Genomic DNA, 112,238 nt, shown 5'->3' with positions numbered 1-112,238 from the left:
ATCCATGGCGTACCAGCTCATTTGCGCCATCGCAGGTGGCACCACACCAATCATTGGCACCATGCTAGCCAACCAGTTCTCGGGGCAGTGGCTTCCGCTGGCGTTGTTCTTCAGCGCGCTTTCAGCGCTATCGCTAATCGGCGTTATGGGTGTGCACCGGCTGCGTACCGAAAATCAAGGTGTTGCCGTGGCTACTCGATGATGCCAGCCACTCTGGCTACATGATTCAAAACTGAACGTGTAGCCGAACCAATCGACTCTGTCTTTGAGCTGCTGATAGCGCGTAAGCGTGTGGCAAACCCACCTTGCACCTCACGCATATCTATCAAGAGTGGCTAATCCGTTCTCCGACCACGTTGAGAAACTGATCTAGACCCCAGGGTTTGGAGATGAACACTGCGGCAGGTGGCAACAAGTCTTGAGTCCTGCTCGTATAACCGCTGGTCACCACGATCGGTAGCTCAGGCCATGTATTAAATGCTTTCCACGCCAGATCCCACCCATCAATGGGCCCTGGTGTTTGGACGTCGGTGATCAATAAGCTCCAAGCCTGGTTGGCCAGTATTTCGGCTGCGCCCTGAGCTGAGTCCACCGCCGTTACGTTCGCACCGATTTCATCGAGGGCGAAAATCATCAATTCTCTAAGGATGGGCTCATCTTCAACCAGCAGCACGCGTATCTCAGGCATTTTCGTCACCCCATCGCAGAACATCTGTTTTCGGTTGATCTCCCAGTGTTACTGCAGTTGGTCGCAGATGACAGGCGGCTGAAGATGTACAGAAAAATCATCCATTCGACGAAGCTGTACAATATTTGGACAACCCGCCCTTCGGGGCTTGCGACGAATAGAGATGCTTTGAGGCGTTGATTCTGTGATCCGCGCTCAGGAATTGGTTTCTTGATCCTCTGTATGCAATTGAGCGACAGCCGCCGCTGCTTCCTCCTCACTGGCGTAGTAGCTGGCAGAGCCGTCGAAGCTGATAACCTGCCAGACATGGTCGGCACCGTTCATGTCCACGTCATTAGGACATTCAGAAGCGTCCAATTTTTTCAGCGTGACTGCCACGGGGTTGCTCCTCATCCTCGAATGAACGTGTGACCTTGAATTGAGCCGATACGCTCCGCGTTTTCAGCGACCCTTGATTTAGGCTCTACCATCGCGAATTTTACCGTCCATTACCCCAAGGCAATCCGGCCATCCTGAACTGAAAGGGGATGGAGTGCTCTAGGCCCATCCCCGCCATCCAGGGAGGGGCCTAGCTATCCAAAGTCGCGCGCACCCTTTTGCCAAGCTCCCTCACACTGAATGGCTTTGGCAAGAAATGCACCCCGTGATCCAACACACCGTTGTGCACGATGGCATTGCGGGTGTACCCGGTGGTGTAAAGCACCTTCAGGGTGGGGTACAGCTTGTAGGCTGTATCCGAGAGTACCCTTCCAGTCATGCCCGGCATCATGACGTCGGTGAACAGCAGGCTGATGTCAGGGTTCGCCGCCAATACTTTCAGGGCTACCTCGCCATTTTCAGCTTCCAAGACGGTGTAACCGAAAGTGCTCAGGGCCTCCATAGACAACTGCCTGACCGAAGAGTCATCTTCAACCACCAGAATCGTCTCATTTGGCAGTGCCAGTAATTCTTCCGGTTGCGCAGGAACCGTTCCTGTTTCAGGCAGATCGTCAGTTTCCCCAAAGTAACGAGGCAAGTAGATCTTGACGGTAGTGCCTGCTCCCATCTCTGAGTACACATTGATGTGGCCGCCCGATTGCTTCACGAATCCGTAGACCTGGGAAAGTCCGAGGCCGGTGCCTTTTCCTACGTCCTTGGTCGTAAAATAAGGATTGAATATCTTGTCGATGAACTCCGGCGCGATCCCACTGCCTGTATCGGTCACCGCCAGCAGCACGTGCTGGCCGGGCTTAACGTCGTGAGCTTCTGCGTACTGCTCGTCCAGATAGGTATTGGCAGTCTCGATGGTCAGGTGTCCGCCCTCATTCATCGCGTCTCGGGCGTTGACTGCCAGATTCAGAATGATGTTCTCCACTTGGGATGGATCAGCGTGAGTGAACCACAAGCCGGCGTATTGGACGTTCTCGAACTGCACCCGATCACCCAGTGTACGGGACAGCATGTCGGCCAGACCTGCAGTGAGCTTGTTCAAATTGATGGGCTGGGGCGAGAGTGGCAGTTGGCGAGAGAACGCCAGCAGTCGGTGAGTCAATGCAGCTGCGCGGTGTGCGCCATCCAGTGCTATCTCGCAGTAACGCTCGATTTGGCTGGGTGTCTGTGCTTTACGCAGTTTGAGCAAGTCCAATGAGGCAATTACCAGCGTCAGCATGTTATTGAAGTCGTGGGCGATACCCCCCGTCAGTTGGCCGACTGCTTCCATCTTCTGCAATTGCTGCACCTGGCCTTCTGCCGCTTTGCGACCAACTACTTGCTGTCGCAGCTCTTCCGTAGATGCGGCCATCTCATCAGCATGATGGGCGCTAGCCTGCTCAAGGCCTCTGTTGGTTTCCTGCTGGTTCTCGAACTCAACCTGAAAGGCATCAATGTCCGTACAGGTGCCAAACCATCTCAAAAGCGTGCCAGACTCATCATGGATGGGTAGCGCGCGGCACAGGAACCATCGGTAAGTACCTTCGCGATCTTTCATCGCAAAGGTTTCTTCGAAGGGCTTTTTCTGGATAAGCGCCTGCTCAAGCCGACTTCGTACATCCTCACGCTGATCCTCACGAATCATCTGCATCCAGCCACGCTGGCCTAGCGCTTGCGCTGATAGGCCCACAAGAACCTGCCAGCGTGAGTTGAACCACAGCTCATCACCTGTGGGAGAGGCAGTCCACACCAACTGAGGAATGGCATCGGCGAGTTGCGCAAAGCTTTTTTCAGCTGCCGAAAGGGCGGTCTGGTGGCGGTTTTCGAGTTCAACCCGGTAGGTCAAATCTCTCACCACTTTCATCACGCCCACAAACTGCCCGTTTTCCAATATGGGCATCATCAGGCCATTGGCAAAAAACTTGCTGCCGTCCTGTTTTAGATGCCACCGGTCGTCAGCCGCCCGGCCTCGATTGAGGGCGAGCCCGATCTCTTTTTCTACGACCGCGTTGTCTCGGTCTTCGTCGGTGAAGATCATCTGGAGCGGCTGACCCAGAGCCTGCTCGCGTGACCACCCCAAAATCTGCACCGCCCCCTCATTCCATTCCGTGATCCGACCTGTCAAATCGGCGGCTATGATGGCGTAGTCCACTGCGCTATCGAGAATCAGTCGGTGATAATCCTGCGTCTTGCCCAGTTCAGCCTTGAGGCTGGTAACCTCGGCTTGGAGTGCACGTATCTGGTCGACATCTGAAGAGTGAGGCAAGAAGGTGTCCTGGGGCTGGATCAGCCCTGTTGACTTAGGTGTGGGAACATGGCGATTTCCCAAGGCGATGTACTCTATCTCACATCTTGGCATGACGCTGAGCATTGCAATAGCTCAGCTTCGACCAAGCTGTGCAGACACCGGCCCCATTCGTGGAGGGATCAGAGCGTCTCCATCCGTCGGGAACGGCAACTCACAAATTGGGCTTTGATAAGCTCGTACAGTGTTCGGTTACCCTGGTGTATGGAGAAATGTGGTTTCAGAAGCCGTTAGGCTCAGGCATTGCCGCGCTGGGGGCGTTGAGTAGCCTTCGCAATCTTCGTAAACAATATGCCCCAATTGGTGAAAACGACTTGTTCCCAGTCGGTCTCAATGTCGATTCGTCAACGCTGACGTTGTTTGTGCCGCCCGGTAACAACGATTTTGCTATCCGGTGCGGGGCAACTCAGTGTGGGGAGCCAGTATTCGACGCTCAACCGCTGATCAAGTTTGGGGTGGAGGCGCACCCTGACGGCCCTCCTTACGTGTACGACCCGTCCGCGCGAGATATCCCATGACTCAATGGGCGAGCTAGCCCTCGGTTTGCGGGGATACGAGTCGGTCTACCATTTGTGTGAGGGTCCACATCGACCACGGCTTGGGCAGAAACTCAATCCAATCGTCCAGTTCGCGATTCGCACCGATGAAACCGGAGGTGATGATCACCGGTAGCCCGGGAATACGTTGCCGAAGGAGCCGGGCAAGATCGATACCGTCAAGCTGGCCGGGTACGGTCAAGTCAGTCAAAACCAATGAAATGCAGGTTGATGGGCGCAACGCGTAGATGAGCGCATCGTCAGCGGTGGAAAACTCTGCGGTTTCATAGCCCAGAGTTGCGACTGCCTCCACCATCAAGCTTCTCAGTAATTCGTCGTCCTCGACCACCATCACTATGCCAGGTAGCGAACTGCCGTATTGCATGCTCATGCTTTGATCTCGATGCCTGTTGCAGCCGCGTCGGTGCTCAGCATACAGGACATGCTCTGAGCGACCGAATCTGGTTTAACCCTTACACCTCTGCCATCCCTATCCCACCTGACAACTAGAATGACGTAGTTGCCTCATGCACACTTCCAGGAGTGAGGTAACAGCTGGTTGATCTCACTTGCCCTTTGGGTCGGCAACCGAATCAGCACATCCTTGAGATACGCATACGGATCGTGCCCGTTCATGCGCGCAGACTGGATCAGGCTCATGATTGCCGCCGCCCGTTTACCGCTGCGCAGCGAGCCTGCGAAGAGCCAGTTAGACCTACCGAGCGCCCACGGCCTGATCTGGTTCTCCACGGCGTTGTTGTCGATGGGCACGGCACCATCATCCAGGTAGCGCGTCAGCGCTACCCAGCGTTTCAATTTGTAATCTAGTGCCTTTGCCGTGGCCGATCCTTCGGGCACTAGCGCGCGCTGAGCCAGCATCCACTCGTGCAACTTTTCTGCAATGGGCACCGCCATTTCCTGACGTAATCGCCAGCGATCTTCATCGCTCATGTCCTTGGCCTGCCTTTCGACTTCGTACAAGCAGCCGATGGAGTGCAGCGCTTGCTCTGCCAACTGGCTTTTGTTCGCCACATGCAGGTCGAAGAACTTGCGCCGGGCATGGGCCATGCAGCCGATTTCGGTGATGCCCTGCTCGAAGCCAGCTTTGTAGCCTGCGAAGTCATCGCACACCAGCTTGCCGTCCCAGGTACCCAGGAAGTTGCGCGCATGTTCGCCTGCACGGCTGGGGCTGAAGTCGTAGACCACCGCTTTCAGTGCCGAGAACGGTGTCGTGCAGTAGGCCCAGACATACGCTCGGTGCGTTTTCTTTTCGCCCGGGGCCAGCATCTGCACCGGTGTTTCATCGGCATGGACGACTTGCTGGGCCAGTACGGCTTCGCGCAGTGCATCTACCAGCGGTTGCAGTTGTACGCCGGTTTGGCCGACCCATTGAGCCAGCGTCGAGCGCGGGATCGCCAGGCCGGCGCGGCCGAAGATTTTTTCCTGCCGGTACAACGGAAGGTGGTCGGCGAACTTGGCCACCATCACGTGAGCCAACAAGCCGGCGGTGGGGATGCCCTTGTCGATCACCTGTAGCGGTACCGGTGCCTGGATCAGTGTTTCGCACTGACGGCAGGCCCACTTGCCACGTACATGCTGCTCAACCGTGAACACGCCGGGCGTGTAATCCAGCTTCTCGCTGACGTCTTCGCCGATGCGTTGAAGTTGGCAGCCACAGGAGCACTCGGTGTTATCAGGCTCGTGATGAATGACGGTACGAGGAAACTGCGGTGGCAACGCTGCACGCTTGGGTTGTTAGCGTGGCTCGTCCGGTGCCGGAGCGGGGCGAAGCGCTTTCAACTCCGCGTCGATGGCTTCGAGGTCAGTGTTGAGTAAGTCATCCAGCAAGCTGCCTTGCGCCGGACTGATCTGCTCACTGCGCTTGGCAAACTTGTGGCGTTTGAGAATGGCGATCTCGTGAGAGAGCTGCTCGATGATCGTCTCGTCACGATGGATCTTGCGGCCCATGGTGTCGACCTTCGACAGCAACTGCGCAGCGAGTGCGCGCAGTTGATCAGGGATCATTTGGTCGAGATTGGGCGTGGAAGTCATGCCGTGGATTTTACCAAAGCAACCCACTCGACACAGTTAAAAGACCCCGTTCAGAGCAACGTAATTACGCCGTTAGTACCCACCCGTTGCCAAGGCAGACCAAGCACCAGCGCTTGAAGTTGTTCGGCGTCGAGTTCAACCTCGTGGCCTCGATGCGTGCCAGGCCAATGGAATTTGCCCTAGTTCAGGCGGCGCGCGGCCAGCCAGATACCCACGCCGTCGTGCACGAGTACTTTCATCCGATTAGCGCGGCGGTTGGCGAACAGATAAGCGCAGTGCGGCTTCGCCGCACCGAACACGGCGATCACACGGACAAGGGCAGTTTCGGTACCGGCGCGCATGTCCATAGGCTCGGTGGCGAGCCAGATGGCGTCGATGCGAATCATTGGGAGAGGCTACGGATAAAGCGGGCGCAGCCGTCCGGGTCGGAGATCGGCCAGTTCACAGTGACTGTTTGCTGCCCTGAGGAAATATCGATGCGGGCTACATCCTGCCGAGCAGGCGTCGCCGCAGCGTTCTCAAGCTTCAACGGTACAAATGCAGGCAAGGCAGAAGCCTGCCGGTCACGATAGATAGGTATCCACTTGCGAACCAGATTAGCGTTGATGCCGTGCCGCAGCGCCACGCTGGCAATGGATACATCGTGGCTCAGGCATTCCTGGACAACTTGGGCCTTGAAGGGTTTGGGATAAGAGGTGCGCTGGCGCATGGTGTTCCTTGAATTAAGGACGATGGTGTCCACGTATTTTTAGGTGGACACCATCGCCCTTAATCTGGGGATTCTGAAGGTGTGTTCGCCATCCGCTTACGATAGCGCTGAGGTGCTATCGGTTCTTTCAACCCTGTCTTCAACGCAATCACCCTCTGCAAGGAGGGTGGGCGTAGCCGTGTCCCAAAAATGAGGTTTCCAATGAATAATCTGCTTCGCTCGCTGATTCCTGGCGCCCTGGTATTGCCCCTTAGTTGTGTCGCCTACGCTGATTTTTTGGCAGACAGCAAGGCGAACCTCAAGCTTCGCAACTTCTACTTCAGCAATGACTACCGTGACCGTCCAGGCCCTGCCGGACAAAGTCGAATCGAGGAATGGGCCCAGGGCGCAGTGCTGGATTTCCAATCGGGTTTCACAGAGGGCCCGCTAGGCGTTGGCGTTGATGCTATGGCTCTCCTTGGGGTAACGCTGGACAGTGGTGATGGCCGGCATCGGGGTAGCAGCATGATCCCAAACAAAGGTGATGGTGCTGCCGATCAGTGGGGGCGATTAGGCGTTACTCCAAAACTTCGCTGGTCGAAGACCGAGCTGCGTTACGGCACGCTGCTGCCAAACCTACCTGTGATTACCTACAACGACAGCCGTACTCTGCCGCAGACGTTCGAAGGGGCTCTGCTGACGTCCCACGAGCTTGAGAAACTGACCTTCACAGCAGGCCGCATCACGAAGGCAACAGGACGAGGGTCGACGGATCGCACCGGCCTAGCTGTCTCAGGTGGTACTCGTCAAAGTGATGCGATGGTATTGGCTGGTGTGGATTATCAAATTGGGGAGAAAGGTCTGGCCCAGTATTATTTTGCCAACCTAGAAGATTATTACGATCAGCATTTCCTTGGTCTTCAAAATACTTGGCAGCTTGCCCCTGGCCAGAGCCTGAAGGCTGATCTCCGCTACTTCCGCACCACTGCTGATGGTGCCAATAAAAGCGCAGAAGGGCGCGTGTCGGGCTACCGCGTAGGTGGATTCACTGAAAGTGCTGACGGCAAGATCGACAACCACCTCTGGACGGCGGCCCTGACTTATCAGGTGGGTGGGAATGCGGTGATGATGGGTTATCAGCAAGTTTCCAATGGCAGCAATTTTGTGCAACAGAGCCAGGGAACGTTGCCAGATAAGGGCGCGGGTGCCTCATCGCTATACATCTACATCGACCGCATGATGGCTGCTTTCAACCGGGCAGGCGAAAGGTCTGTGTTTGGTCAGTACAGCTACGACTTTGCCGCGATGGGTGTGCCGGGCTTGAAGGCATTCGTCATGTACGTAAAAGGTGAAGGAATCAACACCGCAACAGGCCCAGAGCTCAGCGAGTGGGAGCGCGACATGGGCATCGATTATGTGGTGCAAAGTGGCACTTTCAAAGGTCTTGGTTTCGGTTGGCGACACGGCTTGATGCATTCGGATATCGACCCGAATCAGGTGCAGAATCGTGTCTTCCTGAACTACACGCTGGCACTCTTTTAGATGAGAAGGCCCCCTTCGCGGAAGGGGGCCCTTGAGTCAGTTCACTGCCCGATAGGCTGATGGATCGACATCAGCTTTCTTAGAGCGGTATGAGAAGAACAGGAAGATGAACCACAGGGGCATCACGTACAGCGCCATACGTGTGTCGGGCTGAAGAGAAAGCACCCACACCCCGAACAGTAGGAAGCTCAGGCATGCAGCAACTGTAGCCCGACCGCCAGGCATCTTGAAGATGCTCGCCTCGTGAAGCTCTGGTGCCTTTTTTAGGTAAGCCAGATAGCCGAGCAGGATCATCATCCAAATGTACAGATTCAGAATCGCTGAGACGGTGGAAATCAGCGTGAACAGCTCCATGACGTTCGGGAACATCACCAGCAGGCACAATCCGCAGAACATCGCTATCCCTGTAAAAGCCACCCCCATCACCGGAACGCCAGCACGCGACAGCTTGGCGAAAAATGCTGGAGCCGAGCGGCGCAGCGCCAGGCCGAAAAGCATCCTGCAGCTCGCATATACGCCGCTATTGGCCGAAGAGGCCGCAGAGGTGAGAACGACAAAGTTGATGATCCCCGCAGCAGCTGGGAAACCAGCAAACAAAAAGAGCTCTACGAAGGGGCTGCGGTCTGCCGGCACATGGCTCCAGGACGTCACACTGATGATGCAGGCTAGGGACAGCACGTAGAAGATCAGGATTCGGAACGGGATCGTGTTGATCGCCTTGGGGAGATTGCGTTCCGGATTTTTGGCTTCGGCAGCGGTGGTGCCGATCAGCTCTGTGCCTGCGAAGGAGAAGATGGCGATCTGGAAGCCGGCGAAGAAACCGCTGATTCCGTGAGGCAGCATCGAGCCTTTCTCGAACAGGTTGTTCAGGGATGCTGTGACACCCTCAGGGGACTGGTAGGACATTCCTATCAAGATAAATGCGGTCATGATCATCGCCACGATGGCCACGATTTTGATGATCGCAAACCAGAACTCAACCTCACCAAAAAGCTTAACCGCTAGCATATTGAGGATCAGCAGCAGCCCCATGGTTACGCTTGCCGTTGCCCAGGTCGGGACATCCGGAAACCAGAACTGGAAGAAACCCGCGACCACAATGACATCAGCAATCACTGCGACGCTCCAGCTCAGCCAGTATGACCAGCTCAACATAAACCCTGCACGGGGGCCCAAGTAGTGGGCAACAACGTCTGCAAATGACCTGAATCTGAGGTCACTCAACAACAGTTCGCCCATAGCGCGCATGATGAAAAAAAGGAAGAAGCCTACAATAATGTACACGAGGATAATAGATGTTCCGGACAGAGCGATTACCTTACCGGAACCCATGAATAATCCTGTTCCGATGGCGCCTCCGATGGAGATAAACTGAATATGTCGGTTGGTGAGCGCTCGCTTCAGGTGAGGGTCGGTATGAGTGGTGTCATTCTGAGTAATTGGATGTGGTTCCATGCTCAGCCTCTTTCTTGTCGAAAAGTTTTGTTGGGCAGGCTCAATTGCCGCTTCGCGGGAGCATCGCGGTCGCTGATTCTTTGGTTTTTATCTTGCAGCGATGTAATGCTCGCTCAAGTGAGCTGGAAATACTTTGCTAACTTAGGGCAGGCCATGAGCATTTGAGCAAATGTTTTCTGGTGTTTGTGTGTAATCAGGAATTATTTTGCGCGAAAGTATGACAGCTTTGGCGCGCTTGCGTCTGATCAACCGGATCCTAGAGGTGGTTTTGCTTGACGAATTATTTTTTGCGCAATAAGGTCGTCAGGTGAAAAATTACTGCGGTGTGGGCTTCAGAAATGAGTAGGATCACCCTCGATAACGTTGATCGTTCAATGCTTCGCCTGCTGCAAGCCGATGGGACAATGTCCAGCATCGCTGTTGGCGAAAAGCTATCGCTTAGTACAACGCCTACCTGGAGGCGAAGAAAGCGACTGGAAGATGAGAGGGTAATAACGGGGTATGAGGCGACTATCAGTCGAAGGGCGATTGGGCTGAATTTAACGGCGTTTGTTCAGATCAGCTTTAACATGCACACGGATAAAGCTGCTGATGATTTCGAAGAGGTAATGCGAGATAACCCCTACGTATTGTCGTGTCATAAAGTAACTGGTGATGCTGATTATATTTTGCAGATTGTAGCTGCGGATCTGGATGCATACGGTGAGTTCGTTGAAAAGGTTCTCCGAACACAGCCTGGAATATCATCTATCCATTCCAGCTTGGCGTTGAGAGAAATCAAAGACACTCACCGTTTGCCTATCCCTGATCAGTAGGTGCTTTCGTCACCTGCGCCTACTAGGATGTAAGTTATTCGTTGCGTTGGATGCGATTGAGATTGGCGTTATCCACTTCCAACAGGCCCAGCACCTGGTTGTGATCCAGAGTCGTGCAGAACTCACCGTTCATGCTGGTTATGGAGAGACTATGAATGGTCTCAGGGTCATGGTCGACTCCGTCGATACCAATTTGGTTGGTAGTGGCGCAGCCGTCGTGCATCAGGTAAGTATCATAGCCCATATTACCGGCCATGCGAACGGTTGTTTCAACGCAGTAGTTGGTGAAGAAACCAGTGATGACCAACCGAGTAATACCACGACGGCGCAACTCTAGCTCCAGTGTAGTACCGATGAAGGAGCTGTTCACGTCCTTCCAGATGATCAGCTCGCCAGGATTTGGGAGCAATTCATCCATGAATGCGCCACCTGGCTGACTGATCTTCAGTGGCGATACTTTCTGGCGAGAGTCATGTTGGGTATAGATAACAGTCAGGCCCGCTCGACGCCATTCTGCCAACACAGCGGCCATATTTGGTTCGGCGTCTGGGTTGTTGCGACGGCCTGTTGGCCCGCCCCAATGGCTCAAGTCATTTACGCCCTTTTGTACATCAATGAGCAGGTAAGCGGTTTCTTTGCCAAACTTTTTAATCATAACGGTATAAGCCCTGAAGAGTTTTTATTTAAGCCAGCGCCCGATTAATCTCGATGCTGGAGTATGTTGCTTCGAGAAAAATATATGATGAATGAAGTGTTGGTGCTTTGCTTAATTCAAATGACTATCAGGATTTTTTAGAAAGTTTTTTCTATTGAGTGGTGTGGGCTAGAAATTTTTTGCACTCCCATGTTAGGCCGGCTAGTCTTGGTAGCTGGGTAGGCAGTCGCAGGCGCCTGAACGGGATGCACAATCATGTAATCGTCTCCACGCAGCTCCATAGCTATGCGAGTCAGACCGGGTGCCTCGTTCGTCAACGTAACGCTGAGCACCCGGCTGGTTAGATCGACACGGTGCAAACCCCGCGATGGGCGCCCGAATCAATCTCGCTTGCTCAGCGTGCGATGTAGCCGCCATCAATAGGCAAAGCGACTCCAACGATGAAGGTTGAGGCAGTGCTACAAAGCCAGAGCACAGCATCAGCGATTTCTTTAGCTGTGCCCAGACGTCGGATAGGTACATCCTTCATCATGTCGTTCATTATTTCCGTTTCACCCTTGAGCATATCAGTGACCATCGGTGTCTCGATGATTCCTGGGCATATTGCGTTGATGCGAATGCCTTGGGCAGCATATTCAAGTGCCGCGCTCTTGGTCATGCCCAATAGGCCATGCTTGGCGGCATGATAAGCAGCTCGGCCTGGTACTCCGACCAGGCCGCCAAGTGAGGAGTTGTTGACGATAGCTCCGGAGCCCTGCTTTCGCATCTCAGCTAGCTGGTACTTCATGCAAAGCCATACACCACGAAGGTTGATGGCGTTTATTCGGTCGAATACCTCACTTGTGACATCGGCAGTTTCGACGGCGGGACTTTGGATGCCTGCGTTGTTGAATGCCATGTCTAATCTTCCAAAGGATGCGACGGTTTTCTCAACCATCGATTTGACATATGCCTCGTCCGATATATCACCAGGCGCACCAATCACTCGGTAACCGGCATCCGTCAATTGCTGAATCACTGATTCGAGGGCAATGTCATTAATATCAGCCAGAGCAGCCGAAGCTCTTGCTTCGTCAAAAGCACGAGCTGTTGCCAGCCCCATGCCTGATGCAGCTCCTGTGGCAAGGGCTACCTGCCCGGAGAACTCAGTGGTATAGTGATTCCGATGTGGGTCGGTTCTATCAATGACTCTACCGGGTGGCTTACCTGTGGATAATATCCATTGCACCGCTGAATATTATTAGTAGTGGCAATCGCGTTACGGTTTTTCCCAGAAAAAATTAGTCACTTCTTGACCGCAGCCCATGAATAGATTTTGTTCAGTTTTTTTAAACTATGATATTTCAGAAAATATGCATTGATGTTTCCTGGTCGGGAAGGCTTGATATGCTTGGTACGCCGGCCCCCTTGTTTAACAATAATTTTGAGGATAATTGTCTCGTGCACAAGCTATCGAAAATACTGGCCTTGACATCGATTTTTATCTCCGCTACATCTGGAGGCGTTCAGGCTGAAGGTGTTACAAAGCCAAGCGCGCCTGCGTTTGTTGTGCACAAGCTATCAGATTATCTTTATGCCATTGGTGAACCCAACTATTACCAAAAAAATTATTCATATTTATTAGTGGGGGATAAGCAGGCCCTGATGTTTGATGCGGGTGCCAATCAGCAAGAAAATATCACGGAAGTGGCAAAGCGAATCACTAACAAGCCTCTTGCGGTGTTGCCTTCTCATTTGCATTTTGATCACCTTGGCGGGCTTCATAACTTTCAGATTATTTACCTAGTAGATACTCCATTTACCCGAAAATTCAAGCAGCGGGATGGCCTGTATCACGTCCCAGAGCCAGTTTATCTGGGTAACATTGATCATATGACGGTTCCCCCGTTTAAAGTGTCTCGCCTGATTAAGCCAAATGAAAACATAGATCTTGGGGGGCTTAAAGTCCGTTTGATAAGCGTTCCTGGCCATACGCAAGATGAGGTGGCGCTTTTCGACGAAGCTCACAATGTTCTCCTGTCGGGTGACCACCTTTATCCTTCTTGGCTTTTGGCTGGAAATGTGAAGGACTATGTTTCGTCGCTTAACGCTACTCTTGAGATCATCAACCCGAAAACCGCAATCTATGGTGCGCATGCTGATGAAAATCCAACAAAAGTTCCAGCGATGACCTACGAGTCTGTAGTTGCGATACGGAATAAAATGATTGAAATACAGGCGGGCAGCAGTAAAAGTCAGGACTTCAGTGATCCAGAGTTGATTAAAAGCTCAAAGGTATACAAAGTAGAGGATAACATCAGTATTTTGACTGATATTCAGTTCTCTGACGGTCGTGGATACGGCTACTAAACCGATTTATCCACAATCTTCAGCAAGCTCTCGATGAACGCTCTGATCTCCGGGCGTTCTCGCATGTTCTCAGTGCAGACAATGTAATAGTTCAATGTAGCTGGTACTGAGTTGGGTAGAGGACAGACCAACTTCCCTTCTCTAAGGTCGCGAGCGGATATTACCTCGTCGCTGAGCGCGACACCGAAACCATCACGGGCTGCCTGTAGAACCAGTCCGAAATCTTCGAAGTGAACGTCTTCGAAACAAGTCCTGTTAAGGCCTGCTTCAGCCAGCCACCTCTTCCATAGGCTCCCATCGTCCTCATGGAGTAAACGGTGTTTGGCTAGGTCTTCCGCACTATGTATAGCGAGTGGCCCTTCAAGGAACGAAGGGCTGCATACGGGTATAATGTCAATCCCATGTAGAAGTCGCCACCAATAACCAGGCCAAGGTGGTGCTCCGTAAACCACTGCCATGTCCGCACGTTTCCAATCTACCTGCGCCATTTTGGGCGCCGTTACCACAGTGACTTTCACCGAGTCGGATTCGGCCATGAACCGTAACAATGGCGATACTAACCACTCGGTGCCTTCGAATGGGGGAGTGGACAAGGTAATCTCAATGACCTCTCGGTGGGCGTGAGTACCACGAAGTTCGCCTACCGCTTCCGCAATCTCGTTCATCGCTTTGGCCACCCTTTCTTGTAGCCGACGACCACTAGGTGTGAGAACAAGTTGTCGACCATGCTTTGAGAACAGCTCGACGTCCAAAGTGGCCTGCAAGGCTTTGAGCTGCTGGCTAACAGCACCAGTCGTGACATGCAGTTCGACTGCCGCGCTCGACAGGCTACCTAGACGTGCAACGCTTTCAAATACCTTGAAGGCGTGTAAAGGGGGGAGGGCCATCTCATCTCCTGAATAATGGCAGAGAATGAAGCAATCTCTCTTCGTGGTCACTGCCTGAAGCGGATGGATGTAGCCTACCCGTTTTTTGCCTGCCTGGGGCATCTCAAAGTATCAGCATCCAGTGTGCGCAATATGGCAACTATTCTGGGCTGGCTTGCAAGTATACCGGTTCACTCACATCCTCGCACAGGAATGGCGCGTCGGGGTTAACGGCCTCAGCGTTCATCTCTCGCAAATGACCGTGCCCAGATCGCGAGTCGGAACGCCTCTATTGAGCCGTGTTTTCTCTTGATTGTCGTAGATGTCGAGACCCTCAGAGACGGTTCGAGCATATTAAAGAATACCTGACCGAAATGACTCCGTGCGAGATGGTACAGCCGGAAAAAGAACGAATCTTGGTTGCATTTTTCGCCTCCCAAGCAGTAACTCCAGTATCAGCTTGATGGAGGCTTTTCCTCAAGATGGCTGATGCCTCCCTGAAGCCGCTCCTGTAAGTGACTTGGTATCGTAACGGTGAATATGGTTGGGTTACGTGCTTCGTGGCGCTCGGCTGCAATTGACGATGCCATCAACATTCATGCGCGCAATTCGAGAAAGAATACGGAAAATACTCAAACGAGGTCATTCAACTCACCAGCAATTAGTACCACATGCTCGCGATGCTTCTCGGAAAAACGCATAACCAATTGTTGCTCAGAATAAGGGCGGTCAGCGCTAGCTGACCGCTACTGGTGTCAAAGACCGAGCTGTTGATGGATGCTACTGCTGAACCGCGCCATGACTGCAGCTGCGATCCACGCCGCTGCGTAAAAAACGGAGATAATCGCTAATGCGTTCAAACCAGCGCGTAAATCCGTGTTTAATCTTACGAGTATGGCAACCAATACAGGGCTCAGGAATTGGCCAAAGTAGAGCAAGCTGGTAAAACAGCCCATCCCTTTTGCGCGTGTTTGATCGGTGAGGGAAGCCATGACCGGCGCCATTGCATTTGGCGGGAAGATACCGCACGCCACCCCATGGAGCGTGACGGCAACCAGCATTGCCTGATAGCTGTCAGCTCGACACATCAACCAGATCGCGCCACTGAACAGGATGAACGTCACCCCGTGAGTGACGGCGACACCCAGATGGCGGAGCATGTAGGGCCATATCAACGAACCGGCCAGGCTGATGAAAAGACTCCAGGCTGATAAGGCGGCGAAGTCTAGTGTTGAATGAATGCCCAGGCTCATGAGTAGAAAGGGTGACTGGATAGGAACTACGAAAGCAAGGATCATGCCGAAGAAAATCGCAGAGTATCCACTGAGAAGCGGCTTCCACTTGAGGGCGTGCTGCACCTGGCTGCTCGGATGCTTCCCGGTATAAGGGCGTTCTGGCTCGAATAGAAAGCGCTTCATCAGTGGAATGAGCAGGATCGGCACAAGGTATAGCAAAAAGGGGTTCCGCCACTCGTCTTCACCGACCCATCCACCGAGAAGGTAAAGTGCTGTTCCGATCAACCCGATGGTGATGACCTGAAGATTAATCACGCCCAGGCGCTGTGAGCCTTGCCAGTACTCTCCAATCAACGTCATGACACAAGTCATGACAACCGCTTCGGCAACGCCGAATAAAACACGAGTGGCGACCAACCAGGGCAGATGCTGGATGAGGGTCGGTGCTGCGCCTAAGAAGGCATAAAAAAATGTAGCCAGAACCAGCAATCGCTTTCGACCGACCACATCTGCCAGCATCCCGGCCAAGGGGGAGAACACACTTATCGCCAGCGCAGGGCCGGTGATGGCAAGTTGAACCAGCAATGCAGCACCTTCATTGCCCGAAAAATGCGCAATAATTTGAGGAATGACGGGCGCTACCATGACTGAACCCATGATCGTCATACTGCCAGATAGAAGGAGGACCGTTTTGGTAGCAATCGTGGGCGAGTGTCGACTTCCAATAGAACTTAGATGCATCTGTTTCATGTGTGTTTGCTCCTGACGCAGGCTACTTGCCAAAAAGCTCAATATTTGAATGCTGCATACAGTTCAAAGGAGTCGAAGTCATCATTGCCCAATGCCTGCTTCGCTGCAGCCTTTGGGGTGGCGAAGTTATAAGCAGCCACCACAAACCAATGAGCGTCCGGTGTCCACTGCAAGTAGACAGTGGATTCGTCAGCAAAAAGTTTGTCAGAAACAGGAATACCTTGATAGTTCTTCTTGTCCAAGCTGAACTGATGATGAAGCGCACCCACGGTGAAGGCCTGCGACAGAGCAGTTTTAAGCTGAACGGAGTGAACGTTTTCGTTGCTGTTGAACAAGACATAGTTGCCAACTACGTCACCAATCAGCCAGGTTCCCCAATCGGTGTAGCCTTTGCTCAAGGCATCCCAGCCAGAGAGCTTGGTGTCAGAGGGGTCACCATCACCGGAAAAGCTTGCATAGCGGTAAGAAAGCGTAGTCGGATAAGCCAATGAAGAGAATTCATATGCGGCGCCGGCGTACCAAGCCTTCGTATCATAGTCGTATGCCCCATTTGTGCCTTTCTGGACAGAAGCCTCGGCATTGAAGGTCAGGGCCTCGGCGCCTGGAAGGTGAGCATTCAGTGCGCGAACGTTATATACCTTCATGCCGTCGCGAGGCTGAACTCGGTCGAGCCTGGAGTCCAGAGAGTCTACCTTGAACGCCATGGCTCCGAGCTGGGCGTAATCGCCCCACTGATAGTCGACGTTGACCCCATTGAAGCGAACATCACCGTTGTACGGTTTTGCGCGCAGCGAGAAACCCTGTGCCGTCAAGCCAGAGCCTTGCCATTGCACGACCAGTCCATCGCGGAAGGTACTGCGGGGAGCCGCCCAGTAACCACCTTCGCCGAATGAGTCCACATTCCCGTCTGCAAGTATGAAGCCGTTACCGACCACAAAGCTCTGGCTGCCTCCAGTCACCTTCCAGGCCCCCGTTTGAAAGCCTAGGTAGGCCTGCTCCACCGATGCACGTCCATCACCACTACGTGTGTATCCGCCAGGGTCCGAGCCGCCTTGAGTGGTATTGGCAACCACCGACAGCCCGCCTAGCCACGTCCAGTCTTCGCTGTACTTGTAGCTAAAATTGATGCCCGGCTGCAGGGCGTACTCTTGCCAACTGTTGGTCTCGTTGTCGATCTTGCCGCTTCGCAAATCGAGCCGGCCCAGGCCGAAGTTGGCGTTATGGGAGTGGATCCACGCTGCTGATCCGCTGAGCGTGGTTTCAACCTGTAATGCCCCCTCTTGGATCAACGGGGCGGCTGCGAGGCTGCTGGACAGAAACACGGGGATGGCGCCCAGGAGCAGGCGAGGAGTCGACGTGTAAACAGAAATCATATGTGGCACCAATGCTGATTTTAGAATTGTTGGGCAGCTTGGAATGGCCTGTGCGTGCCAGGCTGGTGAAGCGCGCGCAGGCCTTCTTGATGTTGTGAGCCTGTCTGGATGTCGTGAAGACGGGTAAATATTTATTGACACATTTGTTAGTGTCAATAAAAATCTTTACCGACTATAAGCAACCGCGGACACGCTGGAGCTACTGTGATGCAGAATGCAAAGGATGTGATTCCAGCCTCACCTGGGGCTGTACGTGGGGCGGTTGCGCAGTCGCGTTTGCCTTCCTGCACGCGAGCCGAATCATGCACGCCACTACGAAAGGCGCTAAGATCCTCGGTCCACAAACAGCAGAGGGCTGGAGCGGTGTCGGGATTGCGGGAGTATCAAAAGGAGCAGCGGCGGGCTGCGATCACCCAGGCGGCGATGGCATTGTTCACGTCGCAGGGTTATCAGCAGACTACGATCGAGCAGATCGCCAGGACGGCCTGTGTGTCTGCACCTACCGTGTTCAATTACTTTGGCACCAAGCAAGAAATCATCCTTGAAGCGCTCAAGTCAGCTGATCAACATGCTTTGTCCAGCGTCAAAAGAACGATCGCGCAGATGACCGATCCAGTGGAAATTCTTTGCGCCGTCGAGAAAATCATCACCGAATTTGTCATGGGAGCGTTGCCGGCGCCGCTCTGGGCCGAATTGCTGCCGTTGATCATCACAGGCAGCGGGGAGGGCTTGCCGAATGCCTATAAAGTGCTTAATGACGCATTGGTCAAAGAGCTTTGGCAAGTCTTCGATCAATTGCGGGCATCGGGCCTGATGCGGCATGACGCAGACGTCGAGATGGCAGTGTCGTTGATCAATGACTATTCGCACCTGTTGTTGCTCCGCCTGTGCCAGACTGAAGAACCCGACTGGCAAGGTCATTCGCAAATGATCCGGCGCTTGATGTCAATGATTTTCAACGGTCTTAAACAGACGTAATTTTTTGCCCTTAACTTATAGTCACTATAAAATTATAGTTGGCATATAAATCCTGCAAATAATAATTCAGGAGGCGGGGATGTCCGATCAACAGCTTGCACTGCTTTCAGCCGATCAGCAGTTGCGAGCCTTCCGCAGCGGTGATCTATCACCGACGGAAGTGCTTGCGGCCCAGGTGCGCGTAATCGAGCATCATGAGCCCGAGATTAACGCGCTGTGCGAGCAGCGCATCGATGCCGCTTTTGCCCAGGCTCGAGAATCTGAGCGACGCTATCGGCTGGGAGAAGGCATCCGGCGACTTGAAGGCATCACCGTTGCGCTAAAGAACGAGCACTACTTACTTGGTAGTTCAACCGATTTAGGTTCCAGCTTGTTGAGCGGCGCGGTGGATCAGTACCCTTCACCCGTCACTCAGCGGATCCTTGACGCTGGCGGCATCATTCACGCGCGCACCAACGTGCCTGAGTTTTGCATCGTGGCATTCACACGCTCGGCCCTGTACGGCATCACACACAATCCCTGGAACAGGCAGTTCACCTGCGGTGGCTCATCCGGTGGCAGCGCAGCAGCGGTCGCGGCGGGATTCAGTACGCTCGCTTCGGGCTCCGACGGGGCGGGATCGATCAGGATGCCCGCGGCCTATTGCGGCATCGTAGGACTCAAACCGAGTTACGCCCGAGTACCCGGAACAGAGCCAAAACTGGCATTGCTTTCCAATGTGCACAATGGTCCGCTTGCTCGAAGCGTGCGCGACTGCGCCCATCTATACAACGCGCTGTGCGGTTCCCACCCGCTGGACCCCGCCGCGATACCGACCTTGCCCATTCCCACCGAATACAATTCAATCGCCGGCCTGCGTATCGCGATTTCCCCCGATCTTGGCTATTTCGATGTCTGTAGCGAGACAGCCGCCACCGTCAGTCACGTTGCAGACCTGCTGCGTGCAAATGGCGCTCATGTTGACGAAGTTGCTTTGCCATGGCAGGTCGACGTCGCTTCAACCTGTCGAACACAACTGTGGTTTCTCCTCGGGCGGATGATTCGCCAGGCGGTCGGTGCGCGTGATGATCTGGTCAGTGATTACGTACGAGAAGCGATGAGTATTTCCGAGGCTATTACTGCCGACGAATATGTCAGCTCCTTTAATGATGTTGAACGGATGAGCAACAACTTCCTGACCGTCATGCAAAAGTACGACGTGATGATCTGTCCTACCTTAGCCCAAAACAAGACACCTGCAGCAGGGGCATCATCAGGAGTCGAGGACATCCTGCAAAACGCGATGACTTATCCGTTCAATGTACTTAGCCGCCATCCGGCACTCAGTGTTCCTGTGGGAATGGCTTCGCACGGAGTACCGATTGGCTTGCAAATCATTGGGCACACTTACGACGAGCAAACTGTGATGCGCGTCGGCGCCGCAGTCGAGGCATTGGTGGGCTGGCGTCAACGACAGCAACGCTGAGTGTGCTTCGAATATTAGCTCTAATGAGCTAGAGCATTTTAATAATCTACAACAAGAGCAAGTACAAATGACTACTGCTGAAACGGAACTGCAGGGCATCGCTCGTGCCTATGAACAGGCAAACGCAGCGAATGCAAGTGACATTTCTCAAAACCTCATGGCAGGATTTCCCGCGAGCGAGGCCTCTCGCGTCACCCAAGTTAACTGGATGTTTCCGCCGTTTAACAAATGGGGCTTTCGAAATGTGGCACGCCTGCGTCCTACCATTGATGTGCCGAGCAATACGCAGCCGCCATCGAAAATGGCTGAGCGTCCAGTCGGACTTGAACAACTCAAGTTTCTGAGCGTCTGCAATCAATCAATTAGCGTCGGCCAGCACTTACGTGCCAGTCACACTGATGGCCTAATTGTTCTACAAGGTGACGATATCTGTTTCGAGTACTATGCCAATGGGCAAGTGTCGACTGATCGTCATATCATGTTCTCGGTTACCAAGTCGCTGATCGGTTTTCTGGCGGAAGAGTTGATCAGCGAAGGCGTGCTAAACCCCCAGGAGTTGACCAGCGCTTACCTTCCTGAACTTGCGAACAGTGCTTTTGCTGATGCCAGTATCAGCCAGCTACTGGACATGGCAGTGGGGGTCAAATTCAGCGAAGTTTACGACGATCCAATGTCGGAGAGCTCGCAGTATGGCCGGGCGTGTGGCATTTACGCTCCCATCGAAGGTGCTATCAACCATCAATCCTTGTATCAATTCTTGCCAACCTTGGAAAAGGAACGCCTTCATGGCGGTTTTTTCCACTACGTTACGGCAACTACTGAAGTTTTGGCGTGGGTATTGGAAAGGGTATCCGGCGAGTCCTGCGCCACTCGCCTGGGGCGGATTTGGTCAGCGCTTGGTTGCGAGCGGGATGGCTACTTCATCGCCGACTCATGGGGACGCAACGTCGCCGGCGCGGGATTCAATGCCACACTGCGAGACATGGCGCGCTTCGGACGGCTGATTGCGTACGGCGGGGTTCACGCTGACCAACGGCTGATTTCTGCGGATACCATTCAGCGCATTGTCAAAGGTGCCGACCCTCAACTACTGGGTGCCAATCCGAATTTTGCTAAATGGACGCCTGGCGCGTCATATAAAAGCCAATGGTATGTGTTCAATGATCAAGCGATCATGGCCGGTGGTGTGCATGGTCAATACCTGTTCATTCATCCGCAAAGCCGAACGGTCATTGTCAAACAGTCTTCCTTGCCGGAAGCGGTGACCGACCTGGATCAGGACAGCGTCCGAATGATGCATGCCATCATTCAGCACTTGTCTCAATCAAAAAATGAGCCGAATACCTCGTTGAGCGTAGCCTGTGCCTGATTAGAACCTATGCACTCTGACGCCGCGACGGAGTCGCGGCCTCTGAGCAAGGCCTGAAAATAATAGCCCCAACGAATCTCATGCCGGCGGGATAGTTTCACTGCCCCTGACAATACAACAACCCTGGGAGCCTTGCGATTATGCGTGTCCATTCACTGCGCCTGCGTAGCGCCTTTATCTTCATCGCCGCCATTTCGATTCTTGCCATTGGCATACAGCCGATCTTCGTCGGCCTTGTCGCCGCCCAGCTCGAACTGACCCTTTCTCAGCAAAGTCTCATGATTTCAGCGGAAATGGGCGGGGCCATGGTGGGTACTTTGCTCTGTTTGCCAATGATCAACCGACTCGGGCTGCGCTCTATTGCATTAATTTTCTCCGTTGGCCTTTTGATCAGTAATAGCCTCATGGCGACAGCCCTCACCTTTGACGTCTCATTGCTACTCAGAGCCCTCTCTGGTCTGTGCTCCGGGGTTCTTTATTCATTGGCAGTGTTCAGTCTTGGTCGCTTGTATGGTCCGGACCGCTCATTTGGCATCCTGCTACTGTTTCAAACCGCAGTGTTTTCTCTCATGGCTGGTGCGCTTCCTGCGGTTTGGGAAAGCCAGGGGTATGTGCAGGCCGTCGGTATGCTCTGTGCCTGGTTCTTGCTCGTGGTCGTGGCCTGTTTGGCGGTGCCCAGGCGCCTCATTTCGAGCGAGCCTGAGCAGACGCTTGCCAGTGCGAGTGGCTCAAGCAGACTCGGTGTCATCGCGTTGATCGGCATGTTGCTCCTGCAGATCGCGATCTACAGCCTTTGGGGCTTCATTGAGGGCATTGGAGCGCAGGCGGGCATTTCGTCGGTCGATATCGGCCTAGCCATCAGTATCGGCTTGCTGGGTGGCCTGCCTGGTGCTGCTCTGCCAAGTGTATTTGGCGGGAGGGTGGGGAGGGCGCCCATGATCATCTTCGGCTCGGTCATCGTCTTGCTTGCATTCTCGCTGTTGGCGAGAGGTATCGACCAGCCTTGGCAACTGATGCTTGCAGTGTTTTTGATGAACTTCGGCTGGACTCTGGCGTTGGCTTACTACATGGCCAGCGTCGCAGTGAATGACCCTCAGAACAATCTGGGTAAGCTGGTCGGACTGGTACAAATTACCGCCGCTGCGGTGGCGCCCGCCATCCTGTCTGTTGCGATTGAAGGTAACGATCGTCAGGCGATTTTCACCCTATCGATAACGGCGATTTGCTTTAGCGTATTGGTCGGTTTGCTCATGTTGCTGGGCAGTCGAACGACAGTGAAGCCGGCAATCAAAATCTGATGCTGCCCCGGCCCTGACAGGCTAATGGCAGGGCCGACAACGCAACCCGGTGGAGGTAAGTCAGTGCTTAGATTGCTGCAAACTGAACAAGGGGTCCTTAAGTGGTCGATAGCCACCACCCTGGTGGTGGCCCTGTTCGGCATCATTTTTGGGCTTGTATCAGGTTCGTTTTCCATCGTGTTTGATGGCTTTTACTCACTAATTGATGCGGCAATGAGCGGGGTAGCGCTGGTAGTGACCACGCTGATACGGCGATACACGACGGACAGCACCACAAGCCGTCGGCTTGCCGAGCGTTTCAACATGGGATTCTGGCACCTTGAACCTATGGTGCTTGCCTTAAACGGAATTCTACTCTGCGGAGTCATCTTGTACGCCCTGGTGAGTGCAGTGATGACGGTGCTGGGTGGCGGGCAGTCCCTGGAGTTTGGCTATGCACTGGTTTATGCGCTGCTTGCTTCTGTGGTCTGTTTCTCGTCGGCATGGATCACATGCAAAGCGAATGCACCCCTGCGCTCTGATTTTTTGGCGTTGGATACCAAGGCATGGCTCATGTCAGGCAGCATATCGTCGGCGCTGCTCATCGCCTTCACCTTGGGTGCTGCTGTGGAGGGCACCAATTGGCAGTGGCTAGGTCCGTATATCGATCCGTTTGTGCTGGTGGTGATTTGCAGCTGCCTCTTACCTATGCCTTTCCTGACCGTGCGCAATGCCTACCTGGAGATCCTCATGGCGACACCGCCAACGCTAAGGGAGCATGTCGATGCGGTCGCCGGGCAAGTGGTGGCCGATCAGCAGTTTGTTGACTTTGCCGCCTATGTCGCCAAGGTGGGACGCGCGCAGCAGATCGAGCTGCACTTCATCGTGCCGCCTGAGTTACCTGCACGCACGTTGCAGTCCTGGGATGCATTACGGAATGACATCGCGGATGCGCTAGGTGAAGCAAGCCCCAATCGCTGGCTAACCATTAACTTCACCACCGATCGTGATTGGGCGCACTGATCCCGGGCGGACCTTTACCGAGGCTCTCTCAGGAAGGTATGAGAATGGCAGCAATCTGAGCGGTTCGCTTGGCATGGTCGGGATCCTTATCGTCCCCGAGTAACGACATGCTGATCTGGTACGCATACACCAACCTGGCGCGCGACATCGCCTCTTCAGGCGATGTTCCCGCCTGTAGCAAGAGGCTCTCGATGTAGGTCAAGCGATGGCTGTCGACCTCATTCATTGCTTGGCGGGCCTGCGCGTCGCGGCGCGCCCATGCGCGAATTGCCAGCTCAATGGCAGCGGCATCTTTGGCCCGTTGTCCACGGTGTGGAAGTTCCAGCAGCAATTGCAGTTGCTCTACGGGCTGGTGGTTAGCGGAACGTAAGTTTTTGATGACGTCTTCGGTCGCTTGTGCCCTCCAAGCATCCAAGATCCCGGACAGCAATTCGCCGCGGCTTTTGAAGTGATAATAGAAGCTGCCGCGCGTGATTTTCATTTCCTTAGCCAGTGTGTCGATACGCACCGCATCGATGCCGCCGCTGATCAATACCTTTTGTGCCGCTGCGATCCAGTCCTCGCGGGAAAGGTTGTTCCGTACTGACATGTATGTTGTGACCTTGTAGATAGGGTTGATTTCAGTGCAATAGGTGGGTTCAGGACATTCAGGATTTTAACTTGTTCTGAACGGCTCGCCTACTGCGGAGCCCAGGCTGCAAGGCGTTGGAGCCCAAAAACCCTTTGACCGAAGCTCCATGGGGCACTAGCATGCACATACACAACTGTATGTTGAAGGCGGAGAGCTTGATGACTGACCAATCCAAGACCTTGCTTGCAGCGGGGCACAGAACCAATTATCACGAAGCCGGCAAGGGGGCCCCCCTGTTCCTCCTGCATGGCTCAGGTCCTGGTGTATCCGGCTGGGCCAACTGGGCCAAAACCGTACCCGCGTTCTCCGATAGTTGGCGCGTGATTGTTCCTGATATCGCCGGGTTCGGTTTCACTGAGTTCAAGGAAGGGACCAAGTACGACATCAAGCTGTGGGTCAACCATCTAGTCGGCATCATGGACGCACTGGATATCCAGAAGGCTTCCTTCGTCGGCAATTCGTTCGGGGGTGCACTGGCAGTTGGCCTGGCGGTTTTCGCCCCGGACCGGGTTGACCGCCTAGTACTGCTGGGCACCCCTGCAGGGGAGTTCGAACAGACCGCAGGCCTGCGTGGTGCGTGGGAGTACGAGCCTTCGCCGGACAACATGCGCGCGCTGATGAAGCTGTTCCCCTACGATCAACAGCTCATTAGCGACGAGATGGTGCAGGCTCGCTATGAGGCCAGCGCCCGTCCCGGCGCGCAGGAGGCACTGCGCAAGCTCATACCGCAGCCTGCAACCGATGGACTGACCATCGTCAAAGGTTTCCCGGCGGCAGCGTTGGCCAAGATCACCGCCCCCACTTTGGTAGTGCACGGTCGTGAAGACCGTGTGGTACCGCCCCAGTGCGGTCTGCTGATTGCCAACAGCATTCCGGACGCCGATCTGCACCTGTTTGGTCGCTGCGGCCACTGGGTGCAGAGCGAGCAGCCTCGACGGTTCGTTGCGCTCGTGCGCAACTTCCTCAGCGAGTGACGTGCCATGAGCCGCAATCTAATGGAGCGGGTGCTTTGGCAACTGTGCGTCGAACGCGCTGCAAAAGACCGCTTTCGCCAGGACCCGGCGGGTTTCCTCGCGCGCTTCGCGCTTGAGGCAGACGAGGCAGCGATGATTCTCGAGTTCGACGTCGCAGGCCTGCAGACCGCCGGCGTCAGCCCGATGCTGACCATGGGCTACTGGCAGGAACTCTCACCACAACGTGACATGGCGACCTACAAGCGCCGGTTGGGGTGCACCGATGAACAAAGCGCGGGGTTCTCCGCCGCGCTGAAGGGGTGAGCAATGGGCAAGATCGTTGGCGGTTTCTGGATGCCGCATGACCCAGTAATGTTCGTGGCGCCGAATGCGCCGCCTGAACCACAGCGCGAAGCCGTGTGGGACGCCTACAACCAGTGCGCTGAACGCCTTGCGGCGTTGCAGCCAACCTCGGTGATCATTGTCGGCTGTGACCACTACATTCTGTTTGGAACCCACTGCCTGCCGCGCTATGTCATCGGTACTGGCGACGTAGACGGGCCGATTGATCGCTTGCCGGGTCTGGCTCGCGAGCAAGTGCCGAACCATCAGCGCCTGGCAGGCCATATCGTCGAACACGCACAGGCGCAAGGTATCGACTGGACCGTGGCTCGCAGCTTCACCGTGGACCATTCGTTCTCCATCCCTCACCAGTTGGTGGTCAAGCCTGCCCAGGCATTGCTGGGTCGTGAATTGCCAACCATCCCGGTGTACCTGGCCTGTGGCGTTGACCCTTACATTACATTGCCCCGTGCGGCGGACCTCGGGCGGCAAATTCGCGCTGCCGTCGAAAGTTTCGCTGAGCACGAGCGGGTAGTCATCATCGGCAGTGGCGGCATCAGTCACTGGGTCGGCACCGTTGAGATGGGGCTGGTAGCTGAAGACTTCGACCAGGAGATCTTGCGTCACGGGATCAATGGCGACCTGCAGGCGCTGTGCGCCTACTCGGATGCAGAAATTCTCCGCCGTGCCGGCAACGGGGCGATGGAAATCCGCAATTTCGTCTGCGCCATGGCGGCGCTGGATCGGCCACAGGGCGAAGTAATTGCCTACGAGGCCGTGCCTGCCTGGGTAGCCGGCCTGGGCTTCGTACAACTGAAGGAGGCCGAACATGAGCCGCATTTTGCTCTGCCAACGTGATGACCTGGCGCCCGGGGAGCTGAAGAAAGTCGACAACCCGAATGGTGGTGATGCGCTATGCGTATACAACCTAAATGGCACCTTCTACGCCACCACGGACATGTGCACCCACGCTACGGCATCGCTGGCCGAGGGGGACCTGGAAGACGATCTGATCACCTGTCCGGTGCACTGGGGGCAGTTCCATGTGCCAAGTGGCCAGGCCGTGACTTTCCCCTGTGAGAAGCACCTGCGCACCTACAAGGTCATCGTCACTGACCGTGAGGTCTATGCCGACACCGCCGAAGAAGCCGAAGAAGCGCTGGCGGCTGCGAACAGCCCGGTGTGAAGCCGAAATACTGTGAGTCTGAGCAATGGATAACAACAAGTACATTCCACTGAGAAACATCGAGACCACCCCAGCACTCGATAACCTCGACCGTATCTGCGATATGGAGGAAGGACGCCTGTCGGGCAAAGTCTTTTGGGATGAGCAGATTTATGCCCAGGAACTGGAAAAGATTTTCGCCCGCTGCTGGCTGTTCGTCGCCCACGAGTCCCAGCTTCCCAAGTTTGGTGATTACCTGACCACCAGCATGGGCGAGGACGAAGTGCTGGTGGTGCGGCAGAAGGATACCTCGCTGAAGGTGTTCCTCAATGCCTGCCCGCACCGTGGTAACAAGGTGTGCTTCGCCGAAGCCGGCAACGCTCGCGGCTTCATCTGTAATTACCACGGTTGGTCGTTCGGCGCCGACGGCGGGCGTCTGCTCGGCATGCATGAATCCAAGTGCTACGAAGAGAGCCACTTCGATAAGAGCAAACACGGCCTGCGTGAGGCCCGGGTGGCCACCTACAAAGGGCTGGTGTTCGCCACCTTCGCGGCGGATGCGCCGAGCCTTGAGGAATACCTGGGGCCGATGACCTGGTACCTGGATGTCATGCTCGACATGGACGAGGGCGGCAGCGAGTTTCTCGGGGGCTGTATCCGCTCCACCATCGAATGCAACTGGAAGATCGCTGCAGAAAACTTCGTCGGCGACATCCTTCATGGTGGCTGGACCCACGATTCGGCGGCCAAGGCCATGCTCGGCGGGCCGGTGACCAACGTAGGCGAGCTCCCTGAGTCTTACTCGGTGAACTGGAACGGTCATGGCTATGAGTTTGCTACCGATGTCGTGGGCAACGCCGCGACGCTTGGCGAGCGCGAGATCAACAAGTACCTCCATGTATTACGGCCGAAGGTGGCCGAGCGCCTGGGCGAGTTCCGCTCGAAGCTGATTGGGGCGATTTCCTCATTCACCGTATTTCCCAACTTCTCCTTCCTTCCTGGTCAAAACACCGTACGTATCTGGCAACCACGCGGGCCGCACAAGATCGAGCTGTTTACCTGGGTGATCGTCAACAAGAACGCACCACAAGACATCAAAGACAAATGGCGCCGAGGCGCGATGATGACCTTCTCGCCCACTGGTGTGTTTGAAATGGACGATGGCGAAAACTGGGAGTACTGCACCAAGACCAGCCGCGGCGTGGTCACCCGCTACCAAGACCTGTATGTCGCGCTGGGGATGGACAGCCGTATCGAGGACAGCGAACTGCCTGGCAACGTGTTCAAGGGTCAGCTCAACGAATGCAACGCGCGGGCGTTCTACCAGCGTTGGAAGGATTTGCTGCAGGCGCCTACCTGGGCCGACGTGCCAGATCGCAACGGCAAGATGCGCTGAGGATGACTGCGATGACCATTGAAGTGATGCCAACCTCCGATGAAGTACGGCGGGTCGAGCAATTCCTGCTGCGCGAAGCGCGCTTGCTGGATGACGAGCGTTGGGACGACTGGTTGCTGACGTTGAGCGAAGCTATCCACTACTGGATGCCAGGCATTGAAAACCGCCGTCGGGAAGACAAATCCGGGCCGTACCGTTTGGAGCACATGGCCTTGTTCGATGACGGCCTGCGTGAGTTGCAGCGGCGAGTGGCCCGCTTCAAGCAACCGTCAGCATGGGCCGAGAACCCACCGACCCGCAATGTGCACCTGATCAGCAACATCGAGGTGTATGCAGGCGAGCAGCTGGGTGAATACCGCGCGTATTCCTGCTTCATCAACGTGCGCAGCCGCGGGCTCGATGAGCAGTATCAATTGACCGGCAGGCGTGAGGATGTACTGCGACTCGAAGCGGACGGGTTGAAGCTGTTCAAGCGCAAGATCCTAATCCCGAACGCCATGTTGCTGTGCAAGAACATCAACACTTTCCTCTGAGGATCTGGACATGGGTTGGCTGAATGAGCAGGTCGCACTGGTGACCGGCGGCACCGGCGGTATCGGCAGCGCAGTGGTGCGGCGCTATGTGGCCGAGGGCGCCAAGGTCGCGGTGATGGGCCGCGACATTACCCAATTGCGTCAGCTGGAGCAGGAACTGGGCGAAGCGATCATAACCGTACAGGGTGACGTCGCGGATTATCGTGATAACCAACGCGCAGTCGCCGCAACGCTGGAGGCGTTCGGCAAACTCGACACCTTCGTCGGTAATGCGGCGGTGTTCGATTACTTCACTCGGCTGGACCGTATCGCGCCGGAGGACTTCGCCCAGGCGTTCAACAAGCTGTTCTCGATCAATGTGCAGGGCTATCTGCTGGGCGCTCAGGCCGCAACTGCGGCCCTGCGCGATACCTCGGGTAGCATGATTTTCACCTTGTCCAATAGCGCGTTCTACGCCGGTGGCGGTGGAATTCTCTATGTCACTGCCAAGCACGCATTGGTCGGCATGATCCGCCAGCTGGCCTACGAACTGGCACCGGACATCCGCGTCAATGGCGTTGCACCAGGTGCGACCAACACTCCGATGAAGAGCCTGGAAGGGCTGAACAGCCGTAGCGTGCCGCTGAATCAGATTCCAGGGTTCGAGGCCGGTGCCGCGCAAGCGGTACCCCTGCAACGGATCGCTGACCCCGCAGATCATGCCGGCCACTATGTATTGCTGGCCTCTCGCGAGAACGCCGGATTAACCACCGCCAATATCATTCACAGCGATGGCGGCTGGGAAATCCGCAGTGCCGGGTCATCCCGCCCTCGTCGGGCCTGAATTCCAATCTCGATAATTACAAGAATGAGTACGTGCAATGAGCAATAACACGAGAAGCCTGAGCGCCTCGCAACGGCAGTTGTTGGGCATTTTTGCCAGCCTTGAATTACCTGTCCTGGCGGCACCGATGTTCCTGGTATCCGGTCCACGTCTGGTGGCTGCCTGCTGTCAAGCGGGTGTCATTGGCAGCTTCCCGGCGCCCAATGCCAGGACCTTGGAGCAGCTGCAGGAGTGGCTGGAGCAGATTGTCAACGAGCGCGAGCTGGCAGCTGATCGGGGTGAACAGTGGGCGCCCTGGATGTTGAACATGATCGTCCACAGCACCTACGACCGCTTCGAGGCAGAGCTGGAGTTGGTTCGACGTTACAAGCCGTCGATCGTCTCGACAGCACTGGGGAGTCCGGCTCGGGTGCTGGATGCCGTGCATGAATACGGTGGTGTGGTGATCGCCGATGTCGTCACGCCAGCGCTGGCACGCAAGGCAATGGCGGCTGGGGTGGACGGCCTGGTGCTGGTGTGCAACGGCGCCGGTGGCCACACCGGCACCAATAACCCATTCGCATTCACCGCAGAGGTACGCGAATTCTGGGACGGCCCACTGGGACTGGCAGGCGCTATCTCCAATGGCCGCGATGTACATGCGGCGCAGGTGCTGGGTTGCGATTTCGCGCTCGTCGGTACGCGCTTGGTGGCCACCACGGAAAGCCTGGTTGAGCAAGCCTACCGCGATATGTTGGTCGACTGCACTTTGGACGATATCGCTGCCACCAAGGCAGTTAGCGGCGTACTGGCCAACTGGATGAAGCCTTCGCTGGCCAAGGCAGGGATAGATCCAAACGCTGAGTTCCGTGCACAAATAGACTTCTCCGGCAACATCGCCAGTGCCAACAAGGCTTGGAAGCACGTGTGGTCAGCCGGCCAGGGCGTAGGGCAGATCCATCGTACAAGCACCGTCGCGGAGCTGGTGGATGAACTGCATCAGGGCTATCGGCAGAGCGTTGCACGCGCGGTCTGATCTTTTTCAGCGTATTGAAGGAAGCACACGATGAATCAGCAGAATCTTGAAGCAGCGGCTCTTGCCATCCTTGATGCCCGGGAGCAACGCCAGGCCATTGCTCGCATTTCTGAGCGTTTTGATATCAACACCCTGGCGGATGCCTATGCCGTACAGGAACACAACACCCGGGTCGCTTTGGCTCAAGGGCGACGCCTGAGCGGACGCAAGATCGGCCTCACTTCGCTGGCGGTACAGCAGCAGTTGGGGGTCGACCAGCCGGACTTTGGCATGTTGTTCGCTGACATGGAATATCAGGATGGCAGCGTAATCGACAACAGCCGCCTGATCCAACCCAAAGCCGAAGGAGAGATCGCCTTTTTCCTGGGCCGTGATCTGCCTCATGCCGACACTACCCTGAGCGAGTTACTGCGAGCTATCGACCATGTGTTACCGGCTCTGGAAATCGTCGACTCGGTGATTCAGGACTGGAAAATCACCCTGGTCGATACCGTGGCGGACAACGCCTCGTCGGGACTGTATGTGCTGGGCAAGACGCCGGTTCTGTTGTCAGGACTGGACCTTTCCCTTGAAGGCATGGTGTTGGAGAAGAACGGCAGCCAAGCCGCCATTGGGGTCGGTGCAGCATGTATGGGCAACCCGCTGGATGCGTGCCTATGGCTGGCACGCACCATGGCCGAGGCAGGGCGCCCCTTACAAGCCGGGGACGTGCTGCTGTCCGGGGCGTTGGGGCCGATGGTACCCGTTTCGGCCGGTGATCGCCTACGGCTGCGCCTCAGCCGCCTTGGCGAAGTGAGTTGTCAGTTCGCCTGAGCTGCGCACTGCAATACCCGCCGTTGTGACAACGGCGGCCCACTACAAGAACAAGATCAGTGAACGAGGCGATTAGCCCGACTCGTTCATGAGGGCGTGCAATGTACGACTTTTATAACGACCCGGCGCAGCTCGCGCCCGCGCAGGTGCTGCGCGAAATTCGAGCCGATGGTAGTTTCATCCTCAAGTCACCCGAGCCGTTACAGCCCTATGCGCGTTGCATCGGGGAATGGCTGGAACACTGGGCCGCAGAAGCCCCCGAACGTCCGTACCTGGCAGAAAGGCGCGGCAACGGTTGGTTCAGCCTGAGCTATGCGCAGGTCCGCCAGCGGGTAGGTTCGTTGGCCCAAGGCCTGCTGGAACTCGACCTGCAACCTGGCCGCCCCGTGCTGATGCTGTCGGAAAACGATATCGATCAGGCCCTGCTGAGTCTGGCTGCCTTGCATGTGGGCATTCCGGTGTCCACGGTGTCCGTGGCCTATTCACGCGACACCGGTGGCGGTTGCAACAAACTCAAGGCGATCATCCAAGTGCTGAGGCCGGCGGCAGTCTTTGTCAGCGATGGCGATGCTTACTTCGAAGCCATTCGCTTGACTCAACCGGAATGCCAGGTACTGGCTGCGCGTAACGCTCAAGAAATTCCGGGCGCATTGGCGCTGCCGTTGCTCTACAGAACCGAAACGCCGTCCGTAATGGAGGCGTTTCATCGTGTCGATGGTGAAACGCCCGCCCGTTACCTGATGACATCAGGCTCCACAGGCGCACCCAAAGCGGTAATCAATACCCATGGCATGCTCTGCGCCAATCAGCAAGCCATTGCTCAGTGTTGGCGGTTCGTCGAACAAGGCGAAGTCGTGGTGTTGGATTGGCTCCCCTGGAGCCATGTGTTCGGCGCTAACCACAACTTCAATCTGGTGCTGCGTAATGGCGGCACCCTGTACATCGACGATGGCCTCCCCCTGCCGGGGCAGATCGACCGTACGGTGGAGAACATCAAGGCGGTGAAGCCAACTCTGTTCTTCAACGTGCCGCGTGGTTATGAGGTTCTACTGCCTTACCTTGAGCGCGATGAGGAACTGGGGCAGGCGCTATTCGGTCGCTTGCGTATGCTGTTTTATGCGGCGGCAGCGTTGCCCCAGAGCAGTTGGGACCGCTTGGTCACATGTGCCCGCAAGGTACGCAGCGAGCCCTTGTTTTTTGCCACCGAATGGGGGTCCACGGAAACCTCGCCAGTAGTTACCAACGTCCATTTTGACTCCAGTCGTGCCGGCATCATTGGTCTGCCGGTACCGGGTACCGAGCTCAAGTTCGTGCCATCCGGGGACAAGCTGGAAATGCGGGTCCGTGGGCCGTCGGTGTTCCCGCGTTACCTGGACGACCCGACCAACACCGTCGCTGCATTCGACGAAGAAGGCTTCTACCGAATCGGTGATGCCGGACGCTTGGTTGATCCCGAGCACCCCGAACTCGGTGTCCAGTTCGATGGCCGTGTCACCGAGGACTTCAAACTCACCAGCGGCACTTGGGTGTCCGTGGGGACGTTACGCACCCGGCTGGTCAGCGCATTGGCTCCCTACGCTAGTGACTGCGTGATTTGCGGGCACGACCGCGACGTCATCGCCGCGCTGGTTTACCCGACACCCGCTTTGCGCGAGCTACTGGGGCGGGCCGGCCGAGCCATGAGTGGGAGTGAATTGGCCATGCAGGCGGAAGTACGCCTGGCCCTATGCGCCGGCTTGCAGTCATTGGCCAAGGATTTTCCAGCCTCTTCGCAGCACGCCGCCCGCCTGATCATCCTCGACTCGCCACCCAGCCTGCCCGACGGGGAGATCACCGACAAAGGCTACATCAACCAGCGCGCAGCGCTGACCCTGCGCGCAGAGGCGGTCAAGCGTCTTTATGCCGAAAGCCTCGGGCAGGACGTGATCCTGCTCGCTGAAGTCTATGGAGAAACCGCATGAGTCAATCCAAATTGAAAGTCGCGATCATCGGCTCGGGCAACATCGGTACCGACCTGATGATAAAGATCCTGCGCAATGCCAAGCACCTCGAAATGGCTGTGATGGTCGGGATCGACCCGGCTTCTGATGGTCTGGCGCGTGCGCAGCGCATGGGGGTCGCCACTACCCACGAAGGGGTCGAAGGCTTGATCGCCATGAAGGCTTTCGATGAAGTCGACTTCATATTCGATGCCACCTCCGCTGGTGCGCATGCGCGCAATGATGCGGCGTTGCGCGCAGCGAAACCGGGCATCCAGGTGATAGACCTGACGCCGGCCGCCATCGGTCCCTACTGCATTCCAGTGGTGAACCTGGAACAGAACCTACGTCAACCGAACGTGAACATGGTCACCTGCGGTGGCCAGGCAACCATCCCCATGGTGGCCGCAGTATCCCGAGTCGCCAAGGTGCATTACGCCGAAATCGTCGCCTCGATCGCCAGCAAGTCTGCTGGTCCGGGTACCCGCGCCAACATCGACGAATTCACCGAGACCACCTCCAAAGCCATCGAAACCATCGGCGGTGCGAGCAAAGGCAAAGCGATCATTATCATGAATCCCGCGGAGCCGCCGCTGATGATGCGCGACACGGTGTTCGTGCTCTCGGAGCTGGCCGACCAGGCACAGATCGCCGCTTCGGTCGAGGAAATGGCGGCAGCGGTACAGGCTTATGTCCCTGGCTATCGGCTGAAGCAGCAGGTGCAGTTCGATGTGCTGCCCGAAGGCCTCAAAACATCGATCTTCCTCGAAGTCGAGGGTGCCGCCCATTACCTGCCGGCCTACGCCGGTAATCTCGACATCATGACCTCGGCGGCGCTGGCCACCGCCGAGCGCATGGCGCTGTCAATGACCCAGGGAGCAGCATGATGAAAAAGCTTTATATCTCCGACGTGACCCTACGCGACGGCAGCCATGCGATTCGCCACCAATACAGCCTCGACAACGTGCGTGACATCGCCCGGGCCTTGGACAAGGCCAAAGTCGACTCCATCGAAGTCGCCCATGGCGACGGCCTTCAGGGTTCGAGTTTCAACTATGGCTTTGGCAAGCACAGTGACATCGAATACATCGAGGCGGTCGCGGGCGTGGTCAGCCATGCCAAGATTGCCACGTTGCTGCTGCCGGGCATCGGCACGATTCACGATCTCAAGGCCGCCTACGATGCAGGAGCGCGCGTGGTTCGGGTCGCCACCCACTGCACCGAGGCAGACGTTTCGAAACAGCATATCGAGTACGCCCGCAAGCTGGGCATGGATACCGTGGGTTTTCTGATGATGAGCCACATGATTCCAGCCGAGGAGCTGGCCAAGCAGGGCAAACTGATGGAGAGCTATGGAGCCCAGTGCATCTACATGGCCGACTCCGGAGGAGCCATGAACATGAACGACATCCGTGATCGTATGCGGGCGTTCAAGGCCGTGCTGAAGCCCCAGACCCGAACCGGCATGCATGCACATCACAACCTCTCACTCGGCGTGGCCAACTCGATCGTGGCGGTCGAAGAGGGCTGTGATCGCGTCGATGCCAGCCTGGCTGGTATGGGCGCCGGTGCCGGCAATGCGCCCCTGGAGGTGTTCATCGCCGCCGCCGAGCGCCTGGGCTGGAACCATGGTACCGACCTGTACACGCTGATGGATGCGGCGGATGACATTGTGCGCCCATTGCAGGACCGCCCGGTGCGAGTCGACCGCGAAACCCTAGGCCTTGGTTATGCCGGCGTCTATTCCAGCTTCCTGCGGCACGCCGAAATCGCGGCGGCGAAATACGGCCTAAAGACGCTGGACATCTTGGTCGAGCTCGGCCGCCGGCGCATGGTCGGTGGCCAGGAAGACATGATCGTCGACGTAGCACTCGATCTACTCAAGGCTCAGCGAGGGTAGGGCGATGGGACACCACATTCAGATTCTTCCGGTTGACCTTTCTTGCCCGATTGCCGAAGGCCAGACCGTGCTGGATGCTGCCTTGGCCGATGGTCTGATGCTCAAGCACAGCTGCCGCACGGGCACGTGCGGCAGTTGCAAGGGCCGAGTGATCAGCGGTGACGTGGACCACGCCGACAGCCCATTGGATGTGCTCAGCGAAGTGGAGCGGGCGCAGGGCATGGCTCTGTTCTGTTGTGCCCGGGCCTGCTCCGATCTAGTGATCGAAGCCCCGGAAGTCTCTGAACTACGCGGCATCAGTGTTCAGCAAATGGGGACCCGCGTGGCAACCATTGACAAGGTGAGCCATGACGTAGCGGTGCTGCGACTGATGTTAGCACCGGGGTCGACATTCAATTACTTGCCTGGTCAATACCTGCAGGTGCTGCTCAAGGATGGAAGCCGACGAGCCTATTCGATGGCTTCGAGCATTCCCCGCGACAATCAGGTGGAGCTGCATATCCGTCATATGCCAGGTGGGTTTTTCAGCGGGCATGTGTTCAACACCCTACTGCCTAAGGCAATTCTGCGGGTAGAAGGGCCGTTCGGCTCGTTCTACCTGCGAGATAACGAGCGACCGATGATCTTCTTGGCAAGCGGTACTGGTTTTGCGCCAATCCAGGCGCTGCTTGAGCAGTTGCAAGAGCAGGGTAACCGCCGTCCGGTTTACCTCTACTGGGGTGGGCGACAGCGCGTTGACCTTTACCGACACGAACTGTTGCGCACATTGGAAGCTCAACTGCCCTGGCTGCGCTACACGCCGGTACTGTCCGAGCCAGGCCCAGCTTGCGACTGGCAAGGTGCGACGGGTTTCGTACATCGGCAGGTAATCAATGACTTCAAGAGCTTGAAGGGCTTTGACGTGTATGCCTGCGGTGCTCCCATCGTGGTCGATTCCGCCCGGCGTGATTACGTCACCGAGCTGGAGTTGAACATTGACCGCTTTTATGCCGATGCCTTCGTTTGATCTAACCAAAACAATAACAAGGGGTCTTGCATGTTCTATCAACCAGGTGTGACTACCCATGATTTACCCTACGACCCGTTCAAGTCCTGTGTAGTACCCCGTCCCATCGGCTGGATCTCCACGCGCAGCACTGACGGCGTCGACAACCTCGCTCCGTACAGCCAGTTCACCAATGTCAGCTTCGACCCAGCCATGGTGATGTTCTCGTCGAATCAAACCATTGATGGTCGACGCAAGGACAGCGTGATCAATGCCGAGCAGACCGGCGTATTTATCTGGAACATGGCAACCTACGACCTGCGCGAGCAGGTCAACCTGACCGCGCAGGAGTTGCCATATGGGATTGATGAGTTTGTTCACGCAACCCTGGAAAAAGCCGAGGGTTTGATAGTGGCGGCGGCTCGCGTGGCGGCTTCGCCAGTGCAGTTCGAATGCCAGTACCTGCAGACCGTCCGCCTGCCCGGCAACGGGCCGATGGGCACAGTGGACGTAGTATTCGGCAAGGTAATTGGCGTTCACATTGTCGATCGCGCCCTGACTGAAGACGGCCGGCTGGATGTCCTGAAAATACGTCCTTTGGCCCGGCTCGGTTACTTCGACTACACCAGTGTGACTTCGACGTTCGAGATGATAATCCCGGAGTCTGACCGTTTGCTGGTCGGACTGGAGGGCGCCGCAGCTCGCAACCACAGTTAAATTGGCCCGACGTCCGCCCAGGGCGTCATCGCTTTTTGGCGTAGCGTCATCCGGAAAACAACAATAATGTCACGGAGTCGACATGACCCTCTATCCTGAAACCCCGAAAAGCGGCGTTGCTTGCGTGTGCGCTGTTCGGACCAGTTGCCCATTGCCAGGCATTGACCTTCACGGAAGACAGCGCTGCCAGCTTGAAAGCGCGCAATTACTATATTAATCGGGACTACAAAGGCAGCAGCCCCCAATCTGCGTCCCGAGAATGGGCACAGGGTTTCATCGCCAGTTTCGCTTCCGGTTACACCCCGGGCCCATTGGGCTTGGGCCTGGAGGGGCAGGCATGGCTTGACCTGAAGCTGGATTCCTCCTCAAGCCGCGTCGGCACGGGGCTGTTACCGAACAATCCTTACACCCATGAGCCGAGTGATGAGTACTCAGAGCTAGGGCTCACCACGAAGGCGCGTATCGACAAGACCGAGCTGCGTTGGGGGACTTTGGCACCGGCGCGTCCGGTGATCTATGCCAGTCAAACCTGGCTTTTCAGCCAGACCTTCCGGGGTGCTGAACTGAAATCGCAGCAGTTCGACAACATGCTCCTCTTTCTCGGACAGGTGGATCGCAACAACCTGCGTGATTCAACTGATTACCAGCCTTTGTCGGTGGCTTCGCCTAACGGTCGCTTCAACCCAGCGGCAACCAGTAGCCGGTTCCGCTACGTCGGAGGGGATTTCCGGCTGGGTGGGCCGCTGGTGGTAAGGCTTACCACGCTCAGCTACGAGACCTGTACAGGCAAAGTTACGTGGGCTTCGAGCAGAGTTTAGTGCTGGGCAACGACAAGCTCTTGACCGATGTGCGCTACTACGACAGTGCAGAGGATGGAGCTGGCAGGGCAGGCCGGGTAGACAATCACAATCTTGGCGTGATGCTGACCTATGTGCGGGTGCTCACAAAGTCTGTGCAGGGTACATGCACCTCAAGGGAGCCAGCGCTATGCCCTATCTCACGGGGAGTCACGCCGGTCAGCAAATCGTTGACGCCAAAGCAGCAAAAAATCCAAGAGCTGGAAGCTCGAATCACGCGCTTTGAACGCAAGAAGGCCTTCTATGCCCACGCCGCCGAGCAAAGAGAAGTCTTGAGGGCTGGAGATATCGCCTCTACAGTCGCCATGTGCCGATTGTTCGACTTGGTGAGCACGTGCTACCGCGTAGTGGCTCGATTACTCGGCCAGAAGCTATTGTTCACGCTGTAAAGCCATGAGGGCTGTCTCGGCGAGCGGCGTTTTCCCTGAATCGTTGCTGGTAGGCACGCCCTTGCTAATTGGGCCGTTATCTGGCCTGCGACGCCTATCGGGAATGACGCCGTGCGCTACGACCTTACCAGCCTGGATCTATTCATCACTGTGGCCCAGGAGCGCAATCTCACACGCGCCGGGCGCATCAAGCATGTCGCGGTGTCAGCGATCAGCAAGCGGATCAGCGAGCTGGAAGCGCAGATCGGCTCGCCGCTACTGTTGCGCAATGCGCGCGGTGTGGAGTTGACGCCTGCTGGGCAATCCCTATTATTCTATGCCCGTCAGTTTAAGCAGACCATGGCCCAGTTGGACAGCGAACTCAGTGACTACTCTCGCGGTGTGAAGGGGCACATTCGGGTGCATGCAATCACTTCGGCATTGTCCCAGTTCCTTCCCCAGGACGTCGCAGGGTTCGCTGCGCAGTACCCCCAGATCAAGTTCGACATCGAGGAACGGGTGGGCTCGGCGGTGATTCGCGCAGTGGCCGATGGTCGGGCAGATCTGGGCATCATCGCTGAGCAGACCGCAGCTCAGGGGCTTGAAACCTTCGTTTACCGACGCGATGAACTCACCCTAGTTATGCCGAGCGGGCACGCGCTGGCGACACGCAAGTCGATCGATTTCAAAGAGGTGCTGGAGCATGAGTTCGTCGGCCCACATCTGGAAAGTTCGATGAACACGCTGCTGACCAGTGAAGCCGACAAACTGGGCATGATACTCAAGCTGCGCATTCGCATAAGCAGCTTCGACTGCATGTGTCGCATGGTTTCCAATGGCCTGGGTATCGCCGTGCTGCCGCGCAGTGTGATCAATCAGTACCTGCGAAGTCACAAACTCAGGGCGGTCACGCTAAGCGAGCCGTGGGCGCAGCGCACATTGATGCTGGTTCTGCGCAAATACGAGGCCGCTTCACCCACGCTGAAAACCTTCATCGACCACCTCAGGCTGCCCGACTGACTCCTCCCGGCGTTCTCCTTTGGAGAACGCTGCTATGGCGATTGATCAATTTTCATCGGGGCTGCCTGCTTTTAGTATCGGCTTATCCGCAGTGCCGCCTGTCTTGCGCAGGGCCTGTGACATTATAAGAAGCCGAGCGATTCCAGCATGACCGAGACTGCCTGCCACCTCCTCACCTCCCTGGTGATCAACGAAGACGTCTTCACCATCGTCGACCTGAGCAAGATGCTCGATCACAGGCAACTGGCCAAGCTGCCGTACTCCATCCGTATCCTACTGGAGAACGTTGCACGCTGCTCGCCCCAAGCACTGCCTTCAGTGCTGGCACGGGCCATCGGCCAGGGTCCTGATTGCGAGGTGCCTTTTCAGCCGAATAGGCTGATGTTCCACGACACCACCTGCTTGCCGGCACTGGCAGACTTCGCAGGTATGCGCGATGTGGTCGCCGAGCTGGGTGGAGACCCGCAGGCGATGAACCCTTTAATTCCTGCAGTGCTGACCATCGATCATTCGGTGATTGTGGAGCGTTTCGCTGAAGCCGATGCGGTCGAGCAGAATCTGAACATCGATTTCCGTCGCAATAGCGAGCGCTATCGTTTCATCAAGTGGGCGCAGAAGAGCCTAGACAACTTCGGGGTGATCCCGCCGGGTACTGGCATCATTCACCAGATGAACATGGAGGCCCTTGCCCAGGTGGTCTGGGAAACCCCCGGCGAGAACGGCGTGCGCCTGCTGCATCCAGACGACATGGTCGCCACCGACAGCCATACCCCGATGATCAATGCCATAAGCGTATTGGGCTGGGGTGTCGGCGGCCTGGAGGGGCAGGCGGCGATGGTCGGTGAGCCGGTGCCTATCAGTTTTCCGAAAGTGATCGGCATTCGCGTGACCAACACCCTGCGTGCAGGTGTGACGGCCACGGACCTGTCCCTGCATGTAGCCGAGATCCTGCGTCAGCGCTCGGTGGTGGGCAAATTCGTCGAGTTCACCGGCCCTGGCCTGTCCACCTTGAGCTGGGCCGCCCGCGGCACGGTGTCAAACATGGCACCCGAGTACGGTGCTACGGTGGTGTTCTTCCCATTCGACAACGAAACCCTGGCTTACCTGGAACTCAGCGGCCGCTCGGCAGAACTGCGCGAGCAGGTGGTTAGTTACATGAGTGCCCAGCCCCTGTGGCGTCGTGACGACCTGCCGGAGCCCGAATTCGACGAGCTGATCGAACTGGACCTGGCCTGCATCGAGCCCAGCGTAGCCGGCCCGCACCAGCCCCATCAGCGTCAGCCGCTGTCCCGGGCAGGTGCCTCCTTTCATGAAGAAGTGCTTGGCGGCGGTAAGCTGATCGGCGCCCCACAAGAGCAGCGCTTCCTCGAGCCTTCATTTGGCCAGCCGATCACCCATGGCGCCGTGGTGATGTCCGCTATTACCAGTTGCACCAATACCGCCAACCCGGCGCAGATGATCCAGGCCGGCTTGCTGGCCCGAAACGCGCGAAGCCTAGGCCTGCAGCGTAAGCCTTGGGTCAAGACCTCCCTGTCTCCCGGCTCGCAGGTCGTCGCCGACTACTTGGCCGAAGCGGGTCTGCTGGAAGACTTCTCTGCACTGGGCTTCGATCTGGCGGGCTTTGGTTGCATGACCTGCATCGGCAACTCGGGCAAGCTTGAGGAGCATGTAGAAGCGTTCGCCGATCAGGGCCTCAAAGGTGTGGTGGTACTCTCGGGCAACCGCAATTTCGAGGGGCGAGTGAATCCCAAGGTGCCCGCAGGCTACCTGGCTTCGCCGGCCCTCTGTGTCGCCTACGCCATCGCTGGCAGCATCGATGTCGATCTCACTCGCGAACCGTTGGCCACCACCGCTGACGGCCAGCCGGTCTATTTGCATGAGTTGATGCCGTCGGATGTAGAGATCGCCGCTGAAGTCGATCGCGTGGTCAAGCCCGAATTCTTCCAACAGCGCCTGGCTAGGGTCTGGGACGGTACTCACCACTGGCAGGCACTATCGGCCGAGGGCAGCGTGCAGTTCCCTTGGAGCCCACAGTCCACCTACCTGCGCCGCCCTCAGTACTTGGCCGATATCCAGGCCGAGCCCAAGGCCTCTCTGGCGATCAGCGGCGCCCGTGTGTTGATGGTTCTGGGCGACAACGTCACCACTGACCATATTTCTCCGGCCGGGGCCATCCCGGCCAATAGCCTGGCCGGGCAGTGGTTGCTTGAGCGTGGTGAAGATCCCCATGACCTCAACCAGTACTCCACCCGCCGCAGCAACCATGAGGTGATGCTGCGCGGTGCCTTGACCAACAAATCGGTGAAGAACCGCCTGCTTGGGGAGTCACAGCCAGGGCAAGGTGCCTGGGCGTGGAATGCCGACCACAGCGAGTGCCTGCCACTCTACGAAGCGGCCAAGAGCTATGCCGCCGCGCACACGCCCATGGTGGTGTTCGCCGGGATCAACTACGGCGCCGGTTCGAGCCGCGACTGGGCGGCCAAAGCCCAGGCCCTGCTGGGGGTGAAGGCGGTGGTCGCGCAGAGCATCGAGCGGATTCACCGTAGCAACCTGATCGGCATGGGCGTGCTGCCACTGGTGTTTCAGCCTGGCCAGAGCGTCGATGACCTCAAGCTGGACGGCTCCGAGCGATTTGACTTCCTCGGTCTCGACGAGTTGGTGGTTGGGCAGAACGAGATCGGTCTGGTCATCCATCGCGCCGATGGCCGCAGCGATGAGGTCACGGTGATTGCGCGCATCGATTCGCAGCAGGAAGTGCGCTACCTGAGCAACGGTGGCGTGCTGCCCTTCGTGATCCGCAAGGTCGTCGCGCGCACCCGGCAATGACCGGTGTACCGCCCCGGTGGCCGGGGCGATCAGACAAAACAACAAGAGGGACATCCCCTGATGCACCGCGAACATCACACTGACGTCGCGCCCGACGCCGTGGGCGCGCAGCCCACCGATGCAGGCCGACGCAGCGTTCTAAAACAACTGGGTACGGCTGCCGGACTAGGCCTGTTGGGCGCCATATTGCCGGCCAGCATGGCCAGTGCGGCGGGCGCCTTATCTTCGAAACATTCTGCAAGCGGGAGAAACACCCCTATGTTCGCGTATGTCGGATCGCGCACCACCCGGGAGCGTAATGCGCGTGGTGATGGCATCACGGTCTACCGGCTGGATCAGCAAGCGGGCACGCTTGAGAAAGTCCAGACGGTGGATGATCTGGTCAACCCATCATTCCTGGCCTTGAACCGCGCTGGCGACCGTCTGTACAGCGTCCACGGTGACCGGAGCGAGGTCAGTGTGTTCAAGGTGAACAGGCAGACCGGCAAGCTCAGCTTGCTCAACCGTGCGAGCTGCGAAGGCAAGAACCCCGTGCACCTGGCCCTAGACCCGAGCGAGCGCTTTCTGGTGGTTTCCAACCACATCACCGGCTCAGTGGCGGTGCTCAACGTCGGTGAAGACGGAGCTTTGGGCACCGTCAACCAACTAGTGAAGCTGGAAGGTCCGCTGGGTCCGCACCGTGTCGAGCAGCCCTTCGCCAAGCCGCACTTCAACCCGTTCGACGCCTCGGGCAACTTCGTGCTGGTACCGGACAAAGGTCTGGACCGAGTCTTCAGCTTCCGTTTCGACAACGGCAAGTTGCACCCGGCCGAGCAGCCGTTCGTTGTCGCCCGTGAGGGTTCCGGCCCACGTCATCTCGCCCTGCACCCGAAAGCTGGGTTCGCCTACGTGATCAACGAACTGGATTCGACCGTCACCAGCTACCGCTTCGATGCCGCCAGCGGTGCATTGAGCCCATTGCAGGTGCTGTCTTCGCTACCAGCGACCTTCACCGGTAACAGCCGTGCCTCCGAGATCGAGGTCGACCGCAGCGGTCGCTTTGTATACGCCTCCAATCGTGGCTACGACAGCCTCGCGGTGTTCGCGATCAATGAGGGCAGTGGCCTGCTCAGTCCGGTCCAGTACGTCCCGAGCGAAGGCAAGACGCCACGCTTCTTCTCCCTTACCCCTAACCAGCGCTTCATGTTCGCGCTCAATGAGGACAGCGACATCATCGTCTCGTTTGCGGTGGACGTGCAAACCGGCGCATTGCGCAAGACCGGCTTCTCGGTTTCGACCGGCAGTCCGGTCTGCATGATCTTTTCTGCCTGATGTTCGGTTGTATCCATAACAATTAAAGGGCAGACCACGGCTTGCCCTCGATGAGGTCCTTATGAACAACAATAAAACTGTCGACGAACAGGCGACGGTCCGCAAGGTCACCCTGCGCATCATCCCGTTCATGTTTCTGCTTTACATCGTCTCTTATCTCGACCGTGCCAACATCGGTTACGCCGCACTGGAGATGAACAAGGAGCTGGCCCTGAGCAGTGAAGTGTTCGGCTTCATCTCCGGAATTTTCTTCATCGGCTACTTCCTGTTCGAAGTGCCGAGCAACGTCATGCTCCACAAGTTCGGCGCGCGCGTGTGGATCGCACGCATCCTGGTGACCTGGGGTGTCATCGCCGCTGCTACGGCATTCGCCCAGACGGCCAACCAGCTTTACGTATTGCGCTTTCTGCTTGGCGTGGCCGAGGCGGGCTTCTTCCCAGGCGTGATCGTCTACCTGACCTACTGGTTCCGTGCCAAGGAGCTTGCCACCACCGTAGCCCTGTTCACGGCGGCGATTCCGGTCAGCTACATCATCGGCGCTCCGCTTTCCACCTGGATCATGGACAACATCAAGTGGTTTGACTGGAGCGGCTGGCGCTGGATGCTATTCCTCGAAGGCGTACCGGCCGTGATTCTGGGGGTGGCGTGCTATCTGTTCCTGACCGATAAGCCCGAGCAGGCCAAGTGGCTGACCCAGCAGGAAAAGGACTGGCTGCTGGCCGAGCTCGAGCGCGATCGTCAGAGCCGCAAGAACGTCAAGCGCCTGAGTGTCTGGCAAACCATGGTCAACAAGAAGGTGCTGTACCTGGCCTTCATCTATTTCGTCTACCAATGTGGCAGCCTGGGTGTCGGCTACTGGATGCCGCAGATCATCAAGGGCTTCTCCAATGACCTGACGCACACTCAGATCGGCCTGATTGCGATGGTGCCGTACATCGTCGCCACTGTTGCGATGATCGTCTGGTCCCGCAGCTCGGACCGGCGCAACGAACGCAAAATGCACTCGGCGATTCCCTTGGCGGTCGCCGCACTGGGTCTGATCGGTGCCGGCATGCTGCCCAGCGGGATAGCCTCGATGGCAATGATCTGCGTCGCGCTGTCCGGTCTGTACAGCTTCAAGTCGCCGTTCTGGGCATTGCCGACGTTGTTCCTTGACCGCGCGACCGCCGCAGTGTCGATCGCCGTGATCAACTCCATCGGTAACCTCGGCGGTTTCGTCGGGCCGTCGATGATCGGTGTAGTCAAGGGCAACAGCCAAAGCGCAGCCACGGGCTTGCTCTTCCTCAGCGCCTTGCTGGTCGTCGCCTTCCTGATGACGGCACTGATGCGCGTCACCAATAAGGATCCCGATCAGCCCGTGGCCGCCTCGGCCCACTGATCCTTGAAGGGGCCGTCACCTGGCCCCTTCGCGGAAATGTGCTTCCTTTCACTGCCCGGTGCCATGCCCCGGGCCGGGCAGTCTCATGCCAACCAGATGGAAATCGCCAGATGTACAACAACAAGAATATCCTGCGTACTTTTTTCACCCTGTCTCCCTGCATGATCGCAGGCGTTGTCAGTGCCGAAGGTTTCGTCGAAGACAGCAAGCTCAACCTGCAGATGCAGAACTACTACCTGAACCGCGATTTCCGCGATGGCAGAGGGCAGTCCAAGCGTGAAGAATGGGCTCAGGGTTTCCTGCTGGACTTTCGCTCCGGCTATACGCCCGGCACCGTTGGCTTCGGTCTTGACGCCCTCGGCATGCTCGGCATCAAGCTCGATTCCAGCCCCGACCGTGCCGGCACCGGCCTGCTGCCAGTCCACGATGATGGCCGCGCGGCAGACGAGTTCAGCCGCCTGGGACTGACCGCCAAGGTCAGAGTGTCGCAGAGTGAGCTCAAGTACGGCACTGTGATCCCCAAGCTGCCCACGGTGCAGGCCAATACCGGACGCATCCTGCCGCAGACGTTCGAGGGCGGGCTGCTCACCAGTGGTGAAATCGAAGGCTTGACCCTGACTGGGGCACGCTTCGATCGCATGACTGACCGTGACTCCAGCGATACGCAGAAAATTACCCTGAACAACAAGAATCGGCGTTTTTCCGGTGCGGTGACAGGGGATGACTTCTGGATTGGCGGTGCCGACTACGCGCTGAGCAAGGCGCTGACCCTGAGCTACCAGTACGCCGAATTGCAAGATGTCTACCGGCAGCACTTCCTGGGTCTCAATCACAGCTGGAGCATCGGCCCGGGCAAGCTCAAGAGCGACCTGCGCTACATGCTCAGTGACGATGCTGGCAGCGCCCAGGGCGGTGCCATCGACAGTGGTGCATTGAGCGGCCTGTTCACCTACAGCCTGGGCGGCCACGCATTCGGCGTGGGTCTGCAGAAGATGAATGGCGAAACCTCGATGCCGTATCTCAACGGTACCGACCCGTACCTGGCCAACTACATCCAGCTCAACGACTTTGCCGAGCCGGGCGAGCGTTCCTGGCAGCTGCGCTACGACTACAACTTCGCCGCTGTGGGCATCCCCGGCCTCACGTTCATGACCCGGTACGTCAAAGGTGATCACGCCGATCCCGCGACGCTCGGCCAAGAGGGGCGGGAGTGGGAACGCAATACCGATATCGCTTATGTTATCCAGTCGGGCGCATTGAAGAACGTGGGGATTCGCTGGCGTAATGCGGCGTACCGATCCAACTTCGCCCGCAGCGCCGACGAGAACCGCTTGATCGTGTCGTACACCTTACCCATCTGGTGAGACCCGATTCGCAACCGCTCCTGCGCGCCCCTTGCAGGGGCGGCTTGAGCCGCGAAGAGGCCCTCACAGCCCCTGGAGAACTCAATGTCCACCACAATCACCCCAGCCCTCCTGGCCGAACTGGCCCCCAACGGCACCCTCACCGCCGCCATCAACTTCGGCAACCCGGTTCTCGCCCAGCCCGGCCCAGGCGGGGATCCCCAGGGTGTCTCCGTGGCCCTGGCCAAGGCGCTGGCCGAAGAGCTCGGGGTTACCCTGCACATGCGTACCTTCGATGCTGCGGGAAAAGTATTCGCCGCCTTGGAGGAGGGCGCCTGGAACCTGGCGTTTCTGGCGATCGAGCCGGTTCGCGAGGCGCAGATCTTCTTCAGTGAGCCGTATGTGCTGATCGAGGGGACTTACCTCGTCGAGCAGGGTGCACCGTTCGCCAGCGTCGAGCAACTGGACGCGACCGGTCTGCGCCTGGCCGTCGGCAGGGGAGCGGCCTACGACCTTTACCTGAGCCGCACGCTCAAGCAGGCCGAACTGGTGCGCGCCGACACCTCGGCCGGCGCCGTCGACCTGTTCATCGAGCAACATCTGGACGCAGCAGCCGGGGTTCGCCAGCCCCTGCAGAAAATGGCGGACGCTGACCCGCGCTATCGCGTGCTGGATGGCGCTTTCACTGCGATTCGCCAGGCCATGGCGGTACCTAGGGGCAACGATGCAGCCGCAGCGTACGTGCGCGATTTCGTCGAACGTAGCCTGAGCAGTGGCTTTGTCCGCGGTGCGTTGCTGGCCACGGGCCAAACCGATGTCAGCGCGCCCCGCTGACTGACTCGATCGCTTCATGACGAATGATCCGATCCCAATCCGAAGCAGAACCTGAGGTACGAAGAAAAATGGCCAAGGCCGCCGATGTCGTTGTCCAATGCCTAGAAAACGAAGGTGTCGAGTACGTATTCGGTATTCCCGGCTTGGAGAACTTCGATGGTCAACTGCGGGGTGACTTTCGCGACGCCAGCTAGCGACTGCCGGCGAATAGCCAGGGCACGCCGTTATCGTGGGGACGTCACGGGTGACGGCCGGCCCGACATCAGTCGGCAGCCCCCAGTGGTACAAACTGACCTCCGAGCAACTACTCGATTGCCGGGTATGTGCAGGCGGTCGCTTGGAGCCCCAAGGCTTGCGGCACCTGAGCCTTGGAATCGAATCGCTTAATCAGGGCTTCCCCGCCAGGGGGCGTCGGCACTTGGGGGAGTCAAGCATGTGGAAACACGGCGAGCTCGAAGGCATCGTGGTTGCAAACGACTTGCGTATTTCGCCGTTCCACGAGGACGACAAGACCTATGGCTCCCGGGCGTGGATCTAGCGCGTGAAGGTGGATGGGGACCTGTACGTGCGCGTCTACAGCGGTACGGATTCATGCTGCTAGCCGGCGGTGAAGCAGCGCGCCGGCCGCACAGCGGCGGTTGGTTCGACTGTTGAAGTCGGTTTGAGCCGGTAATGGGTGCAATCAACGATGCCATCAATGCGGCCTATAAGGTGTGGTACTCGACCAGCTAGTATCCTTGCCCGCTGATCAAGTGCGAGCACGCGAGGCGACAGTGAAAATTGTCAAACCGTAGAGCCCGCCACGCACCTGACGAAGGCTTAGAGTCCTTCCGCCAAGATCGTCGAGCCCTCCGTTGCATTAATGCGCATTTGCTTGATCGGTGCGTACTCTGGGTCATCGTAAAAAGCACGAGCCTGCTCAATGCTCGGGAACTTCACAATGGCCAAAGACGGAGAGACGGAGCCCTCAAGAACAGTCACGTTTCGTTCGAGAGAAATCATTCTACCGCCGAATTTCTCAAGGAGGGGACGGACCGCTTCTGAGTAGCGCGTCATTCCTGCGGCATCTTTGACGACGCAGTTGGTGATCAGGTATGCGGGCTTTTCGTTATATTCGCTCAATTTTTTGCTCCTTAAGTTACAGTGGTTAGTGATCTTCTAACAGCTGTTCCATGAGTTGCGAGACCTCGCCGACGATGGTGGAGTCTCGAAAGGCATGGTTTGCGGCGGTGATTTGTTGCATTCGATAAGTCATGCCGAAGAGAGCTGTAGACAGCCCCGTCAACAACCACATAGCCGCGGCCGCCCGTCGCCGATGTTGATATCCAAGAATGCCTACACTCAACTCGACTGTCATTCATTTCTGCAGGGTAAGAAGGTACCTTTGCATTCGTCTGGCTAGAATGAGCACGATTAATGCGCCAGAGATTACTGAGGCGGCAAAGCAGGTGAAGGCTCCTGACAGACAAGAAGCGGCAACGGCGGTGCCCCAGCGATAGCGCCGACCGCGACTGCAACCTGGGAACTCTTAGCGAGAAGCGCGTCGGCGCTGTGGGCATGGTTCGCGGCAGCCAGCGGGTTCCATGTCGATATTGCCATAGGAAAAGCACCAAACGCGAGTCCGCTACGCGGCTGGCCCTTAGTCGTCACACCCGGAATAGACCAAATTGCCCGTTGAGCTCTACCGCCAGCGCCGACAGTTGCTGGCTGGCAGACTGGGTCTGATCGGAGCAGGCTGCGGTTTTCACTCACAGGTCATGAATCCGCACGAGGTTACGTTCGACCTTTCGGGCGACTTTGGCCTGCTCCTTAGATACGCTGGCGATCACCAGGTTCCGGTCATCGATGCCTGATACCGATCGGGTAATGGTCTGCAGCACGGCGCTGGCCGACTGGGCTTCCTCACAGGCCAGGGGAGCTTGGTCGGCGCTGGTCAGCAAGGCATCCAGCATCTGGTTAGGACCGTGCTGGCTGCTGCCGATCATCTTCTCGATTCGCGCGTGCTATCCCTAGTACGCTGAGCCAGGGCCAGCACCTAGTCGGTCACAACAGCAGAGCTGCGACCCGCATCACCGACCCGCGCGGCCTCGATCGCCGCGTTCAAGGCCAGAAACTTGAGCTGCTCGGCCACCGAACGGATGCCGTCCAGAACCAGGCTGATATTGCAGGTCTGCTCGGCCAGCTCTTGGGCGCCCTCGCCAGCGTCCATAACGTTCTTGGTTGGGGTCTCGATCGCAACCAGCGTATTGCCCAATTGCTGCTGGCCGTGGCGGGCAGTATCGGCGGCCTGGCACGACTCGTTAGAGGTAAACGTGCGTTGTAGACTACTTCGCCGACCGTCTGGCTCATCTCGGTCACTGCGATGGAGGCCATCTCGATTCCGCTGTTCTGCTGCTGCAGGCCGATGGCACTCTCATGCATAAGCGCGGTCATTTCTTTAGCGACCGAGGCTATCTGCGTGGCCAAATGGCCCAGGTGGCCCAGGGTGTCGCGTAGGTTGGTTTGCATCTATTGCATGGCCTGCAGCCGCTGGGCGGCTTCATCTTGGCCACGGGTGTTCAGGGTCTGGGTTGGATCGCCAGTGGCGATCGTCTTAGCTGCGCCTACGGCGGCGATTGGCGGGGTTGAGCTCACTGTCAGACGCCAAGCATACAGCAGAGTCCGGCCCAGGATGAGGCCGATAGCCAGCCAGGTGATTGCGTGGGATTGCCTATAGGTAGCGCTGACGCTCTCGGCAGAAGTTTTGATTTCATTCAGATTGATCTTGCGCAATGACTCGGAGTTTTCAATCATCCTGGCGCCTACCGCAGCTATATCGGTATTCACAAGCGCGCGTCCTCCAGCTTGACGGCAGCCACTAGGTCAGCTGATTGATAACGCTTAGGCTATCTCTGTAGTCCTAGCGCACCGCCTCGAAGGCGTGCCGCTCACGATCCAAGCCACTAAACTTGCCATAACGGCCAAAGACGACCGCAACATCGCTGCTGATGTCGCCAATCTTCATGCGCGTACTAGCCAACGCAGGCGCGTCTGGAATGGCCAGTATGCCTAATGCCTCGATCCGTGTGCGAGCCAGCCGCAGTGCTATTTTGTCGGCCTCGACTATCCCCGGAATATCGTCAGTTTGGACCACCAATTCTTGGTCGGGAAGCTACGACATCTGAATGATCTCGAAGATGCCTACTCCGACAACCAGCAGGGCAAGAACGCTAAATCGCAGTAGGCTGCGGTTAGCGATGCTTAGAGGGAGTAAGGACATATCCATATGCCTGATGGTGAATTTGATAAGCACAATAGCAATAGGTTTGCTTACTTAAGCGAAAGCCTTAAGAACGGGGTTTTCATGTGACAGGCGGCCGGCGGGAATAGAAACGGAAAAGCTCGCAATCTGATAATGCGCAGGCCTACTAGTTAAGGACGTCATAGTCCGGCCTGTGAAAGATTGGTCTGCCCGAGCACAGAGGTTTGAAATTGCCATTTAGCGTCCCTCCAATCATCACGACCTCAGCGTCTCATCCTCTGCTATGGAGAAATGATCTCATCGATTATCGTCCGGCGCTTATCCGAAAGGTCGTAATGACCAGTCTTGCCTGCCTTAGCTGCTATCATAGAGCCAGCCGAGAAAATACGAATTTTCAGACAAACCCTAAGACGTCTAGGACGAGGACAAGACCGAAGCACTGGAACCGCGCCGCGAACGGGTCGCCGGAGAACCGCAAGCAGTGGAGGAAGTCTCGCAGGGCTGCGCCCAGGACGTGCGCGCTGTGGCCGGCGCTATAGTCACCCTCGACCGCAGCGGAGAAGCCGTGATTCATCGCGGGCTGCTGCGCGAAGCCGAAGCCAAAGTGCTGCGCACCCCGGAAGGCTAGCGGCAGGATTACAGCAGAGTGGAAGGCGGCGCCGGGAACGACGGCGAAGGCGAGGATTAGCCCGTATCGAGTGTCACCTAGTCGAAGGGGCCGACGCGCTGTCCAATCTCGTCGAAGTGCTGGTCCTAGGCTGTGTCGTCGCTGAAGAACAGACGCCGCTCGGGCGCGACCAGGGCGACCCCCCATCCACAGCGACTTGTCATGATTAAAGGTGCGCCTGAGTAGTGCCGTGCCGGTGTGGCGGTGATCTGGAGCGCGGACAACGTGATGCTGTCGTATCAATCGACTGCCTGCAAACGCTTCATGTCGTAGCACTAGCGCTCAAGGTACGCACCGACGCCTAGGGGAGCCACGACCCGCTTGACCTTGGACTGTAAGGCCCGCAAGGTGGGATAGTCCAGAGGGTCGTAGTGGTCGTGGGATATCACCAGCGCGTTGATCTCCGGCACGTCGTCGGCAGTATAGATGCTGGTGCCGGCGAAGGCGATGTTCATCCTAGGTACCGGGACGTATTGACGCTGAACACCGGGTCGATCAGCAGGCGTTGCTCGCCCAGTTGCACGTAGTAGGACGAGTGGCCCAATCCAGACCATCACGTCGTCGTAGGCTTCCAGCGCCTTCTGGTCGGTCTTGGTCGCTGGCAGTTACACGGGTGGGCGTGTGGTGCCCTTGTTGCGCAGGTAGTCCAGCATAATCGAAACCTGCGTCTCGTCGGTCGTCAGCAGCGGCGTCTCGGTCTAGTTGTGGAACGCACCATCGGCATAGTGGGGAGCACTCGATGCGCACTTGCCACTCACGGCTGGGCAACTGGCCGAACAGGGTGTACTGCAGATAGGCGGCCACGCCGACGCCGCCCAGCACGGCGAGGCCGACACCCATCTTGATGCCGCGAGTCCCGGGTTCGTTCATGCAGGGCATTCCTTGATTGCTCTGAAGCTAGTCAGGTGCCCCAAGCGCAGCTCGTCCCGTGTCCCGGCATCGCCCATCTTGGTCGGCATCCAGCCGGAATTAACCGCGTTGCTTTACACCTCGGCCCACAGCCGAGCGACGGCGGCGGACAGCGCGGTGACGAACAGCTTGCTGTCCGGGGAGTTGCCGGTGGCCGTGCGGCCCGTCCAGTCCATGCCCGATAGGCTGGCGCGTCCGCCCTTGTGCACGCTGCAGCTCGAGTAGATCAGGCGCTGCGAGTGCTGGATCAGGGCCTCGAGCAGATAGGGAGCGACGACATTGGCGACCAGCACCTGGTTGCCGGGGAAGATGCCGGCGTTGTGGATCACTGCATCCATGCGGCTGAATTCGCTGATCCGGCGCGCAAGGTCCGACAGGTCGCCGACCGTTGCGGGCGCGCCTTGGTCCACGAGGTCCTTCACGGCGGACATACGCGCCTGGGAGCGGACATGCGTCACGACCTCATGGCCCTGCGACAGCAGCGTTTCCGCTGCGGCATGGCCCAGCCCGTCTGTCAAGCCGGTGATGTATACGCGGGCCTTGCGGCCCGCGCCAGATTGCGCGTTGAGCATGGAGGCCTCCTCTCGAGCGGCCGTCTGCGCCCAGGACGGCGTGGCGGCCAGCAGCGATCCGGTGATCAGGGCTGATCCCAGCTCTGCGCCGGTGGCGAGGAATCCTCGGCGGTCCATGGGCATCTTCGCCGGTCAGGCTGCCGGGCCTCGCGCGGCCTGCCGAGGCCTCCAACGGCGTACTGCGGTGGCATAGAATCATTGGAATCGAAGGGGCGTCAAGCCCTTGCTGGATACCTTAACTTGGAACACCGTCGCGCCTTGGCCGCCATCACCGTCGTTGGCGACCACATAAGTGTCATTACGGTTCAGGTCGATCGCCAGGCTGGTCGAGGCCAGGTTGTGGCCGCCGTTGCGTCCAGGCAGCAGCACCTGGCCGATCGTGATGCCGTTGCGGTTGAATGCCTACACGCGGCCTTGCCCGTGAGCGCCACGTACACGTTGCCGTCGGCGTCCACCCGTATGGAATCCGGCGCCGGGCCGACGAAGCGGTAGGCGATGCTGAGCCGATCGGCGCGATGGTGCTCACGTCGGACAGTTAGATGCGGTGCAGCAGGTTGCGGCCGAACTCCGTGGCCTACAACGACTTGCCGCCGGGGCTCAGCCCAATGCCGTTGGTTTGTGCCAAGTTAGGCACCACCGGCTTAATCGTCTGGAAGTCCGGCGAGGCGTAGCACACGCCGCCCTTGGGCTCGGTGGACGTGCCTTTGAAGTCGGTGAAATAGAAGCCGCCCGCGGCGTCGAACACCAGGTCGTTGTGCGCGTACCTGGCCACGACAGGGATGATCGTCTGCATGCCCGAGCTGTCGAGGTTCACGGCCAGGACAGCGCCGCTGTCGAAGGTGCCGGTCAACGCCGCGATGAACAGGCGTCCGTCCTTGTGGATGGCCAGCCCGCCCGGAAACAGCCCGTCAAGGCGAACTACGGTGAACAATTGCTTGTCCGGAGTCAGCCGCAGCGCACGGCCGCCGCTCACGTCGCAGAACAGCAGGTTGCCGCTGCGATCGAAGATCGCGCCTTCGAGGATTATGCGCTGAACCAGGGGTCGGCCACGATGGACTGCAAGGCGCGCTCGGAAGGCGGAATCGGCACCACGCTTTGCGTCTGCGCGTCGTAGGCCAGGCCTGCGGCGACGGGCTGGTGGGCTGCGGCGCCGAGGGCGAAGCTCGCGCCGACCACGAGGCATGTGGCGCTGGCGAAGGCGTGGGTCTTGACGGCGAGCAGGCAGTCGATGGTCTGATTCTGCGGCTGCATGGAAAGGCTCCTTCGGGTCCGCGTTCGCGGCTCAGTGGCATTCGATCACCATTGCTGGTTCGCCGGGCCGACCGTGAACTCGTTGACCGTCGTGTCCTCGGGCTGGTCGATCGCGAAGGCGACGATGCTGGCGGGTCGGGCGAGATGCCGTACTTGTCGTAGGTGCTCTCCATCTGCTCGCGCGAAGCCTTGTCGCTGATGGTGGTCAGCAGCTCGGTGTTGATGGCGGCCGGGTAGATCGTCGCGGTGCGGATGTTGATGCCTTCCATCGCCGATTCCATGCGCAGCACTTCCATGAGGTCGCGCACGAGCCATTTGGTGCCGCCATAGACGGCGGCGCCCGGATACGCCTTCAGGCCGGCCACCGAGGAGGAGGTGATGACGTGGCCCGACTTCTTCGCGGTAAAGGCCGGCAGCACGGCGCCGACGCCGTTGAGCACGCCCTTGAAGTTGACATCGACCATCTGGTGCCATTCGTCGGTTTTGAGCGCCGACAGCGGCGAGTTGGGCATCAGGCCGGCGTCGAGGAAGATGACATCCACACGGCCGAAGGTGTCCTGTGCCAGCTTGACGATGCTGTCGTTGTCTTCCTGCTTTGTGACGTCCAGCTCCTGGTAGGCGGCCTGGCCGCCGTGCTACCGGATGTCATCGGCAATCAGTTTGAGCTTGTCGGCGGGGCGCGCGCCGAGCACAACCTTGGCGCCTTTGCTGGCGAGCAGCTCGGCCGTGGTCTCGCCGATGCCCGACGATGCGCCGGTGATGATGACGACTTTGTCTTTGATCATGGTGGTTCTCCTGTTTTAGGCTGCGAGCGAAGCGTTGTCGATCACGAAGCGGTACTTCACATCGCCCCTGAGCATGCGCTCATAGGCGTCGTTGATTCCCGCGGCGCGGATCAGCTCGATATCCGCGACGATGTTGTGCTCGGCGCAGAAGTCCAGCATCTCCTGGGTCTCGGGGATGCCGCCGATTGCTGAGCCGGCCAGGCTGCGGCGTTTGAGGATGAAGTTGAAGACTTCCGGCGAGGGGTGAGGCGACGCCGGGGCGCCGACCAGCGCCATGGTGCCGTCGCGCTTGGATTCCGAGGTGGTGAACGCGACCACGTGCGCGCCCATGGCGTGCGCCAGTTTGACGCCCATGTGGCCCAGGCCGCCGATGCCGACCACGCCGACTTTCTTGCCCGGCCCGGCGTTCCAGTGGCGCAGCGGCGAATAGGTGGTGATGCCTGCGCACAGCAGCGGCGCGACAGCGGCCAGTTGCGATTCGTCGTGGCGGATGCGCAGCACGTAGCACTCATGCGCCACGATCTGCTGGGAGTAGCCGCCCAGCGTGTGGCCGGACGCGTCCGGCGTCGGGCCGTTGTAGGTGCCGACCATCTCGTCGCAATAGTTCTCCAACCCTTCGGCGCAGTCGTCGCAGTGCTTGCAGCTATCGACGATGCAGCCGATGCCGACCAGATCACCGGGCTTGAAGCCCGAGACGTGCGCACCCACGGCCGAGACGCGGCCGACGATCTCGTGGCCCGGCACGCAGGGGAATTGAGTGCCCGCCCATTCGGCGCGCACCTGGTGCAGGTCAGAGTGGCACACGCCGCAGTAGGCGATATCGATCTGCACGTCGTGCGCGCCCGGCGCGCGGCGGGTGATGTCGATGGGCTCCAGGGGCTTGTCGCCAGCGTAGGCACCGTAGGCTTTGACGGTCATGTGCTTTCTCTCCTAGGGTTAATTCGGGTTGGTCTTGAAGACATTGGTCATCTGGTTGACGGGATCGGTTTTCATCATGAGCCTCCCTGGTCAGTTCGAGGCTTCGGCACCAGGTTGACGATCTGGACTTCGTTGCGCGAACCCAGCCGCATCCACGGGCCGAAGGTGCCCGCGCCTTGCGAAACCAACAGGGTCAGCCCGTCGATCTGGTGGCGGCCGCTGTACATCGGGAACCGGTACTTCACCAGCAAGGTACCCGGGAAGACCTGTCCGGCATGGGTGTACCAGGCGAGCCTCAGACCGATGCCGCCGTCGGCGGCATAGCGCATACCCACCGGGCTGTGATGCACCAGCACCGTCGGCTTGCTGGCGGCGCGGGGAATGCGGGGGAGTTCTTCCTAGAGCGTCAGCGGGTTCACCACATGGGCATCCCAGGTCTCGCGGTCGGCGTTCATGTACTCCATGCCGATCAGCTGGATGCCGTGGGTCTCGACCATCTCGCTGCGCACGATGTGGATACCGGCATCCGCGATGAGGTGCAGCGCATTGTCGGTGTCCATGTAGTACTCATGGTTGTCCGTGGTGAAGTACTGCTCGGCATCGACAGTCTTGAAGAGCGCGAACAGATCAGGGTCCAAGGCAATGTTGCTGTCCACGAGGTCACCGTTGTAAAGCACCAGGTCGGGCTTTTCTGCCTGAACCGCGGCCAGCACCTTGCCGAGCCAAGCCTTGCCGCGCTGGGCGCCAAGATGGATGTCGGGCACATGGGCAATCTTCACCGGCTGGGTCAGACCAGCCACGGCCACGTCTTGGCGCGTCACCGTGAACGACTGGGCGTTGATGAAGCCCCATGCGATGAAGAACGCCGACACCGCCAGGCTGCCAATCCCGACTAGCTGGGCGGGACTGCGCCGGGTCAGCGCGGTCAGCGGGAGGGTGAGCACCAGGAGGAACAGCAGGTAGAAGACGAACATGAACAACAGGCCCAGCACGTTGTAGATCCACGCGATGGTAATGTTGTCGAGTACATAGATGCCGCTGTAGAGCAGCGCCATGTAGCCGAGCACGACGGCTGTGAGCAGTGCGTACAGCCAGGCGCGTCGCAGGTCCAGCAGGTGCTTGAGCCTTGCTGGGATGTACCAGATCGAGAAGGCCATCGCGGCCCATGCCATAAGGGTCAGTGTCATGGTCGTGTCAGTCCTGCATTGCCGAAGGGTGTTCTCTGCCGTGTGCCGTCAGGTGGTCTGCGCACCGTCGACGATGATGTTGGCGCCGGTGGTGAAGGCACCGAGGTCGGAGCACAGCCACAGCGCCATGCCAGCGATATCTTCGGGGCGGCCCATGCGCCCGACCGGCTCCTGTGCGATGACCGAGGCGATGCCTTCATCGGTGCCGCCGTAGAATCGGTCCATCATCGGTGTGGCGATGATGCCGGGCGGGACCACGTTCACGCGGATGTTCTTGTCCGCATAGTCGAGCGCCACGCCCTTGCTCAGGCCAACCACGCCGAACTTCGACGCGCAGTAGGCGGCTTGCTTGCGGAAGCCCTTCGCAGCAGCGCCCCATCCAATGTTGACGATGGCACCACTACCCTGCTTGAGCATGGCCGGAATCAGGTGTTTCATCGAGAAGAACACGCCACCGAGGTTGATGCCGATCAGGCGCTGCCACTCCTGGGTGCTGATCTCGTCGAACAGGATCTGCGGCTGCTCGATGCCTGCGTTGTTGACGGCGAAGTCGATCCTGCCGAAAGCTTGGATCGCCCTGCCGACGGCAGCCTCGACGGCCGCCTCGCTGGCGACGTCGGCCTGGATTGCGACGGCGCGGCCACCGGCTTGCTCAATCAGACGCGCAGTTTCCTGCATTGTGTCTGCCTCCAGCCCGACAACCGCCACGCTCGCGCCGGCCTGGGCGAATGCCAGCGCTGTTGCGCGACCGATGCCGGAGCCGGCCCCGGTCACGAAGGCGACTTTTTCGGTGAAATCGAACTAGACGTTCATGGCGAGGCTCCCTAGCGGTAGGCGGCGGGTCGGTTGCCGTCGGTGTGCGGCTGACTAATGCCCAGGTCCTCGTTGAGGTGTCGCTCGGGGTGCTTGACCAGATCGGCGATGAAGCGCCCGAGGCTGGCGCGCGAGGTCTCCGTGCCCTTGAAGGTCTCGCCCTTACGGGTCAACTCGACCGCTTCGGTGAGCTTGTTGGTCAGCCAGACGGGGCGTAACAGGGTGTAGCCCAGCGAGGGCTTCTCGATCACCTCGGCGGTCTTGCGGTTGGTCGGCCGGGTATGGCCCACCATGTCCTTGTCCCAGGCGTTGAACGGCTCGGGCAGCTCGTCGTAGATGCCGCCCGCGCTGATGGCGATGATGCGGCGCACGCCCAGTTCTTCCATCACCTGGACGACGCCACCGGTGAGGTTGCCCAGGTCCATGCCGCCCATGGCGCTGATCACCGCGTTCTGGCCGCGGATGACGGCCTTGAGGTCATCGAGGTTGCGGGCATCGCCCTCGACCAAATGGACGCGCTCGCCATGGAAGTCGCTCAGGCGCTTGGCGTTGTGCGCGAACAGGGTCAGTTCCACATCGTCCTGCTCCAGCATGCGGGTAATGATTTCACGGGCGGTGTGGCCGGTGGCGCCCAGCACAATGACTTTCTTCATGAGTTCTGTCCTCCGTTGATCTTGTAGCGCGCCCAGATCGTGCCGCCCTCCAGGGGTTTGGCCTCGATCAGGGTGAAGGCGCGCGGCTGCACTTGGGTGAGCGGCGCCTTGGCCGTGAACATGCTGGGGGCGCCCGGCGACCCATCCGCGACAGGCGCCATGAGCAGGCTCAACTCGTCCACCAGGCCGTCCTGCAGGTACGACCAGTTCAGTACGCCGCCGCCACCGATCATCAGGCGCTCCATGCCGAACAGCGTGGCGAGCTTGTGCAGGACCAGGGCGTTGTCCAACCGATCCTTGCCGGCCACGATTTAGGAGATGCCCAGGCGCAGCAGATCCATGTAGGCGTTGATCGCCTGCTCGGTGAGCACCGAGATCACGTGCGACTGGCGGCTGCCGTAATCGACCACATTCTCCTGCCAGCCCAGGCGGCCGCTGGCGTCGATCGCCACGTAGTACATCGACGCATGGGCGTCGGCTACGAAATCGCCCTCGGGCACCGGAGCCGCTGCCTCGTTCACCTGCGGGGTGCGGTAGTGCGTGGTGTTTTCGTCGGTGGTGACGCGGCCATTGATGTAGCCCTGAATTTCGAACACCTGCTGGTCGGCATGCAGCACCAACTGCTCGTACTGGAGCGCCGCGAGATCGAATGCGGGAAGGTCGATCGCGTGGATCTTGCCGTCGAACGAGGTCAGCGTGTGGATGATGACATAAGGCTTCTTCATCTTGTTCATGGCACTCTCGGATCGGTCAGCCGTGCGCCGCGGACTTGCGCGCGGTCACAACCGTCAGCCCGGCACTGATCACCAGCAGCACGGCGCTCGCCACGAAGGTGGTGCGGTAGCCGCCGTGGTCGAACAGCATGCCGCCCACAGTGGAGCCCAGCGCGATGGACAGCTGGACCACGGCGACGAAAAGGCCGCCGCCGGCTTCGGCATCCTTGGGGAACACCTTGGCGATCCAGGCCCACCAGCCCACCGGCGCCGAGGTGCCGGTCAGGCCCCACAGCGCGAGCAGTGCGACGACGATGGCAACCGAGCCGCCGAAGGCGATCAGGGCCAGGGCCGTTGCCGCCATAAGCACCGGGATGACGATCAGCGTCTGGTAGAAGCTGCGTTGCAGCACGCGGCCGATGAGCACCGTGCCGATGAAGCCGGCCGTGCCCAGCACGAGCAGGAACAGCGAGATCGTCGCGCCATGCACGTTCGTGACGGTTTCGAGGAACGGCCGCACATAGGTGAACAGGCCGAACTGCCCCATGAACAGCAGGCTGCTGGCGAGCATGCCGACGACCACGCCCGGGTGCTTGAACAGGGTGAACACCTTGAACACGTTGCCGATGCCTGCCGCGCGGGCGGCAGCGGGCATGGACGGCAGCGTCTTCCACTGCCAGGCCAGCGCGATCAGCGACACCGGCACCAGGCACAGGAAGGCACCGCGCCAGCCGATGACGGTACCTAGGTAGGCCCCCAACGGCGCGGCCACTACGGTGGCGAGTGCATTGCCGCCGTTGACGATGGCCAGCGCACGGGGTACGTCGCGCTTGGGCACCATGCGGATCGCCGTGGCGGCCGACATGGACCAGAAGCCGCCGACGACCACGCCGATCAGGGCTCGGCCCAGCATGTATATTGGGTAGTTCGGTGCCAGCGCGACGATGGCGCCGGAGACACCCATCGCCAGCGTCAGGCCCAGCAGCAGCGTCTTGCGGTTGAGGCTGCCTGCCAGGGAAGAAATGAACAGGCTGGTGAGCACGGCGAACGCGCCGGAGATGGCGATGCCCTGGCCGGTCATGCCCTCGGTGACGTGCAGGTCACGGGCCATGGGCGTCAACAGGCTGACGGGCAGGAATTCGGAGGCGATCAGCGCGAACGCGCAGACGGCCAAGGCGAACACGCCGCTCCACGAGGTCGGCCGCTCGTGGGAATCGTTGAGGGTATTGGTGCCGTGAGGGGCGTCGATGGCGGTGCTAGTCATGGGAGTCTTTTCTTCTGGCTCAATAGGTAACGCCACGCGGTCCGCAGGGACATGCGCGGTCAGAAATGCAAAACAAGGGGCGGGCCGCGCACGCCCCGGGGGCCGGCGGCTTTACGCCGACGCGGCCAGGTGCTGCTGGAAGAACGCCGTCAGCTTGTCGAACGGGATCTTGTCCATCTGGTCGTAAAAGTCCACGTGCACGGCGCCCGGAACGATCACCAGTTCCTTCGGCTCGGCCGCCGCCGCATAAGCGGTTTCGCTGAAGTAGCGCGAATGCGCCTTCTCGCCATGGACCAGGAGCATCGGCCGCGGCGAAATCTCCTTGATGTTGCTGAGGATCGGCATGTTCATGAACGGCAGCGGCGTGGTGATGGTCCAGGCGTTGCCGGAGTTCACCGCGCGCGGGTGGTAGCCGCGTGGCGTTTGGTAGTAGTCGTGGTACTCGACCAGGAACGGCGCCTCGCCACCCTTCAGTTCGTTGTAGGGCGGTTGGTAGGCGGGCTTGCCGGCCTCGGCATCCTTCCAGCGCTGCTGGCTCAGTTGCTCCAGCGTCTGCGTGCGCTGCGCCAGGGTCACGCTGTCGTTGTAGCCCTTGGACATGACGCGGGTCATGTCGTACATGGTGCTGGCGACGACGGCCTTGATGCGCTTGTCCACGGCGGCGGCGCTGAGCGCGATGCCACCCCAGCCGCAGATCCCGATGATGCCGATGCGCTCGCGGTCCACGTTCGGCAGCAGGCCCAGGCAGTCCACCGCCGCGCTGAAGTCCTCGACGTTGATGTCGGGCGAGGCGACGTTGCGCGGCTCGCCGCTGCTCTCGCCGGTGTAGGAGGGATCGAAAGCCAGTGTGATGAAACCATGCTCGGCCATGGTCTGCGCGTACAGGCCGGAGGACTGTTCCTTCACCGCACCGAACGGGCCGCTGACGGCCAGCGCCGCGAGCTTGCCGCTGGCATTCTTGGGCTGGTACAGGTCGCCGGCCAGGGTGATGCCGTAGCGGTTCTTGAAGGTGATCTTCCGATGGTCCACCTTGTTGCTCTTGGGAAACACCTTGTCCCACTTGTCGGTGAGCGTCACGGTTGGCTGGGCTTGCGCCTGTGCCGGATTGGCGGCGATGGCGCCGACGCCCGCGGCGGCGAGGCCGGTGGCGGTCATTTTGAGCAAGGAGCGGCGGCCCACGTCCAGGCTACCCGGCGCGGCGATGTCGCTCGTCTCAATGGTCTTGGTCATGATGGGTATTCCTTTCATGCGGGCCGCTGTCGCGGGCGAAGATTCAGGGCTCGACGCGCTCGATGCGCATCTTGTAGGGGCCGGGCTGGGACACGATGGCTAGGCCGTCATCGATCTTGCCCAGCGGCAGCAGGCTGCGCGAATAGGAGCGCGGCTTGACAAAGATCGCTAGGTTGCCCCAGGGGGCGTAGTGGGTCAGCTCGCCGGCCACGGGAGCCACGCCTTCGGGCGCGCCCTGCGTGGACAGCTTGCGCGGCAGGTCGGACACGCGCTCGATGGTGTCGTAGTCGGTCATCGTCAGGGACAGCGGCAGCAGCGACGCGAAGTCCTTGGCGGTGGCGTTGTCGTACAGGGTGGCGGTGGCAACCTGCCCACCGACGATCAGGCGAATCTTCATGCTGGGATCCTTCGAGGCCGAACGGGAGGCACCAGCCGGCGTCTGGGCGACCGAACTGCCGGGGGCGCAGGCTGCCAACCCGACGAACGAGCCGACCAGCAGCGCGAGCGCGCCGCGTCGCCAAGGGGAAGTTGGGGTTGACTTTTTCATGCCTCGTATCTTCCCCGTTGCGAAGCGCTTTGACTAGCTAATTAATACTTAAAGCCCCTATAAGTTATGCTAATCAGTAAATCTTCAAATACGTGGGAGACTGAGCGCCATGGCCAGACGCAACCTCAACGACCTTCTGTACTTCGTGACCATCGCGCGCGAAGGCAGCTTCACGCGCGCAGCAGCGCACCTGGGCGTCACGCAATCGGCATTGAGTCAGGCGATCAACGGGCTGGAGGCCAGGCTGCAGATCCGGCTGTTGACGCGCACCACGCGCAGCGTCTCGGCGACGGCAGCGGGCGAACGCCTGCTGAATGCCATCGGGCATCGCTTCGATGAGATCGAGTCCGAACTGGAAGAACTGACCGAGCTGCGGGACAAGCCCGCGGGGACGGTGCGCATCACCTGCGGCGACCACATCCTGCGGACCACGATCCTGCCCAAGCTCACCCCACTGCTGCGTGAGTATCCCGACATCAACATCGAGTTCGACGTGAACTACGGCTTCCGGGACATCGTGGCCGACCGCTACGACGCCGGTGTGCGGATGGGCGACACGATCGACAAGGACATGATCGCAGTGCCCATCGGGCCGCCACTGCGCATGGCGATTGCCGCCTCCCCCGAGTACTTCGCGTCGCACCCCATCCCCAAGAAGCCGCACGACCTGTTGAATCACAACTGCATCAACATGCGCTTGCAGACCAGCCGCGGCATCTATGTCTGGGACTTCATGCGGCGAGGCAAGCAGTTAAATGTGCGGGTTGATGGGCAACTGATCTTCAACACGACGCCCAACATGGTGGACGCCGCACTTGTAGGGCTGGGCGTTGCCGCGCTGCCCGAAGAGGAATTCGCGCCGCACATCGAGGAAGGCCGTCTGGTACGTGTGCTGGAGGATTGGTGCGAGCCGTTCTCCGGGTACTTCCTGTACTACCCCAGCCGGCGGCAACCGTCGCCCGCATTCTCGCTGGTGGTCGATGCGCTGCGCTACAGCGAGGGTCGCCCCACCAAGGAGACGATCGGCACCCCCAAGAAGACGGCCGGGTCGCGGAAGAAAGCTTCCGCAAAATAAGCCGGTAGCGGTTGCCGGGCGCACTAGGAAAGTGGCGCTGCAGTTTTCGTCACTTATCTTGCACCAGTGCCAGATAGGGGTTGTTTGGCGGCGTCTCGGTGAACAGCAGGCGGGCATCGTCCAGCAGGTAACCATGGAGGCGACGGGATTTGCGAGGCCCTGTCACCTCGCAGGTCCAGATGTTCAAGCCGTTGGGATGCTTACGATGGTGTTGCAGCCGCTCGAAACGCTTTTGCACCCATTGCCAGTCCTGCTGGCTTTCCTGCTTCGCCAGCGTGCCCACTTGCGGGTGCTCCTGTGCATATCGCTGGAAGACGCCGGGGCTGACCAGGTAGGCGGTGTCGCTCACGGTATGCACGAGCGCCTTGGCGTCGTTGATGATGAGCCGCCGCGAGGCGACTCCCTGTTGCAGCCATGCCATGAAGTGCTCGCCCGATGGCTGTGCGGCCGTGGGCGTGGGCGCTGGTGACGGAGGCAGAGGCTTCGCCAAAGGCTGTGCTGGCGTTTCGGGGACTGCGGCAGGCGCTTCGATCGAGACGGTTTCTGCGTCCTGCCGGGCGGCAGGCAGATCACCCATTCCCACCATCGCCAGCATGTCTTCCATGACATCGGGCACGGCCTGGGCAGCGAACGGGTGAACCGGGGCAGCGGCGCCGCCAGCGTCCGTCCATGGAGCGGACTGCTGCTCTTCAACAGGAGGCGTTGCCGCGATTGCCGCCGATTGCACCGAAGCATCGGCATCTTTGTCGGCGGGTGTCGTGTCGATCGCCACCGTCCCGGCGAACGGCGCCGGCCGCTCGCCGGGCTCCCAAATCAGCGCAGGTGCCAACCGCAACAGGGTGAACGAGTGGGACCAGCCGGTCGAACTGGTCACGGTCGCGCGCCAGATCGCCTTGCCGTCGGGCGTCGGCTGCAGCATGCCGTGGTCCTGGAGCACATTGAACACGGCGGTGTTGTTCGCAGGGATGCCATCGACGCCCTGGGACAGCAGGTGCGCGCGAAGCTTGTCCGAAACGGTCTTGCTCACCAGCCATAGCGCATCGTCTGTGAGCCAGCCATCGGAGGCTTCGGGCTGGTTCAGTTTCAGCTCTTCCTTGAGCAGGTAGCGCAGCCCGTTGACCAGCTTGCGTTGGAGCGAGTGCTTGGGTGCGGCCATCGCGCGCGCGGGATCGCCGCCCAGCTCCTGGGCGACGGAGGCGCGGTCGGCCTGCACGACCAGCTCGCCCAGCACCCCGGCGTGCTCGTACTGCCCGGCCAGGACGTAGAGCAGCGGCGCCCACAGGGACGGATAGCCGCTGAGCCAGTCCAGCAGATCGCGGTCGAGCAGTTGCCGGTAGAGCAAGCCTGTCGCGGCGCTGTGGAGCCGGTACTCGCGGTCGGGGTTGTAGCGGAAGCGGTAAGGCTGGCGCAGTGGGCCGTGCCACGGGTGCCAGGTGCTCCCGTCGGCCAGCTCGACATGCAGATCGACCGCCACCTTGCCGATGTCATGGAGCAGCGCGGCATAGGCGACGGCCGCAGTCCAGGCTTCGGCCTGCGCCGCCTGGTCCTCGGGGGTGGCGCCGATGGGCAGCAGATGGGACTGCCGCAGCTTCAGGCTGTAGGCGACGATTTCGAGGCCATGGTCGAGCATGCCGCCCGGGTATGCGTGGTGGTGCGCTTCGGAGGCCGGGAAGACCTGGACCAGCTCGGCGTATCGCTCCAGTGGCGCGCGGTACAGGGTGGCGAACTGCCTGCGCGAGAGTGAGGTGCGCTGCCAGATGTGTTCCATCAGCTTCTGCCGGCGCGGCGTCGCCAGCAGCGATGTGGCCGACTCCGGCCGCATCAATCCTTTCGGAAGGTCGATGGCGGGCGGCGGCGGTGGAGCGGCAGCGACCGGGGGTCGTTTTCGCTGGAACAGGGAGAGCATGTCGGTGTCCTCACGGCGGGCCGGGCGGGAGGCCTTTTCGCCTTTTCGGGGTAGGGCCTTTCCCCTTGCACCCCATTCCCTTCCCGTTTCGACCCTTTGGCCTTTAACCGTTTCGGTATAGCGGGGTCTGGGTTGCGGCTCCAGCGTCAATGGGGAACCCGCATGAATGGATTGGGCGGCGACCAGGCGCTGGCCCCGGCCTATGCTCCCAAGACGCTACCCCGGCAAGTAGGCATTCACGCAGGCGACAAAGTTGACAAGAGCGACAAGGGCGACTAGAGTGAATCCTGTCTCAAACCTACTTGGGAGATGACCATGCCCACTGCCATCGAATTCATTGCCGAGCGTTTGCCGCGCGTCACGGTGGAGGATGTGCGCCGATTCGCGGATACCGTCGAAATCCGGGATGCCCCGGCGTTCGCGGCCGAGTTGCAGGCGTTCATCCACGAGCGCGTGGAGGCGGTGAAGCTGCCCGCCAACCTGGAAGGTGACACGGTGGCGCAGGCCTTGCAGCGCAAGGCGGCCGCGCTGCGCGCCGACACGCGCTGGGCACCGGCTGAAACCGACGTCCAGCGAGGTCGCGCCGTGCTGCTGGAAGCCTTCAACCAGCCGGACAACCTGCCGCCTGCCGAGTTCGCCAAGCTGGCGGACAAGTCGCGTCAGCAAATCTACAAGGACATCCTTGCCCGTCGGCTGCTGGCGCTGAACGTGGGGCCGCGCGGCCAGAAGCTGCCCGACTGGCAGCTCGACCCGGTGAAGCAGCAGTTGACCCAAACCGTGCTCCAGGAGGTCGAGGGCATCGACCACTGGACGATCTACCGCGCGCTGTCCGAACCGCTCGAAGGCTTGGGCGGTCGCTCGCCGGTGGATGCGGTGACGCATGGCACGATCGACGACGTGGCCGAGGCCGTGTTCAACGTGCTGGGCGTCCAGGTGCATTGAAGCGAGATCGCCATGAGCCACGAGCTGCCTTCGTTCCTGATCGATGCCGGTGAACTGCTCCAGCATGTGAGCCGCGTCATCTATCGGGGCAGCCCGCTGTTCTATGGCCGCAGCGGCACGAATCGCTACGATGATCCGGCGCGGGACTATGGGGTGCTCTACTTGGGGCGTGACCTGCCCACGGCGCTGATGGAGTCGGTGTTTCACAAGCACCAGTGGCTTGAAGACACGCAACGCTCGATCGCGCTGAAAGAAGTCCAAGCCCGGATGGTGCGCGCAGTAGGCGTGCTGGACGACGTGCTCCTGGCCGATCTCACGGCGCCGGGCGTCATGGCGGGATACTTCGGCCTGAATCTGGAGCAGTTGGCCAGCCGCGCCTACACGCACACGCAGCAGGTGTCCGCCCAGGTGCATGCGATGCGCGGAAACGAGGGCCAGCCGCTGTTCGACGGGGTGCTCTACCCGTCGCGCAACAACTATCCCGCCAAGAGCATCGCCCTGTTCGAGCGTGCGGGAGCCAAGATCAGCGTTGTGGAGGACATCGACCTGGTTGACCATGTGGACTGGCCGCAGTTCGTTGCCACCTACCGCATCGGCGTGGAACCCGATCCTGGCCCGGTGGAGCCGGAGGACGAAGCGTTCTGAAGCAGCAAGAAAGCGCATTGAAGCCGCAAACCGAATGAAACGGAGCAAACTGGAATAGGCATCCCTCAGCAGCAGGAGACGACCATGAACACCGCAACCCGCACCAGCACCGCTCAACGTCTCGGCCGCGCCCTTGGCCGCGGATGGCGCGCCTATGCGCGTGGCGAACGGCGGGCGTCGAACTGGTTGATCTCCAAGGGAGTGCCGCTGGCTGGTGCCACCGCGCTGCTGTGGGGCGGCAAGCTGGCTGTCCTGGGGCTGCTGCTGTACGTTACGTTCTGGCTTGCCTTGCTGTTGGTCTTCCTGGTTCTGGTGGCCCGAGGGTACGACACCGTTGACTGGAAGACGCCCGAGCCAGAATGGCGCGATGGACACTCCGGTTATGGGCTATATACCGATGACGACTATCGAATCGACTAGCAAGATCCGCCCGTTATGATGAAGTAGCGCATCACTAACATGCGCTACTTCTTCTTGCTGGGTGTCGATGCCCACTTCATTGCGCTACCGAACGCCATGTTGCTCGCCTTGCCTCCAGCATCTTTGGCGCCCGCTGTACCGGCGGTGAGTCCTTGAAGCACGGCCCCGACTGAATAGCCGGCCCAACCCAGGGCTGTAATCCAGAACAAGGGCAGTACGATGAACATCGTCGCCATGACGAAGTTCAATAGCATGTCCCCGAATGCATTGTTGAGGCCCATAACCGGATCGAAATTCGTATGCGGCCGGTTCCATCCCCAGCCCCATCCGTATAGCGCATCGAGAATGGTGCTGTCAATCCAGCGCGCGAGCTGGAACCAGAAATCCACGAAAAACAGCGCAAACTGCACTACGCTGACCGTCACGAGTGTTTTCAAGCCGTAGGTGCTGATCATGAGCACTAGCGGGATGCAAATGACCAGTGCCATCTTCAAGAGCGACAGCACCATTGGAAGAGCCTGGCGCACTGCATCCATGGCGGGGAAGTAGCCCAGCGATCCCACTGCCAGCCCCACGTCGGCTGCCGCACGGGTGATGATGTTCGGGTCAGTCTTTTCGATCTGGCCGCCGTAGTCCGTATAGACACTGCCTTGGTTCAATTTCTGCTGCCGCGGCGACGCGATGGCGCGGATCACCGAGTCGTCCACCTCGGTACGGCTCAGGAATCCAGCCCAGCCCGCCAAGCGATTCAGCAGGCTCGGGTCCACTTGCCCCAACAGTTGCGCGCGCAATCCGTTACTGCCGTCGGACCACCACTGCCTGCAGGTCGGGTAGCCGCCTCCATTGGCAACCTGCGCGAGCCCTGCGTCGCGGGTATCGTCATAGGGCCATGCTTCGCGCGCCGTGCTGGAGCGGTAGCTGTCGTAGTAGCCATCCGTGTCCGTGAAAAAGCGCGAGCCGATCCAGGTCACGTCGTGCATCTGCTGCTCATCGAGATCCGGGCGCTGCATGAACAGTTTGGCCCGCGCAGGCCCATAGCAATCCCGCGAGAAGTCCGCGACCTCCTGAGCCAGTACCGGGTCGTCAATGCGGGTCGCGTCGATCTCCATCCTCATTTGCCGCAGGTCCGTACCGCACGGGATCGCTGCCACCGAGGCGCTCGTGACGGCGCGCGAGAGTGCGTGCATGAAGGCCCACCAGACAGGCACCTTCGCCGACTGATTGTTGATGGTGCTGAAGGACTGCGACCAGCCGGTTTCCGTGGGCTGGGGCACGCTGACCTGGCACTGCGCCGAGCGCGAGCTGTCGTACTGGATGGTGTTGAGGTCCACGTCGATGAACGGAATGCCCGCGAACATCACCAACACGATCGCGACGAACACCCGGTTCTCGATACGGGCGGCACTCAGAGCGCCTTTGTTGCCCTCGTCAGCGCCTTCCGCACGGGCCTTCAGCCACTCCTGCACGACGATGGCGACGAAAGGCAGCGCGAACACCCCGCTGGACACCAGCACGGCCCAGATACCGTTGTTGACGATCCAGGACACGAGGGTGAGGTAGTACTCCAGGTAGTCGGTCGTGAAAAGCGTCATGGCCTCGGTCTCCCCTCAAGCGGCCTGCATCAACAGGCTGGCTTCCAGCGCGACGATGACCACGACGCCGGAGACCTCGGTGCGAATCAGCCGGCGCCGCGCCTGCCCATCTGTCCGGCTTTGGTCCTCGCGAGCCAGCAGCCGGCGGCGCATCCAGAGCCATCCATAGACCGTTGCTGCGTACACGCACAGCCGCCAGATAAAGAAGTACCCTGCCGAGGCCGCCAGCCACCGTTCCCAGCTGGCAACGCTGCCGACCAAGTAGATGCCCGCGACGTTCGCCCCCACGGCGGCGCCAACGATCAGCACCAGCCACAGCAGCGTCTTCGCCGCACGCCGGCTGAACAACCAGCGCAGCGGCCGCCAGGCCATGCGCGACGGGCTCATGGCCGACTCCCCGGATTGCCCTTCTGGAGCTGGTCGAGACGGTCCGGCACAGAATCGCCCTCGTAGATGCCGCGCGAACCCGTCGCGCGCGTACCGTGGCGCTGGATGATCGCCATGGGCGAGTTGTTCGCCAGTTCACGCCGCAGCTCCAGTTCGGTCTTGAGGTTGCGAATCTCGCGGTCGAGCGTGTCGCTCTCGTGGTTCACGGCCTCCACCGCAAGCTCGTTGGCCGCGACGTTGGGCTCCTTCTTCCCCGTGAGCAGCGTGCGCTGCAGCAGCAGCGCCTTCTCCAGCACGGACGCCAGCGCGACCTCGGACGCCAGGCGCTGCGATAGCAGGTGCTGGTCAGGCTCGTCGCGCAGCGCCTCGATCACGCCGCGCGTGATGGGCAGCGACGCGCTGCCGGCCTCGCGCAGGTTCTCCGGCGTCGTGTTCTTCGCCTTGGAGACGAGATCCTGGAGCGCTTGCAGCTTGGTGTCGTACTCTTCCTGAATCAGCGGCGTGAGCCCGACGCCGGGCGTCGTCTCGGTTTTGGTGCAGGCATCGCACGTGCGCTGCTCCTTCTCGCCGAGCACGCGCGTGGCCCATTCGACGGCGGCCTGCGGTGAGGTCCAGGTCTGGCATGAGAGGCTGCTGCAATGGGACGGTGCGATGGACGATGTGTCGGTCACGCCACGGCCGTTGACCAGGTTGTAGCCGGCGCGGGCGACATCCCCGACCACCTTGATCGCGGGCTGGCCGGAGCCACCCGCATTGCTGCCGCCAACCCACGGCACGCCGTCATTGCCACGGCGCGTCTCGGCCTGCTCGATGGCCGATACTGCATCAGTGCTCGACACGGCATCGCGCAAGGCCAGGCCTTCGGCCATCTGGCTCCAGCCGAGCTGTCCGCCCGCCGTGTCGGCCATCTTCTCGGCCATGGCACGGCACGTCAGCTTGCTGCGGTCGAAATCGAGCCGCGCCTGCAATACGCCATTGGTGAGCAGGTTGTAGAGGCCAGGGTCGGCCCGCTGGATGATCAGCGCCGGCAGCGAGGCCACCGCGCTGGTGGCGCTCTGGATGACGTTGCTCATGATCTGCTGAAAACCGTTCGTAACGCCGTTGAGTTGATTGCGTAGCGTGGTCTGAATGCTCATGTCACCGCAGATCAAGTTGCTGTTCCAGCCCACGCCGACACCGAGGGAGCGCATGCCGGCCGCACGTCCCATCGACACGGCGTTGCCGCCGCCGATCGAGTACATGACGTCATCGCCGATGACGCTGCCGCTGGTCTGGTATCCCAGTTGCCCCCAGGCCACGCCGCTGCCCAGCGCGAGCGCGCCGGCCAGCGCCAGGACGTTCTCCGTGCGACGTGCCCGGCGGGAGAACGGATCGAATGCAGGACGGAACTTCATGGCACCACCTCAGAGGAAATCGACGCTGCCCAGGAACACCTGGCCCCGGCGCTCGCAGCAGGCATACGGCCGCCACAGCGCCCATGCGTAGTCGCTTTGCTGTGCCTGGGTAAGGAAGCCGCTGCGCGGAAAGACCGTGCAGGACGACGACAGGACTGGCGTGAGTTCTTGCCACTTGCCGGTGGAGGCATCGCCCTCCATCAGCGCACCGGCGGGCCAGTAGCCGTCGCGGGAGTTGGCGAGCAGTGGCTGATAGACGTGGATCTGCCCGCGGCGCGTGACGACATCGCCCGCACGCTGGGCGACGACTGCGCCGGCCTTGTGGTCGTCGGTCTGGTGCAGAAATCCGCCACGGGGATATACGTTGCCCCACAGGTTCATCGTGGTGCGTGCGCCGACCTCGCGCCGGCCCGGAATCAGCGCTTCCGGGTAGGCCATCTCGGGCACGTTGTAGCGCCAGGCCAGCGTGTCCAAGGTGCTGAGCAAGTACGGCATGAATGCCGTGCCCGCACCCTCGCAGAAGTAGCCCGACGACGAGACGAACTGGTTGAACACCTCGGCGCCGGGGTGGCCGACGACGTCCGCGTTCTTGAATTTTGCGAGATTGTTTTCGTGATCCTCGTTCGTGGTTCCGTCGCCGGCCGCTTGAGCGGACGGGTTGGGTGTGCTCATCGCCCGGATTTCCACCCATGGGTTCTCGCCCGTGTTGCTGTAGCTGGAGACGACCGCATCGGGGATGTAGTGGCGCACTTTGATGGACGTGCGCACGGTGCAGCCCGTCCAGGTGCAGTAGAGCCAGTAGCAGATGCCAACGACTCGGTATTCGAGGCAGTCTGGCGATGCCGCCGAGCCGACAATGGTTGCCGTGTTGAGGGCATAGCTGCCCGAGGCGCTGAGCAGCAGCACGGAGGCGACGCCAGCACGCAGGCGGCGCAGCAGGTTGGATGGGCGGGTCACGGGCGGGGCCTCCGGTGCCGCTCAACGCGGTCGAGGGCGCGGGCCACGTCCGTCTCTCCATAGACGACGTAGCGCTGGTCTACCACGACGGCCGGGAGGCTGGTGATGCCCAGACTCCATGCGTCTGTGACGCCTTGGTATGCAGAGGCAATGCGGCGTTGGAGGTCGGCACCGCCCTGGCTCAGGCGATCGCGAGCGATGCGTTCTGCGCGCCTCGGGTCGGCCGGCAGGCCGGATGCCAGTTCGGCCTCGATGCGGGAGGGAGCATCCAGCAGGATCAGCCGATCCGCCTTGCCGGAGACTGGATGTGCCTGGTCCGTGATGACCCAGGTTTCAGCGTGAAGCGCGCTGGTCGCAAGGAGCGCGGCAAGGCCGGCAGATGTCAGCCAAGGCCGCCTGGCGCGAACGATCGAAGGAGAACGGTGCATGGCATGCCACCCCGGGATTCAAGATTCCGGTAGTGCAGCGCAATGCCAGTGCCGAGGCGACAGGAAATAGGAACTGAGCCTTACCCGGTTTTCCAGATCGACTCAATGATTTCGCTCGGCGAATCGAGTCACGCCTACGCGATGCTCCCAGGCCGTCAAAAAATCTACAGAGCACGGATTTTGGCTTCGTGTACAAGTAACGCGAACATCTGTTTGCCAGGGAGCAGCAACGGGACCACCCAGTGGGTTGCTCCATTGGGGGGCCGTTGCTCGCTGGGTCCTAAACTACTGAACGTCAGAACGCGCCGTCGATGTCGGTCACCGCGATCAGCTTGTGGTTGACGAACTCCTTGATGCCCAGGCCGACCAGCTCGCGGCCGTAGCCGGAGCGGCGCACGCCGCCGAACGGCAGGTCCGCGGCCACGCCGGTCGGGTGGTTGATGTAGACCATGCCGGTGGAGATCTTCTGCGCCACCTCAATGCCGTGCTTGATGTCGCGGGTGAACACCGAGCCGCCCAGGCCGAACGGCGAGCCGTTGGCGATGCGGATCGCGTCGGCCTCATCCTTGGCGCGGATCACCTGCGAGACCGGGCCGAAGAACTCCCAGCCGTAGGCCGGGTTGTCCTCGGTCATGGTCAGCAGCACCGGCTGGAAGAACGCGCCGGTGGACGGCACCTCCGCGCCGATCACCTCCACCGTGGGCCGTGCGCGACGGCCTGCTCGAGCTGCCGCTTCAGGTCGTCGCGCGCGCCCAGCGAGGACAGCGGCGCCAGCGTGGTGGACGCATCCAGCGGATCGCCGGCCTTCAGCTGCGCCACGCCGGCCTTGTACTTCTCCAGGAAGGCGTCGTAGACCTCGTCGACCACGATGATGCGCTTGGACGAGCAGCAGACCTGGCCGCTGTTCCAGTGGCGACCGGTCACCGCCCACTTCGCGGCCTTGTCCAGGTCGGCGTCGGCCAACACCACGAAGGCGTCGGCGCCGCCGAGCTCCATCGTCGACTTCTTCAGCGCGTTGCCGGCCTGGGCGGCGACGATCGCGCCGGCGCCTTCCGAGCCGGTCAGCGCCACGCCCTGCACACGCGGGTCCTCGATGATCGCCTTGACCTGGTCGCGATTGGCGTAGAGGTTGGTGAAGCCTCCCTCGGGCAGGCCGGCCTCGCGGAACAGCGCCTCGAACGCGGCCGCGCACTGCGGCACGTTGGAGGCGTGCTTGAGGATCAGCACGTTGCCGGCGGCCAGTTGCGGCGCGGCGATGCGCACGATCTGGTAGTACGGGAAGTTCCACGGCTCGATCGCCAGCAGGATGCCCTGCGGTTCGTGCTCGACCCAGGCCTCGGTGTAGGACGGATGCTTGCTCGGCAGCTTCTCCGGCGCCAGCAGCGTCTCGGCGTGCTCGACGTAGTACTCCAGGATCTGCGCCGACAGCTCGACCTCGCCTTCCGCCTCGCTCAGCAGCTTGCCCATCTCCAGGGTCAGAACCTTGGCGTAGTCGGTGTGGCAGGCGCGCAGCAGGTCGGCCGCCTTCTGCAGCACCTTGACGCGCTCGGTGATGGCCAGGTCCTTCCACGCGGCGAACGCGGCCTGGCCCTGGTCCAGGGCCTGGGCGACCTCGGCGTCGGTGGCATTGGGGAAGGTCTTGACGACCTGGCCGGTGTACGGGTTGGTGGTTGCATATGCCATGGGGGATTGCTCCGATACGATGGAAGAGAAATAGATAAGTCGGTGGATTTGGAATCGAGCGGCCAGTCTTGACCGATTGGACCATCCGGTCAGCACCACCTGTGCATCGCCATAGACGATGTTGCAGTTTTCGCGGGAGAGCAGGCTCTCTACGCCGCCGTAGCCCTTGCCTCGGCCGCAGAGGTTTGGGCGAAAAAACTGCAAGGGTGGAGGTTTGGGTTTTATGCGCGTAAGTTAAAATCCGATCAAAGCGTCAGGTCGCCCGTGCCATCGGTCGACCAGGAAAAATGAGGAGCATGAGAATGCTGGGAACGAGACTCATGAGCTTTGTGCTCACCGCCATGTTGCCTATATCGGCCATGGCCGAGGAAAGCGCGGCTGGTACGTTCAAGGTCAAGGTAACTGCCGGGCAACACGTACTCACGGCGACGTTCATCGACAATGCGACGAGCAGGGCTCTGGCGGCCAGGTTTCCACTGACCGTTCCCATGATGGATCTGTATTCTCGCGAGGTGGTCTACCGGTTCCCGGAGGCGCTTCCCGCAAATGAAACGAGCACCAGCGGATACGATGTCGGCGATATTGTCTATTGGACGCCCCGCCATAGCTTTGTGATCATGTACGAGCAAAATGGTGAGCGGATCAGTAATTTGCAGAAGGTTGGCCGTATTGATTCTGGCGTAGAAGTCTTCAAGCGCACGGGTGATATAGACGTAACGTTTGAGTTGTTGAAGTAGCACCATATCCGTCGTCCTTATTGAACAACCGGCAGTGGGCGAGGGTAGGTCATCGGCATATGAGCACGCCGGGTCACCCGCGCGGCCTATCTGTGCTCGACCCATAGGCGGGCGCCGGGTCCTTCCTGGCCGAGCACATCACCAGGGTTCCGTAAAGGACAGTCTTTCAGCGATAGACATCCACAACCGATACAGCTGTCGAGTTGATCCCGTAAGTGCATCAGGCTGGTGATCCGGTCATCGAGCATCTCACGCCATTCTGCGCTCAACGCGCGCCACTGCTTGCCTGTCACTGGGCCGGCAAGAAGCTTGTCCAAGTGAGCCTTGATGACGTCGAGCGGCAGGCCAGCGCGCTGCGCAACGCGAATGACTGCGACCAGTCGCAGCGTGCTGCGCGGGTACCGCCGTTGGTTTCCCGACGTCCGGGTGCTCTTGATCAGGCCCTTGTCTTCGTAGAAGCGCAGCGCCGAGACAGCTACTCCGCAGCGATTCGCAACCTCGCCGATTGTCAGGGTCGGTTCGGGCTCAGCCTTCTTTGTTCTTTGGACACCTTTCGCCATACCTTGCCCCTGTGCGCGTCTGAAGATACTGGACATCAAGAATCAACTTGCCCGAGTGAGTCTGCGCAAGAACACACTCATCTCTTTCTCCGCCTGTATATGCCCATTGTGGCGAGCAGCCGAAATGCCCGCCTCCCACGCCTGTTGCGCCGCAGATCGCTCATCCCTCACCAGTAGCGCCTTGCCGAGAAGCTTCCAGCCTGCGGTGTGGAATGGGTCGAGTTCGGTGCAGCGCCGCAAGTGTTCGACGGCACGCGCTGGATCATCATTGTCCAGATAGTGCTTTCCCAGGCCGAATCGCAGTAGCACGGAGTCGCGTCCCTGGGTCACCACGCGTTCCATCATCGACACGTCCATGCCTCAACGGCTCCCTTCTACCGGCTGGTCTTTCTGCTGTCCTGGCGCCAGTGAAGCGAAGCGCCCCCTGTGAAACACGAGGGGAGCACGACATTCCACATTGATGTGCAGAACCTCCCCAACGAATAGCAGGTGGTCGCCGATCTCCAACGTATGCCGATTCAAGCACACTAGGGTTGCGACAGCCTCATCAAACAGAAGGACCCCTTCCGGGCCTTCGATAGTTCGGCACTGCGCAAACTTTCCTGAGGCACCCGGTGCTGCGAATCGACGAGCTAGCGGTTCCTGGTCTGTCGATAGAAAGCTGATGCCGAAATGGCCGCATGTACGAAATGCGTCCAACATCGATGAGCGTGTGGACAGGTTCCATGTAATCAGCGGTGGATCGAGCGACACCGACGCGAAGGAGTTGATGGTCAAGCCAATAGACTCCCCGGCCATTGTCGTCGTTGTAACGATCGCGACTCCCGTGGGGAAGTGCCCCAGGACGTCGCGAAAACCCCGTGACGAGAATCGCCGTTCTTGCACGCTGCTCGACGCGATCGCATCCAAGGGGGACTCCACGTCCGCCGGCAAATCGCCAGCGGACGTGGAGACGCTATCGGGCATGAGGCTGTTCATTTACCCTTTGCTGCCTCGTAACGCCGCGCAACTTCTTCCCAGTTGATGATGTTGAAGAACGCAGCGATGTAATCGGGCCGGCGATTCTGGTAGTTCAGGTAGTAGGCGTGCTCCCAGACGTCCAAGCCCAGGATGGGGGTGCCACCCGACAGCCCGACGTAGTCTCCCATCAGCGGACTATCTTGGTTGGCGCTGCTCTCGACCAGAAGCTTGCCATCGCGGCCGACGGTCAACCACGCCCACCCGCTGCCGAAGCGGGTCTGCGCCGCCTTGGTGAATGCCTCCTTGAAGGCGTCGTAGCCGCCAAGCTCCGCGTCAATGGCCTTGGCCAAGTCGCCTTCTGCGTGGCCACCCTTGGCGCTGAGAACGGTCCAGAACAGAGCGTGGTTGGCATGGCCACCTCCGTTGTTGCGCACCGCCACCCTTGCCTTCTCGGGCAGACCGCCGATATCGGCGATCAACTGTTCGACAGGCATTTCCTCGATGCCAGCGTCCGCGACAGCGTTGTTCAGATTGGTGACATAGGTCTGGTGGTGTTTCGAGTGATGGATCTCCATCGTGCGCGAATCGAAATGCGGCTCCAGTGCGTCGTAGCCATAGGGCAGCGGGGGAAGAACGTAAGGCATGAGACTCTCCTGCAAGTTGAAATGCTAATGACACCTTCCGCGCCCATCAGCGCGAAGTCAGGTAATCCTGGGGTGCCCTGTGTTTATAAAGCCTCAACCTAACTTGAGGTCAAGGCCCGCCGAGCTTTTTTTTCGGCGGCATGCTTTCGTGTCTCTAAGTTAGACAGTTGGGGCGCGGTCAGGGCATTGACGGTGGCAGCGTCTTGCTCGGCGATCGTGTAGGGTTGTCCAGCATGACCGCCAGCTTCCCCCATCACCTCACGGATGACCCCATCTCGATCATTCGCTTTGCGGCAGACGCCCTTGAGAGAGGATTTCAGGCGGCAATCGTCACATTGGTTGAAGTCAGAGGCAGTTCATCACGTTCGTCGGGTGCCATGATGGCGGTTCGCGGCGATGGAAACTATGTTGGCTTCGTCTCGGGCGGTTGCGTCGAAGCGGCGGCTGCTGCCGAAGCGCTAGAGGCGATGGGCGAGGGCCGAGACCGGGACATACGTTATGGCCAAGGATCGCCCTACTTTGACATCGTCCTGCCTTGCGGAGGCGGCATCACGCTCGCCATCCACGTTCTGCGATCACTTGAACCGCTGCAGACTGCATTGGCAGCATTAGATGCAAGGCGCCCCGTTGCGCTCGTTTACCAGCCTCGGCGCGAAAGCCTGGATTGTGTAGAGCAAGTTGCCGGCACCGGGTGGCACGAGAACCGATTTATTACGGTCATCCGTCCCCCTATCTGCTTAGTGATCTATGGCAGGTCCATCGAAGTCGAGGCATTGTCTCGGCTGGCTCGGGCAGTTGGTTTCGAGGTACATGCCTACTCCACCTGTGATGAGGACGTCGCCCAACAGCTCATCGACGCTGACACAGCGCTCGCGGTGCTCTTTCACGATCCCGATCTTGAAATGCCTGCACTGCGCGCCGGCCTCGCCTCAGCGCCGTTCTATTTCGGGGCACTGGGCAGCAGCAGAGCACATCAGCGCAGGGGTGAGACACTGAGGCGACTTGGCTACTCCAGCGAGGATGTGGCGCGCATCAAAGCACCGATTGGGCTGTTTGCTCGCGCACGGGATTCGAGTTCGCTTGCGCTCTCGATCCTTGCAGACATCGCAGCAGCTCGGAGCATCGAATGGAGCGCGAGTGTCGCCCGGACAGATCGATAGTTCGGCCGGGTGCCAAGTACGCCTAGCTCGATAGGCGACCTCCGCCCTGAACGGCTTCCTCGTGCAAAGATTCATTCAGCTGATCCACCACGATAGCCCACGTGGCATCCGCCTTGATCTGTTCGGACAGGAACTGGCGCTGGGCGTCGGACCAGTATGGTGCCTCCGTAAATTCGACGCCGCTGGGCAATTGATGTGTGCCAATGAACTGCGCGATCGAGGCTTCATCGGCGGGCAGCCCGAGTTGAAGGAATAGGTTAGTCATGCGAGGTACTGGCTTGTTCATGGCTGCTCCTGGTTTCACTGTACGAGTACGCGCCGTGCAAGCTCGACGAGCTCACGCAAGCCGCCTTTGAGATCCTTGCCCATCACGGCCCGGTCATCGATGACGCCGATCATGCCCCGCTCGATGAAGATCGCGGCCTTGTAGGGATCCTTCACATTCCAAAGCTCCTTCTTCACGCCCTCGTGGATCAGTTGCACCAGATCCTCAAAGTGCTTGTTCCCCCGAGGTGACCACCGGAAACCCTCGCTGGAGAATGCGATGTCCTGACTGGGAAGCATCTGAACATAGGCCTCATAAGTCGCTTTGAGCCAGGCATCCAGACGAGCGAGTAAGTCGTCAGGGGGACACTTCGAAAGCGCGGCTGCGACGTAATCTTCAAAGTCCTCCATCACCGCGTCGTGTATTGCGAGCAGCAACGTGGCCTTGGAGTCGTAGTGGTGATAGAACGTACCCTTGGCGATGCCGGCCTTGCCGACGATGTCATCGATAGTTGTTTCATCGATACCTTTGCTGATGAACAACTCGGTTGCGACATCCAAGAGCATCCGGGCGCGCTTCACGCCACGCGCCTGAGGGCGTTTCGGCGCGGCACCGCTGGATGGCTGTTCATTGGCTTTCGTAGTCAAAATCTATCCTCTGGTGAGTATCGCCGTAAGTCGTCAGTTACAAGTGCACGTGCGCTTGAGCGCAAAAAATATCAAGTTTAGTTGAGCAATAGGCAAGTGAGGCGGGTGGGGACGACCGGAGGAGCCGCGATCCAGGCCGACGAGGGCCCGTTGCCATCGACGGTATGAACGCCGGGGGCTTGGCGCAAGAGGGGGAAGGCTGACGGGTAGCAGGTTCCACTTTGGATGCTGGGCGTCGCGATGCTGGCCCCGGTGCAGGGCAAGCAACCTGGGCAGATTTGCGACAGTACATGGCAACTGCGGGTGCGCTCATGGATGCATCCTCCAGCCGAAGAAGGCAAGCACGTCATCGCGACGCTGCAGGGTGTCGCGCTCGCCCAGCGCCATCAGCTCCTGGGTGAAGCGTGCCTCGAACAGGAGGTAGCTCGCCAGCGCTGCGCTGCGCAAATCACCGCTCGCGTTGGAGGAGCCGACTCCACGCAGCAAGGCGCGAACAGGCCTCGGCAGGTGTTTCTGATGGCGCGCGGCGATCTCATCGATACGTTCGCTCGGCGCGATGACCAGCGCCTGCACAGGTTTCAACGACATCGTACGACGCTGCTCCTCTGTCATCGAAGCCAACGTACGGTTGATCCGTTCCATGCGCTCGATGTCGACCCCCAGACTGTCCAGGAAGATGCTCGAGAGTGCATGCCCGCCCACTTGGGCCAGCGTCGGATAACCGCTGTCACGCACAATCCGTCCCCGCGGCTCATGCATGCGCCCGACACCGACGATGAGCAGGCGCTCAGCGCCCACATGGATCGCGGGCGAAATCGGCGCGGATGGCCAGCGCCCGCAGATGCCCCTGCGCCAGCATGCGCGGCAGTTGCTCCAGCGGTGTCCAGAACGGCAGCAGGCCTGCCAGTGGCGTGTTGTCCAGCAGCGAGCGAGGGCGAGGCCTGCGCCAGGGCGCGAGCATCCACCCTACGGACATCATGGTCAGCCACTGCGCACCGCTGCGGGCCACGCCCAACGCATCGGCGCGATAGATGTCCCCGGCGCGGAAGTCACGCCAGACCTCGGCGATCGCTTCGACTGCGGCGCTGAAGCGGTCCGACCGGCAGGCCAAGGCTGCGGCGTTGATCGCGCCGGCGGACGTGCCGCACAGGATGCCGAACGGGCTGGGCGTATCGGCGCCGCATGCCTCGCGGTGCAAGGCAGCCAGCGCCCGGAGCACGCCGACCTGATAGCCGGCCCGCGCGCCGCCGCCCGAGAGCACGAGAGCTGTCCGATCGGCGGAGGCGACGGTGCTGGCCGGCCTCATGGGCGCCAAGACCGCAGCGGTTGAGCCGCGGCGCCTGCGCGTGGTGTGCATGGCGTCGTTGTCCGCACAGAGGGAGGGGCCGCGGTGCCTGGCATCACACGGCCCAACCCACGAAATTAGAAGGCGCAGAGGGGGCGCTGCCCGCCTCTGCGCGCCGGCCGTCATCACGACGGTCGAGCCGCCTGGCTTGGCGGCAGGGATCAGCCTTGGGGGGAGACAAAGCCGATCCGATGCGCCATGCAAGGGGAACATGGCGCACAGGTGCCGGGGTGCTCGGTTCCGCGCGGCACCTGTCTGGAGATGGCGGGCCCTGTATGGCGCAAGGCTGCCAGAGCAATGCGGGCACTGCCATCGTCATCGGGAAATCAACAGCGGCACTGGCGTTTCGGACAGCAGTGCGCGGGTCACACCGCCCAGCAGCAGCTCGGACAAGCGCCCGCGGCTGTAGGCACCGATCACCAGCAGGTCCGCCCCGGCCGTCCCGATGAAGTCGAGGATCGCCTCGGCCACGGTCGCATCGCCGGATTCGATGCGCTCGACCTCCACCCGCGCGTCGTGGCGCGCCAGGTAGTGGGCGATGTCGGTCCCTGGCTCGGCACCATGGCGGTCAGGCGCCTCCTCGGCATCGATCACCAGCACCTTGACCCATTCCGAATGCGCGACGAAAGGCATGGCATCGCTGATGCCCTGGCGCGCCTCCCGGCTTCCGTTCCAGGCCAGCACGATGTGCCTGCCGACGTGTTCGCCCTGCCAGCGTTCCGGGATGATCAGGACCGGCGTGCCAGCGGCCAGCAGGATGCGGTCGGCGTGCAGTCCCGGCAGCGAGGGCGGCGGGGGGTGGGACACCAGGATGAGGTCGCAATGCAGCGCATGCGGCAGCAGCTCCAGTCGGTCGGTCTCGCGCCAAATGACCCGGAACTCGACGCGCAGGCCGTACTTCTGGGAGAGCGCGGTCAGATAGCGGCTGGCCGCCAGGGCCTTGCGCTCGTGCGCGGCGCGTACCCCCTCGATGACCTCGCGGATCGCCTGTTCGCCGACCGCAAAGCTGCCGCTGGTGGTGACCGCCGGGTTGGGCGCGCTGTAGATGCCGATCAGGTGCGCGCCATGCTCGCGCGCCAGGATCGCCGCCTGGTCGGCCACGCGCGAGCCGCGCTGGGTTTCATCGATCACGAAAGCAATGCTCTTGAGGCTGTTCAACATGGCAATCTCTCAGGTCGGGGTAGCGCGGGTGTTCGGAACGTCAACCGATGGGACACGCGTCAGGGCCTAGAACTCGGCGGCGAAGCGCAGGCGCACCAAGTCCTCGCCCGGATTGGGCTTCTTGATCCTGCCGTTGGACACATGCTGGGCACGCAGCGAGACCTCGTAGGCAGCTCCGCGCCCGAAGCGGTAGCCCAGCCCCAGCGCCTGCGTGAACTGGAAGGCGGTGCTGAAGCGGTGGCGGGGTGTCTCGTAGAGATCGTCGAACACGCTTGCACCCAGGCCTAGGTCGAGGAACCACCGGGAGGCGGACCCACCGATCGCGTGGCGCCAGACCGCCAGGCCGGCGAGCTGCGTGAAGTTCCGGTGCCCACCTTGCGCTCGGGGTGCTTGCCAGACGTTGACCGACAGGTCCCAATGCAAGGACATCGGGCCGGCGTTGCGGGGCAGCCAATCCGGCCCCCGCACCGGCACCAGCAAACCGATCGAACCCACCCGAGTTTTCTCCGCCTCCAGGGTGGTGCCGATGTCGCCGTAGAGGCGATACGCCGGACGGGCGTATGGAGGCTGTGCAAGCGCGGGCGGCGCGCAGCAGCCCAGTGCCAGCGAGGCTATTGCGGTGACTCGAGCGGGAACGTGCATGCGTCATCGCGGCTCGTCGGCCCGCAGGCTGACCGTCGAAGGCGCATCGCTGCGCCAGCCGCCGCCCAAGGTGCGGAACAGCGTTGCCAGTGCGATCTGCCGTTGCGTCTCGACCTGCACCAACGCCATCTGGCTGGCGAAATCGCTGCGCTGCGCATCCAGGAAGCGCAGGTGGTCGTCCGTGCCGCTGCGGTAGCGTGCCTCCGACAGCCGCAGCGTTGCGGCGCTGGACTCCGTCTGAGCGCGTTGCGCCGCCTCCTCGCGTCGCAGCGTGTCCGTGGCTGCGAGCGCGTCGGAGACTTCGCGGAAGGCCGTCTGAATGGACTGCTCATAGGCCGCGACGGCAATATCCTTGCGCACCTGTGCCAGGTCGAGGTTGGCGCTGTTGCGTCCCCCATCGAAGATCGGCAGCGTGATCTGCGGCGCGAAGGACCAGGCCCGCTGGCCGGACTCGAACAGGTTGGACAGTTCGGCGCTCGAACTGCCGAACAGCCCGGTCAGCGAGATGCGCGGGAAGAACGCCGCACGGGCAGCGCCGATGCTGGCGTTGCGGCCCTGCAGGCGGTGCTCGGCGGCCCGGATGTCCGGGCGCTGCGCCAGCAGTTCCGAAGGCGTGCCGGGCGCGAGATCCTGCACCAGCAGCGCGCCGGCGCTTGGGTAAGCCGGCAGCAATGAGCGGACATCGCTCACGCCCACCAACAGGGCCAGCGCATTGCTCGCCTGACGGAACTCGCGGTCGATTCGCTCCAGGTCCACCCGCACCTGCTGGGTCAGGCCCAAGGCCTCCTGGTAGTCGAGATCGGTGGCCGCTCCCAGGGAGCGGCGCTGCTCGACCAGCTTGAGCGACACCTCGCGCGCCTCCAGGGTTTTGGTTGCCAGCAGGTAGCGCTGCTGCGCACCGTCCCGAGTCAGGTAGGCCTGGATGACTTCGGCCACCAGGCTGATCTGCGCGCTGCGTGCGGCCTCTTCCGTGGCTAGGTACTCCTGCAGGGCCGCCTGGGAGAGGTTGCGCACACGCCCGAACAGGTCGATCTCGAAGGAGGCGAGTCCCACACCGGCTTGGTAGCTGCTCTGCACGGCGGGCATGCCCGGCGCGCGCAGATCCTCCGGCACGCGCTGGCGCGCACCGCTGCCTTCGGCCTGGATGCCCGGCAGGCGGTCGGCGCGCTGCACGCGGTACTGCGCGCGCGCCGCCTCGACGTTGAGCAGGGTCTGGCGCAGGTCGCGGTTGTTGACCAGCGACAGGTCGATCAGCTTGCGCAGCGTCTCGTCGGTGACGAAGGTCTGCCAGTCGAGCGTGGCCGCGGCGGATGCCGCAGGGGTTGCGGCCGCGCCGGGCTGCGAGGCGTCGGCGCCGTCGGTCCATTGCCCTGGAATGGGCGCGTCGGGCCGATGGTAGGTCGGCGCCAGCGAGCAGCCTGCCAGCAGCAGTGCCGCCGCCAGTGCGCCCAGCGCAGGCCGAGTCTGGGAAGGCATGAATGGATTACGCATGGTTCGGAACCTCCTCGGCCAGTTCGCGCTCGCGCTCGGACGCGGCCGCCGCGCGGTGATCGCGGGCCAACAGGGTGTAGATGGTGGGCAGCACGAACAGGGTGAACAGCGTGCCGATCAGCAGGCCGGCCACCACCACGATGCCGATGGAGTAGCGGCTGGCGGCACCGGCGCCACCGGCGAACAGCAGCGGGATCAGCCCGGCCACCATCGCGGCGGTGGTCATCAGCACCGGCCGCATACGGATCATGGCCGACTTCAGCATGGCGTCCATCGGGCTCAGGCCCTCGTGCTTCTGGATGTCGTTGGCGAAGGACACCATGAGGATGCCGTGCTTGGAGATCAGGCCGATCAGCGTCACCAATCCGATCTGGGTATAGATGTTCATGGTGGCGTAGCCCAGCCACAACGGCAGCAGCGCACCGCAAATCGCCAGCGGCACCGTCACCAGGATCACCAGCGGGTCGCGGAAGCTCTCGTACTGCGCGGCCAGTACCAGGAAGATCACGATCAGCGCGAAGCCGAACGAGACGATCAGGCGGTTGCCTTCCTTGACGAACTGGCGGCTATCGGAGAGCCAGTCGACCTGAGACCCCGGCGGCAGCGGCTGCGCCTTGAGGAAGTCGACCGCTTGACCCATGGTGACACCCGGCATCAACACCGCCGACAAGGTGGCCGAGTTCATCTGGTTGAACTGAGGCAGTCGATTGGCCTGCGGCTGGACCTCCACATCGACCACGGTGGACAGCGGCACCAGCCGTCCTGACTCGGCGCGCACGTAGTACCCGGTCAGGTCGTCCGGTGCGCGCCGCTTGGCCTGAGGCACTTGCGCGATGACGTCGTAGGAACGGTCGAACCAGTTGAAGCGGTTGATGTAGTTCTCGCCGACCAGCACAGCGAGGGTATCGGCGACCTCGCTCATGGTCACGCCCATCTCGCCCGCCTTGGAGGCATTGATGCTCAGCCGCGCTTGCGGACTGTCGAAGGCCAGGTCGCTGTCGACGAAGGCGAACAATCCGCTGCCCCACGCAGCGCCCTTGATCGCTTCCAGGGCCTGGTAGATCTCCTGGAAGTCCGCGGGCGAGCGCAGCACCATCTGCACAGGAAGGCCGTCGCTGCCTGCTGGCAGCGCTGCTGGCTGGAACGCGGTGACAAAAGACCCGGTGATGTTGGCGCTGCGCCCGTTGAGCGCACCCTCGACCTGGCTGGCCGTCATCTGTCGTTCCGTCCAGGGCTTGAGCACGATCCCACCAAAGCCGACGTTCTGGCCGTTGAAAGCATTGACCATGAAGCTGCTCTGGTAGTCAGGGAACTCGCGGAACACCTTCTCGACGGCCAGCCCAGTGCGCTCGGTGTAGTCCACATTGGCGTACTGCGGCGATTTGGTTTGCACGAACACGTAACCCTGGTCCTCGCCCGGCGCCAGCTCGCGCTGCACGCCGAGGAACAGCACCACGATGCCACCCAGCACGACGGCGCAGACGATCAGCACCGCGGCGCGGGCGTGCAGCACATGGGAGAGCAGGCGGCCGTACGCGGTCGAGAGCTTGTGCATCGTGCGCTCGACGGCCTGGGCAAAGCGGCCCTCGTTCATCTGCGCGTTGAGCATGTAGCTGCTCATCATCGGCGAGAGGGTCAGCGCCACCACGCCCGAGACGATCACCGCGCAGGCCAGCGTGAAGGCGAACTCCTTGAACAGCGCGCCGGTGATGCCGCCCATCATGCCGATGGGTGCATAGACGGCTGCAAGGGTGATGGTCATGCCGATGACCGGCCAGACGATTTCGCGTGCGCCGACGATGGCGGCTTTGGCCGGTGAAAGCCCCTCCTCAATGTGCCGGTGGATGTTCTCCACCACCACGATGGCATCGTCCACCACCAGGCCGATGGCCAGCACCATCGCCAGCAGCGTCAACAGGTTGATCGAGAAGCCGAAGGCCAGCATCAGGGCGGCTGCGCCGACCAGCGACAGCGGGATGGTGACGATGGGAATGATGACCGCGCGGAACGTGCCCAGGAACAGGAAGATGACGACCACCACGATGACCACGGCTTCCAGCAGGGTCTTCATCACCTCGTCGATTGAGGCGTTCACGAATCGGGCCGTGTCGAAGACGTTGATGACCTTCATACCGGGCGGCGCGGCACGTTGCAGATCGGGCAGCAAAGCGTTGACGCCTTCGACGATCTCCAGCGGGTTGCCGTCGGGCGTGGGTGAGATCGACAGCGCGACGCTGCGCGCGCCGCTGCTGAGGAAGCCGCTGTCGTAGTTCTGTCCGCCCAGCTCCACCGTGGCGACGTCGCCCAGGCGGACCACGCTGCCGATGGCGCGCTTGATCACCAGGTCTCGGAAGTCCTGGATGCTGCGCATGTCGGTGGCGGCGGTGATCGGAATCAGGTTGTCCTTACCGCGCAAGGCGCCCGGCGCTGCCTGCACGTTGTTGGCGCGCAAAGCGGTGGCGAGGTCGCCTGCGGTCAGGCCACGGGCGGCCAGCTTGATCGGGTCGACCCACAACCGCATGGCAAAGGTCTGGCCACCGCCGGTGTCCGCGGATGCCACGCCCGACACCGAGGTGATCTGCGGCTGTGCCACGCGGGTGATGAAGTCGGTGATCTCGGGAATGGTCTGCTCGTCGCTGACGAAGGCCAGGTACTGCACCGCCGACACGCCATCGGTGATCTTCTTGATCTCCGGGTCGAATGCGCCTTCGGGGAGCCGGTACTTGACCTGCTGCACCTTGGCCAGCACTTCGGTCATGGCACGGTCGGCATCAGCGTTGAGTACCAGCTTGGCCTTGATCTCGCTCTTGCCGAGCGTCGAGGTCGAGGTCAGGTACTCGATGCCATTGGCGCTGGCGATGGCCTGAGCGATGGGCGTGGTGACAAAGCCCTGCATCACGTCTTGCGACGCGCCAGGGAAGTTGGTCGTGACCACGATGGTCGCGCTCTCCATGGCCGGGTACTGTCGCGTGGGCAGCGAGAACAGTGCCGCCAGCCCTGTCAGCAGGATGAGCATGCTCAGCGTGATCGATAGGATCGGTCGCTTGATGAAAAGGTCGGTGAAGGTCATGACTTACCTCCCGCCGGCAGGGGCGTCTGCCGCGGCTGGCTTGTCCACAACACGCAGATCAGCGCCCGGGCGCACGCGCAGTTGGCCTTCGGTGATCACCATATCGCCCGCCTTCAGCCCGCGCGCGATGACGACCTCGTCGCCGATGCGCCGGCCGACCACGATGGGTACGATCTCGGCCTTGCCGGTCTTCTCGGGGGTGAGTTCACGCACCACGGCCGCCGCATCGCCGGACGCCGAGGTCATGACGGCCGAGACTGGCAATGTCAGGGCATCTTGTTCAGGCGGCAAAGCCACCGAGACCGTCGCGTACATACCCGGCTGCAAGGTTCGGCCTTTGTTGTCCACCTCGGCCTGGATCGACGCATTGCGCGTGTCGCGGCCCACTTGCGGCTCGATGGCGCTGATGGTGGCCTGCACGGGCTCTATACCAGCAGTATCGATGCGGACATTGACCTGCTGGCCAACCCGCACCCGAGCCAGGTCCTGCTGCGGCACGTCGAAGTTGGCATAGAGGTTGTCCAGATCGGTCAGCGTCACGGCCGCGTCGCCCGGGTTGAGGTATTGACCCAGATCAACCTGGCGCAGGCCCAGTTCGCCGTCGAAGGGTGCGCGTATGCGCTTCTGGCGGATGCGCGCCTCCAGCTGCTGTACCTGCGCGGCGGTCTGATCACGTTCGGCTTGGCGCTGCTGCAGGATCTCGCGAGACTGGGCACCCGTCGCGGCCAGCTCGCTCGCGCGGGCGAACTGCTGCTGCGCGAAAGCTGCAGCGGCTTTGGCGGCCGCCAGGTCGGCCTGTTCCGGGCCGTCATCGAGCTGGACCAGCACCGTGCCGGCCTTGACGCGCTGTCCGGGCTTGAAGGAGATCGCAGAGACGCGGCCCGCCACCTCCGCCGACAGCGTGACCTGGCGCACAGCGCGCAGTTCGCCCAAGGCTTCGAGGCTGACCGGCGTGCTTTCCGCCTTGAGCGTGGTCGCCACGACGTCGATCGGACCACCACCGGCCCAGCCACCTCCGCCGTAAAGCTTCGCCATTCGCCAGTACCACAAGCCACCACCGATCACGGCGATTGCCACGACAGAAATCACGATCGCCTTCCACGGCGACTTGCGAGCCGACCCCGATGGTCGCTCGGCCGAACTCTCACTCACGCTCATTGGGCCACTCCGTACGTTAAAACCGACCAGCGGTCGGAACTTAACAAATTATTCGACTGCCGGTCGGTTTTGTCAACTACAATGCCGACTACGCTCGGGGCAGCCGGGCGCAGGGAACACCGACCCCTCGGCCGCCGCCGGCAACAGCAGCACCTATCCGCGAAACCTAACGAAGCGCCTGGAAGAGGACACCGTGGACCTACAGGAAGACATCGCGACCGATCCACTTCCCGACGAAGACACGTTGATTCGAACGGCCTGCGATCGCCATCGCATCAGCGCGCTCATACGACGCGTGGATGTCGAGCAGCTTTGGATCTACGCCAAGGTGATGGCCGAGAACAAAACGTCGGAACAGCAATTGGCTGCGTTTGTGCGGGACCAGATCGATCATCGCGACTCGGCAGCAGAGGCAGCCATCTCGGCGGCCTATCCAGGGCACAGTGAGGATGGCGCCTACAGGATCACGCTGTTTGTCTTCGGGCTGCTGGTGGACTGGAGCGACGTGAGCAGTCTTCTGAAGGCGGCCCTCCTAAGTGGTCGGGCCATCGTCGAGCTAACACTGCTCGAGGCCAGCATCAGCGTTCGCATCGTCCAGCAGACGCAGGTCTACGAAGCGGTACGTCAACTGCGTGACGCGTCCGGCACACCTGGCGTTCTTCACTGAAACAAAGAGAGTTCAACCTTGACGTCATCCATGAAGCAACGCATTTGCGTGACCGGATCGAATGGCCCATTGGGGCGGCGGGTGGTCGAACTCCTGCTGCGCCACCCCGAAGAGGGCGTGACCGCAGGCAGCCGCACGCCAGAACAGTTGATGGATCTGGCCGCCCGCGGCGCCAGGATCACCAAGGTGGACTTTGATGCAGCAGAAACGCTGGAGGCAGCTTTCACCGGGGTAGACCGGGTACTCATTACGTCCACCGACGGAATAGGCGCCCTGAAACTGAGCCCACGACAGATCCGCAAGGCTTCAGACGCCGCAGCTAAAGCAGGCGTGCGGCATATCGTCTACACCTCTGCAGCTGATACGGTCGCGGCGTCGACGGGCCAACATACGGCCGATTGGCGCTCCGCCGAAGACGCGGTACAGGCTGCAGGTGTCCCTTGCACCATCCTCCGTGCCGGCTGGTACGCCGAGCTTCTGCTAGCCCGGGTTCCGGCGGCCCTGCGATACGGGGCATGGCTGACCACTTCCGCTTCAGGCCATGTGCCATACGTTGCTCGGAATGACGTTGCGCGTGCGGCGGCGGCCGCGCTCCGTGCAGGCACGGCGCACAGTGAAGTTCGGCATATCACGGGGCCCAAGCCGCTTTTGCTCACCGAGCTCGTCAACACGTTGGACTTGGTGTTTGGCTGCAAACTGAAGCTCGAATCGGTTGGCAGTGGCGATTTGGCGCAACGGCTGGCTTCCAGGGGTGTGGCACCGCTGCTCATGGACCAAATCCTGTCGATGGAAGCGAGTATCAGGGGCGGCGCAGATGGAACACCAGATGCTATAGCGGAGATGACCGGGACTGCTCCGCGTGCGCTGGCCGAGCTATTGCTCGACCAGCGCCTGGATCTGCTGGTGGCAAGTGCACTCGGCTAGCCGCATGCCCGGGGATGGAAGCGCTGCCGTGACTGAAGAAAGACCACCATGCATCGATGACGGAGCCTCTGGTGTGATCGGCCACCCTCTTGTGTCGTTGGGCTACGATGTTATGGAAACTGGGCGCTGACGGAGGTGTTGCCTCGGGCGACCGCAGCGCTGGGCTCGCATTGGTACGAGGGAGGGGCGATGCTCACCGTGCAAGAACTTATCGGCGTAGAGGAGCTGCGGTTACAGTTGCTCGCAGGCTTGGAAGGGGTCGGCAAGCCGGTCACGTGGGCGCACGCTGTCGACTTGCCCGATCCATGGAGATGGGTGTCTCCTGGCAATCTGGTCATGACCACTGGCCTGGGAATGCCATCGGTTGCAGAGGAGCAGGTTGAGTGGCTCGAACTGCTAGCTAAGAGCGACGCCAGCGCGCTGGTGTTCGCTCCTCGGGCGCGGGCACCAAGACTGTCGCGCAAGCTGCTAAAGGCTGCCGATACGCTCCGTTTCCCTGTCATCCGCGCGAGCTTCGATCTGGAGTTCGTCAAGCTTTCGCGACACGTCATCGAAAGCGTGTTGCAGACCCAGCGAGAGCGCTTCAATCTGAGCGAGCGCTTGTTTCAGACTTATGCGGAGGCGCTTCGGAAAGAGCCTTCCATGGCGGGTCGGCTTTCGATACTGGCAAGGACACTCAATTTGGAGCTGGCCATCGAGGATACGGTCGGTGGGCTCAAGGTTGTTGAGACGGCCCAGTTCCCCATGAAGGACGACGATGACTATGTCGTTGAGCGAGTCCCGATCACGGGCAGGGCTCGCGCCAATCTCGTAACGGCCAGGATGCGGCAACGCACGCTGGACGACCCAATCTTGGTTCGTTCGCTGGTCGGGTTGCTTGGAGTCGAACTTGAGCGACTCATGATCCAGCGAGATCAGCAGCGCGAGGAAGGCGCGGCATTGCTGCGCAGCCTACTGGACAGCGAAACCGAGTTTTCCTTGGCAAGACCGATGTTGGAGAGAAGAGGGATCACCGGCACACTGGTTTGCCTTGCGATCAGCGCTGGGACCGGTGGGGGATGGCCCCAAGATGAGATCCACCACGCGCCAGCACTGCATGCCTCGACGCCGCTCCTGCTGCCGGATCAAGATGTCCTGCTGGCACTCAGTCGTGATGACCAGTGCACCCTCGAATTCCTGCAGGAGAATCTTGGGGCAGGTTCTGTCATCGGCGTCAGCGGTCCGATCGCGGCAGCAACCGGGTTTCGTGAAAGCCTGAGGCAGGCGCGGCTGGCCCTGACGCAGGCGCGAGAGATCGGCAAGGGAATTCTCCGCTATGGAGAAGCCGAGACGGGATTGATCATGGCACCGAAGTCCTTGCCCGAGGCCCGTGCGCTGGTGGGCCGATACCTGGGGCCTCTGATCGAACACGATCGCTCGCACAGCGCAGCACTGTTGGCCACTTTGATGGCGTTCCTGGGGAACGACGGCAACTGGAAGGTCACGGCGTTTGACCTGGGCATCCACCGCCAGACATTGGTCTATCGGCTGAAGCTGATCGAGCAGCTGACGGGCATCAAGCCCACGACAACAAACGGCATCGCGCGCTTCTGGATCGCCATACAGGCGGGCAAGAATACCGAGCTGTTGGATGCCCTTGGACAGAAGGCATCGGTGCTCGGGTGACACGCAGTTCCACGCCCGAGCGTGGAACTGCGTGCCTGATCAACGAGAACCGCTATTGGCTGGTGGGCATCGCAAATTCGGCACCTTTGGCGATGGCTTGGGGCCAGCGCTGCATGATGCTCTTCTGCTTGGTGTAGAAACGCACGCCTTCCTCGCCGTAGGCGTGCATGTCGCCGAACAGGCTCTTCTTCCAGCCGCCGAAGCCATGCCAGGCCATGGGCACCGGGATCGGCACGTTGATGCCCACCATGCCGACCTGGATGCGGCGACCGAACTCGCGGGCAATATGGCCATCGCGGGTGTACAGGCTCACGCCATTACCGAACTCGTGGTCATTGATCAATTGCACTGCCTCGGCGAAATCCTTGACCCGGATGCACGCCAGCACCGGCCCGAAGATTTCTTCCTTGTAGATGCGCATGTCCGGGGTGACGTCGTCGAACAGCGTGCCGCCCAGCCAGAAGCCATCGCCGCAGCCTTCGCCTGCCACCTCACCGTTGAAACCCCGTCCATCGACCAGCAGCTTGGCGCCTTCCTTGACGCCCTGCTCGATGTAGCCGGTGATCCGGTCATGGGCAGCGCGGGTGACGATGGGGCCCATCTCGGCATCGAGGTTGGTGCCGTTGAGCACCTTCAGTGTCTTGGTGCGCTCGATCAGTTTCGGGATGACCTTCTCGGCCGTGTCGTCGCCGACGAACACGGCCACGCTGATGGCCATGCAGCGCTCGCCGGCCGAGCCGTAGGCCGCGCCGATCAGCGCATCGACCACCTGGTCGATGTCGGCATCGGGCATCACCACCAAGTGGTTCTTGGCGCCGCCCAGCGCCTGCACGCGCTTGCCGTGTCGCGCGCCGGTTTCGTAGATGTAGTTGGCGATGGGGGTGGAGCCGACGAAGGAAATCGCCTGCACGTCCGGGTGCTCCAGCAGCGCATTGACGGCGCCCTTGTCGCCCTGGACGACGTTGAATACGCCATCGGGCAGGCCGGCCTGCTTGAGCAGCTCGGCGATGAACAGGCTGGCGCTGGGGTCGATCGGACTGGGCTTGAGAACGAACGTGTTCCCTGTTGCCAGCGCAACGGGGAACATCCACATCGGCACCATCACCGGGAAGTTGAAGGGCGTGACGCCAGCCACGACGCCCAGGGGCTGGCGCAGTGTCCAGTTATCGATGTTGGTGCTGACCTGGTCGGTGAAGTCCGTCTTGAGTAGTTGCGGCGCGCCGCAGGCGAACTCCACGATCTCGATGCCTCGGGTGACTTCACCCTGGGCATCGGTGAAGACCTTTCCGTGCTCAGCGGTGATCAGGCGGGCCAGGTCATCGCGATGCTCATTGAGCAGCGCGAGAAACTTGTTGAGGGCACGCGAGCGCCGCAGCGGCGGCAGGTTGCTCCAGGCCGGGAAGGCAGCCTTGGCCGCAGCCACGGCAGCATCGACGTCGGCGTGGTTGGCCAGCTGGACTTGGCCCGTGACGGCGCCGGTGGCGGGGTTGTAGACGGGCAGCTGTTGGCCGCTGGAGGAATCTGCGTGGGCGCCGGAGATCCAGTTGGCGATCGTCTTGGTCATGGGTAGCTCTCAGGTACGTAAAACATGTAGGGAAGGCCCCCACCAGGGCCGTTGCGGGGTTGCCGCAGTTTCGCGGTTGGTGGTGTGGCCTTCTTGCTGGATCGAGAGGGCGAGCCGGCCGGAACTCGCGACGGCATGGCCCTTCTCGGAGCGTTTAGTAGATGGCGTAGACCTTGCGGACGGGTTCAATCACGTCCCAGCGGCCGGTCCATCCAGGGGGCAGGATCACCAGGTCGCCGCCGCAGATCTCCGCCACTTCGCCGGTCGAGTCGTCGGTCAACAACGCACGGCCTGAAATGATGTAGGTGAACTCTGTGTCGGGTCGGTTGACCACTGGCCATCCCCCGGGCTGGCATTCCCAGATGCCGAGGTTGCCGACGGCATCGGGTGCCAGCGTCTGGATCGCGATCTGGGGATCGCCCTTGTCCGCACCAGCACGTTGGCCGGCTGGCGTCAGTGCCAGGGAAGTGATGTCGGATGATTTAACGATGGTGAACTTGCTCACGTCATGACTCCTTTTAGTGCGCACCGGTCAGCTTTTCCAACAGCATCGCAGTGCGGGATGGATGGTTGGTGATTCGTTCCTCCACGTCGCTCAGCGACGCGGCAGCAAGGCCGCTGTTGATTCCCAACCAACGCAAGGGCTCCCGCTCCCAGGACGGGGACTGGTGGTTGACGAAGGGCAACTGATTAATGTCTTCATCCCGTTCGAGAATCAGGTTCCTCAACACTCGTCCCGCCAGGTTGCTGGTGGCCACACCATCGCCTACGTAGTTGCCGGCCCAAGCCAGACGCCGGTGGCGATCGATGCTCACAGTGGGACACCAGTCGCGCGACACACCTAACGCGCCTCCCCAGCGATGAGTGACACGTGCCTCGGACAGGTCGGGAAAGAATTCGAGCATCGTCTCGTGGATCTTGGTATGCACCTTGTCCACGAGGTCGGCTTCATCAGCGATCCGCGAGCCCCAGTGATACGGCGCGCCCCGGCCGCCGAACACCAGTCGCCCCTCCGTCGTGACTTGGCCGTACACGCGAAGATGACGCATGTCGTTGAAGGCGACGCGATGATCGAGGTTCAGCTTCTGGAGAACCTCCTTGGGCAATGGCTCGGTGGCAAGCACCAGGGAGTAGAGCGGGATAACAAAGCGCCCGTGTCCCGGCTGCTGGGAAGTGAAGGCTTCTGTTGCACGCACGGTAAAACTGGCCTTGACCGAGCCCCGATCGGTGGCAACCCTGCCGACGTCCAGCTCGTTGACGCCAGAGCGCTCGTAGATCTTCGCGCCCATTTGCTCCACAAGCCGAGCCAATCCACGTACGAGTTTGCCAGGATGGATCAGCGCACAATGCTCGGTGTAGAGGCCACCCATCGTGTCTCTGGCACCGACCAGCGCGCCCGCTTCTCCAGCGTCCAGCGCCTGCCACTGCTCTGGTAATCCGAAACGGGCGGATGCTTCAACGGTCGCACGAACACGTGCCAACTGCGGCTTACTCCGGGCAAGAGAAAGAAAGCCCTGCTTCGAATAGTCCGCTTCCACGCCCTCCAGCGCGAGCACCCGCCCGATCTCGTCGACCGTTTCGTTCATTGCAGACTGCAAACTCAAAGCAGCCCGATGGGAGTACATATGGGCGACCCGGGGAAGCGAGATCGGAAATATTGCCGAGGCCCACCCGCCGTTGCGGCCAGACGCACCGAAACCCACCTCGCGACGTTCTAGCAGCACCACTCTCAGCGTGGGATCGCTCTTCAGCAGATAGTAGGCAGTCCATAACCCGGTGTACCCCGCGCCGACGATAGCCACGTCGGCTTCAATCGCACCTTCCAGGCGCTCCCGGGCCTGGCCGGGCTCGAACCAAAGCGGCCGGTTTGGCAGCTTGGTCAACTCGATTCCTGCTGACATTCTTCGTCTTCCTACTTCTTGTCAATTGCGGTTAAGTCCGAGACGGCGCGCCGGTAGGCGTGCCGCTTTCTGCTAGGAGCTTCTTGCTTGATGGGCATCCGCCACTGCGTGCTTGCGTTGAACGTCCGACATCCGAAAGACGCCGTACGAGACCGCGATGACGCCAATCGCGATAAGGCACTGCAGGAGACTGATGCGCATGCTTGGGTCGAAGGCCATGCTGACGAGCACCGCGACGATGCATGCGGTCACCAGCAGGGGCAGCCATGGATGTCCCCACATGGCGAACTTCAACGATCCTTCGGCGACCCAACGCTTGCGCAGCTTCATCTGCGACAAGCAGATCATCAGATAAACGAAGAGGAACACGGTGCCAGAGGAATTGATGAGGAACTGGAACACGGTGTCAGGCCAAAGCGCGGCAATGACGACACACCCGTAGCCGACGATGGTGGATGCGATGACGCCGCAAACCGGGACGCCACGACGGTTCACCCCGGCGATCCAGCGGGGTGCCTCGCCATTGGAACTGAGGACGAAGAGAAGTCGCGACGAGGTGTACAGGCCGGCGTTTAGGACAGAGAGCACCGCGACAAGGATCACGGCGGTGAGGATGGTGCCAGCACCCGGAATCCCGATCTTGTCCAGCGTGGTCACAAAGGGGGACTTCCCGGGAACCAACTCCGTCCAGGGCTGTGCGACCACGATAAAGAAGGTGGCGAGCACGAAGAAAACCAGGATGCGGACCATCACCGTATTGACGGCCTTTCTGATGTTCCGTGAGGGGTGTTCAGACTCCGCCGCCGCGATGGTGGCGACCTCCACGCCCGTCATGGAGAAGATCACCACGACTACGCCGGTGAATAGTGAGGCGATCCCATTGGGCAGGAAGCCGCCATGCTGCGTCAGATTGCCGAAGGTTGCGGTCGAGCCTGGCCAGAGCTTGAAGACGTACAGACCCGTGATGACCAGGAACACCACGATGGCGGCCACCTTGATGCCGGCGAACCAATACTCCGCTTCCCCGAACGAGTGAACAGACATCAGATTCAGCAGCGTCATGCCGATCATCAGCCCCAGTGCGATCACCCAGACCGGAAGCTCTGGAATCCATCCGTTGATGATCTGCCCGCCTACGACGGCCTCGAACCCTACGACGATGACCCAGAAGTACCAGTACAACCAGCCCGTCATGTATCCGGCGGGCCTGCCGAAGGCCAGGCGGGCATAATCGACGAAAGAGCCTTTGGTCGGATGTGCAGCCGCCATCTCACCCAGCATCCGCATTACCAAGGCAACAATGATTCCCGTGATGGCGTAGGTGATGAAGGCGCCGGGACCTGTTGATGCAATGACGGCGCTGGAGCCTACGAATAGACCTGCGCCAATGACACCTCCCAGTGCCAGCATGCTGATGTGCCGTGTCTTGAGCGCACGCTTCAGCCTCGGATCATGCTCCGTCTGAATAGGCATTTGTTGTCTCCTTTCTTATTAGTAATCGACAGTGCCTAGCACTGGAATCTATTGATGTAGAAAGGAGCTGAACATCGTTAAAAATGTCACTCGACGGGCGCGCCTTGTACAAATGTATGAATCAAGGCGGCGACGAGCGGTCCGGGTTCGAGGGCACTTCCGTAGCTGACGCCGCGGTGGAATCATCTGCCACCAGCATGTCCATGGCCGAGAGCAAGGCATCACCCTCGATCGGCCCCTGCAGCAGGATGGCCTGGCCCGTCTGGCGATCGAGCAGTCGCAGCGACGGCGTGGCGGTCACGCCGTTCTTGGTGGCTTCCGCGGCCTGCGCGCGGATGGCCGCGTTGGGTCGCTCGCTCGCCATGCACTGCTCTATGGCCGGCGTGGATTCGGGGTAGCGAAGCCCTTCGGGCAAGCCCTGGCCGTCGCTGTGCGTATGGGCATAGACCCATTCGACCGCCTGCCAGAATGCCTCAGGGCCGCCAGCTTCGGCGACGCACTCGGCTAGGCTCGCCTCGGCCGACGCGGCCGGCTCGTGCGCGGCCAGCGGCTGGTGATGCCATTGCAGGGCCACGTCGGTGTTGTTGACGACCCAGCGCTTGAGCTGCGGGAAGTACTCCCTGCAGAACGGGCATTCCAGGTCGGCATAGAGCGTCAGTGTGAAACGGCCCTCCGGGTTGCCCATCTGCCAGGGTCGCCCAACGACCTGCGCCGTGCTGACCGACGCGGGCGACGGCACTGAGGAATCGCCCGGCGTCCTGGAGACCAGCCAGATCAGCAGCGGCGCGACCAGCGCAGCAGCCAATGCCAAGGGCCAGCGAGGCCGCCAGCGGCGACGGCGGGACGCCTGGACCTGCATCGGGATGGAAGGACGTTTCTGTTCCATGGCGTTCTCCGGCTTACGACAGTCCCAGGGCCGGCGACTCGATGCCGCGCGCCTGGTCGATCTTCTCGGCCACCTTGAAGGCCGCTTCCAGTTCGGTGCAGCCGTACCGCTGCATGAGCTGGTAGCGCTCGGCCTTCTCTTCGGGTTCGGTTTGCGCGAGCGCGAGGTACAGGCTCGGCGGCACGGCGCGGAAAAGCACCTCCATGCTCTTGGAGAGGATGACGCCCTCGGTGAACTTCCCGGCTTCTTTGCGCGCCGACAGCATCAGCGCTTTCTGCGCGGGCGAGAGTTCGCGGAACCGCGCGATCTTCTCGACTTCATCAGGCGGCATGCTGAGACAGATCCACCACTCGATCATGTTGAGCATGGGCTCGGCGGCGCGCGGCAGATCGTCGATATTCTGCGTAGCCAGCCAATACCAGGCCCCTAACTTGCGCCACATTTTTGTGATCTTGACCACGTAGGGCGCAAGCAATGGATTTTTGGTGATGATGTGTCCTTCGTCTGTGACGTTGACGATCGGCCGGCCCAGATACTGGTCGCGTTCGGCGATGTTGTTCACCGTGTTGATCAGGCTGATGTAGGCGATGGAGAGCTGGGCGTTGTAGCCCTCGCGGGCGTAGGTCGCCAGATCGACCAGGGTGATATCGGCTTCGGGCCATGGCGTGCCATCGCGGTCGAACATCTCGCCGTCTGTGCCTTGGCAGAACATGTCCATCGCGTCCGCCATCTCCATGAGCCGCACGCGCCGCATCTCGGGTAGCGTCGGATCCTGGCCGCGGGCGCGCAGCGCATTGCGCACATCGCGCGTGAGCACCGTGCGCATCTCGGCCACGCAGTGCTCGGCGGCATCGAGGATGCACTGGCGGATCAGCGATCGGTCGGCCCGCGTCATCCGGGCTTCTTCCTTGTCTTCGCCGCCCGTGATCATCAGCCGAGCCGTGATCTCCAGTTCGCCCAGCACATCGCGTTGTTCGTCCGCCTCAATGGCGGGAGTACCCGCCGGCTGTTCTTCATCCAGCGCATCGGCATCGAGCGTCTGCACGTCGCTGGGTGTTTCGATCAGTCGGCGCGCATCCGCAAACGGTGCCAGGCTGATGCCTGAGCCTGGGGCCAGCTTTACCCGGTTCACGGTCAGGCCCAGGCGCTTGGCGAAATCGCTGAACAGGCCGAAGCTGTTGCCAGCCTCCACGATAAAGAGCCGTGGCCGGTAGATGGCCGTGACTTGGTTCAAGAGGTTGTTGAGCGTGGCGCTCTTGCCCGAGCCCGTAGGGCCGAACAGGAAGAGGTGGGCGTTCATCTGCCGGTCCAACCTGTTCAAGGGGTCAAACGTAATCGGGCCGCCACCACGGTTGAACATCGTGATGCCGGGATGCCCCGTACCCTGGGCACGCCCCCACACCGGCGACAGGTTCGCCGCGTGTTGGGCGAAAATCAGTTGGGTGTACCACTTGCGCCGGTCCTGGCCGGGGTTGTAGCAGCACGGCAGCCAGCGCACGTAGCTGTTGAGGGGCGCCACCTCGTCGTCCTCGCGCACCGGCTGCAAGCCGGCGTTGAGCATCACGTTCGCCAGGTCCAGGCCGCGCCGGTCCAGTTCCGCCTCGTCGCGTCCGCGCAGGTAGAACGCCAGCGTCCCGCGGTAGAGCTTGTGCGCGCTGCCGATCAGGGAGCGGGCTTCCTGAACGTCCTTGAGCGTCTGCTCCGACGCCAGCGTCTCGCCCACGGCCTTCTTCGCCAGGTGGTTGAGATCCGCTTCCAGCACATCCTGCGGCGTGGCGACCATCGTGAGACAAAGCAAGGTGTCTTCCGGCATCTGGTCGAACAGCGTGTTGATGGCATCCCCTTTGCGAGTCTCGCCGGTCAGGTGTCCGGTGCCGGGCGGCATGCGCAGCCGGTCGGTGATCAGCACGCGGTGCGGCATGCCGTCGAAGTACCAGGTGCCGTGCTCCATGTCGGAGCGTGGCTGGCCGAAGAACAACCGCTGGCTGAAATCCCGCCCGCTCGCCAGCTCGATTTCGCCGTCCTCGGTCTCGTCGGGGTAGCGCGCCAGCGCGTAGAAGCGCTCGCGGTCCTCTGCACTCGACCCAAGCATCGTGGGGCGCGGATTGAACCACCGCAGCAGCCAGTCGTGGACGTCGGCCGCGGCCATGCGCCGTGCCTGGATGCCGGCGTTCGCCAAGCCACCGCACAGGCGGTCGCATACGATGTTCAGCATCTGCTCGGGCGTCTGGCCGCGGCGGCTTGCCTGCCCGGTGGCACGCCGATAGACGACCATCCGCACGCGCCGCGTCTGGCCGCGCCAGCGCAGCCGCGTGACCACGGTGTCCTCGAACAGGCCGCCCGGCTTGGCCACCGCGCGCAGGTGGTGGCCGAAGAAGCGCAGGTAGAACTCGGAGAACGCGGTATCGCGGGCGCGCGGCTGCACGTAGTCGCGCAGGGTCTGCATGTACTGGTCGAAGCTGGGCTCGTCCTGGGCGTAGAGCTGGAGCACCCAGGGGTTCTCGTCCAGTTCATCGAAACTGTCTTGCAGGGCGTTTTCGAGCGCATCACGGGCATGTGCCAGCCAGCCGGGTTCCCGCCCCTCGGTGCCCAGCGGCACCAACTCGTAGAAGGCCGCCACGGATTGCCCGTCTTCGAGCAGCATGGATTTCGACTGCGGCAGGAACTCCACCCATGGCAGCAGTTCCGCGAACGACGGCGCGACGTCGTACAGCGCCTGCTCGTCGGCCACGGTCGCCGGCCTGCGGCCCTGGACCGCCGCGCCGGGTTCGGGGACGCCGGCCTGGCGCAAGGCCTCAACGTGGCGCTGCCAGCCGTCCGGCTGCTCGTCGTCGCCGGCGCTGGATTTGGCCAGCTTCGGCCAGGGAAGTTTCCAGCGCATCAGTAGTCCTCCACGCGCTCGCCCGGCATGGCGTACTGCACGCGCTGGTACAGCGGGAAAACCGTTGTGTAGCCCGGCACGGGAACGGGGTCAGTGCCTGCCAGGTGCGGGTACACGTACATGACGAGATCGGGGTTGGGCAGGCGCTGGAACTGGCGATAGACCTCGTTGCGCGCCGTGCGCGTGTAGCGCATCTGCTCGGCAGGCGCGGCCTGCACATCGGCGTCGGTCAGCGGCCGGCGCAGGCTCTGGCGGGCATCGAGCAACTGCCGGCGTGCCGCCTGGCCGGCGCTCCCGCCGCCGTCGCCGGCGTTCTGCTGCCAGATGTCCATCATCGTGCCGTCGCCGTGAGGCAGCAGCTTTTCCTTGCTGGTGGCGCAGCCGCCGAGCACCGCGACGGCGAGGGCCAGCGCCAGGCCCCTATTCAAGTTCGAGAGCATGGCTTTCTCCTGCGCGGTGATCGACCTTGCGGCCTACGGGATCGAAGTCGATGGCGAGCGGCTTTTCGAGGTGGACGGCGACCTTCGCGCCGGGCTGGACATAGACGGCCGCGAAGGCCTGCCCGTACAACTTGTTCACCCAGTCCGCCATGTCGCGCACGCCGCCAGCCAGGATGCGACCCATGGCTTCGTTGCCCGAGATGCCGACGCTGCCGATGGAGCCATCCGCGCCCACGTAGGACATCTGGCCGCTGTCGCTGTCGATCAGCGAGGCCACGCCGGCACCGGCCGCGGTGATCAGGGCCTGCGAGCCGAGGTATTGCTGGGCGTTGCTGCGCCGCTCGCCGCTGACGCAGGGGATGCCATACGGGTCACTGATCCAGCCCAGGCCCCCGGTTTGAGAGTTCTGCTGCTGGTTGTTCTGCTGGTTGCCGTCGCGGTCTTCGGGGATGGTGCGGATCGTGCCGTCGTGAAAGACAAAGGTGATGCTGCGCACCTGGCCGCGCACGCACGAGAGCGTCCAGTCGCCCGAGGCGGTGCCGGAGAACACCGCACCAGCAACGTCGGGAATGTCGATGCCATTGGCCGTCAGGTTGTCCGGGCCGACCAGGACTTTGAACGGATACGGATCGTTGACGGTTCCGTCGATCGGCACGCGACCGATCAGCGCGGTCATCGACACCGATCCCATCAGCGTCGAATTGGTCGGCACGGTATAGACGGCCTTCGCGGTCGTGACGCCTGCGGCGCGGGCACCCGCGTTCGCCACGGTTTCCGCCGTCGCTTCCAGGGCGCTTTGCGCTGGGCCGAAACTCGTCGGGAAGCTCACGGCGCTGCCCGTTCCACGACCGCTGTTGCGTCCCTCGGCCTCCTTGGCGTCGTCCGGCTCGACCCAGTGCATGCCGCCTTCCATGCCGGCCTCGTCGCCATCGCGCAGCCCCAGGCCCACAGGCAGATCAGCGTGGCCGCCGCCGCGTCCGCCGATGCTGTCCAGGCGTCGCTGCAGGTCGGCGAGCAGCCCTTCGGTCTGCTGTCGCGCACTGGCCGCCTGTTCCTGGTCGCGGCGCAGGTTGGAGCGCTCGGATTCGATGGCCGAATTGATGCGCTGATCGATGGAGTTCTCGCGCTGGCGCAGCCGCTGGTTTTCCTCGCGCTGCGACTTGTTGTCGGTCAGCGCGGTCTGAAGCTCGGTGCGCAACTGCTTCACCTGGGCGACGAGCGTTGCCACAGTATCCCGGGGGGTATCGCCTTCGATGCCCAAAGCCTTCATTTCCTCGGGCGTGAGCTTGGAGCCGGCATCCGCGGTGGGCGGTGTCGACGTGCTTCCGCCGGAGAACAGCCGAATGGCAACGAACAGCACCAGCAAGGCAACCGGGATCATCAGCCACTTGAGCAAGCCGTTACTGCGCATGGCGGGCCCCCTTGCCGTCGTCGGCTTCAGCTTCCGGCTGCGGCAGGTGCGCAGCCGGGTCGAAGCGGTGGATCGCCGGCAGCAGCGATTGCGCGAGGCCGCGCCCGCGCGTCACCAGATACAGGACGGTCGTGTCCTCGGGCTTCCCGCGGGGACCGAGCGTTTCGTGCTGGAAGGTGGCGGTGAGGAAATCGCCTTGCAGCACGCGCGGGTCGAGCGTGACCCAGCCGCTACTGCTGTTGGTCAGGCGCACGGCGGTGACCCACTGGTCTTCCAGACGCCACGACGCGAGCGCGACCGCGCGCACGGGCAGCGTCGGCATCAGCGTGCCGAGGTCGAGGTCGCGGCGCAGGTTCACCCGCATGATGCCAGGCAGCGGCTCCACGGTGCGCAGGGGCGCGTAGAGGTTCTGAGCGGCGAAGCGCGTCAGGACGACCGAAACCGGGGTTTCGCGCCGTGCCGCACGAGCGCCTGTCTGATCCTGGGTGCGTGCCGGGGCCTCATCGGCACCGCCGGCCTGATCGCCGTAGCGCGCCGGGGTGCTGCTGCCCTCGACAATGCGCACCGGCTCCAGCTCGGCTTCGCCGTCCTTGGGCGGCTCGGCCGCGATGTCGAGCAGGATCAGCGCGCCCGTGTCGGCGTCCTGCAGTTGCAGCCGCGTGGGCTCGATCGGCTCGCTGGCGCGCAGGTACACCGCGCCACCCGCGCTCTGCACGCGCAGGCGTTCGCCCACGCCCGCAGGCACGCCCACGCGGACGTTCCGGTCGATGAACACGATGCGCTCCTGGCCCACCTTCAGCGGCACCGCGAGCGGCATGCGTTCCCAGCGCAGGATCTCCACAGCATGGGAGACGGGTGCCGCGGCCACGGCCAGCAGCCCCAGCAGCACGAGTACAGGATGCTTCATGGGGTGTTTCCTCCTTGGGGCGCTTGCGGAGACAGGCCGCCGGACGCCGGGCGCGTCGGCTCCGGTGCGCTGATGCGCTGGGGCGCGCCGTCGTAGCAGTCCAGCGCCAGGCCGAAGGGGTTGCGGGCGGGATCGATGTCCACCCGCGTGACCTTCACGGGGTAGCGCACCAGGGCGCGTTTGACTTGCTCCGCCCCGTAGTACTCGTCCGCGGTGATGTCGAGCGTCACCACCCAGTCGCGGTCGGAGACCACGCGCACGCGCGCCGTGGGGTCGTCGCCGTAGCCGCGGCCAGGGATTTCGTAGATGCCGCGCACGCGCTGGCGCAGCTCGCCCGTGCTGCGGCGGTAGTCGTAGTCCGCGCGCAGGAAGGCCTGGCAGGACGGGGTGAGATACGGCGAAAGCGTATGGAGGTTGCGCGGGTAGTCCTCTTCGCCGTTCGTCGGCCAGCGGTTGAGGGTCTGGAACACGTAGAACGTGAACGCATAGACCGATTCGGGCGGCACTTCCCACCACTTTCGGGTACTGCCGGAGCGCAGGTCGGGCGGGACGTGGATGGTCAGGTCGCGCGGAGCGCTCCACCAGCCGCCGCCCATGACCAGGGCGACGATGACCAGCGCGCCAGCACCCAGGCGAAGCGTCTTGATGTGCGCCTGCAGATGGGTGATTTCGTTCTTGAAGCGGCTCATCGTGCCCCCCTTGCGGCAGACCTTCGGGTGGACCAGAAGCCGGAGCGCGAGATCAGCACGTGGCCGCCTACCCAGCCCGCCATCAGCGGATGGCGCGTAGCGATGCGCCATTGCAGTTGCCGGTACAGCCAGGTATCGGGACGCCCGCGCTTGAGCCGGCGCAGGATGCCGCCGCCGATGAAGACGCCTAGGGCCACCCCCAGGACGACGAACGTCGGCGCGATGGCAATCGTGCGGAACACCCAGGACAGCGGCGCGCCGACCAGCAGGCCGGCGGCGCCGGACAGGCCGCAGCAGATCCACAGTTCGTCGGCGGTGAGGCCGCGCACGACAACGGGATGGCGGTTGAGCCGGTGCGGAAGGAACGTGACCGTCCCGTCCGCACGGACGTGCTGCTGCTCGGACATACCGGCCTCGCCTTACAGGATGCCGGTGGCTTCGGTGAGCAGCCAGATGCCGATCACGAGCAGCACGGCACCGATCGCGACGGTGAGGCCGAACTGGCCCCAGGTCTTACGGCCGGTGTGGATTTCCGCGTAGGTTCCGTAGGCGTGGTAGCAGACGCCGATAAACATTGACGCCACGACCAGGAGCGCCACGAGCATGATGATGTCGTAGCCGTAGTTCCTGATCGTTTCCATGATGCCGTTGCCGGTGCCGCGCGTCGGGTTTTCCAACTGCGGCAAGCCTTGCGCGAACGAAAGCGCGGGCAGCGCGGCGGCTCCTAGGGCCACAGCGGCGCGCTTAGCAAGACGGGAATGGTGGATGCGGTTTTGCATGGTCGTGCCTTTCAGGTCAGGAGAGGAGGAAGAAGCTCAGGACGAGGTACATCGCGACGAAGCGGACGCAGACGCCGAGGAACTGGCGCTGGTTGAGGCGGCTCTCGGACCACCCCACGTAGGCCGTTCGGATGGCCCAGACGCCCCAGACGAGCAGGACCGCGAACACGGCGCCGACCAGAACGGTCGCCATCGCCGACGGCGCGATGCCGCTGTTGGCTTGAAATGCCGAGACCTGGGCGCCGTTCATGGCTTGCCTTCCGCAGGAGTCGTCGGGGCGGGCAGGGCGACCCGCTCGGTGCGGTAGTCGCCGGCCAGTTCGGCTAGGTCGCGCGGCTGGGCACGCGAAGGTGTCAGATGGGCCTGGATGCCGGCGCGCACGCGTGCCAAGTCAGCCAGCAGCCGTGAGTAATCGAAGTGGTAGCGCTCGCCCGGCCGGATGGGGGGATGCGCGGCGCTGTCGGCGACGGTGCGCTCCAGGGCGTCGAGCTGGCGAAGCGCGGCGACCAGCTCCTGGCGCTGTGCGGGGGACTCGGCCAACGCCGTTGGGGATTGACCCAGCAGCAGGGCCGTCACGAGAAAAATGGGCACGCCGCGATGCGCGGCGCGCTGCCAGATCGGAGCCAACATCGCGCCATTCCTGTGTGATCAGCAATGGCCAGATCCTGGAGATCAGCGGTGTTTTAGGCCGCAAACAATCCGAACTGGCTCGTTCCCCTATTGACGCGGAGGCGAGTGACGGCGGCCGAACGGCCGAGATCGATGCTTCGTTTCGTTTATTGCGCTTTTCGTTTATTTCGACTAAGATGCGGCTCGCAACCCGTTTTCGCCCAGGAGATACCCATGACCGTTACTGTCCAATCCAAGATGACTCTGCCCGCCGAGGGTGAGGTGAAGGCAGCCGTGCAGGGTCAACGGGCCTTGGCTGCCTACCTCGCCACGCAGTTTGAAACCCAGCACATCCAGATTTTCGATGACCAGAAGCAGGCGCACCAAGTCGAGCTGCCGACCTCGGCCTTGCGTTTGTTGGTGGACATCTTGGCCGAACTGGCCGACGGCAATGCTGTGAAGGTGGTTCCTGTCCATGCCGAGCTGACAACACAGGAGGCCGCAGACCTGCTCAACGTGTCCCGCCCGCATTTCGTCAAACTGCTCGAAGATGGGGTGTTGGCGTTTCATCGGACCGGCAAGCACCGCAGGGTGAGGTTTGCCGACCTGATGCAGTACAAGGAGGCGCGTGAGCGCGCCAGCGAGCAAGCGATGGTTGAACTCACACAGCAGTCGCAAGAGTTGGGAATGGGGTACGAATGAGGCATTCCCCCTTCACAGCCATCTACGACGCATGCGTTCTCTATCCCGCTCCGCTGCGGGACTTCCTGATGTGGCTGGGTTTGTCCGGTCGGTTCCGAGCGCGCTGGAGCCAAACCATTCACGAGGAGTGGAAACGCAACCTGCTGATCAATCGGCCCGATCTCACCAGGGCGCAAGTCGACCGAACGTCTGACCTGATGGATCGTGCCATCCCCGATGGATTGGTAGAAGGGTATGAATCGCTCGCGGCCGGTCTGACCTTGCCAGATCCGGACGACCGTCACGTGCTGGCCGCCGCGATTCGCTGTGGGGCGAGTGTGATCGTGACATTCAACCAGCGAGATTTTCCGAATGAGCTGCTGGCGCCCTACGGCGTCGAATCGCAGCACCCGGATGAGTTCGTGGACAACTTGCTGGATCTGGATGCGGCTGCAGTCGTCTCGGCCGCACAGCGCCAGCGTGCCCAACTGAGGAACCCGACGATCGACGTCGATCGCTATCTCGATATCTTGCTGCGCCAAGGCCTGGTCCAGACCACCAAGGTGCTTGCCGGCTACCGCACCATCCTCTGACCTGTTGAGACACACGGATGACCAAGAATCCCCCGACGGATGTATCCCTGCCGAAAGGCATCCACCGAAGCTGGAAGCTGCCAGACGCCTCGCTGGGCGCGCTGTGGGACTCCATCGTGATGGACGAGGCGCGCAAGAAGCAACTGCTCTCTCAGGCGATCGTCAACTTCACGGTACGGCCCAGGGTGGAGCGCACGGTGTTGCCGCTGCATGGTGTGATTCTGCTGGTGGGACCACCGGGAACGGGTAAGACATCATTGGCGCGCGGCCTGGCGCACCGTGTGGCGGAATCGTTCCCTTCGGGGAAGTTTCGTTTGCTTGAAGTCGATCCTCATACACTGACCAGTTCTGCGATGGGCAAGACACAGCGCGCAGTGGCGGAACTCTTCTCGCAATCTATCGCCGAAGCTGCCGCGGTGGGGCCTACCATCGTGCTGCTCGACGAAGTTGAGACTCTTGCAGCGGACCGATCGAAGCTCAGCCTGGAGGCCAATCCCGTCGACGTCCATCGTGCGACAGACGCGGTGCTGGTTCAGTTGGACATCCTTGCCGAACAACACCCGCATCTGTTGTTCGTGGCCACCAGTAATTTCCCGCAAGCGGTCGACAGCGCCTTCATGTCTCGTTGCGACATGGTGATGGAGGTGCCGTTGCCGGGCAAAGAGGCATGCAAGCAGATACTCATTGAGTGTTTGAAGGGGCTGGCCAAGACCTTTCCGCACATCGGCAAAATTGCCTCGGGGGCCCAGTTCGACGCTTGCGCTGGCGAATGCGTGGGGCTGGACGGCCGCGCCATCCGAAAGGTGGTAGCAAACGCGCTTGCCGCAGATCCCCAAGTCGCAATCGATCCCAACAAGTTGTCGATCGATCATCTGCGCAGTGCGATCGGCCAAGCCGAGCAAGCGCGTCTTCAAGGAGGAAAGCAACGATGACCACTGTCGTCAGTCGAACGTTCCGTAGCAGCCCGCATCGCGATGCGTTGCAAACCTGGGACGCTATTGTTGAGCTGCTCACACAGGGTAAAGAGAGTGCCGCTCGCACGGAGCTCAAAGCGGTAGCAGGAGTAGCGGCCAGCCTGATCACCGATCAGGCCCCCAAGGGTGCGCCCATCGTGGCGACCTGTGACGGGCCACGAACCCGCATCTACTGCCTTTTCGACGAGGATGCCATCGATGGCAGCGATGCCAGCGAAGACGCGCTGGGTTTCGAGCCGCTGAAGGGCGACTGGGCGGTGTCTTTGCCGTGCCCGAAGGACGAACTCACCTGGGTTCAGGCGTCTTTGAAAAAGCACAGCACACGCATCACTGCGAGGGACATGACCCAGGGCATCGCCACCGACGAACGGTCCGCCAGTGCACAGGCGCTTTCGCTCGACCTTGGAGGGTTCCTCAAGTCATGAGTACCGTCGCCACCTACTCGTACACGCATTCGGTCACGTATGTGACGGACAACATCCTCAAGAGCCTCAAGGACATCATCCGGCTCAGTGGTCTGGATCCCGAGTTCTTCGCCGATCGATGGGAGAGCAACACGCGCGCGATCAAGACCTGGCTCGGGACTGGCGATCTGCGAAAAGTCATCCTGGAGGTCTACGACCCAGCGACAGACAAGCTAGTCACTCGATGGGACATTGACATCGTCTACGGCTGGTCGGATGGAGACGGCAGCTTCTGGACGGATACCGAACAATTGAAGTACGCGATCAAGAAGGCTGGACTGCTGCCTTCGCAGGCCAAGTACAAGCTCTTGCTCGACACGAAGCCAGAACGTCCAGATGTGGACGGCTGGAGCAAGGGTAGCTACCGGTCAACCGATGGGATGGTCAAGCAGAGCCTCGGCTCGACCGTCGAACACAGTGGCCTGGCGGGGCAGGCCGGATATTGGAGGCAGCGCTGATGCTATCGATCGATGAAGCTTTCCGGAAGTTCAAATCGCGCCTTGAACTCAACGAGCGCGAACAGAAGAACGCCTCGCAGCGCCAGAATGAAGTGCGGGACTACCTGCAGACCAAGTTCGGGATTGCCCGCAGCTTCTTGACTGGCTCCTATGCGCGGTACACAAAGACCAAGCCTCTGAAAGACATTGACATCTTCTTCGTGCTGAAGGATTCGGAGAAGCACTATCACGGCAAGGCCGCATCTGTCGTGCTGGATGACTTTCATGCGGCGTTGGTAGAAAAGTATGGTGCTGCTGCCGTCCGCAAGCAGGCGCGTTCGATCAACGTTGACTTCGGCGTGCACATCGACGCTGAAGACAATACTGACTACCGCGTGGTCAGTGTGGATGCCGTGCCTGCCTTCGACACGGGAAGCGAATACGAGATCCCCGACTCGGCTTCCGGAAAATGGATCAAGACGGATCCTGAAATCCACAAGGAGAAAGCAACGGCGGCGCATCAGGCCTACGGCAACGAGTGGAAGGGTCTCGTGCGCATGGTGAAGTACTGGAACAACAATCCCAAGCACGGTACTGACAAGCCGGTAAAGCCATCTTTCCTCATTGAGGTCATGGCGCTGGAATGCCTCTACGGTGGCTGGGGAGGCTCGTTTGATCGCGAGGTCCAGTCGTTCTTCGCCACGCTCGCAGACCGCGTCCACGACGAATGGCCCGATCCTGCAGGTTTGGGTCCGGCGATCAGTAACGACATGGATGCCGCACGCAAACAGCGAGCGCAGGAATTGCTGGCGCAAGCGAGTCGCGACGCAGCAATTGCCATCGACCACAGCCGGCGCGGGCGTAACCTTGAAGCGCTTCGTGCCTGGCGCACGCTTTTTGGACCGAAGTTTCCGTTGTCCTGAGTTCCCGGTTCTCCCACCATTCAGTCGAGGTAGAGCATGTCTCAATGGTCGCTTTCCCAACTGCTGTCGTCGTTGCATGACGATATCCAGCAGCGCCTGTCCGTGGTGCGCAAGAGCTTCGCGCATCCGGGCACGAAAGGCGATGCCAGTGAAAACGTCTGGATCAGCATGCTGGACACGTATCTTCCCAAACGATACCAAGCGGCCAAGGCGCACGTGGTGGACAGCTTGGGAAACTTCAGCCAGCAGATCGACGTCGTCGTCTTTGATCGGCAGTATTCGCCGTTCATCTTCACCTATGAGAACGAGACGATCATCCCTGCCGAAAGCGTGTATGCCGTGTTCGAGGCCAAGCAAACCGCTGATGCCGCGTTGGTCGCTTATGCGCAGGAGAAGGTGGCTAGTGTGCGCAGGTTGCACCGCACGAGCCTGCCTATCCCTCATGCCGGTGGAACTTATCCGGCCAAACCGCTCATTCCGATACTCGGCGGCCTGCTCACCTTCGAGAGCGAATGGAGTCCCACCCTGGGACCCTCGATGGATAAGGCACTGAAAGCCGAGTTGGCCGATGGGCGTCTTGACGTCGGTTGCGTCGCCGCCCATGGACACTTCTTTCACGACCCTGCCACGGGAAACTACAGCTACATCAACGAAAACAAGCCGGCCACGGCGTTTCTGTTCAAGCTGATCGCCCAGCTCCAGTTCAGTGGAACCGTTCCCATGATCGACGTGGAAGCCTATGGTCAGTGGCTCACGAAGTGACGGCGCGGTCAGTGGGTGTTGGCGGACTGTAATTTATGAAGGCTGAGTGCTTAATCATGGACCACCGTGCGCGCTGTACGACAGCACGCCATGAAGATTAGGCCGCAATCATCAGGCGACTGAGTTGTAGATGGCAGATAACAACACCAAGACGCGAGTCAGAGCGTCTGTCTGTGTAGAGGGGACTGCATGGCAAGCATTCATTCGGAGTACCACCGTTTCCTTGCGCACCTGGCCCAGCGACAGGTGCACGACGACGTGCGCCGACTCGCGCGCTTGGTACTCGATCACCTGCATCCTCTTTCAGAGGTAGGGGCTGCACGACGCGGTCGATCCACGCGCCTCGCACCGCTGGCTGTCGAGCGTCTGGCGCAGACGCCCGCCGCATTCGATGCAGAGGCGGGTGGCCCCGAAGCCGGGCCGGCCCTCGGGAGATTGCATCAGCTCGACGTCGGGCCGTTTCGGGGCTTCATGCGTCAGGAGACATTCGACCTCAGCCATGACATCACCCTGATCTACGGTGCGAACGGCACTGGTAAGAGCAGCTTCTGCGAGGCACTGGAAATTGCCATGCTCGGCTCGATCAGCGAGGCGCAAGTCAAGCGGGTCGACCAACGGGCCTACTGCAACAACGCTCGCCTGCGCCGCCATGTCGCGCCTGTCCTATCGTCCCGGGATGAAGACCGGCCCCAGGCCGTCCAGCCGGACGAAGCCGAATACCGCTTCTGCTTCATCGAGAAGAACCGCCTGGACGACTTTGCGCGCATCGCCGCGCGGACGCCGGGTGACCAGCGGCAGCTGATCGCAACCCTGTTCGGCGTGGATCAGTTCAGCGAATTCGTGCGGGGCTTCAACCCCTCGCTCGATCAGGACCTGATGCTCGCCGGTGTCCAAGCCGCGCAGCTGGCACAGCGCCGCGTACAGTTGGCGAACTCCGAGCAGACGATCGCCGCCTATCCGCAGAAGATTGCTGCGATCGAGGGCCTGGAGCAGTCCTTGGCGCAGCGTATGTCGCCTAGCGCGACCTATCAGGCCTGCGTCGACTGGCTGCTGGGTACACCACAGCAACAAGGGCGGCTGTCATACGTCCAGGCCCAACTGGACGCCAACCCGCCTGCCATTTATGAAGTAACGCAGGCCCGTTTGCAGGCGTTACTAGCAGAGGCCTACCGGATCCAGGGACTGTGGCAGGCGTCCTCCGGGCAGCTTGCTGCCCGTGCCGGCGAGGTGTCATACGCGAAGCTCTACGAGGCCGTGTTGGCTTTGGCGGACGGGGCAACGGCTTGCCCGGCGTGTGGAACCGCATTGGCCGCCGTAGCGCAGGATCCGTTCGCCAAGGCGCGCGCGGGCTTGGAGCAGCTCGCGCAACTGGCTGCCCTCCAACAGCAGGAGACCGGATATCGCACGCAGTTGAGCGAGGCGGTTCGAGTCCTGTGGGAGGAGATGCGGCGAGTGGTGACGGCGGGGGCCGTTGCCTGTCCGGCCGAAGCACAGGGTGCTGGTCTGCCGCTGCTGCCTCCCACTGCGGCCGGCAACTGGCTTGGTGCCTGGGTCGATGGTGATCGGCGTGCCTGGAACGCTCTGCTGCGCATCGCCGAAATCATTGAACGAATCGACGCGCAGGCGCGGGAAGTGCATGCCCAGCGCGGCGCATTGACTCAGGAGCGAGATCGCCTACAGCAGCACCAGTTGGAGGTCGAACGGCTGCGCACCATGCGTGGGGCGGCCGATCAGGATCTGGCGACGGCCCGCCAGACCGTCGCCCAGTTCGACGAGGCGAACCGCGAACTGATCGAGGCCGTAGCGGCGGAAGTGGCGGTGGTGGCGCACCATCAGCGGGTCAAGGTTGCCTACGACGGTTTTTTGCCCGAGATCCACGCCTACCTTGCTGCGCTGCCGGGTATGTTGCTCCAAGGGCTGGGAGAACAGGCGCGCCAGCTCTACAACGCATTCAATCGGGCCGATCCGCCCGGCGATCTGCTGCACGCGTTGTGGCTGCCCGTGGCCGAGAACGGCAAGATCGAGGTGGAGTTTGCCGGCGAGCCAGGCACCCGATACGACGCACTGATTGTGTTCAGCGAGGGACACATCAAGTGCCTTGGCCTGGCCATACTGCTCGCTAAAAACATCGCACAAGGTTGCCCCGTCGTCATCTTTGATGACGTCGTCAATGCGATCGACGATGACCATCGCGACGGCATTTGGCGCACCTTCTTCGAGGACGGCCTTCTTGACGGCAAGCAGGTCATCCTTACCTCCCACGCCGAGGAATTCCTGCATCGCATCCAGCAGGAGCTGGGCGCCCGGCGCGCTGGCGCCATCAAACGCTACAAGTTCCTTCCTCACCAAGGGGAGCACGAGCTGCGCGTCGACAGTGATCCGCCCACGAAGAACTATGTCCTGCTGGCGCAGCAGGCCTTGGCGGCAGATGAGAAGCGCGAAGCGCTGCGGCAGGCCCGGCCGGCGTTGGAGAGCCTGACGGACCGTCTCTGGACATGGCTGGGACGTCGCGCTGATGGTCGAATTGAGATCAAGCTGGGTGGTCCTCGTTCGCCGTGGGAACTGAACAACAAATGCGCCAAGTTGCGATCAGCGGTTGATCGGATCGCGGCGCAGCACCCCGGTGCGCCTCAGGCGGTGGCGGCCCTCGTTACTCTGCTCAATGTCAGCGGTACGAGCATCGAGTGGGGTTACCTTAATAGCGGCGTGCACGATTCGCAGCGTGATCACGAGTTCGACCGAACCACCGTTCGGGCCGTGGTCGAAGCGGTCGCAGCCCTGGATGCGGCGCTGGATGTCTTGCAGAGACGCTGAACGCCTAAAGGTACTTTTTGAAGCTGCCAGCGGTCAGGCTGACGGCCATTCCCAGCAAGGCTGCGCTCGGCAGCAGGATCAGCAATGGATGCACTGAGATCGGCAAGGCCAGATAGGTGACCCACGGCAGCACGGCCAGCGGCATCAGGCTGGCCTTCGCGCGGTGGTAGATGAAGCCGGATTCCCGGCCCGCGCCGAACCTGCGCACGTCCCGCCGCACCAGGCCGTCGATCAGGCCAACGAACGCCGCGGTGAAGATCAGCGGCAACGTGAGCACCAGGACCAGCAGGCGCACCAGGAACGTGAGCGTCGTGAAGGCCGCGGCGATCAGGTAGCTCTCGGTCCAGACGTAGACCTGGCTGATGTAGTAGCGGAAGTTGCGGCCGCCGTCCCGGTCCTTCCCGTGGCTGGGCGCGCGGGCGCGCTCGGCGGTCTGGCTCATGCGCGCCAACAGCCCGGAGCGAACGAACACCCATTCGTAGCCGGTGTCCACCAACTCGTGCGCCGTGCGCCCCGGCTCCTGCACGACCACACTGCGCGTGAAGTGGCTGGACAGGTGCCCCAGTTCGTACTGCAACATCTGCTGCGAATGCCGCCAGCCCTGGTCTTTCCAGAACAGGTGCATGCCGACGCATTCCACGACGATCGAGAACAGCAGCGAGCCGATCAGCACCCCGAGCAGCCGGAACGGCAATGTGATGGTACCGACGATTAGGCCCTGACGTTGGTTCTGTTCCCGTTGCGCAGTTGAGGCAGC

At 60.9% G+C, this 112,238-nt stretch carries 112 protein-coding genes and 7 pseudogenes (2 of these 119 cut by a window edge); 50 read left to right on the top strand and 69 right to left on the bottom strand.

Features of this window, described 5'->3' with window-relative positions; all coding sequences use genetic code 11:
* Nucleotides 1-202 carry the end of an MFS transporter gene (locus IAE34_RS02055; protein WP_200137187.1) on the top strand. It extends 1,091 nt beyond the left edge of the window, so 202 of the gene's 1,293 nt are visible here — the last part of the coding sequence; its start codon lies off the left edge, out of view; its stop codon occupies nt 200-202.
* Between the two features lie 123 nt (nt 203-325).
* On the opposite strand, the gene IAE34_RS02050 is transcribed toward IAE34_RS02055, so the two are convergent.
* From IAE34_RS02050 to tnpA, 7 genes and pseudogenes are all read right to left on the bottom strand, one after another.
* Nucleotides 326-688 (bottom strand): response regulator, encoded by a 363-nt coding sequence (locus IAE34_RS02050; RefSeq protein WP_200137186.1) that lies wholly within the window; start codon nt 686-688, stop codon nt 326-328.
* 195 nt (nt 689-883) lie between these two features.
* Nucleotides 884-1,066, bottom strand: coding sequence for a hypothetical protein (locus tag IAE34_RS02045; protein WP_200137185.1), 183 nt, complete (start codon nt 1,064-1,066; stop codon nt 884-886).
* A gap of 190 nt (nt 1,067-1,256) precedes the next feature.
* Nucleotides 1,257-3,467, bottom strand: coding sequence for a PAS domain S-box protein (locus IAE34_RS02040; protein ID WP_200137184.1), 2,211 nt, complete (start codon nt 3,465-3,467; stop codon nt 1,257-1,259).
* 465 nt (nt 3,468-3,932) lie between these two features.
* Nucleotides 3,933-4,328 (bottom strand): response regulator, encoded by a 396-nt coding sequence (locus IAE34_RS02035; RefSeq protein ID WP_200137183.1) that lies wholly within the window; start codon nt 4,326-4,328, stop codon nt 3,933-3,935.
* A gap of 134 nt (nt 4,329-4,462) precedes the next feature.
* A pseudogene (gene tnpC, locus IAE34_RS02030) lies at nt 4,463-5,989 on the bottom strand (IS66 family transposase).
* A gap of 179 nt (nt 5,990-6,168) precedes the next feature.
* Nucleotides 6,169-6,375, bottom strand: a complete 207-nt coding sequence (gene tnpB, locus IAE34_RS02025; RefSeq protein WP_200137182.1) for an IS66 family insertion sequence element accessory protein TnpB — start codon at nt 6,373-6,375, stop codon at nt 6,169-6,171.
* Nucleotides 6,372-6,698, bottom strand: a complete 327-nt coding sequence (gene tnpA / locus IAE34_RS02020; protein WP_200137181.1) for an IS66-like element accessory protein TnpA — start codon at nt 6,696-6,698, stop codon at nt 6,372-6,374. Before tnpA ends, tnpB begins: the two co-directional genes overlap by 4 nt.
* Before the next feature lie 201 nt (nt 6,699-6,899).
* On the opposite strand from tnpA, the gene IAE34_RS02015 reads away from it, so the two are divergent.
* The gene (locus IAE34_RS02015) at nt 6,900-8,219 is read left to right on the top strand and encodes an OprD family porin (protein ID WP_200137180.1); all 1,320 of its coding nucleotides are present in this window, start codon (nt 6,900-6,902) and stop codon (nt 8,217-8,219) included.
* Nucleotides 8,220-8,255: 36 nt separating this feature from the next.
* Here IAE34_RS02015 and IAE34_RS02010 read toward each other — a convergent pair whose 3' ends face one another.
* Nucleotides 8,256-9,674 carry an amino acid permease gene (locus IAE34_RS02010; RefSeq protein ID WP_200137179.1) on the bottom strand — a complete coding sequence of 473 codons (1,419 nt, stop codon included), beginning with the start codon at nt 9,672-9,674 and terminating at the stop codon, nt 8,256-8,258.
* Nucleotides 9,675-10,012: 338 nt separating this feature from the next.
* Between IAE34_RS02010 and IAE34_RS02005 the strand changes: the two genes are divergently transcribed.
* Entirely contained in the window at nt 10,013-10,489 is a 477-nt protein-coding gene (locus IAE34_RS02005; protein WP_200137178.1) for an Lrp/AsnC family transcriptional regulator, read from the top strand.
* Between the two features lie 34 nt (nt 10,490-10,523).
* Here IAE34_RS02005 and IAE34_RS02000 read toward each other — a convergent pair whose 3' ends face one another.
* Both IAE34_RS02000 and IAE34_RS01995 read right to left on the bottom strand, forming a co-directional pair.
* Entirely contained in the window at nt 10,524-11,144 is a 621-nt protein-coding gene (locus tag IAE34_RS02000) for a cysteine hydrolase family protein (protein WP_200137177.1), read from the bottom strand.
* Nucleotides 11,145-11,538: 394 nt separating this feature from the next.
* The gene (locus tag IAE34_RS01995) at nt 11,539-12,330 is read right to left on the bottom strand and encodes an SDR family oxidoreductase (protein WP_325100966.1); all 792 of its coding nucleotides are present in this window, start codon (nt 12,328-12,330) and stop codon (nt 11,539-11,541) included.
* Between the two features lie 254 nt (nt 12,331-12,584).
* Between IAE34_RS01995 and IAE34_RS01990 the strand changes: the two genes are divergently transcribed.
* Entirely contained in the window at nt 12,585-13,493 is a 909-nt protein-coding gene (locus IAE34_RS01990) for an MBL fold metallo-hydrolase (RefSeq protein WP_325100960.1), read from the top strand.
* Here the strand turns inward: IAE34_RS01990 and IAE34_RS01985 are convergent.
* The 3 genes from IAE34_RS01985 to IAE34_RS01975 all read right to left on the bottom strand — a co-directional run bounded on the left by IAE34_RS01985 (nt 13,490) and on the right by IAE34_RS01975 (nt 17,717).
* Nucleotides 13,490-14,380, bottom strand: a complete 891-nt coding sequence (locus IAE34_RS01985; RefSeq protein ID WP_200137174.1) for a LysR substrate-binding domain-containing protein — start codon at nt 14,378-14,380, stop codon at nt 13,490-13,492. The genes IAE34_RS01990 and IAE34_RS01985 overlap by 4 nt on opposite strands.
* A 734-nt stretch (nt 14,381-15,114) precedes the next feature.
* Nucleotides 15,115-16,344: an MFS transporter gene (locus tag IAE34_RS01980; protein WP_200137173.1), complete on the bottom strand. Its 1,230-nt coding sequence runs from the start codon at nt 16,342-16,344 to the stop codon at nt 15,115-15,117.
* Nucleotides 16,345-16,382: 38 nt separating this feature from the next.
* On the bottom strand, nt 16,383-17,717 hold the full coding sequence (locus tag IAE34_RS01975) for a hypothetical protein (RefSeq protein ID WP_200137172.1): 1,335 nt from the start codon (nt 17,715-17,717) through the stop codon (nt 16,383-16,385).
* A gap of 207 nt (nt 17,718-17,924) precedes the next feature.
* On the opposite strand from IAE34_RS01975, the gene IAE34_RS01970 reads away from it, so the two are divergent.
* The 5 genes from IAE34_RS01970 (at nt 17,925) to IAE34_RS01950 (ending at nt 23,829) form a co-directional block, all read left to right on the top strand.
* Entirely contained in the window at nt 17,925-18,695 is a 771-nt protein-coding gene (locus IAE34_RS01970; RefSeq protein WP_233630871.1) for a TetR/AcrR family transcriptional regulator, read from the top strand.
* A gap of 79 nt (nt 18,696-18,774) precedes the next feature.
* Nucleotides 18,775-20,160, top strand: a complete 1,386-nt coding sequence (locus IAE34_RS01965; RefSeq protein WP_200137171.1) for an amidase — start codon at nt 18,775-18,777, stop codon at nt 20,158-20,160.
* A 67-nt stretch (nt 20,161-20,227) separates the two neighbouring features.
* Complete coding sequence (locus tag IAE34_RS01960) at nt 20,228-21,529, top strand: serine hydrolase domain-containing protein (protein WP_200137170.1); 1,302 nt, start codon at nt 20,228-20,230, stop codon at nt 21,527-21,529.
* 140 nt (nt 21,530-21,669) lie between these two features.
* Complete coding sequence (locus IAE34_RS01955) at nt 21,670-22,827, top strand: MFS transporter (protein WP_200137169.1); 1,158 nt, start codon at nt 21,670-21,672, stop codon at nt 22,825-22,827.
* A gap of 24 nt (nt 22,828-22,851) precedes the next feature.
* The gene (locus IAE34_RS01950; RefSeq protein WP_200137168.1) at nt 22,852-23,829 is read left to right on the top strand and encodes a cation transporter; all 978 of its coding nucleotides are present in this window, start codon (nt 22,852-22,854) and stop codon (nt 23,827-23,829) included.
* A 28-nt stretch (nt 23,830-23,857) separates the two neighbouring features.
* Here IAE34_RS01950 and IAE34_RS01945 read toward each other — a convergent pair whose 3' ends face one another.
* Nucleotides 23,858-24,418, bottom strand: a complete 561-nt coding sequence (locus tag IAE34_RS01945) for a TetR/AcrR family transcriptional regulator (protein WP_200137167.1) — start codon at nt 24,416-24,418, stop codon at nt 23,858-23,860.
* A gap of 200 nt (nt 24,419-24,618) precedes the next feature.
* Between IAE34_RS01945 and IAE34_RS01940 the strand changes: the two genes are divergently transcribed.
* The 23 genes and pseudogenes from IAE34_RS01940 to IAE34_RS24270 form a co-directional block, all read left to right on the top strand.
* A complete protein-coding gene (locus IAE34_RS01940) occupies nt 24,619-25,434 on the top strand; it encodes an alpha/beta fold hydrolase (protein WP_200137166.1) in 816 nt (271 codons plus the stop codon).
* Nucleotides 25,435-25,440: 6 nt separating this feature from the next.
* A complete protein-coding gene (locus tag IAE34_RS01935) occupies nt 25,441-25,737 on the top strand; it encodes an extradiol ring-cleavage dioxygenase (RefSeq protein WP_233630870.1) in 297 nt (98 codons plus the stop codon).
* A gap of 3 nt (nt 25,738-25,740) precedes the next feature.
* Nucleotides 25,741-26,613: a protocatechuate 3,4-dioxygenase gene (locus IAE34_RS01930; RefSeq protein WP_200137165.1), complete on the top strand. Its 873-nt coding sequence runs from the start codon at nt 25,741-25,743 to the stop codon at nt 26,611-26,613.
* Nucleotides 26,585-26,941 (top strand): non-heme iron oxygenase ferredoxin subunit, encoded by a 357-nt coding sequence (locus IAE34_RS01925; RefSeq protein WP_200137164.1) that lies wholly within the window; start codon nt 26,585-26,587, stop codon nt 26,939-26,941. Before IAE34_RS01930 ends, IAE34_RS01925 begins: the two co-directional genes overlap by 29 nt.
* Before the next feature lie 25 nt (nt 26,942-26,966).
* Entirely contained in the window at nt 26,967-28,316 is a 1,350-nt protein-coding gene (locus IAE34_RS01920; protein ID WP_200137163.1) for an SRPBCC family protein, read from the top strand.
* 11 nt (nt 28,317-28,327) lie between these two features.
* Nucleotides 28,328-28,849 carry a 3-phenylpropionate/cinnamic acid dioxygenase subunit beta gene (locus tag IAE34_RS01915; protein WP_233630869.1) on the top strand — a complete coding sequence of 174 codons (522 nt, stop codon included), beginning with the start codon at nt 28,328-28,330 and terminating at the stop codon, nt 28,847-28,849.
* Nucleotides 28,850-28,859: 10 nt separating this feature from the next.
* Nucleotides 28,860-29,672, top strand: coding sequence for a 3-(cis-5,6-dihydroxycyclohexa-1,3-dien-1-yl)propanoate dehydrogenase (gene hcaB / locus IAE34_RS01910; RefSeq protein ID WP_200137161.1), 813 nt, complete (start codon nt 28,860-28,862; stop codon nt 29,670-29,672).
* 37 nt (nt 29,673-29,709) lie between these two features.
* The gene (locus IAE34_RS01905; protein WP_200137160.1) at nt 29,710-30,687 is read left to right on the top strand and encodes an NAD(P)H-dependent flavin oxidoreductase; all 978 of its coding nucleotides are present in this window, start codon (nt 29,710-29,712) and stop codon (nt 30,685-30,687) included.
* Between the two features lie 30 nt (nt 30,688-30,717).
* Nucleotides 30,718-31,500: a 2-keto-4-pentenoate hydratase gene (locus IAE34_RS01900; protein WP_200137159.1), complete on the top strand. Its 783-nt coding sequence runs from the start codon at nt 30,718-30,720 to the stop codon at nt 31,498-31,500.
* A gap of 101 nt (nt 31,501-31,601) precedes the next feature.
* Nucleotides 31,602-33,461 (top strand): feruloyl-CoA synthase, encoded by a 1,860-nt coding sequence (locus IAE34_RS01895; protein WP_200137158.1) that lies wholly within the window; start codon nt 31,602-31,604, stop codon nt 33,459-33,461.
* Nucleotides 33,458-34,366, top strand: coding sequence for an acetaldehyde dehydrogenase (acetylating) (locus tag IAE34_RS01890; RefSeq protein ID WP_200137157.1), 909 nt, complete (start codon nt 33,458-33,460; stop codon nt 34,364-34,366). The genes IAE34_RS01895 and IAE34_RS01890 overlap by 4 nt, the downstream gene beginning before the upstream one ends.
* A complete protein-coding gene (gene dmpG, locus IAE34_RS01885; protein ID WP_200137156.1) occupies nt 34,363-35,379 on the top strand; it encodes a 4-hydroxy-2-oxovalerate aldolase in 1,017 nt (338 codons plus the stop codon). Before IAE34_RS01890 ends, dmpG begins: the two co-directional genes overlap by 4 nt.
* Before the next feature lie 4 nt (nt 35,380-35,383).
* Nucleotides 35,384-36,385, top strand: a complete 1,002-nt coding sequence (locus IAE34_RS01880; RefSeq protein WP_200137155.1) for a CDP-6-deoxy-delta-3,4-glucoseen reductase — start codon at nt 35,384-35,386, stop codon at nt 36,383-36,385.
* Between the two features lie 30 nt (nt 36,386-36,415).
* Complete coding sequence (locus IAE34_RS01875) at nt 36,416-37,081, top strand: flavin reductase family protein (RefSeq protein WP_200137154.1); 666 nt, start codon at nt 36,416-36,418, stop codon at nt 37,079-37,081.
* Nucleotides 37,082-37,242: 161 nt separating this feature from the next.
* The gene (locus IAE34_RS01870; RefSeq protein ID WP_200137153.1) at nt 37,243-37,899 is read left to right on the top strand and encodes an OprD family outer membrane porin; all 657 of its coding nucleotides are present in this window, start codon (nt 37,243-37,245) and stop codon (nt 37,897-37,899) included.
* Nucleotides 37,878-37,955, top strand: a pseudogene (locus IAE34_RS24470) (hypothetical protein); the annotation flags it as partial. The gene IAE34_RS01870 and the pseudogene IAE34_RS24470, both read left to right, overlap by 22 nt.
* 483 nt (nt 37,956-38,438) lie before the next feature.
* Nucleotides 38,439-39,326 carry a LysR family transcriptional regulator gene (locus IAE34_RS01860; RefSeq protein ID WP_200137152.1) on the top strand — a complete coding sequence of 296 codons (888 nt, stop codon included), beginning with the start codon at nt 38,439-38,441 and terminating at the stop codon, nt 39,324-39,326.
* Nucleotides 39,327-39,473: 147 nt separating this feature from the next.
* Complete coding sequence (gene acnA / locus IAE34_RS01855) at nt 39,474-42,152, top strand: aconitate hydratase AcnA (protein ID WP_200137151.1); 2,679 nt, start codon at nt 39,474-39,476, stop codon at nt 42,150-42,152.
* Nucleotides 42,153-42,410: 258 nt separating this feature from the next.
* Nucleotides 42,411-43,463 (top strand): lactonase family protein, encoded by a 1,053-nt coding sequence (locus IAE34_RS01850; protein ID WP_200137150.1) that lies wholly within the window; start codon nt 42,411-42,413, stop codon nt 43,461-43,463.
* Nucleotides 43,464-43,524: 61 nt separating this feature from the next.
* The gene (locus IAE34_RS01845) at nt 43,525-44,841 is read left to right on the top strand and encodes an MFS transporter (RefSeq protein WP_200137149.1); all 1,317 of its coding nucleotides are present in this window, start codon (nt 43,525-43,527) and stop codon (nt 44,839-44,841) included.
* 110 nt (nt 44,842-44,951) lie between these two features.
* Nucleotides 44,952-46,205 (top strand): OprD family porin, encoded by a 1,254-nt coding sequence (locus IAE34_RS01840; RefSeq protein ID WP_200137148.1) that lies wholly within the window; start codon nt 44,952-44,954, stop codon nt 46,203-46,205.
* Between the two features lie 84 nt (nt 46,206-46,289).
* Nucleotides 46,290-47,018: a transporter substrate-binding domain-containing protein gene (locus IAE34_RS01835; RefSeq protein WP_200137147.1), complete on the top strand. Its 729-nt coding sequence runs from the start codon at nt 46,290-46,292 to the stop codon at nt 47,016-47,018.
* Nucleotides 47,019-47,086: 68 nt separating this feature from the next.
* Nucleotides 47,087-47,176 (top strand): annotated as a pseudogene (locus IAE34_RS24270) (hypothetical protein); the annotation flags it as partial.
* A 661-nt stretch (nt 47,177-47,837) separates the two neighbouring features.
* On the opposite strand, the gene IAE34_RS01830 reads toward IAE34_RS24270, so the two are convergent.
* From IAE34_RS01830 to IAE34_RS24625, 3 genes and pseudogenes are all read right to left on the bottom strand, one after another.
* The gene (locus IAE34_RS01830) at nt 47,838-48,140 is read right to left on the bottom strand and encodes a DUF1330 domain-containing protein (protein WP_200137146.1); all 303 of its coding nucleotides are present in this window, start codon (nt 48,138-48,140) and stop codon (nt 47,838-47,840) included.
* 626 nt (nt 48,141-48,766) lie between these two features.
* Nucleotides 48,767-49,003 carry a hypothetical protein gene (locus IAE34_RS24265; RefSeq protein WP_233630868.1) on the bottom strand — a complete coding sequence of 79 codons (237 nt, stop codon included), beginning with the start codon at nt 49,001-49,003 and terminating at the stop codon, nt 48,767-48,769.
* 53 nt (nt 49,004-49,056) lie between these two features.
* Nucleotides 49,057-50,277: pseudogene (locus tag IAE34_RS24625) on the bottom strand (methyl-accepting chemotaxis protein); the annotation flags it as partial.
* Nucleotides 50,278-50,677: 400 nt separating this feature from the next.
* On the opposite strand from IAE34_RS24625, the pseudogene IAE34_RS01820 reads away from it, so the two are divergent.
* A pseudogene (locus IAE34_RS01820) lies at nt 50,678-50,884 on the top strand (chromosome partitioning protein ParB); the annotation flags it as partial.
* Between the two features lie 317 nt (nt 50,885-51,201).
* Here the strand turns inward: IAE34_RS01820 and IAE34_RS01815 are convergent.
* The 16 genes and pseudogenes from IAE34_RS01815 to IAE34_RS01745 form a co-directional block, all read right to left on the bottom strand.
* Nucleotides 51,202-51,381, bottom strand: a complete 180-nt coding sequence (locus IAE34_RS01815) for an MBL fold metallo-hydrolase (RefSeq protein ID WP_200137145.1) — start codon at nt 51,379-51,381, stop codon at nt 51,202-51,204.
* A gap of 528 nt (nt 51,382-51,909) precedes the next feature.
* On the bottom strand, nt 51,910-52,524 hold the full coding sequence (locus tag IAE34_RS01810) for an SDR family NAD(P)-dependent oxidoreductase (RefSeq protein ID WP_233630866.1): 615 nt from the start codon (nt 52,522-52,524) through the stop codon (nt 51,910-51,912).
* A 78-nt stretch (nt 52,525-52,602) separates the two neighbouring features.
* Entirely contained in the window at nt 52,603-52,776 is a 174-nt protein-coding gene (locus IAE34_RS01805) for a hypothetical protein (protein ID WP_200137144.1), read from the bottom strand.
* 205 nt (nt 52,777-52,981) lie between these two features.
* Nucleotides 52,982-53,380 carry an SMP-30/gluconolactonase/LRE family protein gene (locus IAE34_RS01800; protein WP_442793177.1) on the bottom strand — a complete coding sequence of 133 codons (399 nt, stop codon included), beginning with the start codon at nt 53,378-53,380 and terminating at the stop codon, nt 52,982-52,984.
* A 50-nt stretch (nt 53,381-53,430) separates the two neighbouring features.
* Nucleotides 53,431-53,658 carry a hypothetical protein gene (locus IAE34_RS24250; protein WP_233630912.1) on the bottom strand — a complete coding sequence of 76 codons (228 nt, stop codon included), beginning with the start codon at nt 53,656-53,658 and terminating at the stop codon, nt 53,431-53,433.
* A 233-nt stretch (nt 53,659-53,891) separates the two neighbouring features.
* Nucleotides 53,892-54,443: pseudogene (locus IAE34_RS01795) on the bottom strand (SDR family oxidoreductase); the annotation flags it as partial.
* A 15-nt stretch (nt 54,444-54,458) separates the two neighbouring features.
* Nucleotides 54,459-55,361, bottom strand: a complete 903-nt coding sequence (locus IAE34_RS01790) for an NAD(P)-dependent alcohol dehydrogenase (protein WP_200137142.1) — start codon at nt 55,359-55,361, stop codon at nt 54,459-54,461.
* Nucleotides 55,362-55,435: 74 nt separating this feature from the next.
* On the bottom strand, nt 55,436-55,717 hold the full coding sequence (locus IAE34_RS01785) for a hypothetical protein (protein ID WP_200137141.1): 282 nt from the start codon (nt 55,715-55,717) through the stop codon (nt 55,436-55,438).
* 42 nt (nt 55,718-55,759) lie between these two features.
* Nucleotides 55,760-56,548, bottom strand: coding sequence for a metallophosphoesterase (locus IAE34_RS01780; protein ID WP_200137140.1), 789 nt, complete (start codon nt 56,546-56,548; stop codon nt 55,760-55,762).
* A 48-nt stretch (nt 56,549-56,596) separates the two neighbouring features.
* A pseudogene (locus IAE34_RS01775) lies at nt 56,597-57,331 on the bottom strand (SDR family NAD(P)-dependent oxidoreductase); the annotation flags it as partial.
* Nucleotides 57,332-57,372: 41 nt separating this feature from the next.
* Nucleotides 57,373-58,014, bottom strand: coding sequence for an SDR family oxidoreductase (locus IAE34_RS01770; protein ID WP_200137138.1), 642 nt, complete (start codon nt 58,012-58,014; stop codon nt 57,373-57,375).
* Nucleotides 58,011-58,304, bottom strand: a complete 294-nt coding sequence (locus IAE34_RS01765) for a dihydrofolate reductase family protein (protein WP_200137137.1) — start codon at nt 58,302-58,304, stop codon at nt 58,011-58,013. The genes IAE34_RS01770 and IAE34_RS01765 overlap by 4 nt, the downstream gene beginning before the upstream one ends.
* A 21-nt stretch (nt 58,305-58,325) precedes the next feature.
* The gene (locus tag IAE34_RS01760) at nt 58,326-58,748 is read right to left on the bottom strand and encodes a hypothetical protein (protein WP_200137136.1); all 423 of its coding nucleotides are present in this window, start codon (nt 58,746-58,748) and stop codon (nt 58,326-58,328) included.
* A 16-nt stretch (nt 58,749-58,764) separates the two neighbouring features.
* On the bottom strand, nt 58,765-59,991 hold the full coding sequence (locus IAE34_RS01755) for an MFS transporter (RefSeq protein WP_200137135.1): 1,227 nt from the start codon (nt 59,989-59,991) through the stop codon (nt 58,765-58,767).
* A 111-nt stretch (nt 59,992-60,102) separates the two neighbouring features.
* Nucleotides 60,103-61,221, bottom strand: coding sequence for an alpha/beta hydrolase (locus IAE34_RS01750; RefSeq protein ID WP_233630865.1), 1,119 nt, complete (start codon nt 61,219-61,221; stop codon nt 60,103-60,105).
* A gap of 43 nt (nt 61,222-61,264) precedes the next feature.
* Complete coding sequence (locus IAE34_RS01745) at nt 61,265-61,768, bottom strand: cyclophilin-like fold protein (RefSeq protein ID WP_233630864.1); 504 nt, start codon at nt 61,766-61,768, stop codon at nt 61,265-61,267.
* Nucleotides 61,769-61,877: 109 nt separating this feature from the next.
* On the opposite strand from IAE34_RS01745, the gene IAE34_RS01740 reads away from it, so the two are divergent.
* On the top strand, nt 61,878-62,843 hold the full coding sequence (locus IAE34_RS01740; protein ID WP_200137134.1) for a LysR family transcriptional regulator: 966 nt from the start codon (nt 61,878-61,880) through the stop codon (nt 62,841-62,843).
* A 49-nt stretch (nt 62,844-62,892) separates the two neighbouring features.
* On the opposite strand, the gene mobH is transcribed toward IAE34_RS01740, so the two are convergent.
* The gene (gene mobH, locus IAE34_RS01735; RefSeq protein ID WP_200137133.1) at nt 62,893-64,749 is read right to left on the bottom strand and encodes a MobH family relaxase; all 1,857 of its coding nucleotides are present in this window, start codon (nt 64,747-64,749) and stop codon (nt 62,893-62,895) included.
* Nucleotides 64,750-65,064: 315 nt separating this feature from the next.
* On the opposite strand from mobH, the gene IAE34_RS01730 reads away from it, so the two are divergent.
* The 3 genes from IAE34_RS01730 (at nt 65,065) to IAE34_RS01720 (ending at nt 66,756) form a co-directional block, all read left to right on the top strand.
* Nucleotides 65,065-65,691, top strand: coding sequence for an integrase (locus IAE34_RS01730; RefSeq protein WP_200137132.1), 627 nt, complete (start codon nt 65,065-65,067; stop codon nt 65,689-65,691).
* Between the two features lie 12 nt (nt 65,692-65,703).
* Nucleotides 65,704-66,336, top strand: a complete 633-nt coding sequence (locus IAE34_RS01725; RefSeq protein ID WP_200137131.1) for an RES family NAD+ phosphorylase — start codon at nt 65,704-65,706, stop codon at nt 66,334-66,336.
* An 84-nt stretch (nt 66,337-66,420) separates the two neighbouring features.
* Nucleotides 66,421-66,756, top strand: coding sequence for a DUF3742 family protein (locus tag IAE34_RS01720; RefSeq protein ID WP_200137130.1), 336 nt, complete (start codon nt 66,421-66,423; stop codon nt 66,754-66,756).
* A gap of 44 nt (nt 66,757-66,800) precedes the next feature.
* Here the strand turns inward: IAE34_RS01720 and IAE34_RS01715 are convergent, their stop codons facing one another.
* The 7 genes from IAE34_RS01715 to IAE34_RS01690 form a co-directional block, all read right to left on the bottom strand.
* Nucleotides 66,801-68,348: a conjugal transfer protein TraG N-terminal domain-containing protein gene (locus IAE34_RS01715; protein WP_200137129.1), complete on the bottom strand. Its 1,548-nt coding sequence runs from the start codon at nt 68,346-68,348 to the stop codon at nt 66,801-66,803.
* Between the two features lie 15 nt (nt 68,349-68,363).
* Nucleotides 68,364-68,735: a hypothetical protein gene (locus IAE34_RS01710; RefSeq protein ID WP_200137128.1), complete on the bottom strand. Its 372-nt coding sequence runs from the start codon at nt 68,733-68,735 to the stop codon at nt 68,364-68,366.
* Nucleotides 68,732-70,129: an integrating conjugative element protein gene (locus IAE34_RS01705; protein WP_200137127.1), complete on the bottom strand. Its 1,398-nt coding sequence runs from the start codon at nt 70,127-70,129 to the stop codon at nt 68,732-68,734. Before IAE34_RS01705 ends, IAE34_RS01710 begins: the two co-directional genes overlap by 4 nt.
* A gap of 9 nt (nt 70,130-70,138) precedes the next feature.
* On the bottom strand, nt 70,139-71,086 hold the full coding sequence (locus tag IAE34_RS01700; protein ID WP_200137126.1) for a TIGR03756 family integrating conjugative element protein: 948 nt from the start codon (nt 71,084-71,086) through the stop codon (nt 70,139-70,141).
* Nucleotides 71,083-71,514 (bottom strand): TIGR03757 family integrating conjugative element protein, encoded by a 432-nt coding sequence (locus tag IAE34_RS01695; RefSeq protein WP_200137125.1) that lies wholly within the window; start codon nt 71,512-71,514, stop codon nt 71,083-71,085. Before IAE34_RS01695 ends, IAE34_RS01700 begins: the two co-directional genes overlap by 4 nt.
* 295 nt (nt 71,515-71,809) lie before the next feature.
* Nucleotides 71,810-72,190 carry an aldehyde dehydrogenase family protein gene (locus IAE34_RS24545; RefSeq protein ID WP_325100957.1) on the bottom strand — a complete coding sequence of 127 codons (381 nt, stop codon included), beginning with the start codon at nt 72,188-72,190 and terminating at the stop codon, nt 71,810-71,812.
* Nucleotides 72,191-72,201: 11 nt separating this feature from the next.
* Nucleotides 72,202-73,197, bottom strand: coding sequence for an aldehyde dehydrogenase family protein (locus tag IAE34_RS01690; RefSeq protein ID WP_325100956.1), 996 nt, complete (start codon nt 73,195-73,197; stop codon nt 72,202-72,204).
* 320 nt (nt 73,198-73,517) lie between these two features.
* Here IAE34_RS01690 and IAE34_RS01685 point away from each other — a divergent pair, with 320 nt between their 5' ends.
* Nucleotides 73,518-73,934, top strand: coding sequence for a cyclophilin-like fold protein (locus IAE34_RS01685; RefSeq protein ID WP_200137124.1), 417 nt, complete (start codon nt 73,518-73,520; stop codon nt 73,932-73,934).
* Between the two features lie 86 nt (nt 73,935-74,020).
* Here IAE34_RS01685 and soxR read toward each other — a convergent pair whose 3' ends face one another.
* From soxR to IAE34_RS01665, 4 genes are read right to left on the bottom strand one after another with little or no spacing between them, the layout of a single operon-like run.
* Complete coding sequence (soxR, locus tag IAE34_RS01680) at nt 74,021-74,494, bottom strand: redox-sensitive transcriptional activator SoxR (RefSeq protein WP_200137326.1); 474 nt, start codon at nt 74,492-74,494, stop codon at nt 74,021-74,023.
* Nucleotides 74,495-74,536: 42 nt separating this feature from the next.
* Nucleotides 74,537-74,851, bottom strand: a complete 315-nt coding sequence (locus IAE34_RS01675) for a tetratricopeptide repeat protein (RefSeq protein WP_200137123.1) — start codon at nt 74,849-74,851, stop codon at nt 74,537-74,539.
* Between the two features lie 3 nt (nt 74,852-74,854).
* Nucleotides 74,855-75,460, bottom strand: coding sequence for a flavin reductase family protein (locus IAE34_RS24620; protein ID WP_442793253.1), 606 nt, complete (start codon nt 75,458-75,460; stop codon nt 74,855-74,857).
* 8 nt (nt 75,461-75,468) lie between these two features.
* Nucleotides 75,469-76,098: a superoxide dismutase gene (locus IAE34_RS01665; RefSeq protein ID WP_200137121.1), complete on the bottom strand. Its 630-nt coding sequence runs from the start codon at nt 76,096-76,098 to the stop codon at nt 75,469-75,471.
* 233 nt (nt 76,099-76,331) lie between these two features.
* On the opposite strand from IAE34_RS01665, the gene IAE34_RS01660 reads away from it, so the two are divergent.
* Complete coding sequence (locus IAE34_RS01660; protein WP_233630863.1) at nt 76,332-77,258, top strand: XdhC family protein; 927 nt, start codon at nt 76,332-76,334, stop codon at nt 77,256-77,258.
* Nucleotides 77,259-77,280: 22 nt separating this feature from the next.
* On the opposite strand, the gene IAE34_RS01655 is transcribed toward IAE34_RS01660, so the two are convergent.
* From IAE34_RS01655 to IAE34_RS01615, 9 genes are all read right to left on the bottom strand, one after another.
* Nucleotides 77,281-77,544 (bottom strand): DUF2789 domain-containing protein, encoded by a 264-nt coding sequence (locus IAE34_RS01655; protein ID WP_200137120.1) that lies wholly within the window; start codon nt 77,542-77,544, stop codon nt 77,281-77,283.
* Between the two features lie 14 nt (nt 77,545-77,558).
* Nucleotides 77,559-78,170, bottom strand: coding sequence for a TetR/AcrR family transcriptional regulator (locus tag IAE34_RS01650; RefSeq protein ID WP_200137119.1), 612 nt, complete (start codon nt 78,168-78,170; stop codon nt 77,559-77,561).
* A gap of 309 nt (nt 78,171-78,479) precedes the next feature.
* Entirely contained in the window at nt 78,480-78,929 is a 450-nt protein-coding gene (locus tag IAE34_RS01645) for a hypothetical protein (RefSeq protein ID WP_200137118.1), read from the bottom strand.
* Nucleotides 78,930-78,957: 28 nt separating this feature from the next.
* Nucleotides 78,958-79,476, bottom strand: a complete 519-nt coding sequence (locus IAE34_RS01640; protein WP_200137117.1) for a patatin-like phospholipase family protein — start codon at nt 79,474-79,476, stop codon at nt 78,958-78,960.
* Between the two features lie 354 nt (nt 79,477-79,830).
* On the bottom strand, nt 79,831-80,676 hold the full coding sequence (locus IAE34_RS01635; RefSeq protein ID WP_200137116.1) for a universal stress protein: 846 nt from the start codon (nt 80,674-80,676) through the stop codon (nt 79,831-79,833).
* 66 nt (nt 80,677-80,742) lie between these two features.
* A complete protein-coding gene (locus IAE34_RS01630) occupies nt 80,743-81,318 on the bottom strand; it encodes an acyloxyacyl hydrolase (RefSeq protein ID WP_200137115.1) in 576 nt (191 codons plus the stop codon).
* A 3-nt stretch (nt 81,319-81,321) separates the two neighbouring features.
* Nucleotides 81,322-82,809, bottom strand: a complete 1,488-nt coding sequence (locus IAE34_RS01625; protein WP_200137114.1) for an efflux transporter outer membrane subunit — start codon at nt 82,807-82,809, stop codon at nt 81,322-81,324.
* The gene (locus IAE34_RS01620; RefSeq protein WP_200137113.1) at nt 82,802-85,879 is read right to left on the bottom strand and encodes an efflux RND transporter permease subunit; all 3,078 of its coding nucleotides are present in this window, start codon (nt 85,877-85,879) and stop codon (nt 82,802-82,804) included. Before IAE34_RS01620 ends, IAE34_RS01625 begins: the two co-directional genes overlap by 8 nt.
* Before the next feature lie 3 nt (nt 85,880-85,882).
* Nucleotides 85,883-86,956, bottom strand: coding sequence for an efflux RND transporter periplasmic adaptor subunit (locus tag IAE34_RS01615; RefSeq protein WP_200137112.1), 1,074 nt, complete (start codon nt 86,954-86,956; stop codon nt 85,883-85,885).
* A gap of 274 nt (nt 86,957-87,230) precedes the next feature.
* Here IAE34_RS01615 and IAE34_RS01610 point away from each other — a divergent pair, with 274 nt between their 5' ends.
* From IAE34_RS01610 to IAE34_RS01600, 3 genes are all read left to right on the top strand, one after another.
* On the top strand, nt 87,231-87,704 hold the full coding sequence (locus IAE34_RS01610) for a hypothetical protein (protein ID WP_200137111.1): 474 nt from the start codon (nt 87,231-87,233) through the stop codon (nt 87,702-87,704).
* A 30-nt stretch (nt 87,705-87,734) separates the two neighbouring features.
* A complete protein-coding gene (locus IAE34_RS01605) occupies nt 87,735-88,628 on the top strand; it encodes an NAD(P)H-binding protein (protein ID WP_200137110.1) in 894 nt (297 codons plus the stop codon).
* A 189-nt stretch (nt 88,629-88,817) separates the two neighbouring features.
* Entirely contained in the window at nt 88,818-90,293 is a 1,476-nt protein-coding gene (locus IAE34_RS01600) for a PucR family transcriptional regulator (protein WP_200137109.1), read from the top strand.
* Between the two features lie 52 nt (nt 90,294-90,345).
* Here IAE34_RS01600 and IAE34_RS01595 read toward each other — a convergent pair whose 3' ends face one another.
* The 14 genes from IAE34_RS01595 to IAE34_RS01530 form a co-directional block, all read right to left on the bottom strand.
* Nucleotides 90,346-91,857: a CoA-acylating methylmalonate-semialdehyde dehydrogenase gene (locus IAE34_RS01595; RefSeq protein WP_200137108.1), complete on the bottom strand. Its 1,512-nt coding sequence runs from the start codon at nt 91,855-91,857 to the stop codon at nt 90,346-90,348.
* Nucleotides 91,858-92,011: 154 nt separating this feature from the next.
* Nucleotides 92,012-92,362, bottom strand: a complete 351-nt coding sequence (locus IAE34_RS01590; protein WP_200137107.1) for a cupin domain-containing protein — start codon at nt 92,360-92,362, stop codon at nt 92,012-92,014.
* Between the two features lie 13 nt (nt 92,363-92,375).
* Entirely contained in the window at nt 92,376-93,740 is a 1,365-nt protein-coding gene (locus tag IAE34_RS01585; RefSeq protein WP_233630862.1) for an NAD(P)/FAD-dependent oxidoreductase, read from the bottom strand.
* Between the two features lie 90 nt (nt 93,741-93,830).
* On the bottom strand, nt 93,831-95,231 hold the full coding sequence (locus IAE34_RS01580) for an amino acid permease (protein ID WP_200137105.1): 1,401 nt from the start codon (nt 95,229-95,231) through the stop codon (nt 93,831-93,833).
* A gap of 121 nt (nt 95,232-95,352) precedes the next feature.
* Nucleotides 95,353-96,117, bottom strand: a complete 765-nt coding sequence (locus IAE34_RS01575; RefSeq protein ID WP_200137104.1) for a DsbA family protein — start codon at nt 96,115-96,117, stop codon at nt 95,353-95,355.
* A gap of 13 nt (nt 96,118-96,130) precedes the next feature.
* The gene (locus tag IAE34_RS01570) at nt 96,131-98,998 is read right to left on the bottom strand and encodes a conjugative transfer ATPase (RefSeq protein WP_200137103.1); all 2,868 of its coding nucleotides are present in this window, start codon (nt 98,996-98,998) and stop codon (nt 96,131-96,133) included.
* The gene (locus IAE34_RS01565) at nt 98,998-99,438 is read right to left on the bottom strand and encodes a TIGR03751 family conjugal transfer lipoprotein (RefSeq protein WP_200137102.1); all 441 of its coding nucleotides are present in this window, start codon (nt 99,436-99,438) and stop codon (nt 98,998-99,000) included. Before IAE34_RS01565 ends, IAE34_RS01570 begins: the two co-directional genes overlap by 1 nt.
* The gene (locus IAE34_RS01560; protein WP_200137101.1) at nt 99,419-100,849 is read right to left on the bottom strand and encodes a TIGR03752 family integrating conjugative element protein; all 1,431 of its coding nucleotides are present in this window, start codon (nt 100,847-100,849) and stop codon (nt 99,419-99,421) included. Before IAE34_RS01560 ends, IAE34_RS01565 begins: the two co-directional genes overlap by 20 nt.
* The gene (locus IAE34_RS01555) at nt 100,839-101,756 is read right to left on the bottom strand and encodes a TIGR03749 family integrating conjugative element protein (RefSeq protein WP_200137100.1); all 918 of its coding nucleotides are present in this window, start codon (nt 101,754-101,756) and stop codon (nt 100,839-100,841) included. Before IAE34_RS01555 ends, IAE34_RS01560 begins: the two co-directional genes overlap by 11 nt.
* Nucleotides 101,753-102,445 (bottom strand): PFL_4703 family integrating conjugative element protein, encoded by a 693-nt coding sequence (locus tag IAE34_RS01550; RefSeq protein ID WP_200137099.1) that lies wholly within the window; start codon nt 102,443-102,445, stop codon nt 101,753-101,755. Before IAE34_RS01550 ends, IAE34_RS01555 begins: the two co-directional genes overlap by 4 nt.
* On the bottom strand, nt 102,442-102,852 hold the full coding sequence (locus IAE34_RS01545; protein ID WP_034032892.1) for a TIGR03750 family conjugal transfer protein: 411 nt from the start codon (nt 102,850-102,852) through the stop codon (nt 102,442-102,444). Before IAE34_RS01545 ends, IAE34_RS01550 begins: the two co-directional genes overlap by 4 nt.
* 12 nt (nt 102,853-102,864) lie before the next feature.
* Complete coding sequence (locus IAE34_RS01540) at nt 102,865-103,224, bottom strand: TIGR03745 family integrating conjugative element membrane protein (RefSeq protein ID WP_200137098.1); 360 nt, start codon at nt 103,222-103,224, stop codon at nt 102,865-102,867.
* Nucleotides 103,225-103,240: 16 nt separating this feature from the next.
* Nucleotides 103,241-103,474 (bottom strand): TIGR03758 family integrating conjugative element protein, encoded by a 234-nt coding sequence (locus IAE34_RS01535; RefSeq protein WP_200137097.1) that lies wholly within the window; start codon nt 103,472-103,474, stop codon nt 103,241-103,243.
* Nucleotides 103,471-103,854: an integrative conjugative element protein, RAQPRD family gene (locus tag IAE34_RS01530; RefSeq protein WP_200137096.1), complete on the bottom strand. Its 384-nt coding sequence runs from the start codon at nt 103,852-103,854 to the stop codon at nt 103,471-103,473. The genes IAE34_RS01535 and IAE34_RS01530 overlap by 4 nt, the downstream gene beginning before the upstream one ends.
* A 213-nt stretch (nt 103,855-104,067) precedes the next feature.
* Between IAE34_RS01530 and IAE34_RS01525 the strand changes: the two genes are divergently transcribed.
* From IAE34_RS01525 to IAE34_RS01490, 8 genes are all read left to right on the top strand, one after another.
* Nucleotides 104,068-104,535: a helix-turn-helix domain-containing protein gene (locus tag IAE34_RS01525; protein WP_200137095.1), complete on the top strand. Its 468-nt coding sequence runs from the start codon at nt 104,068-104,070 to the stop codon at nt 104,533-104,535.
* Nucleotides 104,532-105,107: a PIN domain-containing protein gene (locus tag IAE34_RS01520; protein ID WP_200137094.1), complete on the top strand. Its 576-nt coding sequence runs from the start codon at nt 104,532-104,534 to the stop codon at nt 105,105-105,107. The genes IAE34_RS01525 and IAE34_RS01520 overlap by 4 nt, the downstream gene beginning before the upstream one ends.
* 17 nt (nt 105,108-105,124) lie before the next feature.
* Nucleotides 105,125-106,039 carry a CBASS system CD-NTase-associated protein Cap6 gene (gene cap6 / locus IAE34_RS01515; RefSeq protein WP_200137093.1) on the top strand — a complete coding sequence of 305 codons (915 nt, stop codon included), beginning with the start codon at nt 105,125-105,127 and terminating at the stop codon, nt 106,037-106,039.
* On the top strand, nt 106,036-106,506 hold the full coding sequence (locus tag IAE34_RS01510; protein ID WP_021205715.1) for a hypothetical protein: 471 nt from the start codon (nt 106,036-106,038) through the stop codon (nt 106,504-106,506). The genes cap6 and IAE34_RS01510 overlap by 4 nt, the downstream gene beginning before the upstream one ends.
* Complete coding sequence (cap7, locus tag IAE34_RS01505) at nt 106,503-107,003, top strand: type III CBASS phage resistance system CD-NTase-associated protein Cap7 (protein ID WP_021205714.1); 501 nt, start codon at nt 106,503-106,505, stop codon at nt 107,001-107,003. The genes IAE34_RS01510 and cap7 overlap by 4 nt, the downstream gene beginning before the upstream one ends.
* A complete protein-coding gene (locus tag IAE34_RS01500; RefSeq protein WP_200137092.1) occupies nt 107,003-107,905 on the top strand; it encodes a CBASS oligonucleotide cyclase in 903 nt (300 codons plus the stop codon). The genes cap7 and IAE34_RS01500 overlap by 1 nt, the downstream gene beginning before the upstream one ends.
* 36 nt (nt 107,906-107,941) lie before the next feature.
* Nucleotides 107,942-108,667 (top strand): CBASS effector endonuclease NucC, encoded by a 726-nt coding sequence (gene nucC / locus IAE34_RS01495; protein ID WP_200137091.1) that lies wholly within the window; start codon nt 107,942-107,944, stop codon nt 108,665-108,667.
* 189 nt (nt 108,668-108,856) lie between these two features.
* On the top strand, nt 108,857-111,481 hold the full coding sequence (locus IAE34_RS01490) for an ATP-binding protein (protein ID WP_200137090.1): 2,625 nt from the start codon (nt 108,857-108,859) through the stop codon (nt 111,479-111,481).
* Nucleotides 111,482-111,485: 4 nt separating this feature from the next.
* Here IAE34_RS01490 and IAE34_RS01485 read toward each other — a convergent pair whose 3' ends face one another.
* On the bottom strand, nt 111,486-112,238 hold the 3' portion of the coding sequence (locus IAE34_RS01485) for a TIGR03747 family integrating conjugative element membrane protein (RefSeq protein WP_200137089.1). The gene runs 9 nt beyond the window's last position; 753 of the gene's 762 nt are visible here — the last part of the coding sequence; its start codon lies off the right edge, out of view — the gene reads right to left on this strand; it ends in the stop codon at nt 111,486-111,488.

This window comes from Pseudomonas sp. S30 (genome assembly GCF_016518545.1).
Taxonomy (GTDB): domain Bacteria; phylum Pseudomonadota; class Gammaproteobacteria; order Pseudomonadales; family Pseudomonadaceae; genus Aquipseudomonas.
This window is presented reverse-complemented; position numbering and strand designations above follow the sequence as displayed.

What these genes read in the sequence shown, in the direction of transcription:
- IAE34_RS01920 (WP_200137163.1), top strand. Translation starts at nt 26,967, where the DNA reads ATGGATAACAACAAGTACATTCCACTGAGAAACATCGAGACCACCCCA.
- IAE34_RS01620 (WP_200137113.1), bottom strand. Translation starts at nt 85,879, where the DNA reads ATGACCTTCACCGACCTTTTCATCAAGCGACCGATCCTATCGATCACG.
- IAE34_RS24250 (WP_233630912.1), bottom strand. Translation starts at nt 53,658, where the DNA reads ATGCAGCCGCAGAATCAGACCATCGACTGCCTGCTCGCCGTCAAGACC.
- IAE34_RS01555 (WP_200137100.1), bottom strand. Translation starts at nt 101,756, where the DNA reads ATGAAGCATCCTGTACTCGTGCTGCTGGGGCTGCTGGCCGTGGCCGCG.
- IAE34_RS01595 (WP_200137108.1), bottom strand. Translation starts at nt 91,857, where the DNA reads ATGACCAAGACGATCGCCAACTGGATCTCCGGCGCCCACGCAGATTCC.
- IAE34_RS01575 (WP_200137104.1), bottom strand. Translation starts at nt 96,117, where the DNA reads ATGGAACAGAAACGTCCTTCCATCCCGATGCAGGTCCAGGCGTCCCGC.
- IAE34_RS01760 (WP_200137136.1), bottom strand. Translation starts at nt 58,748, where the DNA reads ATGAACAAGATGAAGAAGCCTTATGTCATCATCCACACGCTGACCTCG.
- IAE34_RS24620 (WP_442793253.1), bottom strand. Translation starts at nt 75,460, where the DNA reads ATGCCCGATAGCGTCTCCACGTCCGCTGGCGATTTGCCGGCGGACGTG.
- IAE34_RS01895 (WP_200137158.1), top strand. Translation starts at nt 31,602, where the DNA reads ATGTACGACTTTTATAACGACCCGGCGCAGCTCGCGCCCGCGCAGGTG.
- cap6 (WP_200137093.1), top strand. Translation starts at nt 105,125, where the DNA reads ATGACCAAGAATCCCCCGACGGATGTATCCCTGCCGAAAGGCATCCAC.
- IAE34_RS01985 (WP_200137174.1), bottom strand. Translation starts at nt 14,380, where the DNA reads ATGGCCCTCCCCCCTTTACACGCCTTCAAGGTATTTGAAAGCGTTGCA.
- IAE34_RS01630 (WP_200137115.1), bottom strand. Translation starts at nt 81,318, where the DNA reads ATGCACGTTCCCGCTCGAGTCACCGCAATAGCCTCGCTGGCACTGGGC.
- IAE34_RS01500 (WP_200137092.1), top strand. Translation starts at nt 107,003, where the DNA reads ATGCTATCGATCGATGAAGCTTTCCGGAAGTTCAAATCGCGCCTTGAA.
- acnA (WP_200137151.1), top strand. Translation starts at nt 39,474, where the DNA reads ATGACCGAGACTGCCTGCCACCTCCTCACCTCCCTGGTGATCAACGAA.
- IAE34_RS01655 (WP_200137120.1), bottom strand. Translation starts at nt 77,544, where the DNA reads ATGAACAAGCCAGTACCTCGCATGACTAACCTATTCCTTCAACTCGGG.
- IAE34_RS01745 (WP_233630864.1), bottom strand. Translation starts at nt 61,768, where the DNA reads ATGAAAAAGTCAACCCCAACTTCCCCTTGGCGACGCGGCGCGCTCGCG.
- IAE34_RS01975 (WP_200137172.1), bottom strand. Translation starts at nt 17,717, where the DNA reads ATGATTTCTGTTTACACGTCGACTCCTCGCCTGCTCCTGGGCGCCATC.
- IAE34_RS01725 (WP_200137131.1), top strand. Translation starts at nt 65,704, where the DNA reads ATGAGCCACGAGCTGCCTTCGTTCCTGATCGATGCCGGTGAACTGCTC.
- IAE34_RS02000 (WP_200137177.1), bottom strand. Translation starts at nt 11,144, where the DNA reads ATGATTAAAAAGTTTGGCAAAGAAACCGCTTACCTGCTCATTGATGTA.
- IAE34_RS01770 (WP_200137138.1), bottom strand. Translation starts at nt 58,014, where the DNA reads ATGAAGAAAGTCATTGTGCTGGGCGCCACCGGCCACACCGCCCGTGAA.
- IAE34_RS01660 (WP_233630863.1), top strand. Translation starts at nt 76,332, where the DNA reads ATGACCGCCAGCTTCCCCCATCACCTCACGGATGACCCCATCTCGATC.
- IAE34_RS01780 (WP_200137140.1), bottom strand. Translation starts at nt 56,548, where the DNA reads ATGACACTGACCCTTATGGCATGGGCCGCGATGGCCTTCTCGATCTGG.
- IAE34_RS01565 (WP_200137102.1), bottom strand. Translation starts at nt 99,438, where the DNA reads ATGCTCTCGAACTTGAATAGGGGCCTGGCGCTGGCCCTCGCCGTCGCG.
- IAE34_RS01525 (WP_200137095.1), top strand. Translation starts at nt 104,068, where the DNA reads ATGACCGTTACTGTCCAATCCAAGATGACTCTGCCCGCCGAGGGTGAG.
- IAE34_RS01625 (WP_200137114.1), bottom strand. Translation starts at nt 82,809, where the DNA reads ATGCGTAATCCATTCATGCCTTCCCAGACTCGGCCTGCGCTGGGCGCA.
- IAE34_RS01905 (WP_200137160.1), top strand. Translation starts at nt 29,710, where the DNA reads ATGAGCAATAACACGAGAAGCCTGAGCGCCTCGCAACGGCAGTTGTTG.
- IAE34_RS01545 (WP_034032892.1), bottom strand. Translation starts at nt 102,852, where the DNA reads ATGTCCGAGCAGCAGCACGTCCGTGCGGACGGGACGGTCACGTTCCTT.
- IAE34_RS24265 (WP_233630868.1), bottom strand. Translation starts at nt 49,003, where the DNA reads ATGATCGGCAGCAGCCAGCACGGTCCTAACCAGATGCTGGATGCCTTG.
- IAE34_RS01810 (WP_233630866.1), bottom strand. Translation starts at nt 52,524, where the DNA reads ATGGACCGCCGAGGATTCCTCGCCACCGGCGCAGAGCTGGGATCAGCC.
- IAE34_RS01840 (WP_200137148.1), top strand. Translation starts at nt 44,952, where the DNA reads ATGTACAACAACAAGAATATCCTGCGTACTTTTTTCACCCTGTCTCCC.
- IAE34_RS01915 (WP_233630869.1), top strand. Translation starts at nt 28,328, where the DNA reads ATGACCATTGAAGTGATGCCAACCTCCGATGAAGTACGGCGGGTCGAG.
- IAE34_RS01940 (WP_200137166.1), top strand. Translation starts at nt 24,619, where the DNA reads ATGACTGACCAATCCAAGACCTTGCTTGCAGCGGGGCACAGAACCAAT.
- IAE34_RS01875 (WP_200137154.1), top strand. Translation starts at nt 36,416, where the DNA reads ATGTTCTATCAACCAGGTGTGACTACCCATGATTTACCCTACGACCCG.
- IAE34_RS01955 (WP_200137169.1), top strand. Translation starts at nt 21,670, where the DNA reads ATGCGTGTCCATTCACTGCGCCTGCGTAGCGCCTTTATCTTCATCGCC.
- soxR (WP_200137326.1), bottom strand. Translation starts at nt 74,494, where the DNA reads ATGGCGAAAGGTGTCCAAAGAACAAAGAAGGCTGAGCCCGAACCGACC.
- IAE34_RS01945 (WP_200137167.1), bottom strand. Translation starts at nt 24,418, where the DNA reads ATGTCAGTACGGAACAACCTTTCCCGCGAGGACTGGATCGCAGCGGCA.
- IAE34_RS01535 (WP_200137097.1), bottom strand. Translation starts at nt 103,474, where the DNA reads ATGAACGGCGCCCAGGTCTCGGCATTTCAAGCCAACAGCGGCATCGCG.
- IAE34_RS01790 (WP_200137142.1), bottom strand. Translation starts at nt 55,361, where the DNA reads ATGACCGTCAAAGCCTACGGTGCCTACGCTGGCGACAAGCCCCTGGAG.
- dmpG (WP_200137156.1), top strand. Translation starts at nt 34,363, where the DNA reads ATGATGAAAAAGCTTTATATCTCCGACGTGACCCTACGCGACGGCAGC.
- IAE34_RS01490 (WP_200137090.1), top strand. Translation starts at nt 108,857, where the DNA reads ATGGCAAGCATTCATTCGGAGTACCACCGTTTCCTTGCGCACCTGGCC.
- IAE34_RS02035 (WP_200137183.1), bottom strand. Translation starts at nt 4,328, where the DNA reads ATGAGCATGCAATACGGCAGTTCGCTACCTGGCATAGTGATGGTGGTC.
- IAE34_RS01850 (WP_200137150.1), top strand. Translation starts at nt 42,411, where the DNA reads ATGTTCGCGTATGTCGGATCGCGCACCACCCGGGAGCGTAATGCGCGT.
- IAE34_RS01950 (WP_200137168.1), top strand. Translation starts at nt 22,852, where the DNA reads ATGGCAGGGCCGACAACGCAACCCGGTGGAGGTAAGTCAGTGCTTAGA.
- IAE34_RS01815 (WP_200137145.1), bottom strand. Translation starts at nt 51,381, where the DNA reads ATGAACATCGCCTTCGCCGGCACCAGCATCTATACTGCCGACGACGTG.
- IAE34_RS01550 (WP_200137099.1), bottom strand. Translation starts at nt 102,445, where the DNA reads ATGAGCCGCTTCAAGAACGAAATCACCCATCTGCAGGCGCACATCAAG.
- IAE34_RS01570 (WP_200137103.1), bottom strand. Translation starts at nt 98,998, where the DNA reads ATGCGCTGGAAACTTCCCTGGCCGAAGCTGGCCAAATCCAGCGCCGGC.
- IAE34_RS01925 (WP_200137164.1), top strand. Translation starts at nt 26,585, where the DNA reads ATGAGCCGCATTTTGCTCTGCCAACGTGATGACCTGGCGCCCGGGGAG.
- IAE34_RS01740 (WP_200137134.1), top strand. Translation starts at nt 61,878, where the DNA reads ATGGCCAGACGCAACCTCAACGACCTTCTGTACTTCGTGACCATCGCG.
- IAE34_RS01845 (WP_200137149.1), top strand. Translation starts at nt 43,525, where the DNA reads ATGAACAACAATAAAACTGTCGACGAACAGGCGACGGTCCGCAAGGTC.
- IAE34_RS01750 (WP_233630865.1), bottom strand. Translation starts at nt 61,221, where the DNA reads ATGACCAAGACCATTGAGACGAGCGACATCGCCGCGCCGGGTAGCCTG.
- IAE34_RS01730 (WP_200137132.1), top strand. Translation starts at nt 65,065, where the DNA reads ATGCCCACTGCCATCGAATTCATTGCCGAGCGTTTGCCGCGCGTCACG.
- IAE34_RS01640 (WP_200137117.1), bottom strand. Translation starts at nt 79,476, where the DNA reads ATGAGGCCGGCCAGCACCGTCGCCTCCGCCGATCGGACAGCTCTCGTG.
- nucC (WP_200137091.1), top strand. Translation starts at nt 107,942, where the DNA reads ATGTCTCAATGGTCGCTTTCCCAACTGCTGTCGTCGTTGCATGACGAT.
- IAE34_RS01705 (WP_200137127.1), bottom strand. Translation starts at nt 70,129, where the DNA reads ATGAAGTTCCGTCCTGCATTCGATCCGTTCTCCCGCCGGGCACGTCGC.
- IAE34_RS02015 (WP_200137180.1), top strand. Translation starts at nt 6,900, where the DNA reads ATGAATAATCTGCTTCGCTCGCTGATTCCTGGCGCCCTGGTATTGCCC.
- cap7 (WP_021205714.1), top strand. Translation starts at nt 106,503, where the DNA reads ATGAGTACCGTCGCCACCTACTCGTACACGCATTCGGTCACGTATGTG.
- IAE34_RS01675 (WP_200137123.1), bottom strand. Translation starts at nt 74,851, where the DNA reads ATGGACGTGTCGATGATGGAACGCGTGGTGACCCAGGGACGCGACTCC.
- IAE34_RS02040 (WP_200137184.1), bottom strand. Translation starts at nt 3,467, where the DNA reads ATGCTCAGCGTCATGCCAAGATGTGAGATAGAGTACATCGCCTTGGGA.
- IAE34_RS01935 (WP_233630870.1), top strand. Translation starts at nt 25,441, where the DNA reads ATGAGCCGCAATCTAATGGAGCGGGTGCTTTGGCAACTGTGCGTCGAA.
- IAE34_RS01720 (WP_200137130.1), top strand. Translation starts at nt 66,421, where the DNA reads ATGAACACCGCAACCCGCACCAGCACCGCTCAACGTCTCGGCCGCGCC.
- IAE34_RS01695 (WP_200137125.1), bottom strand. Translation starts at nt 71,514, where the DNA reads ATGCACCGTTCTCCTTCGATCGTTCGCGCCAGGCGGCCTTGGCTGACA.
- IAE34_RS01710 (WP_200137128.1), bottom strand. Translation starts at nt 68,735, where the DNA reads ATGAGCCCGTCGCGCATGGCCTGGCGGCCGCTGCGCTGGTTGTTCAGC.
- IAE34_RS01980 (WP_200137173.1), bottom strand. Translation starts at nt 16,344, where the DNA reads ATGAAACAGATGCATCTAAGTTCTATTGGAAGTCGACACTCGCCCACG.
- IAE34_RS01605 (WP_200137110.1), top strand. Translation starts at nt 87,735, where the DNA reads ATGAAGCAACGCATTTGCGTGACCGGATCGAATGGCCCATTGGGGCGG.
- IAE34_RS02010 (WP_200137179.1), bottom strand. Translation starts at nt 9,674, where the DNA reads ATGGAACCACATCCAATTACTCAGAATGACACCACTCATACCGACCCT.
- mobH (WP_200137133.1), bottom strand. Translation starts at nt 64,749, where the DNA reads ATGCTCTCCCTGTTCCAGCGAAAACGACCCCCGGTCGCTGCCGCTCCA.
- IAE34_RS01520 (WP_200137094.1), top strand. Translation starts at nt 104,532, where the DNA reads ATGAGGCATTCCCCCTTCACAGCCATCTACGACGCATGCGTTCTCTAT.
- IAE34_RS01880 (WP_200137155.1), top strand. Translation starts at nt 35,384, where the DNA reads ATGGGACACCACATTCAGATTCTTCCGGTTGACCTTTCTTGCCCGATT.
- IAE34_RS01690 (WP_325100956.1), bottom strand. Translation starts at nt 73,197, where the DNA reads ATGGCATATGCAACCACCAACCCGTACACCGGCCAGGTCGTCAAGACC.
- IAE34_RS01560 (WP_200137101.1), bottom strand. Translation starts at nt 100,849, where the DNA reads ATGCGCAGTAACGGCTTGCTCAAGTGGCTGATGATCCCGGTTGCCTTG.
- IAE34_RS01530 (WP_200137096.1), bottom strand. Translation starts at nt 103,854, where the DNA reads ATGTTGGCTCCGATCTGGCAGCGCGCCGCGCATCGCGGCGTGCCCATT.
- IAE34_RS02050 (WP_200137186.1), bottom strand. Translation starts at nt 688, where the DNA reads ATGCCTGAGATACGCGTGCTGCTGGTTGAAGATGAGCCCATCCTTAGA.
- IAE34_RS01685 (WP_200137124.1), top strand. Translation starts at nt 73,518, where the DNA reads ATGAGCTTTGTGCTCACCGCCATGTTGCCTATATCGGCCATGGCCGAG.
- IAE34_RS02005 (WP_200137178.1), top strand. Translation starts at nt 10,013, where the DNA reads ATGAGTAGGATCACCCTCGATAACGTTGATCGTTCAATGCTTCGCCTG.
- IAE34_RS01665 (WP_200137121.1), bottom strand. Translation starts at nt 76,098, where the DNA reads ATGCCTTACGTTCTTCCCCCGCTGCCCTATGGCTACGACGCACTGGAG.
- IAE34_RS01960 (WP_200137170.1), top strand. Translation starts at nt 20,228, where the DNA reads ATGACTACTGCTGAAACGGAACTGCAGGGCATCGCTCGTGCCTATGAA.
- hcaB (WP_200137161.1), top strand. Translation starts at nt 28,860, where the DNA reads ATGGGTTGGCTGAATGAGCAGGTCGCACTGGTGACCGGCGGCACCGGC.
- IAE34_RS01755 (WP_200137135.1), bottom strand. Translation starts at nt 59,991, where the DNA reads ATGACTAGCACCGCCATCGACGCCCCTCACGGCACCAATACCCTCAAC.
- IAE34_RS01970 (WP_233630871.1), top strand. Translation starts at nt 17,925, where the DNA reads ATGCAGAATGCAAAGGATGTGATTCCAGCCTCACCTGGGGCTGTACGT.
- IAE34_RS01890 (WP_200137157.1), top strand. Translation starts at nt 33,458, where the DNA reads ATGAGTCAATCCAAATTGAAAGTCGCGATCATCGGCTCGGGCAACATC.
- IAE34_RS01900 (WP_200137159.1), top strand. Translation starts at nt 30,718, where the DNA reads ATGAATCAGCAGAATCTTGAAGCAGCGGCTCTTGCCATCCTTGATGCC.
- tnpA (WP_200137181.1), bottom strand. Translation starts at nt 6,698, where the DNA reads ATGCGCCAGCGCACCTCTTATCCCAAACCCTTCAAGGCCCAAGTTGTC.
- IAE34_RS01540 (WP_200137098.1), bottom strand. Translation starts at nt 103,224, where the DNA reads ATGCAAAACCGCATCCACCATTCCCGTCTTGCTAAGCGCGCCGCTGTG.
- IAE34_RS01645 (WP_200137118.1), bottom strand. Translation starts at nt 78,929, where the DNA reads ATGCATGAGCCGCGGGGACGGATTGTGCGTGACAGCGGTTATCCGACG.
- IAE34_RS01510 (WP_021205715.1), top strand. Translation starts at nt 106,036, where the DNA reads ATGACCACTGTCGTCAGTCGAACGTTCCGTAGCAGCCCGCATCGCGAT.
- IAE34_RS01635 (WP_200137116.1), bottom strand. Translation starts at nt 80,676, where the DNA reads ATGTTGAACAGCCTCAAGAGCATTGCTTTCGTGATCGATGAAACCCAG.
- tnpB (WP_200137182.1), bottom strand. Translation starts at nt 6,375, where the DNA reads ATGATTCGCATCGACGCCATCTGGCTCGCCACCGAGCCTATGGACATG.
- IAE34_RS01930 (WP_200137165.1), top strand. Translation starts at nt 25,741, where the DNA reads ATGGGCAAGATCGTTGGCGGTTTCTGGATGCCGCATGACCCAGTAATG.
- IAE34_RS01965 (WP_200137171.1), top strand. Translation starts at nt 18,775, where the DNA reads ATGTCCGATCAACAGCTTGCACTGCTTTCAGCCGATCAGCAGTTGCGA.
- IAE34_RS01835 (WP_200137147.1), top strand. Translation starts at nt 46,290, where the DNA reads ATGTCCACCACAATCACCCCAGCCCTCCTGGCCGAACTGGCCCCCAAC.
- IAE34_RS01580 (WP_200137105.1), bottom strand. Translation starts at nt 95,231, where the DNA reads ATGCCTATTCAGACGGAGCATGATCCGAGGCTGAAGCGTGCGCTCAAG.
- IAE34_RS01715 (WP_200137129.1), bottom strand. Translation starts at nt 68,348, where the DNA reads ATGACGCTTTTCACGACCGACTACCTGGAGTACTACCTCACCCTCGTG.
- IAE34_RS01600 (WP_200137109.1), top strand. Translation starts at nt 88,818, where the DNA reads ATGCTCACCGTGCAAGAACTTATCGGCGTAGAGGAGCTGCGGTTACAG.